The sequence below is a fragment of the Nocardioides sp. BP30 genome, from assembly GCF_029873215.1.
GTDB lineage: Bacteria > Actinomycetota > Actinomycetes > Propionibacteriales > Nocardioidaceae > Nocardioides.
This window is the reverse complement of record NZ_CP123620.1, coordinates 4033453-4146934: the sequence shown is the minus strand read 5'-3', so window position 1 is coordinate 4146934 and position 113482 is coordinate 4033453. Positions and strand designations below refer to the sequence as shown.

Genomic DNA, 113482 nt, shown 5'->3' with positions numbered 1-113482 from the left:
GCCTGCGAGGAGGGGGTCGTCGCCGACGGCAGACTCTCGACTGGTGCGGCACCCACGGTCGGCAATGGTACGGGGATGAACCCGTCAGCCCGAGTCGACGGCGAGTTTGACCAAACCCCCGCGGCCTCCGTTGCGTGCGCCCTAGAGTGCGACCGCGGAGGTGCCATGTTCATCAGTGAGGTCGACCAGGGTCTCGAGCGACTCCTGCGGGAGGGGCTGCCCTTCCCGGAGCACGTGGGCGACATCAGCTTCGAGACGCCCAACGACTCGTGGGCCGCGACCCTCTCGCGCTTGACCGTCAACCTCTTCCTGTACCAGGTCGAGCGCAGCAGCCAGCCCGGCCGTGCTCCGGTGGTCCGCAGCAGCGAGGGCGGCCCCGCCTACCAGCGACGCCCGCAGCCGATGATCGACCTCGGATACCTGGTCAGCGCCTGGGCCGGCAGCCCTCGCGACGAGCACCAGCTGCTGAGCAGCGTGGTCAGCCTCCTGGCGGGTACGCCGACGCTGCCCGAGCGCGTGGCACCCGAGGGGCTGAACTCCACCGTGAGTCTCTCCCTCGGAGGGCAGCTCGGCCCGCGCGACATCTGGCAGGGCCTCGGGGGCAAGCTGCGGCCCTGCCTGCTCATCACCGCGACCGTGGCCACCGACACCTGGGACTGGGAGCTGCAGGCGCCCGCGGTCGAGCAGATCTCGGTGCTCAGCAACCCCTCGCCGATCCCGCCGCCGCGCGGCTGATCGGCGGTGTCTCACCGGCGCAGGACGTCTCGGGTTCGGTGATGGAAGCGGTAGCGGCCGTCGGGTAGTCGGGTGGTTTGGTAGGTGGGGTCGTGGGCGCGTCTGTGGTGGTGGCCGCAGAGGAGGGAGCCGTGATTCAGGTCGGTGTGGCCGCCGGTTGACCAGGGTTGGTCGTGGTGGGCGTCGCACCAGGCGGTGGGGACGGTGCAGCCTTCGGTGCGGCAGTGCTTGTCCCGTAGCGCAAGTGCCTTGCGCTGGGATGGGGTGAAGAGTCGTCGGGTGCGGCCCAGATCGAGGGGTTCGGAGTTGCCGCCGAGGACGGCGGGGATGATCCCCGCGGTGCACGCGAGGCGTCGGGTTTCCCCGGTGCTGATGGGGGTGCCGTCGTCGAGCCATGCGACACCGAGACCGGCCCGCAGCTGGTCCAGCGTCATGGTGACGATGACGGTGGTGGCATCACCCCCGTGGGCGGGGAGGCGGGTGGGGTCGGTGTTCTCCAGGAGTTGGGCGAAGGCGTGGGCGAGGAGCCGGCTGCGGGGCTGGACCCTGCCGTCGGATTCCAGGGCGGCGATGCGGGGTTGGGTGTAGGCCTGCAGGTAGGTCCGCAACCGGTGACCGACCGTTTCGGGGACGATGCCGTGGATGCGGGTCGTCCCGTCGCCTTGGTCGGTGATCGAGAGGCACGCTTTCGCGTTCGCGGTCTCCTCGAGCCGACGGATGGCTGCGGCCTCGGCGGCTTCGGCGACCTCGGGTGCGACGACCTCCAACAGGTGGCTGGCGAGGCGGCGCAGGTCCTTGGGCCGGTGCTCACTCGCGAGGTCGCACAGCGTGACCTCCGCCCGCGCCAACACCTCGGCGGGTAGGTCGTCGGGCAGGTCGTCGAGCCCACGGAGGATCACGCGGGCGTGCTCGAGACTGAACGCACCGCGCGCGAGCCCGGCCCGGACCACCGGCCGACCCTCCAACTCCCGGGCCAACCGAAGGGTGGCGTACGCGGCGGGACTCTCGACCCGGTGCTGGGCAACCAGCCAGGCTGCGACATCGCGGGCACTGACCTCCTCGGCCACGTCCTGTGCGGAGGCGATCACGCGGAGTCGTAGCTCGGCCACACGTGCGGTGATCTGCTCCAGTCGTGCGAGCACGTCTGCCTTGTCCGCCGTCGCGAGGAAGACCGGGTCCGCGTCCGTGGCGTCATCGAGGGCAGCAGCGATCGTGGCGAGTGCCGCCTGGATCTGATGCATGGAGACCACCACCGAGAGAGATCAGTTCGAACGCATGTTCGAAGCCTAGGTGGTCGGATGTGTGTGGTCAACCTTCTTTCAACAACCAGACCAGGGCGGAGATCTCGTCGTACTGGATCACAGCCATGGTGGCCCGACGCAACCGTAGGGAAGGCTCCCGACCCGGCCAAGACACCGGGCCACGCTGGTACTGGCCCACGCTTCTCGTTTTTCTTTGCGCCGACCCCGAACACCAAGTCACGCCGGAGGCCCGACTCAACCCGGACGCAGGCCCGACTCAACCCGGACGCAGGCCCGACTCAACCCGGACGCAGGCCCGACTCAACCCGGACGCAGGCCCGACTGAACGCGTCAGGGGGTGGTGGTGTCGCTCGGGTCAGAGGCGTTCGAGGTTCCTGCGGACGGGTCGGTGGAGGGGGCGGAGGAGGGATCCGCGGAGGCGCTGGGCGAGGTCGAGGGCGGGGGAGCGGTCTTGGTCAGCGTCAGGTCGACCGAGGCGGTGGTCGACGGGTCGCTGTCGTCGTCGAAGGTGACGGTCGTGCTGTCGTCGTCGTAGCCGCTGCGCGATGCCGCGATCGTCCAGGTGCCCGGCGGCAGGCTGAAGGAGGCCGTGCCGTCGCTGTCGAGCGAGACATCGGTGTCCAGCGTCAGGCCGGCGCCGTCGGTGATCGTGATGGTGGTGTGCGTCGTGCCATTGGTGACCGAGAGGTCGACCGGCTTGCGCGCCTGGGTCAGCGTGAGGCTGAGGCTGCTGCCGGTGACGGCCTTCGAGACCGCGGGCCACCAGCCGCTGTCGACGTCGTCGCCCGCGGCGCTGACCGACCAGGACCCGCTCGGCACCCACACCGTGGTGGAGCCGCTGCCGAGGGTGAGGTCGAAGGTCGTCTTCGACGTACCGCTCTGGGTCAGGGTGACCAGGGCCGTCGACGGGTGCGAGGTGCCGGTCCAGTAGCTGCCCAGCCTCGCACTCACGGCCGTGCCGGTCTCGGTCAGGTTGTAGGTCGCGGAGGCGGGCGTGTTCGTCGCCGCCCCCGAGACCGAGACGGTGCCGGTCGTGCACCCCAGCGTGCTGTCGCCGCCGGTGGTGGTCGGGGTGGCGATCGTGCCGAAGTGGTACGACGGCAACGTCCAGCTCGCCGTCCAGCAGCCGAACGGCACCTGGTCGAACGAGGCGGTCCCTCCGGTCGCGGAGGTGGGTGTGAGGGTCTGGCCGGCGTTGCGGCCCGCGCCGGTGAGGGTGACGCTGGTCCCGGTGAGGCTGTCGCTCGCGCCGGCGCTCGGCTTCAGGGTCAGCGAGACCGCCTGGGTGATCACGGGCAGGGTGATCGGGATCGTGTAGGCGACGTTGCGGTAGTCCACCGAGTAGGTCGAGGACGCGCTGGCGGTGGTGAAGCCGTACGCCGACGCCCAGACGGTGTAGGTCCCGTTGGGGACGTTCCGGAGGGCGTAGGCGCCGTTGCCGTCCGCGGTCGCGCTCAGCGGCTTCTTGTCGGTCCCGTTGCCGGGCGTGCAGACAGCGGTGGCATCGCTCGGGCAGAGCACGACGGCGGCGTTGGCGATCTTGGCGCCGTTGCGGTCCACCACGGTGCCGCCCAGCGAGCTCGCGCCGAGGGTGACGGGGATCTTGAAGGCCTGGCTGGCGGACGCCGCGTTGGTGTTGAGCACCACCGACGGCAGCGTGCCGAACCCGTGCAGGATGGACTCGCCGGTCACGTCGTAGGTGTAGGTCCCCGGCAGCACGTTCGTGAAGGTGTAGGTGCCGCCCGCCGAGACCGTCGGGGTCGGCAGCGCGTCGCCTGCGCTGTTGGTCAGCACCAGCGTCGCGTCGGCGATGTTGTCGCCCACCTGGTCGGGCAGGGTGACGGTGACGGTGACGGGGATCTGGGTGAGCGTGAGATCGGCGTCGGTCTCGGTGTCGCCGCTGACGGTGACGTAGGCGACGCCGCCGTTGCCGGTCCAGCCGGGCACCGCGACGCTGACCTTGTACAGGCCGGTGGCCAGCTCGGCGGTGGCCGAGCCCGTGATCGTGTACGCCCCGGCGGAGCTCACGGTGCCGGTCAGGTCCGCGTCGGTGCTCTGGCAGGCGACCTTCTGGTCGCTGCCGGTGCCGGTGCAGTGCACGGCATGCACCGTCGCACCGGTCAGCGAGATCTTGTCACCTGTCGGGGTGGTGTCGGCGGTGGTGAAGCCCATGGCGGTGCCGGCGATGGTCGGCGCCGCGGTGAGCGTCGCCTTGCAGGACGACGCCGCCCCGGCGGGCAGGAGCAGCGTGGCGGGCACTGCCGCGTCGCTCGAGCACGTCAGGGGCAGGCCGGAGGCCGTGCCGGCGGTGCCGAAGTGGTACCCGGCGGCCTTGATGGTCACCGTGTAGCGGCCTCCGTCGGGGTCGGGGGAGAGCCCGGAGAAGCTCGCGGTGGTGCTGGCGGGAGTCACCGTGCTGGAGGTCCCGGCGACGCTGTCCCTGAGCGTGTACGTCGCCCCCGCGATCGCTGTGCCGTCGGCCTGCACCGCGCCGATGGTCAGGGCGGCGTTCTGCTTGAGCTGCAGCGGGGTGGCCCAGCTGCAGTTCGTCGCGGAGTCGGTGCCGTCGTCGACGACGCACTTCAGCGTGCCGGTGGCTGTCTGGTACCCGGGAGCCGTCGCGGTGATCGTGTAGGTGCCGGGCCGGATGAGGCCGGGGGTCGAGACGCCGCCGGAGTTCAGCGTGGTGTCGGTCCAGGCCAGCACGCCGGTGCCCGCGGTGCCGCCGGCGCTGGCCGAGACGCTGATGCCGCTCGTGCTGGCACCGGTGGCACTGACCTGGAAGGACACCGAGTTCCACGGGTTGGCCGAGGTCGGCAGCACCGTCATGGTGGCGGCGAACCGGACCGGGTTCGGTACCAGCGTGAAGGTGTTGCTGGAGCCTCCGGTGAGCAGGGCCTGGTTGGACAGCGTCTGGCTCTGGTAGCCGGGCGCGGTGATGGTGATGTTGGCCGAGGTGGAGACGAACGACTTGTCGACGAGCGCTCCCGAGGCCCAGGTCGTCCCCCCGCACGGCGAGGTCGGCACTGTCGCCCCGGACTGGATGCCGAAGCAGCCGTCGCCGCCCGTCACCGGCTCGGCTACACCGCGCACCGCCGTGGTGCCGTTGTAGCTGACCGGTGCGCTGATCGAGACCTTCGCGTTCTTGACCGGCTGCGAGGAGCCGTCGTACGCCGCGCTCACCTTCCCGACCACCGAGCCGACCGGGTTGGTCAGCGGCAGGGTCAGCGAGGTGTCGTGGTTGAGCGAGACGGAGGTCGGCAGCGAGTTCGTGTACTGATGATCGACCGCGTCGGTCGCCTCGACCTCGTAGGAGCCGGCGGCGAGCTTGGTCCGGTGGGCCTGACCGGTGTCGTCGACGATCGCCGTCACCGCGTCGGCGCTGTCGGGGCTGCCGTCGGCGTTGAGCGGGGTGATGGTGATCTGGGTACCGCTGCTGGCCGCGACCAGGTCGCCGTTCGTGCCCGGCTTGAGCACCGTCACGTCGAGGTGGCCGAGCCGGTCGAGGTGCGGGTCGTAGACCTGCGTCGTCCCGGCGTCCATCGAGAAGGTCGCCGAGGTGGTCAGGAACTCCGGGTCCTTCGGGACGACGTACACGGTGTAGACGCCGTGCTTGGGCAGCTGCAGGCTGTAGGAGCCGGTGCCGTCGACGTACGCGCAGACGGTGCCGAGCGCCGCCGAGCCGCTGTAGCCCACGGGCGTGGCCTTGCAGGTGTTGCCGATCGCTGCCGCACACGTCTGGGTGAGGGAGGACCCGTCGGGTACGGCGAAGACGCACGTCTCGCCCTTCGGGTTCGTCGTCGCGCTGGTGCCGACGGTGCCCTGCACGGTCGGGGCGCGCAGCAGCTGGGCGACCGGCGCGGTCACCGTCGTGCCCATCGGCACCTGGACGGTGACGGAGGTGAACTCATAGCCCGGCGCACTGATCCGGACGGTGTAGAGGCCCGGCCGCAGGCCCAGCGTGGTGCCGTCGGCGGCCTTGCCGGGCAGCCGGTACTGCTCGTCGGCGCCGAACGGCACGGTGTAGGTGGAGGTGCCGCTGCCCTGGTCGGCCGCCGCATCCTCGGTGACGGTGGCCGTCAGGCACAGGGCCGGGTCGGTCGAGGTGGTGACGGTGCTGGTGTCGCCGCTGCTCGAGGTCGTCGTCGAGGTGCTCGTGGTCGCGGTGCCGGGCGCTGCCGCCGCGGGGCACGTGCCGATCGACTTGCCGGTCGCGGCGTCGACGGCCGAGCCGAGGATGACACCGGTCGTCGGCAGGACGCCGCCGGCCTGCTTGGTCAGCGACGGCGAGACCGAGGTGACGCCGCCGGCGGTGACGCCCACCGTCAGCGTGCTGCCCTGGTAGGCGAACAGCTGGGTGGTCAGGGTGTAGGTGCCCGGCGTGACGCCGGTGATCTGGAACGACCCGGCCTGGTCGGTCGTCGTGCCGCTGGTGCTGGTCGTCTTGTAGGTGTGGTCGGCGTTGGAGAGGACCAGGCCGGCGCTGGTCAGCGCGCCGCCGGCGCTGTCGGTGACGATGCCCTGCACGATGCCGCTCGCCGAGGGCAGCGTGGCGTCGAGCGTGGCCGAGCCCTGACCGCCCTTCAGATGCAGCCGGCTGGTCTGGGTCTGCAGGTCCGGACCGGTCAGGGTGACGGTGTAGTCGCCCGGTGCCGGGAGCGCCGGCACGTGGTAGGTCCCGGCGAGCTGGTCCTGGGTCACGGTGGTGGCCGTGCGCACGGTGCCGGCGCCGTCCGTCACGGTGACGGTGGCGCCGCCCACGCCCTTGATCACACCGTCGGAGCCGGTCGCGGAGACCTTGCCACTCAGGGTGGCGACGCCGTTGCGCAGGCGCAGGTTCGCGGTGGCGGTGCCGCCGGCCGCCAGGGTGACGTCGCGGGCCTCGGTGCTGTCGCCGTCGGCCGAGGCCGAGACGATGTAGCTACCGGGGGTGGAGAGACCGTTGACCGACCAGGCGCCGACGTGGCCCTTGGTGTTGCTGCTCGCGGTGATCGTGCTGGTGCCGTCGCTGATGCTGATCGCAGCGCCGCCGACCGCCTTGCCGTCCGGGCCCGTGACGACCCCCGACAGCTTGCCCTCCCCGGGCTCGAGCTCGACGTCGAGGGGCTTCTGGGCGGTGGCCGAGGACGCGTCCACGACGTAGCTGCGGCTCTGGTAGCCCGGCTTGCTGAAGACGAGCAGGTAGTAGCCCGGCGAGCTGACCTTGGGGAAGGACCAGACGCCGTCGGTGCCGGTCACCGTCCCACGCTGCTGCGGGATCTTGGTGGCCTTGCTGAGCGTGATCGTCTCGGAGGAGACCTTGCCGACCGACGCCGTCAGGGACACCGGTACGCCGACGGACTTGGTGCCGCCGAGCTCGGCGTCCTCGTCGACGAGCGAGGTCGGGCGCAGCGAGACGTGCACGCCGGAGGGGTTCTCGGCCTTGATGGTGCCGTTGAGCTGGACGCCGGAGCCGGCGGAGGCAGTCGTGCCGCCGGTGGCCTGGGTGGCGGATCCGCCCGAGCCCGAGCCGCCCGAGCCCGAGCCGCCCGAGCCGCCCGAGCCGCCGGAACCCGAGCCGCCGGAGCCGCCCGAGCCGGAGCCACCCGAGCCCGAGCCGCCCGAGCCCGAGCCACCGGAGGCGGGGTCGGCCTGGGTGCTCACCACGTCGGACTTCGAGCCGAAGTGGTCGGTGAGCTTGGGCAGGAAGGTGATGCCGGCGGCGATCCAGATCGCCAGGATGCCGACCACGGCGATGAACTTCAGCCAGAACGGCGGCACCAGCGGACGCTGGGTCAGCTCGCCCTCGGCGTACCGGGCCGCCTCCGTGCCGGTGGCGCCGATCCGCAGGACGTGGCGCATCCGCATGCCCATCAGCTGCGGGTGCCGTGCCGTCGCCCGCCCGCGGACGCGGACCACCGCGCCGGGTGCGACCTCGACGTCCTCCTGCTGCAGGCTCAGCCGGACCGAGCCCGTCGTCTGCGGTGTCAGCCGCACCCGTGCGAGGGCGCCGCCGCTGTTGCGCAGCACCACCGCGAACCGCCGCGAGCGCCACGCGGTCAGCGCCGGCGGGTCCATCTCCAAGGTGAGCTGGGCACGCGGGTTGACCACCAGGACGGTGTCGGCGATCCCGAGCGGAGCGGAGCTCGCCGCCCCGCCGGGGCCGAGTGCCTGCACGCTGATCGCGAGGGGGTACTGCGCCGGCAGGGTCCCGGCCGCGGGGATCAGGGTCAGCTGGACGACGTACGTCGCTCCCGGTGCGAGCAGCGGCGTCGTCACCGGAGCGGGCAGCCAGGCGGAGTCGACGCCGAGCGCCATCACCGTCAGCTGGCGTGCGGAGGCGGCGGTGTTGGCGACCGTCACCTCGACCGCCAGCGGCACCCCGGCACCGGTGCGCACCACAGGTGCGACGGCGACGCCGGGGGCCGACTCGGTGGGACGCTGCGACTCAGCCAACGGTCTTGACCTTCACATTGAGCGCTTGGCTGGCGGCCAGCTGAAGCGTGGTGGTTCCGGTGGGCGCGCTGCCCGACGTGGGACGGACCTGGATCACGTAGGTCTGCGGCGCGTCCACGTTGGTGAAGCTGAACGTGCCGTCGCTGCGCGTCGTGGTGCTGCGGTAGACAGTGTTCGGGTAGGCGTCGGCCTGGTAGAGCTCGACGACGTACCCGGGGCCGAGGGTGGCGCCGGAGGCGTTGACCACGGTGCCGGTGATGGAGGCGGCGGGCTCGAGCTTGGGGTTGTACGCCGTCACGTCGCCCGCGGCGAGCTTGACGATCGAGGAGGTCGGCGTGACGCCGCCGAGGCTGACGCTGACGGTGTAGGTGCCCGGTGGGATGTCCTCGATGCGGTAGGCGCCGGCCGAGCTCGCCGGCACCGAGGCCGTGGTCACCGTGTAGCTCGAGGTGCCGGAGGAGAGCTGGACAGTGGCCTCGCCGATCGCGGAGGCTCCGGTGCTGCCCTTCTGCTTGACCACGCCGTAGAGCACTGCCGTCGAGGGGTGCAGCGCGACGCTGATACCGCTGGTGGTGATGCCTGGCCCGATCGACGCCGGGGTGATGTTGCCGTCGGCGTCCAGCGAGACCGACAGCGTGTGGCTGGCCAGGTCACTGCGCGCGAAGGTGAGCGTGTAGGTGCCGGGCAGCGCCAGGCCGTCGACGCGCCAGGTGCCGACCGCCTTGCCCGAGGACTGGGTGGCGGTCTGGATGGTCTGGCTGCCGTCGGTGACCAGCACACCGACGCCGGCCGCCGGGTCACCGCTCGGGCTGAGGGTGACGGTCCCCGACAGCGAACCCGAGGATCTGCCCAGCGTCAGCGAGACGCCGGTCAGGGACTGGCCCGCCGCCAGGCTGACGCTCATGGTCTGCGAGGCGTAGCCGTCGGCGGTCGCGACGATCGTGAACTGTGCCGGCGTGGGCAGGCTGCGCAGCACGAAGCTGCCCTTGGCGTTGGTGCCGTCGGCCTTGTCCAGCGAGATGGTGGTGACGGTGGTCTGCCCGGAGGTGGCGGTCAGGGTGACGTCGCCCAGCGGGCCGGCGGTCGAGTTGACGGTCCCCGAGATGAGCCCGTCGCCCTTGCGCAGGGTGATGTCGAGGTCGGTGCGGGTCTCGCCCGCCGACACGTCGATGAGCTGGGTGGAGGTGGCGTAGCCGGGCTTGCTGACCTCGACCTCGTAGACGCTCGGCGAGGGCACGTTCGCCAGCGTGAAGGTGCCGTCGGCGCCGATCGGCACGGTGGTCACGATCGCGCCGGCATAGGGATCCGTGCTGCCGCCGGTGCTGGCCGTATTGCTACCCGTGCCGGTACCCGTGCCGGGCGGCGGGGCGAGGGTGGCGTCGGCGGCGGTCACGCCGGTGCGTGCGGCGGCGTACGTCGGGTGCGTGGCACGCCTGGCCGCGCTGGTCCCGGTCGTCCCCGTGGAGCCGGCCGCGCTGGTCCCGGTCGTCCCCGTGGAGCCGGTGCCGGTCGCCGCTGTGCCGGTGCTTCCGCCCGGGGTCCGCAGGGTGAGCGTGGCGTTGGAGACGTCGTCGCCCTTGACAGTCCCGGAGACGGTCGCCGGCACACCGCCCAGCGAGACATCGAGGCCGCCGTGCTGTTGGTTGGCGGTGAGCGTGACGGTGGTGGCGTTGGAGGCCTCGAGCGCCTGCGGGTACCACAGTTGCACGAAGCCGGCGCCGCGGAAGGTCAGCTTGTAGTCGCCCGCCGGAAGGTCGCCCACGGTGTAGGTGCCGTTGTCACCGGTCGCCGTCGTGGCCAGCGGGGTGTTGGTATCGGCCGCGCCGTACACCGTGACGGCCACCCCGGGGACAGGCGTCCCCGAGGTGAGCAGCCGCACCGTTCCGGCCATGCTGGAGGTTCCGCTGGTGCTGGAGCCGTCGCCCGCGGAGGCGATCTGCAGCGCGAGGTCGCGGTCGGCGGCCGACTGCCCGACGATCTTCGACAGCGCGAGCGTGATCACGACGGCGAAGACGGTCACGGCCACCAGGAGGCCGAGGAGCGACAGCGAGCCGCGACCGACCAGCGGCCGCTGGATCAGGGTGGCGTTCGCCAGCGCCGGGGTGTCGCGCTCGGGGGTGAGCGAGAGCTGCTTGGCGCGTCCGCGGCGTCGCTTGCGCCTGCCGGGATCCGGCTCACCGCCGGCCGGGGTCCCCGCTGTACCCGGCTTCGCCACCGGCGCCGGCACCACTACCACCCGGCTGCCCTCGGGCGGGTCGAGGAAGAACGAGAGCGAGCGCACCGCCGGCTGGCCGAAGAACGGCTGGCGGGCCCTGGCCTTCAGGTCGACCACCGCGTGCTCGCCGGGCGCGAGGGTGAGGTCGGCGGGGGAGAAGGCGAACCTCACCTTGCCCTCCGCATCGGTGCCGGCGAGCCGGCCGCGCACCAGGGTGTTGCCGGTGTTGTCGACCAGCAGGCTGAACCGGGCCGAGCGGCCGGTCTGCTGCGCCATCGGGTCGGCCCGGACCTGCAGCGCCGGTGCATCGGGTACGACGAGGACGACCTCGTCGATGCTGCTGTGCTCCGGCGGTGTCAGCTCGCGCAGCTGCACCGCGATCCGACGCTCGCCGGCCGGGATGCCCTGCGGGACCGTCACCGCGACGCTCAGCGTGCGGGACTCCTCGGGGAAGAGCGAGAACGTCTGGTCGGTCGTCTCCACCCAGCCGGGGTCGGCGCCCAGGATGCGCAGGGCATAGCCACCGATCACGTCACCGGTGTTGGTGACGGTGACCTGGATCTGCTGGGGCACGCCGGGCATGACGGTGAACCGGCGCGGCGAGACGTCGACGATCACGCTCACTCACCCGCCTGGAGGACGAGGTCGCGCCGTACGGTGCCGCTGGTGAGGGTGACCAGCGCTGTCTGCTGGCCGTAGCCGGCCGCGCGGACGGTGACGCTGTAGGTGCCGGGCTCGAGCGAGGGGAACAGATAGCCGCCCTGGGACAGGGTGGTGTCGGGGTCGCTGGAGGCGGTCTGGAAGGTGTGGGTGCCGTCGGTGACGGTCACCGTGGCGCCCGCGTACGTCTTGCCGTTGGGAGCGGTGACGGTGCCCCACAGCTTCACCAGCTGGGTCTTGAGCTGGGCGGTCACGGCGGCCGGCGCCTTGTCCGCCGACAACGTGATCGGGACGGTCTCGGGACGGTAGCCGTCGATGGTGAAGGTCAGGGTGTAGGAGCCCGGCGCGACCAGGCCGCTGAGCGTGAAGGCGCCGACCGATCCGCTGGTCAGGGTCGTCGTCGAGGGCGTCGCCGTGGCCCCGTCGTTCGTGCTGGTGCCGCCGACGGTGACCGTCGCACCGCCGATGCCCTTGCCGTTCGGGCCCAGCAGCGTGCCGCTCACCGAGCCGGTGCCGGCGGTCAGCGCCACGTTGGCGACGCCGTTCTCGCCGGCGCCCAGGTCGACGATCCGGGTGGCGGTGCCGTGGCCGGGAGCGGTGAAGGTGAGCACGTAGGTCCCGGGGGTGGGCAGGTCGTCGAACGTGTAGGTGCCCACCGAGCCGACGGTCGGGGTGATGACCGAGACGTCCTGCCCGTCGACGGTCGTGCTGACGGTGACACCGCCGAGGCCGGTCTTCGACGTACCGGTGGTGACGGTGCCGCTCAGATGGCCGGTGTGCGCGCTCAGCAGCACTGTCGGCTCGAGCCGCTGCTCGCCACCGGTGACGGTCTCGGTCTGGGTGGTGACCTGGTAGCCCGGCGTGGTGAAGCTGAGCTCGTAGGTCCCCGGTGCCTTGAGGCCGGAGAGCGTGTAGCCGCCGGCGGCGTCGGTGGTGTCGGTGATCGGCTTGCCGGTCGCCTTGCCACCGTCGAGCATCCGGGCGGTCACGGTCGTGGTGACGGCGTCGAGCGCGTCGCCGCGGTCGACGTCTCCGGAGATCTGCGCCTGGGCTCCGCGGACCACCGCGTTCGTGCCGTCGACCTTGCCCTGGGCGACCACCTGGATGCCGGCCGAACCGGCCGTGAGGGTGACCTTGGTGCCGGCCGTGCCGGTGCTGGTCGTGCCGGTGCCGCTCGCGACGGCATTGCTGGTGCCGGACCCGCCGGGGTCCGACGGCACCCAGGTCGTGGTGAAGCCGTCGGCGCTGAACTTCAGCCAGTACGTCGTCGGGAACAGCCCTGCCAGCGTGTAGGAGCCGTCGCTCTGGGTCGCCGCGGAGCTGACCAGCACCGGACCCTTGCGGCCCATCCGGTAGGCCTGCACCAGGATCCGGCCGACCGCGGCGCTGTTGCTCTTCGCCGTCACCGTGCCCGAGATGGTGCCGCCGACGCTCGGCGAGACCAGGCCGGTCTTCGGTGTGGCACCGGCCGGGGCGGCGCCGGCACCCCCGCCCTTCGCGGCACTCGCGCCGCCGCCGTTGCCGGTGGCCGCCGAGACCGGGAAGTACGACGCGGGCGCGGTCTTGGTGACCGGGTCACCGGAGAAGACCTGGGTGAGGCCGAGGAGGAAGACCCCTGCCCACAGCGCGATGATCGCCAGCAGGATCAGCGCCGTCAGGAGGCCGCGGCTGATCAGCGGCCGCTGCTTGAGCACGACCGTCGTCTGGTCGGTCAGCTCCGGCTCTGTCTCCGTCTCCTCCATCGCCGGGATGGTGTCGGCGCGGCGGCCGACCAGATCGACCGTGACGACCCGATCGACCTCGGTCCCGGTGATCATCCGCGGTCCCTTGACGGCGAGCATCACCGGCGTGACGGTCCCCGGGGCGGTGCGCAGGTTGGTCGGGTTGAAGCGGGTGGCGCAGCGGTCGGGCGAGTTGGCGGCGAGCAGCACGTCGAGCGCCACGTTGCCGGTGTTCTCCACGGCCAGGACGTAGCGGGCGCCGCGTCGCGCGCGCACGAGCGTGGGCTGGCGGGACAGTCGCAGACCGGGTTGGGCGGCCACGGAGAGCTCGAGGTCGAGGTGGCGGCGCGTCGTACCGGAGACGTGCGAGACGACCTCGACCGTGACCGGGTGCAGGCCGGCCGGCTGGCTCGCAGGCAGCTGGATGGTCAGGGTGATCTGGCCGCTCGCGCCCGGGAACAGCGGAAGCACCTCGGGCTCGGCGCGCACCACGGCGGCCTCGAGCCCGACCAGCCGCGCGGTGACCCCGTCGATGAGGTCGCCGGTGTTCACCACGTCGACGACGACGTCGACGCTGGCGCCGGGGTCGGCGATGAGGGTGCGGTGCTCGGTGGCTACGCGCATGCAAGCGCTCGGAACACGACAGACCTCCCGCGACCCGTCTCTCGTGGGCCGCAACGCGAAAGAGCGTACGGAGCCCGGTCGGTAGGCGCAGGGAAACAGTGATTTTCGATCGCTGAGAATCAGATGAATATCGCGAATCGGCTGCGCCGCGCCGCAGGGGCGGGTGATGATCCACGTCGTGTTGTTGAGGGAGGCCGGCCGGCGCCGGGCCGCACGTGGTGCGGCCCTGGTCGCGCTGTCCCCGCTCGTGGCCGCCTGCGGCTTCGGTCACGACGGCGGCGGGACCTCGGTCTTCAAGGTCAAGGTCGGCGAGTGCTTCACGGCGCCGACCTCGGTCAAGGCCCAGATCAGCGACGTCGACCAGGTGCCCTGCACCAAGCCGCACGGCAAGGAGGCGTACGCCGCGGCCGTCTACACCCCGGCCGCCGGTGCCGACGGCAAGGCCAGCAGCGACTTCCCGGGCAACGACGCGCTCGCCTCCTTCGCCCAGGGGGCCTGCGCCCAGCGGTTCACCGCCTACGTCGGGGTGAGCTACCTCGACTCCTCGCTGTTCTTCACCTATCTGGCGCCCTCGGCGCGCAGCTGGCAGGACGACGACCGCACCGTGCTGTGCTTCATCACCACCGACGGCAGGCCGCTGACCACCTCGGTGAAGGGCAGCAAGCTGTGAGCCGCGCACGCACCGGAGGAGGACGCTGATGGGCGGTCCGAACGTGGTCGGCACAGCGACGCTGACCTGTATCTGGGGGGCGGCCCCGTCGACCATGACGGTGCTGCCGACCGCGCGGGTGATGATCGAGGGCCAGCCGGCCGCGACGATCATGGACAACCTGCCGCTGGTCAACATCCCGCCCTTCGGGATGTGCTCGAGCATGTCCAACCCCACCGTCGCCGCGGCCACCGCAGCCGCGCTCGGCGTGCTCACCCCGATGCCCTGTGTGCCGATGCTGCCGGCCCCGTGGGCCCCGGGCTCGTCGACCACGATGATCGGCGGCAAGCCCGCACTGACCAACCCGGCCACCTGCAACTGCGCCTGGGGTGGAGTCATCACCGTCACGATGCCGGGGGCGGTGAAGACCATCACGAACTGAGTCACGACCCGATCCACAACCTGAGTAACAAGCGATACCGGCCGCTCCGGCCTGGACGACTGCGGGCTCGGCGCCGTCGTACGACCTGAATGCATCACCCCACCCTGATCAGTCACGTCTTACCTCTGGGAGCAACTGCATGCCTACCTACACCGCCCCGGGCGTCTACGTCGAAGAGGTCACCTCCTCGCAGAAGGTGCTGACCGCCGCGCCCACGGCGATCGCCGCCTTCGTCGGCTTCACCGCCACCGCCCCGACCGACGACCCCAACGACCCGCAGGGTCTGGCCCCGCGCCTGGTCACCAGCTGGACCCAGTTCGAGAGCCTCTACGGCGGCTTCGCACCGGGTTGCATGCTGCCGCTGTCCGTCTACGGCTACTTCGCCAACGGCGGCTCCATCGCCTACATCTGCCGCGTGCCCAACACCGAGCCCGCCGGTGAGCCGGCCCGCCTGGCGCTGCCGGCAGCGGACCGCGCCCTCGGCCTGCCGGTGGCTGTCGAGAGCCTCGAGCCCGACGCCGACATCGCCGTGGCCGTCAGCACCGACGACCCGGGCGAGGCCGACGACGACGGCCCCGCCACCTTCACGCTCACGGTCCTGGAGGGCGGCGAGCCGGTCGAGTCCTTCTCCGGCCTCAGCTTCGCCAAGGGTGACGCCAACGTCGCCACCAAGGTGAACGCCACCTCCACCAAGATCAAGATCGACTTCGACCTGGCCGAGGACGCGGACGTCGCCAGCCAGCTCGAGCTGCTCAAGCCGGGCGTGTACGACCTGGAGAAGGCCGCGCCGGTCCCGGTCGCTGTCAACGGTCGCAAGTTCGCCGGCTCGGAGTCGGCCCGTGCGGGCATCGGCGGTCTCGCCGTGGCCGAGGACGTCACCATGGTGGTCGTTCCCGACCTGGTCACCGCCGCCACGAAGGAGGACGGCACCGTCGACCTCGGGCTGTGGAAGGCGGTCCAGACCGCGCTGATCAGCCACTGCGAGCAGAACGGCAACCGGATGGCCGTCCTCGACGCTCCTCCGGGCATGAACCCCCAGCAGATCAAGGAGTGGCGCTCCGAGGTCGCGATGTACGACTCGGCGTACGCCGCCCTCTACTACCCCTGGATCAAGGTCGAGAACCCGATCGGCGTCAACGGCGACAGCGAGATCCTGATCCCGCCGTCGGGTCACATCGCCGGCGTCTGGGCCCGCACCGACGACACCCGCGGCGTGTGGAAGGCCCCGGCCAACGACACCATCCGCGGCGTGCTCGACCTGGAGCGCACCGTGTCCCAGAACGAGCAGTCCCTGCTCAACCCGATCGGGATCAACTGCATCCGCCCGTTCGGCACCCGCGGCATCCGGATCTGGGGTGCCCGCACCCTCTCCTCGGACACCGACTGGACCTACATCAACGTCCGTCGTCTGTTCAACATGATCGAGACAGCGATCCTCACCGGCACGCAGTACGCCGTCTTCGAGCCCAACGACGTCACCCTGTGGGAGGGCGTCAAGCGGACCGTGAGCGGCTTCCTGCGAGGCCTGTGGAGCGCCGGCGCCCTGTTCGGCGCCAGCGCTGACGAGGCGTTCTACGTCAAGTGCGACGCCGAGACGAACCCGCCGGAGTCGATCGACGCTGGCATGCTGGTGGTCGAGGTCGGCATCGCGCCGGTCAAGCCTGCCGAGTTCGTGGTCTTCCGGATCAGCCAGAAGAAGCAGAGCGCTGCCTGACCGGCGCGCCGTCACCCCCACCTCAGACGTAGACAGACAGGGAGCGCACCATGCCCAATGACCTCATCTCCACCGACCCGATCGTCGCGCAGAACTTCTACCTGGAGCTCGACGGCGTCTCGATCGTCCTCTCCAGCGTCGGCGGACTCGACCTCGAGTTCGACGTCGTCACCATGTCCCAGGCCGGCCCCGGCGGGATCAAGCAGCAGGTCAAGACCCGCGGCTCGGTCCTCAAGGTCTCCGACCTCACCATCACCCGGATGGCGCCCAAGGACGCGATGAACGACCCGATCTGGAAGTGGTTCTACACGATCCACGACAAGGGCTTCGTGATCGGCGACCGGACCAACAACCGCAAGAACGGCTCGGTCGTCCTCTACGACTCCTCGCAGGCGGAGATCGGCCGGTACAACTTCTTCAACGGCTGGCCGAGCAAGATCTCCACCGACCAGATGAGCTCGGACTCCAACGAGCCGGTCAAGGAGAACATCACCTTGGTGATCGAGCGCCTCCAGCGAGTCAAGTGAGTCGTTCGTGACGCTGCGTACTTCTTACGAGTTCACGCTTCCGCGGGGGTACGTCGACGGGAGTGGCCAGCTGCATCGCACCGGGACGATGCGGCTGGCCACCGCCCGCGACGAGCTCGAGCCGCTGCGCGACCCCATGGTCAGCGGCCCGGACGACCCGCGGCTGACGATCCTCGTGCTGACGCGGGTCATCGAGAAGCTGGGCACCCTGGAGATGGTCACCCCCTACGAGATCGAGGGGCTCTTCGCTGTCGACCTGGCATTCCTCCAGGACTTCTACGGAGTGATCAACTTCGGCAACCAGGCCGAGTACGACGCCCTGATGCGGGCCCAGGAGGAGTCCGACCTGCTCGGGTCCCCCGCGCCCGCATCCGCCTCCGGCCCGGTGGCACCCGCCGCCGCGCCGGAGACGCCCGGGGACGGGTCCGCGGGACCGCCGGCGGAGACGCCGGTGCCTCGCACCGGGATGCGCAGCGCCATCGAGGAACTGCCGCGGCGGTCGCTCTAGGTCATGCTGCGCTACCCCACCGACGCGCTGTGGCAGGAGATCGCCTTCCTCGCCTACCACCTGCACTGGTCCATGGACGACCTGCTCGACCTCGAGCACATGGACCGGGTGCGGATGGTGCGCGCCGTGGTGAACCTCAACGAGCGGGCCTGGCAGTCGGTCCGTGAGTTCGGTGCCTGAGAGGAGATCCGATGAGCATCACCCCCTCGTCGGCCGCGTCGCCGGCCGCACAGAACCTGCTGGGCTCGGACCTGGCCACGGCCAGCCGCTTCCTGTTCGAGCTCGACGGCGCCGAGATCGGCGTCTTCTCCTCCGTCTCCGGCCTGGAGATGACGGTGGAGACCTATCAGATCCTCGAGGGCGGCCAGAACGGCTTCAGCCACAAGCTGCCCGGCCGGGTGACGTGGCCGAACCTGATCTTCCGGCGCGGCGTCACCGACAGTGACGCCCTGTTCGCCTGGCTGCAGAAGAGCTCCGGCGAGGGGTTCGCCGCGTCGGGCAACAAGCTGACGAAGTCGACCGGGGCCGTGACGGTGATAGGTCTGGACGGCAGCCGGCTGCGCTCGTGGAACTTCAACGACGTGTGGCCGGTGCGCTGGAAGGGCCCGGACTTCGATGTCAGCCGGGACGACCCGCTCCAGGAGGAGCTCGAGATCGCCCACCACGGCTTCGTCTCCGCCAAGCCCGCCACCGCCTAGTCACCGCCCCCGAGCCACCGCCTCTTCCGTCCGATCCCCGATGAGTGAGATGACCAGCGAGCAGGTCCCGTACCAGGACAGCACCCGACTCGGCCGCGAGGTCGTCGGGCGCATGCGCCTGCCCGGCCCGCCGGCCGGGCGGCCACTGCCGACCCGGATCGGCTCGCTGGCCTCCTCGGTGGAGCGGTTCTCCTCCTCGCTGTCGCGTCCGGTGGAGGTACGCCGGGCGCTTCGCGGCCCCGGCTCGCAGGACGACTCCGTCCGGCCGCCGCGCTGGTGGACCGGCGGCACCGATGCCGATGCGACCTCGGCTTCCTCCGCCGGTGCCGCGCCGGTGGCGCCGCGGCGTCCGGGAGGTGCCCCGCCGTGGCTGACCGGGGCTCGGTCCCAGCTGTCCGAGCAGGAGCTGCCGACGCGTGGTCTGCCGCGTGCCGCCCGCGCGGTGCAGAACGAGGAGTCCTACACGCCCGGGGGGATCCTGGACGGCCTTCAGGGCCAGGTCGTGCGGGTGCGCCGCCACGACGAGGTGAGCGCCGCCGGTCCGATGCTGACGTCAGGCGACACCGCGCGGCTCGGCGCTGCGACGGTGCGCCGGCGGATGGAGTCCGCCCGGTCGGCGGCCGCCTCCGCGCCGGCGCCCGCCCGGAGGGTGCCCGCTGCTGCTGCTCCTGCTCCTGGTCCTGGTCAGGCTGCGCCCGCGACGGCGCCGCCGGCGCAGGGGTTGGCCGGGCATGCGGCGGCCCCCGCCTCCGGTTCCGTCGCCGGCTCGGCTCCGGCTCCGAGCGGCGGGCCCACGAGCGCGGGGTCCACGAGCGGCGCCTCCACGCGCGGCGCGGCGCCCGCCGCGTCCATCCCTGCTGCGCCCGACTCGCCGGCTGTACCGGGCTCGAGCTCCGCGTCGGTCGGGTCCACGCCGCCGCCTTCCGGCGGGACGGTGCCCGCCACCTCAGAGGCATCCGGCTCGGCGTCGACGACGGCGCCGGTGACCCCGACGGCCGCCGTGACAGCCCTCGGGGCGGCTCCGGGGGGCGCCCCCGCGGGGAGCGACCCGGCCGGTGCACCGTCGCCCGCCGCCGCACCGACGCTGCGCCGGGCCCCCTTCCAGCTCCGCCCGCTCGCGTCGAGGCTCGCCGCGGCCAGGGCGCGCCGCGACAGCGCCGAGCTCACCGCCGCCGGAGAGCCCGGAGAGCCCGGACAGCCCGGGGACGCTGCCGTGCGGCGTTCGCTGGTCGCGGGTGCTGCCGGCGGGACGGCGCTCGCCGTCCGGTCGGACGACGCCGCACGCCCCGGAGCGCAGCTCTGGAGCCGTGCCCGGCACCACCAGGCGGCCGGTCTGCGCGGCGAGGACCGGGTGTTGCGCCGGAGCGTCGGCACGGTCGAGCACGTCAGGACGGCGACGGCCGCCCTGCTGGCGGACCAGCCTTCGGCGGCCCCGGCCGCACGGCCGAGCCGGCGCGAGTCCTGGGCCGGCACGTCGGCTGTCGTGCGCCGCCGGACGCTCGAGCGGAACCAGGCCGCTGCCTCGGCCGGCGCCGGACCGGCTGCACCCACCGCTTCCAGGGCCGGCGGCGGCACGTCGGCCGGTTTGTCGGCCGGTTCGTCGGCCGGTTCGTCGGCCACGTCGTCGGCCACGTCGGCCACGTCGGCCACGTCGTCGGCCGGAGCGCCCGGCACTGCCGGACGCTCCGCGGCCTCGGCCACCACCGCACAGGCGGCGGCTCCGGAGCCCACCGCGCCCACCGCGCCGGCGAACGTCGGACGACCGGCGGCAACACCGGCGACAACACCGGCGACGACACCGGCGACGACACCGGCGACGGCCCCGGTCCGCCGTCAGGTCGAGACCCGTGACGCCCACCCCGGCGCCCTCGCCCACGACAGCGGCGACTGGTCGCGCGCCTCGCTGAGTGCACTGCGCTCGGTGACGCCCGGCCTCGGCCTGGCGATGCCCGACCTGCTGACCCTCGGGCCGCGCGCCGGCCGCGCGGCGGAGAGCTCCGGCGGCCTGCCGAGCGGGTTCGGCGGCTCCGCCCAGATCCGGCCCGCGACGGCCGGCCTCGGCACGGGCGCCCTGCCCACCGCGCCTGCCCTGCGGCCCACCGCTGCGCGCGAGGCTCGCTCCGGCGACGACCCGGCCGCGCCGGTACGGCGACAGTCCACCAGCCGACGCACGCACGCCGGCGGTGGTCTCGGACTGCTGACGCCCCGGCTGACCCGGCCGCAGCCCGCCGCCTCGGGCGACGCCGGCCCCACGCCATCCGGCGATCGACTCCCGCGCATGCATGAGGCCGGCACACGGGATGGCACCACGCCTGGAACCGGCGCGCCGGCCGGCCGCGCCGGCCTGTCGGACCCCGCTGCGCCGCCGCTGCGCCGGGCACCCGCCACGCGGTCGCTCGCCCGGCCGGCCGCGTCCGGCCGCGTCGCTGAGCCCGGCCGGCGGAGCGGGATCGACCACACCGGAGCCGAGCCGTCCTCGGCCCCGCCGTCGGCCCCGTCTTCAGCCCCGACCTCGGCGTCGCCCGCCGCCCCGGCCGCCCAGCCGAGCCCCCACGCGACCCAGGCCCCGCCGGTACCGGCCATGCCCGCCGGCGGAGACGCCGCCGCCCTTCGGGCGTTCCTGCATGCGAGCACGCACCCCGGCGCGCACCTCGACAGCGCCGCGGCGGCGAACGGAGCCGCCAGCGCCGCGCCGTCGAGCGCGTCCTCCGCCGCCCCCGTCCGCCGCAGGACCGGCACCCCGCGCGGCGCCGCCGCCGACACCTCGTCGAGCAGCCGCCGCGGCGCCGCCCGCAGCGGCGGGCAGAACCAGCCAGGCCGTGTTGCGTCATGGCTGGAGCCGTGGATCGAACCGGACCAGAGATCGGACCAGAGCAGGAGGGAGGGCGCCATGTCGAGTCACGTTCCGGAGGGTCGGCCCCGGCCACCGGTGATGCCGCTGCCGCCTGCCTCGGCCTCGCAGGACGGCAACCTCCCCGAGCCGGTACGGCGTTTCCCGTTCCGCGGCGGGAAGGGCCAGCGCCAGGAGCCGAACGCGACGCAGTCCGGGACGGCGCAGAAGCCGACCGGGGGTTCGTTCCTCGAGCGGACAGCGCACCTGTTCAGCTCGCCCGCCGCCACCCGACCCGCCGGTGGCGCCGCCGGCGCGGCAGGCGGCTTCTCCGCTGCTGGCGGCGCGGTGGACGCCGCGGCGCTGGCGTCGGTCATCTACCCGGCGCAGGCGGCGGCCGGGCAGGCCGGACCCGCCGTACCCGCCTCCGGCTCGCTGGATCCCCAGCAGCTCGACGAGGTGATCGCCGCCGTGGTCGACCGGATCGAGCAGCGTGTCGTCGACGAACTCGAGCGGCGCGGTCGCCGCTCCGGAAGGGGCGGTTTCTAGTGAGCGAGCGAACCAGTCGACACAGCCTCGGTGACCCCTCATCGGTGCGCGGAGCGAAGCGAGTACGCCGATGAGTCTCGCCAAGGCCTACCTGCAGATCGAGGGCGGCACCCAGATCCCGTGCCTCTACAACCCCGAGCAGCTCTCGCTGAGCCGCCGCAACAGCTGGAGCGCGCCCTCGATGCCGGGCAAGGGCGTCTCGACGGCGCAGTTCAACGGCACCGAGTCCGCGTCGATGTCGCTGGAGCTGAAGTTCGACACCACGCTGGAGGGCGTGCCGGTCACCAACTACACCGGCAAGATCCTGGCGCTGATGGAGCCGGACCCGAGCCTGGCCGGGTCGGACGAGACCAGCAACAACGCCCGCCCGCGGACCGTCACCTTCGGCTGGGGCAACCTGCAGAGCTTCGAGTCGGTCATCACCTCGCTCAGCCTCACGTTCACCTACTTCTCCGAGAGCGGTACGCCGCTGCGTGCCGACATGAGCCTGACCCTCATGCAGTACCAGCAGTCGGACGCCTTCGGGCCGCAGAACCCCACCTCCGGCACGCCTCGGCCGCACCGGGTGCACCGCGTCCAGCCGGGGGAGACCCTCGACCGGATCAGCGCGCGCTACTACGGCGACGCCACCAAGTGGCGGGCGCTGGCCTCGGCCAACGGCCTCGAGGACCCCCTCGCCGTACGGCCGGGCACCGTCCTCTCCATCCCGCGGCTGGGCTCGGCATGACCATCACCCTCGCCCCCGAGATCAAGGTCGGTGGACAGGACCTCGCAGCCGTCTGGCTGGACCGGCTGGTCGGCGTCCGCATCGACCTGCAGGTAGGCCTGGTCGGCCGGGCCACGCTGCGCTTCCGCGACTTCGGAGCGGCCCTGGCGCAGGCGTCGCTGTTCACGCTCGAGAAGTCGGTCACGGTGGGCAGGGCCGGGGCCGCGAGCCCTGTCTTCACCGGCACCGTGGTGGGCATCTCGCTCGACCAGGGGGAGAGCCGCCAGCCCGAGCTCGTGGTGACCGTCGACGACGCCGCACACAAGCTGGCCCACGGCACCACCACCAAGACCTACCTCAACAGCAGCGTGAGCACCGTCGTCGGCGACGTCCTGCGCGCGCACGGCCTCTCGGCCAGCAGCGCCCAGCCGGAGAGCGCCACCCATCCCTACCTGCTGCAGTCGGGCACCGACCTGGACTTCCTCAACGAGATCTGCGCGCGCACCGGCCGGGTCTGGTGGGTCGAGGGCGCGAGCACGCTCCGCTTCGAGAAGGCCGGTACGTCGGACACCACCGTCGCGCTCGTCTTCGGCAAGGACCTGGACGGGTTCTCGGTCAAGGCCACCAGCCTGCGGCCGGACAAGGTCCAGGTCGTGGGCTGGGACCCGGCGCAACAGCAGATGATCACCGGTGACTCCGCCACCCCGTCGACGAAGTCGAAGGGCGACCTGGTGGACCCCTTCCTCAGTGACCTCAACGGCGGAGCGAAGACGTTGGTGGTCCGCGACGCGGCGCCGATGGACGCCGACGAGGCGACCGCGATGGCCTCCTCGATCTTCGCGGCCGCCGCCTCCGACGGTGTCGTGGCACGGGGCACGGGCGACTTCAACCCGGCCATCGCCCTGGCGACGACCGTCAACGTCAGCGACGCCGGTCCGGCTTCGGGCAAGTACCTGGTCACGGCGATCGAGCACGTCTACGACATCAGCGGCTTCACCACCCGCTTCACCGCGGGCCCGCACCGGCCGCGGCACCTGGTCGACGTCCTCGGCGTCCCCGTCGACGGGAGTGGCTTCACCCTTCCGGGCGTGATCACCGGTGTCGTCACCAACGTCGCCGACCCGGACAACGCGGGCAAGGTCAAGGTCACCTACGCGACCCAGGGCAGCACCGTGGAGTCGCCGTGGGCGAGGGTCGTCACGATCGGCGCCGGCAAGGGCCGTGGGCTGGAGTTCCAGCCCGAGGTCAACGACGAGGTGCTGGTCGCCTTCGAGCAGGGCGACACCCGGCGGCCGCTGGTGCTCGGGGGACTCTTCAGCGCGAAGAACACCCTGCCGACCTCGCCCAAGGCGGGCAACGTGGACGGCTCCAGCATCGCCTACCGCCGGATCACCTCGCGGCTGGGCCACGTGATCGAGCTGGCCGACGGCACCTCCGAGGACAGCAAGTACGTGCTGGTCAAGCTGGCCGGCGGCCAGCACCAGCTGCGGATCGGAGCGGACAAGACCGATCTGACGATCGCCAACAAGGAGCTCACGATCACCAACGGCGCTGCCAAGATCGTCTTCTCCGAGCAGGGCGACATCACGATCCAGGGCAAGAGCATCACGCTCAAGGCGGACACCACGCTCGACGCGCAGGCGGGTACCAAGGCCTCGGTGGCCGGCAAGACCGGGGTGGACGTGCAGGGCGCGGAGGTCAAGATCGACGGGCAGGCGAACACGACGGTCCAGGCCGGCGCCCAGCTCGCCCTCAAGGGTGCGGTGGTGATGATCAATTGACCAGTGGACCGCACGAGGGCCGGCTGCCGGCCCGTGTCACCGGCCAGCGCGACCCGAGGGTGCCGGCCGGTACCGACCCCTCCTTCCTGGGTAGCGGCTTCGCCTGGCCGCTCGGCGTGGACCACACCGGCTCGATCCGGCTCTCGGATCCGGTCGCGGACCTGGACCGGTCGATCGAGCTGGTGCTGATGACGGCACCGGGGGAGCGGCTGATGCGCCCGCAGTTCGGCTGCCGGATCTGGGACCTGCTCTTCGAGCCGGTGACGCCGAACCTGCTGGGTCAGATCGCCGTGTCGGTGCGCCAGGCGATCGCCCAGTGGGAGCCCCGGGTCGAGGTGGACGAGGTAGTGCCCGTGCCCGACCAGGACGAACCGGCCCTGGTGCGGATCGGCATCGCCTACCGGATCCGAGCCACCAATGACCGGCGCAACCTGGTCTACCCGTTCTACCTGATCCCCCACGACAGCGAAGAGTGAGCCGATGCCTCTCCCCACTCCCGGCCTCGACGACCGGACCTTCCAGAGCATCGTCGACGAGGCGAAGCGGCTGATCCCGCGCTACGCCCCGGAATGGACCAACCACAACGTCTCCGACCCCGGCGTGGCGCTGATCGAGCTGTTCGCCTGGATGAGCGAGATGGTGCTCTATCGGGTCAACCAGGTCCCCGAGCGGCTCTACACCCACTTCCTCAACATGGTCGGGATCGAGCCGTTCCCGCCGTCGGTCGCACGTGCGGACCTGACGTTCTGGCTCTCCGCCGTGCTCGAGGCTCCCGTGGTCGTGCCGGCCAACACCCAGGTGATGACGGCGGCGAGCGCCGCCGACGGCGCCGACGCGGTGGTCTTCAGCACCACCGAGGAGCTGGTGATCGCCCCGCCGGTGCTCGAGGCCGCGCAGACCGTCCAGGTCGCCGGCACCGTCGACAACGTGTGGGAGGACCTGCGCTTCGGCACCGAGGGCGTGCGTGCGTTCGCCTCGCCGCAGCTGAGTCCCGGCGACGCGCTCTGCCTCGGCTTCCACGACAGCCTGGCCGGGATGGTGATCCGGCTGGTGGTCGAGGCCCAGGCCGAGGGCATCGGCGTCGACCCCAACCGGCCGCCGCTGGCCTGGGAGGTCTGGAACGGCGGGGGCTGGATCGGCTGCACCGTCCACCAGGACTCCACCGGCGGCCTCAACCGGGCCGGCGAGATCGTGCTGCTCGTCCCGGTGGAGCACGCGCCGTCCACTGTCGGCAACCAGGCCGCGTACTGGCTGCGTGCCCGGCTGCTCGCGCCGCTGCCGGGCCAGCCGACGTACCAGGCCTCGCCGCGGGTCCGCGGCCTCAGCGTCGAGGCGCTGGGTGGCACCGTGCTGGCCGAGCATGCCGAGCAGCTGCCCGGCGAGGTCATCGGCCGCAGCGACGGTACGCCGGGCCAGAGCTTCGTGGTCTCGCGCACGCCCGTGCTGCCGCGTCGTACCGGTGAGCACGTGCTCGTCCGCGACGGCGACCAGGAGACGATCTGGCGCGAGGTGGAGGACTTCTCGCTGGCCGGTCCCGACGACCGGGTCTATGTCTGGGACGGCGGGTCGGGCATCGTCCGCTTCGGGCCGCGGGTGCGCTACGCCGACGGCACCGTGCGCCAGCACGGCGCCATCCCGCGCGACAGCGCTCGGATCGAGGTCAGCGGCTACCGGCACGGTGGCGGCGTGCGTGGCAACGTCGGGGCCCGGACCCTGACCCTGATGCGCACGACCGTGCCGTTCGTGAACGCCGTCTCCAACCTCGGCCGGGCGAGTGGCGGCGTGGACGCCGAGACCGTCGCCGAGGCCAAGGAGCGCGGTCCGCTGACCCTGCGCACCGGGCAGCGCGCGGTGACGGTGGGCGACTTCGAGCGGCTGACGCTCGAGGCATCGCCCGAGGTCGCCCGAGCGCGGTGCCAGGCGGCCGGTCCCGGCAACGCGCACGTCCAGCTCCTCGTCGTCCCGCAGGTCCGGCGCGAGGTCGGCGAGCATCACCTCGACGACTACGCGATCTCGCCGTCGCTGATGGAGACCATCACCGCGCATCTGGACCAGCACCGGATCGTGGGCACGGCGATCGAGGTGAGCACGCCGTACTACCAGGGCGTCTCGGTCGTGGCGCTGGTGCACGGCGACCCCGGCCGCCCACCGGCGTTGGTGCAGCAGCGCGCCGTGGACGCGCTGGACCGCTACCTGAACCCGCTCATCGGCGGTGCCGACGGCACCGGCTGGCCCTTCGACGCCGACGTGAACGCCGCGACGGTCACCCAGCTGCTGGAGTCGGTCGAGGGGGTCGAGCGCGTCGAGGAGGTGCTGCTCTACGAGTTCGACCTGCGCACCGGTCGCCGGCTCGGGGCGGCCCGGGACGTCATCCGGCTCGACCGGCAGTCGCTGTTCCTCTCCGCGGCGCACCGGGTGGTCGTGCGATGACGCTCGCCCCCTACATCCCACAGCAGCCGAGCGGGCAGCTGCGGCCGCGCCGGGACCCGGACTGGATGGTGCACCAGCTGCCGGTCCAGATGGTCGCGCACGACTTCTTCCGCAGGTTCGTCTCGATCTTCCAGGAGCTCGGTACGACGCTGCTGGAGGATGCCGACAACATCGACCACATCCTCGACGTCACCGTCGCTCCGCCGGAGCTGGTGCGGTGGTTGGGATCGTGGATCTCGGCCGCGCCGATCGACGAGGCGCTGCCCGAGGAACTGCAGCGCCGGATGGTGCGCAGTGCCGCTCGCACGCTGACCTGGCGCGGCACAGCGCACGGCCTGCGCGAGTTCCTCGAGCTGCTCAGCGACGGTCCGGCCGAGGTCGAGGACGGCGGCGGCATCTGGCGCAGCGGTGAGGCACCGGCCGACACCGCCTGGGTCCGGCTGCGGGTGGCCTCCACCGGCCAGCTCGCGGTGGCCGAGTTCGTCGAGCGGATCCGTGACGAGGTGCCGGCGCACGCGCGCGCCGAGCTCTATGTGGGCGACGAGCTGGTCTGGCGATCAGGGGAGGATGCCGGCTCGCACGGGTCGGCGTACGGGAGGAAGGCATGACCAGCGAGCAGCAGGCGGACCAGCGGGCGGCGGTGGCCTGCCCCGAGTGCGGTACGCCGGCGCAGGTCGCGCTGAACCGGCGCGAGTCCCACGACTTCTGCGAGAAGTGCGACTTCCCGCTGTTCTGGACGCCGTCGGAGGTCATCCGCGACGGTGGCCAGGGCAGCGGCGAGAACCTGAGGCGCCTGCCCGGGACCGCCGGCCGGGTGACCGTCGCCTCGATCCCGTGCCCGACCTGCGCCGAGGCCAACCCGGTCGGTGCCGAGACCTGCCTGCGCTGTGGAGGTCCGATGGTGTTGGTGACGGCACCCGAGCCGATCACCGTCGTCGCCGCGCCACCGCCACCCGCCCCCGAGCCGGTGCCCGAGCCGGCCGGGATCGACTGGTACTGGTGGCTGGTCGGTGGGGCGACGCTGGTAGCGCTGATCGCCCTGATCGTGGTAGTGCTCGCGCGCTGATCCGGCGTCCGGGGGGTTTGCTGCGGGGTGCTGCGGGCACCTGATTCCTGAACCCGGATCGAAGACGTTGAGAATTCCTGTCTTCGAGGGTTTCCTTCCGCCCTGGTGTTGGTACTGTGCTGCTTGCAACAGGTGCAAGTTCCAAGTGGTCTGACGCCCGCGGAGTTTGTGATCCAACGGCGTTTCTGCTCTGTGCCCGCTCATCCGGGGGACTCCACAGGTCGGAGCGACGGTGTCACCGCATGTGTTGTGGAGCCGTCGATCCTGGCGGCTTCTCGCCCCGACGAAGGAGAAACAGAGCAAATGGCTCAGGGCACCGTGAAGTGGTTCAACGCTGAGAAGGGCTTCGGCTTCATCGCGCAGGAGGACGGCGGCGACGACGTCTTCGTGCACTACTCGGCGATTCAGACCAACGGCTACAAGTCGCTCGACGAGAACCAGAAGGTCGAGTTCGACGTCACCCAGGGTCCGAAGGGCCCGCAGGCGGAGAACGTCCGCCCTCTCTGATCCGATCAGAACGAGGCCCCGACCGCGAGGTCGGGGCCTCGTGCCATTTCCGGGACTCGCGATCAGGCGTCATCCAGGTTGGGTAAAGCCTGGCTCCGCGCCGGTCATGTCGGGGCGGCCATGTTGGTGTTTGGACGTAATCTTGACAGGGAAGGAAACATCGGGGTTTCGCCCGGGGTCGTGAGGACCTCGGTGGCCCGGTGATGAGGAGGACCAGGTGCACGACCAGTTCGACGTCTCGCTCGAAGACGCGGACCTGCTCGGGGAGGTCGAGCTGACCACCAACCTGATCATCGCCGCGAGCGAGTCCGAGGAGCACCTCAGCACCGAGGAGATCGACGAGATCCTTGGGGTGGTTCCGCACGCCCGCCGAGGGTCCTGAGTTCCGGAGTCGGAGGCGATTCCGCCTGCAGCCTTGATACCCCTAGGGGGTAGGGGTAAGTTCGACTCCATGAGCGAGCACGGCTACATCCACCGCAAGGACGACTACCTCAAACGACTGCGACGCATCGAGGGCCAGGCGCGCGGCGTCGCGCGGATGGTCGAGGAGGAGCAGTACTGCATCGACATCCTCACGCAGATCTCGGCGATGACGAAGGCGCTGCACGCCGTCTCGCTGGGCCTGCTGGAGGAGCACATGAGCCACTGCGTGGTCGACGCCGCCCGCAGCAGCGACGCGGAGGCGCAGGAGAAGGTCACCGAGGCCGTCGAGGCGATCACCCGGCTGGTGCGCTCATGAGCACCTTCGAAGGCACCGTCGAGGGCATGACCTGCCAGCACTGCGTCGCCTCGGTGAGCGAGGAGGTCTCGGCTCTGCCGGGTGTCAGCGCCGTCGAGGTCGACCTGGCGTCGGGCGGGTTGCGCGTGACCTCCGACGTACCGCTGGAGCGGGAGGACGTCGCCCGGGCCGTGGTGGAAGCGGGGTACGCGCTGCGATGACCGCCTCGCCCAGCCGCCAGCTCGAACTCGCCATCACGGGGATGACGTGCGCCTCCTGCGCCAACCGGATCGAGCGCAAGCTCAACAGGCTCGACGGGGTCAGCGCGAGCGTGAACTACGCCACCGAGAAGGCCCGGGTCGAGTACGCCGAGGGCATCGGGGCCGACGACCTGGTCGCGGCAGTGGTGGCCGCCGGCTACGACGCCGCGCCCGTCCCGGACGTCGACCCGGGCTCCGATGCGGAGCCGAGCGGGGCGCCCGATCCGCTGATCCGACGGCTCGTGGTCGCCGCGGTGCTCAGCGTGCCGATCGTGGCGATCGCGATGCTCGCGCCCCTCGCCGACGGGCATGGCACCGGATGGGCCTGGGTGACGTTCGCCCTGGCCACACCGGTGGTGACGTGGGCGGCCTGGCCGTTCCACCGCGCTGCCCTGGCGAACCTGCGGCACGGCGCCACCACGATGGACACGCTGGTCTCGCTGGGCGTCGTCGTCTCCTATCTCTGGTCGCTGGGTGCGTTGCTGGGCTCGGGCGAGGTCTACCTCGAGGTCGCCGCGACGGTGACGACCTTCCTGCTGGCCGGGCGCGTGCTCGAGCACCGGGCGAAGCGGAGCGCGGGGGAGGCGCTGCGCGCGCTGATGACCCTGGGCGCCAAGCAGGTGCACGTCCTGCGCGACGGCGTCGAGGTCACGGTGCCGATCGGGCGGCTGGCCGTGGGCGAGCTGTTCGTGGTGCGGCCGGGGGAGCGGATCGCCACGGACGGCGTCGTGGAGTCCGGAGCGTCCGCCGTCGATGCCTCGCTGCTCACCGGCGAGCCGGTGCCGGTGGAGGTGGGCGCCGGGGTTCCGGTCACCGGCGGCACGCTCAACACCCACGGGCGCCTCGTCGTCCGCGCGTCGGGCGTCGGCGCCGACACCCAGCTGGCGCGGATCGCCCGGCTGGTCGAGGAGGCGCAGAGCGGCAAGGCGGCGGCTCAGCGGCTCGCGGACCGGGTCTCGGCGTACTTCGTGCCGACGGTCCTGGTCATCGCCCTGCTGACCTTCGTCGGCTGGCTGGTCGCCGGCCAGCCGGCCTCCGGGGCGATGAGCGCCGCCGTCGCCGTCCTCATCGTCGCGTGTCCCTGCGCGCTGGGTCTGGCCACCCCCACCGCGCTGCTCGTGGGCACCGGTCGCGGCGCCCAGCTCGGCGTGCTGCTGCGCGGGCCCGAGGTCCTGGAGTCCACCCGCCGCGTCGACACCGTCGTGCTGGACAAGACCGGCACCGTGACCCGCGGCGAGCTGCGGCTGATCGAGGTGGTCGCGGGCGCGTCGGCCTCCGAACCGGACGTACGGCGCCGCGCCGCCGCTGTGGAGTCAGCCTCCGAGCATCCGATCGCGCGGGCGATCGCGGGCGCCGACTCGACGAACCCGCCCTCGGTCGATGACTTTGCCGCCCTCCCCGGTCTGGGTGCGGAGGGAACGGTCGAGGGCCGGCGGGTGGTCGTCGGGCGGCCGGATCTGCTGCGCTCGCGCGGGTTGCCGCTCGACGAGGCCCTCCAGGACGCCGTGGAGCGGGCCGAGGCCGCCGGAGCCACCGCTGTGGCGGTCGGCTGGGACGGCTCGGCGCGAGGTGTCCTCGTCGTCGCCGACACCCTCAAGGAGGGCGCGGCCGACGCCGTCGCCGGGCTGCGTCGGCTCGGCCTCGAGCCGGTCCTGCTGACCGGGGACCACGAGCGCGCCGCCCGCACGGTCGCGGGCGAGGTGGGGATCACCGCGGTGATCAGCGGCGTACTGCCTGAGGAGAAGGCCGCGCACGTCCGTGCCCTCCAGGGGGAGGGGCGGGTCGTGGCGATGGTCGGTGACGGGGTCAACGACGCGGCGGCGCTCGCCACCGCCGATCTGGGCATCGCCATGGGCACCGGCGCCGATGCGGCCATCGCGGCCGGTGACCTGACGCTGGTCCGCGGTGATCTGGGGCTGGTCCCCACGGCGGTCCGGCTCGCGCGTGCCACCCTCGGCACCATCCGTGCCAACCTGGCCTGGGCCTTCGGCTACAACGTGGTGCTCATCCCGCTGGCGGTCTCCGGTCGCCTCGAGCCGATGCTGGCCGGTGCCGCGATGGCGCTCTCCTCGTTGTGTGTGGTGGGGAACAGCCTGCGGTTGCGGCGATTCTCGGGGTAGTCCGGGGCGGAAATCAGGGGTTGCGGGCGGCTAGGCCTGCGTTGCGCCCCGGACTACCCCGCCAAAGCCTCAACACGTAGCGAACAACAACGGACCCGTCGACAGGTCCGAGAGCACCGGGGAATCGTTCTTCGGCCGCAGCGCCATCGTCACCACCGCGCCGCTGGCGGCCACCTTGCCGAGCGTGAACCGGTCGGGGAACGTGCCGCCCTGGCCGGGTGCCTGGCCGCTGGCCAGCTTCGCCCGGGTGGTGGCGTTGGTGACGGCCTGGTCGTGGTTGGCGAAGGCGAGGGCCACGCGGACGTCGCCGGCCTTGCCCCCGGGCCCCGGCTCGCGCGCCATGGCGAACCCGAGCACGGGGTTGACCTTGCCCGCCTCGCTGATCAGCTGGACGCCCTGCGCCTCGTCGGTCGGGTCGGCGTTGCCCATGGCGAGCTTGCCGCAGGTGTAGTCGCCGTCGTAGATCTCGGCCGCCAGCGGCTCGTCGACGGCATCGACCACCCGCGCGATCGGCTGCGGCACCGACCCTGCGCCGAGCTTGTCGACCGCCTGGGCGAGGAAGCTGTCGGTGTCGCTGGTGACCACCAGGTGGCGATGCTCGTCGAGGGAGACGTAGGACAGGATCGGTACGCCGCCCGTGCCGTCCACGGCACTGCCGTCCCACACCCCGTCGGCGCCCTGGGGCGCGGTGAAGCCGGCGGCTTTCAGGTGCGTGCGGATGCTGGCGAAGGACACCGAGTCCGCGACGCGCAGCAGCAGCGTCGCGCCGCTGGTCGACTGGGTGAGGAGCTCCCAGGACAGGGTCGCCGGGGTGAAGCCGAACGCCGAGTGCATCAGGTCCACCGACGTGGTCAGGGAGGAGGCCGGCGTGAGGTCTGCGTCGTACCCGGCGTCGAGGAGCTTGCTGTCCGAGGAGGTCCCGAGCGCGGCACGCACGGCCGCCCAGTCCGTCCAGGAGTAGCGCTGCGCATCCTTCGGCGCCAGCGCCATCGCCCGCTGGAGGTCGCTGCGGCGTGCGGCGTCCCAGGCCTTCACCCCGACCACCACGGCGACACCGAGGAGGACCACCACCGCCGTCGCCAGCGCGATCGTCCGGGTCCGCATCCGTCGCAACGCCACGGTGGACAACCTAGGCCACCGGCCCATGCGTGCGCCTGCTGCCCGACGCTGCGAGGAGCCGCATAACCTACCCCCATGCGTGCACCCACCCGGGACATCGAGGCCGCGGGGGCCGTCGTCTTCCGTCGGCGCAAGGGCGAGTGCCGCGAGGTCCTGCTGGTGCACCGGCCCAAGTACGACGACTGGTCCTTCCCCAAGGGCAAGCTCGACCGCGGCGAGCACGTCACCGCTGCCGCCGTCCGCGAGGTCGAGGAGGAGACAGGGCTCCCGATCCGGCTCGCCCGGCCGCTGCGGCCGCAGCGCTACCGCGTCGGCCGCGGTTGGAAGCGGGTGAGCTACTGGACGGGACGGGTGCGCGAGGGTGGGGACGACGACGTCAGCGGCTACCAGCGCCCCGGCGAGATCGACCGGGCCGCCTGGGTGCCGATCGCCGACGCGAGCCGGATGCTGACCTACCCGCATGACCGGGCCACGCTGCGCGAGGCGATCGCCGCCCGCAAGACGACGTACCCCCTGATCGTGCTGCGGCACGGCGAGGCCCGTGCTCGCGACACCTGGCGCGGTGCGGACCCGGAGCGGCCGCTGCTGGCGGCCGGCAAGCGCCAGGCGGCGCGGCTTCCCGGCGTGCTCGCCGCCTACGGGGTCACCCGGATCGTCACCTCCACCAGCGAGCGCTGCCGGCAGACGGTCGAGCCGTACGCCGCCGTCGCCGACGTACGGCTGGAGTCCACCACGCTGCTCAGCGAGGAGGGCGCGGCCGAGGTGCCGACGGGTGCGCTGATCCTCGGGCTCGCGCGTGACCTGGCCGCGCGTGGGCCGCTGGTGGTGTGCAGCCACCGCCCGGTCCTGCCCATGATCTTCGCGGCCCTGGGCATGAGGAAGCTCGCCTTGGAGAAAGGGGAGATGGCGGTGCTCCACCTGCGCAAGGGAAAGGTCGTCGCTATAGAGCGGCACCTACCGCTCTGACAAGTCCCAGGACGGCGAGTTCACCCACTATCCGCCTCCTCCACGCGATTTCGTCTCCGAGACGGCAGGTTGCGTTCACGCCCCGTTCACCGACGGCCCCGGATCCGGTCACTTCGGCTGCCTACCTTCGCTGACGTCAACCTGCGTATGACCACAGGAGAAACTGAAGTGAAGACCTCCCTCCGCCGGGCCGTCGTCCCGGGTGTTGCTGCTCTCGCGCTGGCGGCGTCCCTCGCCGCCTGCGGCGACGACAACAACAACGCCAGCGACAACTCGTCCGACTCGGCCGCCGCTGGCGGCTCCGTCAGCGGCAAGCTCGCCGCTGGTGGTTCGAGCGCTCAGGGCTCCGCCCAGCAGGCCTGGATGGCTGCCTACCAGCAGAAGAACTCCGGCGTGACCATCACCTACGACCCCGTCGGTTCCGGCGCCGGGCGCACGAGCTTCGAGTCGGGCGCCTACCCGTTCGCCGGCTCGGACGCGTTCATCGCCAACCCGTCCGACGAGTACACCAAGGCCAAGAGCCAGTGCGGCGCGGACCCAATCGAGGTCCCGGACTACATCAGCCCGATCGCCGTCGTGTTCAACCTCAAGGGCGTCGACTCGCTCAAGCTCGACGCGAAGACGATCGCCGGGATCTTCGCCGGCAAGATCACCAAGTGGAACGACCCGGCGATCGCGCAGCAGAACAGCGGCGTGAACCTGCCCAGCACGGCGATCCACACCGTGCACCGCTCGGACGACTCCGGCACCACGCAGAACTTCACCGAGTACCTGAACAAGGCCGGCGAGGGCGCCTGGTCCTCGGCGCCCTCGCAGACCTGGCCCTCGACCGACGGCCTGTCGGGCAACGGCACCTCGGGCGTCATCACCGCGATCAAGGGCGGTGACGGCACGATCGGCTACGCCGACGCCTCCCAGGCCGGTGGCCTCGGTGTCGTGTCGATCAAGGTCGGCTCGTCCTACAACGCGCCGTCGGCCGAGGGTGCCGCCGCCGTCGTGGCCAAGTCGGACCTGGACCCCTCGGCCACCGACAGCCAGCTGATCTACGACGTCAACCGCACCGACGGCGCCGACGGCGCCTACCCGCTGCTGCTGGTGTCCTACCTGATCGCGTGCCCGACCTACAGCGACGCGAACACCGCGAACCTGGTCAAGGGCTACTTGTCCTACATCGTCTCCCAGGACGGCCAGCAGGCCGGCGCCTCGGCTGCGGGCTCGGCCCCGCTGAGCAGCGACGTGTCGGACAAGGCCACCGCGATCATCGCCAAGATCGCTGCCAAGTGATCCCGAGCCCGGGTGAGGCCGTCGGCCGAGCCCGGGCTGGCAAGACCTGATGCGGCGGCCCGCCAGATGCGGGCCGCCGCTCACCCACTTCGACCTCAGGAACTGCGTGTCACTCACCGCCTCCCCCGAGCAGACGCCTTCAGGGCCGTCCGGATCAGACTCCGGAACCCGACGGCGTCCCCAGGCGCTCGGCGACCGGATCTTCGCGGGTGCGGCGCTCGGCGCCGGCCTGCTGATACTCGTCGTCCTCGCCGGCGTCTTCGTCTTCCTGCTGATCCAGGGCGTTCCCGGGCTGAGCGTGGATCCGAGCACCTACGGCCAGGGGTTCACCAACTTCTGGTCGTACGTCGGTCCGCTGCTGTTCGGCACGGTCTTCATCTCGATCCTCGCCCTGATCGTGGCGGTGCCGTTCGCTCTCGGGGTGGCGCTGTTCATCAGCCACTACGCCCCGCGCCGACTGGCCACGCCGGTGGCCTACGTCATCGACCTGCTGGCCGCCGTACCCTCGGTCGTCTACGGCCTGTGGGGCGGGCGGGCGCTCTCGCAGGCGCTCAAGCCGGTGATCAACTGGCTGGGGGACTACCTGAACTGGATCCCGCTCTTCAAGGGACCGGCGTCGCCGAACGGGCAGACCGCGCTCACCGCGGCGCTCGTGCTGGGCGTGATGATCCTGCCGATCATCACCGCCATCAGCCGCGAGGTCTTCGCGCAGACGCCGCGGCTCAACGAGGAGGCGGCGATCGGCCTGGGCGCGACCCGCTGGGAGGTCATCCGGCTCGCGGTGTTCCCCTACGCCAAGTCCGGCGTGATCGCGGGCGTCATGCTCGGCCTGGGTCGCGCGCTCGGCGAGACCATGGCGGTGACGATGGTCTACTCGTCCTCGCCGAAGTACATGCTCGACATCATCGGCGACACCAGCCCGCAGACGATCGCGGCCAACATCGCCAACAACTACGCCGAAGCCACGGCCGACAAGCAGCACGTGCTGATCGCTGCCGGCCTGGTGCTGTTCGCGTTCACCTTCGCGGTCAACTTCGTCGCCCGATGGGCCATCAGCCGCGGTGAGAGGAAGCTCGCCCGATGACCGCCCTCCTCGCTCCCTCCACGCTCGCTCGGCCGCGGCTCCCGCGCTGGGCGCCGGCCGTCGTGGCGATCGCCGCGCTGGCCGTCGCCGGGCTGGTCTCGCTGCTGCTCGGCTGGGGCTGGATCGCGCTGCTGATCGTGGCCGGCCTGCTCTACGTCTTCGCGCTGCCGCTGTGGTCGCGCTTCCTCGAGGGCCCGCGCGCCGCGACCGACCGGTTGATGACCAACCTGGTCTGGGCCGCCTTCGTGGTGGTCTGCGTGCCGCTGCTGTGGCTGCTGATCATGGTGGTCCAGAAGGGCGCGCCGCAGATCAACGGCCACTTCCTGACCACCTCGATGCGCGGCGTGTTCGGCTCGATGCCGGGCGGCATCCTGCACGCGCTGCAGGGCACCATCGTGGTGACCATCGCCGCCACCATCATCTCGGTGCCGATCGGCCTGATGACAGCGATCTACCTCATCGAGTACGGCCGTGGCGGCCGCCTGGCCCGGCTGATCACCTTCCTGGTGGACGTGATGACCGGGATCCCCTCGATCGTCGCGGGTCTGTTCGCGCTGGCACTGCTGGTGATGTTCTTCGGTCCGGCGTTCCGCGCCGGCATCGGCGGTGCGATAGCGCTGGCGCTGCTGATGATCCCGACGGTCGTGCGTTCGGCCGAGGAGATGCTGCGGCTGGTTCCGAGCGACCTGCGGGAGGCGTCGTACGCGCTCGGCGTGCCGAAGTGGCGCACGATCGTGCGGGTCGTGCTGCCGACCGCCATCGGCGGCATCGTGACCGGCGTCGTGCTCGCGATCTCGCGCGTGATCGGGGAGACAGCTCCGCTGCTGGTCACCGCCGGTTACAACGACTCGATGAACGGCAACCTGTTCTCGGGCCGGATGACGACGCTGCCGGTCTTCATCTTCAACCAGTACAAGACACCCGGTGCGACGGCCCTCGGCACGCATGCCACCGATCCGCCGGGCTACGCCCGCGCCTGGGGCGCCGCGCTGGTCCTCATCGTGATCGTCATGATCCTCAACCTCATCGCCCGCATCATCGGCAAGATCTTCGCCCCCAAGACCGGGCGATAAGAAGGAACTCCCATGGCCAAGAGCATCGACGTCACCGACCTCGACATCTACTACGGCGACTTCAAGGCCGTCGAGGGCGTCAACATGACCATCAAGGCGAAGGCGGTCACCGCCTTCATCGGCCCCTCGGGGTGCGGCAAGTCCACCTTCCTGCGCTCGCTCAACCGGATGCACGAGGTCATCCCCGGTGCCCGCGTCGAGGGCAAGGTGACGGTGGACGGGCAGTCGCTCTACGACTCCGCCATCGACCCGGTCGAGGTGCGCCGCCGCATCGGCATGGTCTTCCAGCGGCCGAACCCGTTCCCGACCATGTCGATCTATGAGAACGTGCTGGCCGGCAACCGGCTCAACGCCAAGCGGATGCCGAAGTCCGAGGCCGACTCCATCGTGGAGAAGTCGCTGCGCGGCGCGAACCTGTGGAACGAGGTCAAGGACCGCCTCGGCAAGCCGGGCATGGGCCTCTCCGGCGGCCAGCAGCAGCGGCTGTGCATCGCGCGCGCGATCGCCGTCGAGCCCGAGGTCCTGCTGATGGACGAGCCCTGCTCCGCGCTCGACCCCATCTCGACCGCCGCGATCGAGGACCTGATCCACGACCTCAAGTCCGACTACACGATCGTGATCGTCACCCACAACATGCAGCAGGCCGCCCGTGTCTCCGACGACACCGGCTTCTTCAACCTCAAGGCGGCCGGACAGCCGGGTCACCTGGTGGAGTTCAACCCGACCAAGACGATGTTCACCACCCCGGACAACCCGGACACGGAGGCGTACATCTCCGGTCGCTTCGGCTGAGCCGACTGCCCCAGGCACCTGACCTGCCCCTGGCACCTGACCTTTCTCACCGGGACACGCCGGTGGTTGGTGAGAAAGGTCAGGTACGCCGAGGGATCACGGGCTGGGCTGGGCTGCACTGCACTGCACTGGGCCGGTGGTCGCAGTCGATCATGCGGATGGCTTGGCTCGAGACCCGCCGCGGGCGACCGCTTGTGAACGCTCCGCTCTTCGGCGGCCACGGCAGGCACCTGGTCACGCCCGACCTGATCGATCCTGTCGCCGGCGTGGTGGGCGAGTACAACGGCGCACCGCACGACGGCCTCGAGCCGCGCGAGCGCGAGCTTGATCGTGAGGAACTCTATCGACGTCTCGATCTCGAGCTGGTCGTCATGATGAGCGGTGACGTGAGCGCTTCGTGGGTCGGCTGGTCGCGGCCTACCAGCGCGCGGCCGCGCGCCGGCGTACGGGGCTGTGGACCTTGGCCCAACCGCACTGGTGGGTCGACACGTCCACCGTCGCCCAGCGGCGGGCGCTGACCGATCGTGAGCGCCGGGTCTGGCTCAAACGACAGCTGCCCGCCGCGTGACACCTGACGTTCATCACCATCTGTCGGCGTGTCTCGGTGAAGAAGGTCAGGTGCGCGGCCCTCAGACGCCGAACAGCACCCGCAGCACCTCGTACATCCCGGCGGCCACGAGCCCGGCGGCGGGGAAGGTGAGCACCCAGCCGATCACGATGTTGCCCGCCACGCCCCACCGCACCGCGTTGAACCGCTCGGTGGCGCCGGCCCCCATGATCGCCGAGGTGATGGTGTGGGTCGTCGAGATCGGGGCCTGGAAGAAGTAGGCGGTCCCGTAGAGGACCGAGGCGCCGACCACCTCGGCGGAGAAGCCGCGGGCGGGGTCGAGGTGGATGATGCGGCGACCCAGGGTGCGCATGACCCGCCAGCCTCCGGAGTAGGTGCCGAGCGAGATCGCGGAGGCGGCGCAGAGCACCACCCACACCGGCAGGTTCTCGCCGCTGTAGGTGGCGGGGTAGGCGACGGTGAGCGCCAGGAAGATGACGCCCATCGTCTTCTGCGCGTCCTGCAGGCCGTGGCCCAGGGCTAGGGCGGCCGCGGAGACGGTCTGCAGCAGCCGGAAGCCGCGGTAGACCTTGTGCGGGTTGCGCCGCCGGAAGATCCACATGATCGCCAGCATCACCGCGAAGGCGAGCACGAAGCCGACGACCGGGGAGATCACCATCGGCAGCAGCACCTTGTCGATGATCGTGTCCCAGTGCACCGACGCGTACGACGACCCGGCGGCCAGTGCGGCCCCGACGAGTGCACCGATGAGGGCGTGCGAGGAGGACGAGGGCAGCCCGAAGTACCAGGTGAGGAGGTTCCACGCGATCGCGCCCAGCAGGGACGCCAGCACGATCACGAGCGCGTGGTGGGCGTCGGCGGCGTTGAGCCGGAGCACGTCGGAGACGGTGTGCGCCACCTCCTGGCCGAGCAGCGCGCCGACGAAGTTCATCACCGCGGCCAGGATCAGCGCGACCCGCGGTGTCAGGGCGCGGGTGGAGACCGAGGTGGCGATGGCGTTCGCGGCGTCGTGGAAGCCGTTCGTGTAGTCGAAGGCGAGCGCGATCAGGACGACCGCGATCAGGATCCCGAGCGTCACTCAGGATTCCTTGACGGCGATCTGCTCGACGATGTTCGCGACCTTCTCGAACGCGTCGATCGACTCCTCGAGCGACTCCACGATGTCCTTGAGCTTGAGCACCTCCATCGCCTTGAACTCCCCGGAGAAGAGCTTGGCGAGGATGCGGCGGTGGTTCTTGTCGCCCTGGTTCTCCAGGCGGTTGATCTCGATCCAGTACTCATCGAGGTCGCGCAGCGACTGCAGCTTCGGCATCGCCGCCGCCGTCAGCTCGGCGCAGCGCTGCAGGACCGCGACCTGGTCGGACAGCTCGGGTGGAAGCACCTTGACCTCGTAGACCAGGATCTGGTCGACGACCTCGTCCATCGCGTCCATCACGTCGTCAAGGCCCGAGCCGAGGGAGTAGATGTCCTCGCGGTCGAACGGTGTCACGAAGGTGGAGTTGACCCGCCGTACGATCGCATGGGTCGTCTCGTCGGCGGCGTGCTCGGCGCTGCGCATCCGCTTCGCGACGCTCGCGTGGTCGGCCGTCTCGCTCAGCATCTCCGCTAGGAGTGCCGCCCCGGTGACCAAGTGCTGGGCCGATTCCGTGAAGAGGTCGTAGAACGATGTCTCGACCGGACGGATACGCAAACGCACGGGGAACTCCTGGCGTGGGGTGGACGAACGCTCACATGCTAGACGAGCGCGTGGGTGAGGGTGTGAGCGGCGAGTGGTCTCGCGCAGGCGCAAGTCCGCCGCGGCCGTGACGGAAGGGGAGAGGGTTCGGTCTCCAGTGGCCGGTTTCACGCCTTCTGGCGGCGCCGGCGCCGCTGCCGCTCGATCAGCGCCGCCTGCAGGTCCACCGAGCCGTCGTTGAGGGTCCACTCGCCGTCGGGGCCGAGGATCCATGCCCGGGTGTCCGGGTCGAAGGCCAGGTCGAGCAGGTCGCCGATCTCGGTGACGAGCTCGGCGGTAGGCATCTCGACCAGCACCTCGACGCGGCGGTCGAGGTTGCGGTGCATCATGTCGGCCGAGCCGATCCAAGCCCGCGGCTCGCCGCCGTTGTCGAACCAGAAGACCCGGGAGTGCTCCAGGAACCGGCCCAGCACCGACCGCGCCTCGATCGTCTCCGACAGGCCCGGTACGCCGGGGCGCAGCGCGCAGATGCCCCGCACGAGCAGCTCCACCGGCACGCCCGCCTGGGAGGCGAGGTAGAGCGCGTCGATGACCGCCTCGTCGACCAGGGAGTTGGCCTTGAGCCGGATCCGCGCCGGGCGGCCGTTGTGGTGGTGGTCGACCTCGCGGTGGATCTGCTCCACGAGCCCGCTGCGCACGGTCTGGGGAGCGACGAGCAGCTGCTCGTACTCCGGCGCCGAGGACCAGCCCGAGAGGTTGTTGAACAGGTGGGCGACGTCCTCGCCGATCGCCTCGTTGACGGTGATCAGGCCCAGGTCCTCGTAGATCCGCGAGGTCTTGGGGTTGTAGTTGCCGGTGCCGATGTGGGTGTAGCGACGGATCCCGTACTGACCCTCGTCGCGCACCACCATCGCCAGCTTGCAGTGGGTCTTGAGCCCGATCAGGCCGTAGACGACGTGGCAGCCGGCCTGCTCCAGCTTGCGCGCCCAGCGGATGTTGGCCTGCTCGTCGAAGCGGGCCTTGATTTCGACCAGCACCAGCACCTGCTTGCCCGCCTCGGCGGCGTCGATCAGGGCGTCGATGATCGGGGAGTCGCCGGAGGTGCGGTACAGCGTCTGCTTGATCGCCAGCACGTGCGGGTCGGCGGCGGCCTGCTCGATGAAGCGCTGCACCGACGTCGAGAAGGCGTCGTACGGGTGGTGCAGGAGGATGTCGCCGCGCCGCGCCGCCTTGAACACATCGACCGGCGCCGCCGACTCCACCGGCGCGAGCTGGCGGTGCGTCGCGGGCACGAACGCCTCGAACTTGAGGTCCTCGCGGTTGATATCGGCGATCCCGTGCAGGCCGCGCAGGTCCAGCGGCCCGGGGAGGCGGAAGACCTCCTCCTCGGAGATGCCGAGCTCGGAGACGAGCAGGTCCAGCACCGAGTCGCTGATCGACTCCTCGACCTCCAGGCGGACCGGGGGCCCGAACCGGCGGCGCAGCAGCTCCTTCTCCAGGGCGGCGAGGAGGTTCTCGGCGTCGTCCTCCTCGACCTCCAGGTCCTCGTTCCGGGTCACCCGGAAGGCGTGCACCTCCAGGATCTGCATCCCCGGGAAGAGCTTGGAGAGCCGCTCGCGCATGATGTCCTCGAGCGGCACGAACCGGTTCTCGCCCAGCGGCACGAACCGGGTGAAGATCTGCGGGACCTTGACCCGGGCGAAGTGCTCCTTGCCGGAGTGCGGGTCACGGATGAGTACGGCGAGGTTGAGCGAGAGCCCGCTGATGTAGGGGAACGGGTGTGCCGGGTCGACCGCGAGAGGCGTGAGCACCGGGAAGACCCGCTCCTTGAACAGCTTCTTGCAGTGCTTGACCTCGCTGTCGGACAGGTCGCTCCAGCGGACCAGCTGGATGCCCTCGGCCTCCAGCTCGGGCATCAGCTTCTCGCCGAAGACGCGGGCGTGCCGCTCGGAGAGCTCGCGGGTGTTGCGCCAGATCAGCTCCAGCACCTCGCGCGGCATCAGGCCGCTGGCCGCCTTGACGGCGAGGCCGGCCGCGATGCGACGCTTGAGTCCGGCGACCCGGACCATGAAGAACTCGTCCAGGTTGCTGGTGAAGATCGCCAGGAAGCGGACCCGCTCCAGCAGCGGCAGGGACTCGTCCTCGGCGAGCTCCAGGACGCGCTGGTTGAACCGGAGCCAGGACAGCTCGCGGTCGAGGAAGCGGTCCTCGTACTTCTCCACCTCGGCCAGGGCGTCATGATCGGGGACGTAGACCGGATCGAGGTCGTACTCCCGGTCGGGAGCCTCGGCGAGCGTGGGTGACTCCGGGCTCCGGTCGGTGCTCTCGATGGTCATGCGGTCAGTCTGGCACCCCCAGGTGAACGGCGGCTCCCTCGCGAGGGTGTGCTACCAGGCGGTAGGTTCGGGGCGTGAGTGTTGAGTCGCTGCGCCACCCGGTGGAGAAGTTCGCCTTCGTGACCGCCATGAACCTGCCTGCCGCGCTCCAGCGCCGGCTGGCGGGCCGTCCCGTCGTGGTCGACGGCCAGACGCTCGCGGTGGACACCCAGCTGATGCTGCGCCTCACAGCGCTCGCCGGGGAGCCGGACCCCTCGACAAGGCCGATGGCCGAGGGTCGCGCGGCGCTGCTGCGTCAGGCGGTCATCGGTGGCGGCACCCAGAAGATCGGGTCGGTCCGCACCCTCAGCGTCGGCAGCCTTCCTGCCCGCCTCTACATCCCGACGGGCGCCCCGGCCGTGGGCCCGCTGCTCGTCTTCTTCCACGGCGGCGGGTTCGTCTTCGGTGACCTCACCTCGCACGACTCGTCGTGCCGTTACCTCGCCGAGCAGGCAGGTGTCCGGCTGCTGGCGATCGACTACCGACTGGCCCCCGAGCACCCGTTCCCGGCGGCGTACGACGACGCTCTCGCCGCGTTCGACTGGGCGCTCGAGCACGCGGCCGAGATCGGTGCCGACCCCGCCCGGATCGGTGTCGGCGGCGACTCGGCGGGCGGCAACCTGGCCGCCGGCGTCGCGCTGGCCGCCACCGAGCGGTGCGCCTTCCAGCTGCTGGTCTACCCGGTGGTCGACATGGAGGGCGAGACCGAGTCGCGCCGGCTCTTCGGCGAGGGCTTCTACCTGACCACGAGCTTCATCTCGCTGGCCGGCAGTTCCTACATCCCCGACGGCGCGGACCCTCGCGATCCCCGGCTGTCGCCGCTGTTCGCCGAGGTGCCCGAGGGAGTCGCTCCGGCGTACGTCGCCACCGCCGGCTTCGACCCGCTGCGCGACGAGGGCGAGGCGTACGGGCGCAAGCTGGAGGAGGCAGGGGTCAAGGTGGAGATGCGGCGCTTCCCCGACCAGATCCACGGCTTCTTGAACGTGATCGGCGCAGGGCGCAGCGCCAAGGCTGCGGTCACCGAGATCGCGGCTGCGTTGAGGGCGGGGCTGTAGCGGCGGCGGTTTTGACCCTCAGGGGTCAGAACCGCAGGTTGTTGGGCGATGTTTCGGCCTCCAACGTTGGGTTTTGACCCTCAGGGGTCAGAACCGCAGGTTATCGGGCAATGCTTCGCCCCCCAGCGTTCGGTTTTGACCCTCAGGGGTCACAACCACCCGCTCAGCCACCCAGCTCCGGGCGCCACCGCGCCAGCTCCCGGGTGAACGCCTCGGCGTCGACCATCTTGCCGTCGACGGCCACGGCCTGATCGCCGGCGCGGAACTCCACCCGCCAGCGGCGGCTGCTCGGGCGGGCGTTCATCCGGACCTCGGTGGCGGTGTCGTAGAGGTCGAAGCGGTAGGTGCGGCTGCCCTTGCGGACCTCCAGCACGCCCTGGTCGCTGACGGTCACCTCGCCGGCCGTGAGCAGGCCGAGCTTGCTCTCCGGCGTGAAGCTGCGGATGTCCTCCTCGGCAGCGGGGGCCGGGGCCGGCGCGCCCGCTGCGACGGGGGGCGCCTCGGCCGGGTCCGGCAGGGTGCCGCCGGCGGCGTCCATGGCGCGCAGCACGTCCGGCGTCAGCTTCGGGATCTGACCGGTCTGCGCCAACTCGGCGGCCAGCGCCCAGGCGCTCTTGGTCTGCGCCCGCGACTCGGGCTCGGCGGGGGCCGCGGGGGCGGGTCCGGCGGGCTCGACCGGTGCCGGCGCGGCGGCGACCGCCAGCTCCAGCGCCTGCAGGCTGCGCTTGGAGCCCTTGTCCTTGATGGTCGCGACGACCTTCGCCCGCAGGTCGGCCAGCTCACGGGCGAGCTCGCCCGCGCGCTGCTCGGCCGCGAGGCGCTCCTGCAGCGCCGTCTCCACCAGCTCGGTGTGGTGCCGGATCGACGACTCGATCGCCTGGCGGTCGATGACCAGCTGGTCGACCCGGGCCTCGGCGTCGGCCCGCAACCGGGCGGCCTCGGCGGCCGCCTCCTCCGCGGCCACGCGGGCGGCGTACGCCTCCTCGACCTGTCGCTGTGCCAGCTCCGAGGCGGCGGCGGCGGCGGCGAGCACCTCCGCCGTACGCGCTTCAGCGGCTGCGCGCTCGGCAGCGGAGCCCTCCGCGTGCCGGTGTGCCCCGGCGGCGGCCTCCTCGGCCTCGGCGCGCGAGCGGGCGGCTGCCTCGGCGGCCTGCTCGGCGGCGCTCCGGGCCTCGTGCGCGGCAACCGCCTGCGCGGCATGGTCGTTCGCGCGGGCGTGGGCGGCCTCCGCGTCGCGGGCGCGCTCCTCGGCGGCCCGGTGGGCCGCCTGCTCCGCCTCGGCTGCGGCGGCGGCGCGGGCGAGGGCGGCCTGCTCGGCGGCGGCGGCCTGGCCGGCGGCGAGGGCCTGCTGGTGCCCGACGTTCTCGGCCTCCGTACGCCGGGCGTGGGCCTCCTGCGCCTGTGCGTGTGCCGCGTCGGTCGCGTCCTGCGCGGTCTGTTCGGCCGCGCGCCGGGCTGCGTGGGCCTCCTCGGCGGCGCGCGCCTGCTCGGCCGCCGCCGTCTCGGCCTCGGTGCGGCCGATGTGGGCCTGCTCGGCACGCTCGGCGTGCTCGTGCGCGGCCAGGTCGGCGGCCCGACGGGAGGTGTGTGCCTTCTCCGCCTCGTGCTCGGCGTCGGTGCGCAGGTCGTGCGCCTCGCCGGCCAGGCGGGCCTGCTCGGCGGCGGCGCCCTCGGCGGCCTCGCGAGCGGCGTGGGCCGCGGCGGCGTTCTCCTCGGCGGCCTGTCGGGCGGTGTGGGCACCTTGCGCGGACTCGTGCGCGGACTCGACCGCGGCCCGGCCGTCTTCCTCCGACGCGAGCCGTGCGGCGTGAGCGGCCTCGGTCTCCCGGGCCCGCTCGGCGGCGGCGCGCTCGGCGTCGGCGCGCGCCTGGTGGGCCTCGCTCGCGAGCCGCGCGTGCTCGGCGGCGGCCTGGTCGGCGGCCTCGCGGGCCTGGTGCGCGCGCTCGGCCAGCGCCTCGGCGGCCTCGCGCGCCTCCTGCGCGGCGCTCGCGGCGGCCTCGGCGGCGGCGTGCCGGTCGTGCGCCTCGGCGGCCTGTCGTGCCTGCTCGGCGGCGGCACTCTCGGCCGCCTCGCGGGCGGCGTGGGCGTGGGCGGCGTCCTCCTCGGCGGCGATCCGGTCGGCGTGCGCCTGCTCGGTCTCGCGTGCTCGCTCGGTCGCCGCCTCCTCGGCGCGTCGGCGGCCCTCGTGCGCCTCGGTGGCGCGCAGTGCCTGCAGGGACGCGTTGCGCTCGGCCTCGCCGCGGTCGGCGGCGTGGGCGGCGGCTGCCTGCTCGGCGGCCTCGCGAGCGGCCGCTGCCGCGGCGACGGCGTACTCGGCCGCCGCCCGCGCCTCCTCGGCGCTCTTGACCTTCTCGGCCATGCTCGTAGCGACGCGCTCGGCGAACTGCCGGGCGCCGTGCGCGGCGGCCGCCTCGTCCGCCTTGCCGGCCGCCGCTGTCTCGGCGGCTGTCCTGGCCTCGTGGGCCTGGGCCGCCTCCTGGGCGCGGGCCGCGGCGGCTTGCTCGGCGGCGGTACGGGCCTGGTGCGCCGCAGCCGCCTCGTCGGAGCGGACCTTCGCGGTGTCCTCGGCGCGTGCCCGTGCCGCGGCGATGTCAGCGGCCTGCTGCGCGGCGTCGCGGTGGCGGCGTACCGCTTCCTCGGCCAGCTTGGCCTGCTCGGCCGCTGCCTGCTCGGCGAGGACCCGCTCCTTGGCGCGCGCCTCGGCCGCCTCCTCGGCGGCACGGCGGGCGGTCTCGGCCGTGACAGCCGCCTCCTCGGCCGCGACGCGGGCCTGGTGGGCGGCGGCCGCCATGTCGGCGTGGTCGGCGGCCTTGCGGTCGGCCTCGGCCCGCGCCCGGGCGTGCTCGGCCGCCTGCTCCTCGGCGACGATGCGCTCGGCGGCCTGCTCGGCAGCGGCCTGCTCGGCGGCGCGGCGCAGGCCGGCGTGCCGCTCGGCGGCGGCGGCCTGTTCGGCGGCACGGGCGGCCACCTGCTCGACGGTCTCAGCAGGTACGGCGCCGGCGGTCTCGCCACCCGATCGACGGAACCACTTGCGGTCGGGTGAGTTGGGGGTGTCCATTTGCCTCCGATGCTATCGGGGTCCGGGCCGCTCGAGGGGCCGAAGCAGCGCTCAGTAGACCAGCGCCTGCACCCCGTCGGCCAGGATCTCCTCGGCGAAGACGGCGGCGCCCTTGATCTGCACCCCCGGGATCACGTCCGCGTCGGTGATGCCGCGCCGTGCGGCGCACTGCGTACAGGCGGTGACGCTGCCCTCGGCGAGGACGATCCCCAGCAGGTCGACCAGCGGGGTGGCCATCGGCAGGCTGAACTGCTGCGCGCGACCGGGGACGGCGTACCAGGCCGCCTCACCCGTCAGCCAGAGGCTGACCTCGGCGCCGGCGGCGGTGGCGGCGGCCGCCACCGTGAACGCCTGGTTGCAGCGCTCCGCGTCCTCGGCGCCGGCGGTGACCTTCACGACGAGCTTCCTGACCATGGCGTCACGATAGCCAGAGCGGGTGGCGCCCCTAGACTGGCGACGTGCCTTTCCACCTCCCGGAGAACCTCCACCCCGACTGTGCGCCCATCGCCTGGCTGCTGGGCACCTGGCACGGCAACGGGCACGGCGACTACCCGAGCATCGAGAAGTTCGAGTTCGAGCAGGAGCTGGTCTTCCAGCAGGACGGGCGTCCGTTCCTGGCCTACTCGGCGATCTCGTGGGTGGTCGACCCGGAGACCAAGGAGCGGCTGCGGCCCGGTGCGATGGAGACCGGATTCCTGCGCTCCCAGCTGCTCGAGCCGGGGAAGGCGCGCCTGGAGATGGTGCTGGCGCACAACACCGGGCTGGCGTCGGTGTGGTTCGGTGAGGCGGCCGACGGCAAGATCGAGCTCGCCACGCGCGGCATCGGTCAGACCGAGACCGCCAAGGACGTGACCGCCGGCCACCGGTTGTACGGCAACGTGCAGGGCCAGCTGATGTACGCCTACGACATGAAGGCGATGGGGCACGAGCTGCAGCCGCACCTGTGGGCGCAGCTCAACCGTGTCGACCAGTGAGGCCGAGGGTGCGATGAGCGAGGAGGACTGGCGTCAGCGGCTGCGGGGGAGCGGTTACCGGCTGACCCCGCAGCGCGAGCTCGTCCTCGCCGCGGTGGAGAGGCTGCAGCACGCGACGCCGGAGGAGGTGCTCGCCTGCGTGCGGGAGTCGTCCTCGGCGATCAACCTCTCGACCGTCTACCGCAACCTGGAGGTCCTGGAGGAGCTGGGCCTGGTGCGGCACGCCCACCTCTCCGAGCGCGTCGCGACCTACCACTCCACCACCGAGCACGAGCACTTCCACCTGGTCTGCCGGAAGTGTCAGCGGGTGATCTCTGTTGACCCTGAGGTGGCCGGCGACTTCGCCGCGCGGTTGGAGCGGGAGCAGGGGTTCGTCCCCGACCTCGGTCACCTGGTCATGTTCGGTGAGTGTGTGGAGTGTGGGAGTGTTGATGAGTGACGTGTCGCCGCTGATGTCCTTGCCCGGAGCGGTCGCGGGATCGGGCGCGGACGCGCCGGTCGCCGCCCACTACGGGTCCTTCAACGTGGAGCAGCGCACGCTGGCCTCGGGGGAGGGGTTCGTCGACCTGTCCCACCGCGACGTGCTGCGCATCGCCGGGCCGGACCGGCTGACCTGGCTGCACTCGCTGACCTCGCAGGCCTTCGAGGGCCTCGGGGCGGGCGTGTGGACCTCGGCGCTGATCCTCTCGCCGCAGGGACACCTCGAGCACTTCTTCGCCGGTGTCGACGACGGTACGGCGTTCACCGCGTGGACCGAGCCGGGCCATGGCGAGGCGCTGGTGGCCTACCTGGAGCGGATGAAGTTCTGGTCCGAGGTGGAGGTGAGCGCCGACCCGTCGCTGGCGGTGGTGTGGCGACCGGCGGCCGGGGAGGCGTCCGGTCGGACCTCGTTCATCCCGCGCGAGGCGCTGCCGGCCTACGTCGACGCGGCCGGGCCGGCGTGCGGGCTGTGGGCCTACGAGGCGCTGCGGATCGAGCGGGGCGAGCCGCGGATCTTCGTCGACACCGACCACCGCACGATCCCGAACGAGATCGGTCTGGTCGGCACGCACCTGGACAAGGGCTGCTACCGCGGCCAGGAGACGGTCGCCCGGGTGCATACCCTCGGCCGGCCTCCGCGTCGGCTGGTGCTGCTGCACCTCGACGGCTCGGAGAACAGGCTGCCGGCCGCCGGCACGGCGCTGACGGGGCCCGACGGCCGCGAGGTCGGCTTCGTCGGCTCGTCGGCCCGGCACTTCGAGCTCGGCCCGATCGCGCTGGGCCTGGTCAAGCGCTCGGTCGCGGTCGATGCGCCGCTGAGCGTCGACGGCATGCCGGTGGCGCAGGAGACGGTGGTCGACCCGGAGGTCGGGCTGCACGTGCGGCCGCTGCGCTGACGTGTGGGCCTCGTGCCGCCGGGGCGGTGCGGACCGTCGCGGCGATGCCTCGCTGCGGTCAGGCCCGCCGGTACTGCACGTGCGTGTCCGAGGCCGCGTGCGAGAACCCGAGGCCTGAGTAGAGCCCGAGAGCGGGGGTGTTGTCGCCCTCGACGTACAGGTGGATCTCGTCGACCCCGAGGTCGCGCAGGTGCGCCAGGCCGGCGAGGGTGACGACCTTGCCGAGGCCGCGTCCCTGGGCGGCGGGGTCCACGCCGACGACGTAGACCTCGCCGAGCGAGGGACTGTGCTGCTTGGTCCAGTGGAAGGCGAGCAGGCGTCGGGTCGATGCGTCCCACGCGGTGATCAGCCCGTCGGCGGAGAACCAGGGCTCGGCCATCCGCTCGCGCAGGCCGGCCAGGTCGAGCGCGCCCTGTTCGGGATGGGAGGCGAAGGCAGCCGCGTTGACCCGCAGCACCTCCTCCTCGTCGCCCGGCTCGAAGCCGCGGACGGTGACGTTGGCCGGCGCCTCCCAGGACGGCAGCGGCAGGGTGGTCGGCCGGCGCATCACCCACAGCTCGCGCACCCTGTCCCAGCCGTACGCCGCCGCGAGCGCCCGGGCGGCCGGGTGGTCGCCGTGGGACCAGGCCAGCCGGGCGCCGTCGGGCGCCTGCAGCAGCAGCCGCCTGCCCAGACCGGTGCCGCGCTCGTGCGGGAGCACCACCAGCGACAGCTCGTCGCCGTGCAGCAGCCCGAACCCCCGGTTGTCCCCCCAGACCCGCACCGAGTCCGGGCGGTGGCGCACGGCGAGCAGCGTGGACTCGTCCAGCGGCGCGACGCCGTCGGCGGCCTCGGTCAGGCGGGCGAGCGCGGGGATGTCGAGCATGCGACTCACCCTAGGGTGTTCGCAGGGCTACGCGGTCACCAGGTGACCGCGGGCCCTGTCGATGCGGCGTGCCCCATCGACAGCCTCAGGCCTTGGCGAGCTGGGCGACGTCGCCCGCCTGCTCCTTCTCCTTGGTCGGCACCACGAAGCGGTAGCCGACGTTGCGCACGGTGCCGATCAGCGTCTCGTTCTCCGGGCCGAGCTTCGCGCGCAGGCGGCGGATGTGGACGTCGACGGTCCGGGTGCCGCCGAAGTAGTCGTAGCCCCACACCTCCTGCAGCAGCTGCTGGCGCGAGAAGACCCGCCCCGGGTGCTGTGCCAGGAACTTCAGCAGCTCGAACTCCTTGAACGTCAGGTCCAGCGGTCGTCCGCTCACCTTCGCCGTGTACGTCGCGTCGTCCACGACCACCTCGCCCGAGCGGATCACGTGGGCGTCGGGGTCCGCCGCGACGCGGGCCGCGGTGAGCCGGCCGATGGCCAGCCGGATGCGCGCCTCGAGCTCGGCGGGGCCGCAGGTGTGCAGCAGGACGTCGTCCATGCCCCAGTCGTGCGCGACCACTGCCAGACCGCCCTCGGTGACAATGAGCAGCACCGGCATCTCGGCGCCGGTGGCACGGATGAGGCGGCACAGGTCGCGGGCCTGGGCGAGGTCCTGGCGGCCGTCGACCAGCAGCAGGTCGGCGCCGGGCGCATCGAGTAGAGCGCTACCCTCGGCCGGCAGCACCTTCACCTGGTGACCCAGGAGGGCGAGGCCGGGCAGGACCTCGGCCGAGGGCTGGAGCGAGCCGGTGAGAAGCAGAAGGGTGCTCATGATTTCCTCCACGTCGGAGTAAGGAGCACCGAGCCGCAACATTGAGCCTCGGTGACGTAACCGTTGGGACATCGTAGCGAAAGGTGAGCGGCCAGTGGTTGAAACGTCCATCTCGGTCCACTACTGGGCGGGCGCACGTGCCGCGGCCGGTACGGCGCAGGACATCCTCGAGGTCTCCGGGCCCACCACCCTCGCCGAGGTCACGGCGCGGGTGCTGGCACTGCACCCCGGGACCAGGCTGGGCGACGTACTCGCCGTCTGCGCCACGCTGGTCGACGACCGGCCGACCGCCTCGGAGGAGGCGGCGGAGGTGACGGTGCGGCCGGGTCAGTCGGTGCAGTTCCTGCCGCCGTTCGCCGGGGGCTGAAAGCGCATCTGGTCTAGACCTGAGGATTTCTCAGGATTACTCCGTGTCGTCTTGGTCACAAGGTCGTTACGACTCACAGAACCCGCCGACCCCCGTCGGCCTTCCACCGTCGAAAGGTCCCCGCCATGACCACGAACCCCGCCACCAAGCGGATGCGCCTGGCCGCTCTCGGTCTCAGCTCGGTGCTCACCATCGGTGTGCTCACCCCGTTCATCGGGATCGAGGGCGCGTCTGCCGCCACCTCCTGCAGCACGGCGTCATCGCACTACGCCACGGCCAACGCCAAGCTGGGCAGCGACCAGGCCAAGCTGCACAAGGCCAAGAAGAAGCTCAAGAAGCTCAAGAGGCACCACCGGTCCCACCGGGTCATCAAGCACCAGCAGAAGAAGGTCAAGAAGCTGCGTGCCATGGTCCGCGCGGACCGCGCCGCTCGGAACAACTACTACTCCCAGCAGACCAACTGCACGACGGCGTCCAACCAGGCAGCGACCGGCACCGCCGGCGCGCTGACCTCGCTGCTCGGTCAGCTGCAGGGTGTGCTCGACCCGGCTCAGCTCACCGATGCTCTCGACGCGCTGGCCACGCAGCTCGCGGCCTCCGGTGCTCCGGGCGCCGCCCAGCTCGCCGACGTCATCAAGCAGCTCTCCGCTGCCATCTCCAGCGGCGCCGACTCGATCGACCCGAGTCAGCTGACCTCGCTGTTCAGCCAGCTCAGCGCGCTCGGCCTCGACCCGACGGCCATCGAGAAGGCCTTCGAGAACGCGGTGGCGACCTTCCAGAACTTCGACTTCAGCTCGCTGACCACCAACCCGGCCGGTCTGGTCGACCTGATCCTCGGCTCCCTGGCGAACGGTCTCACCACGGCCGGTGTGCCCACGCTGCCCGGCGTGATCAGCCAGCTCAACGACGTCATCGACGGGGTCGTCGCCGCGCTGACGGGCGGCGGCAGCTCCTCGGAGATCACCTCGGCGCTGACGCAGCTGCTCGGTAGCCTCGGTGGCGGTCTGGGCGGCGGCCTGGGCGGCCTCGGCTGATCCTGCTCAATCGCGAGCCCCGACGCGGGGCCGTTCCTCCCCCGAGGAACGGCCCCGTGCCGCATTTCCGGGGCTTATAGCACGCGCCTCCGTGGCGCTCGACGACACCCCGACATCAGCTGGTCCAGACCACCGTTTCCGCTGTCTTACATCGTCGTTGGTGATGGCATGAAGCGTCCCGTAGCTATCACCGCGTGTGCCTCCCTCATGGTGGGCGCCCTCATGCCGTTCATGTTCTCCAACGACGCGCAGGCTGCGGCCAAGTGCACGACGGAGTCCTCCGCTTACAGCGCCGCCAACAGCCACCTCGCCGTGGCCGAGTACAAGCTCAAGCACGCCAAGAAGCGACTGAAGAAGGCCCGTCACCACCACGCGTCGAAGAGGACGATCTCCCACCGCAAGCGGGCCGTCCGGTTCGCGCGGCTGGACCTGCGCTACGCGCGCCTCGCCCACGCCCAGTACTACTCGCAGCTGGTCAACTGCCAGAGCACCTCCCAGCCGCAGGGGGTCAGCACGCCGCAGGTCAGCACCAGCCCGACGGGCGGCTCCGACCCGACGGGGAGCTCCAGCCCGACGGGGAGCTCCGACCCGACGGGGAGCTCCAGCCCGACGGGGAGCTCCAGCCCGACGGGGAGCTCCAGCCCGACCGGGAGCTCCAGCCCGACCGGGAGCTCGAGCCCGACCGGCAGCTCCTCGGCCAACCCCACCGACGCGCTGACGGCGCTGCTCGAGCAGCTGACCAGCCTGCTGGACCCGGCACAGCTCGTCGCGGTGCTCGATGATCTGCGCGACCAGCTGATCGCGGCAGGAGCGCCCTCGCAGCTGACCGACGCCATCGCGCAGCTCGAGGACGCGCTCAACGGCGCGGGCGACCCGACCGCGGCGTTCCAGCAGCTGGTCGATGCGCTCACCGGTGGGGCCTCCAGCCTCGACCCGGCCGCGTTCCAGCAGGCACTGGAGAATGCGCTCGCCGCCTTCCAGGCCGCGCTGACCAACCCGCCGACCACGCCGCAGGGCATCCTCGACCTGCTGCTGAACACCCTCTCCGACGGTCTCGACGAGGCCGGCGTGCCCGTCGTGCCCAGCGTGCTGACCCAGCTCGACACCGCGCTGGACGGCCTGCTCGGCTCGCTGCTCGGCGGCGTCCCCGGCCTGTGAGCCCCCTCGCGGCACCCTGAGACCCACCGTTGCGGGGTCGCCCCTCTCAGCAGGGGCGACCCCGCCCGTCCTGTTCCGGCGCGGTCGCGGGAATCTGGTCGGCGACGTACGGCGTTGCACCCGGTGTGGTCGGACTCTGGATCGTGCTCGCCGCCGTCGTACTCGCCCTCGGGTTCGGCGGCTACCGGCTGCTGACCGACGGCCGCTTTCGTGGGACGCGCGCGCTGCCAGGCGCGGGAGGGGAGCAGGAAGTGACCACTCGACCCGCCGAACGTGACGGTTCGGCGTGGGGGAGCCTGGGCGAGGCGGTGGCGAGCCTCGCGCCGGGTGAGCGGGCCACGCTGGTGCAGTTCTCCAGTGCGTTCTGCGCGCCGTGCCGGGCGACCCGTCGCGTGCTGAGCGAGGTGGCCGACCTCGTGCCGGGCGTGGTGCACGTGGAGATCGACGCCGAGCACCACCTCGACGTCGTGCGCCGGCTCGGCATCGCCCGCACGCCCACCACACTGGTTCTGGACGCGACCGGCAACGAGGTCGCGCGGGCGGCCGGAGCACCCCGCAAGGAGCAGGTGCTCAGCGCCATCCCCTAGCGCCTCGTGCTGCTGAGAGTGACCTCCTGGCCACGGTGGGCATCACACGGCGAGATAGGTGACGTCGTCCTCCAGCCCTGAGGCGAGCCGACGCCGCTCGACGGCGACCAGCTCGGCCATCAACGCGGCGATCGAGGTCCGCGCGCGCCAACCGGTCGCGGCCGTGATCGCCTCCGGCGAGCCGCCCACCGTGACGGGGTCAGCGGGGCGCGCGACTGCGCCGGTCTCGACGATGTGGGTCGCCGGGTCCAGTCCCGCAGCGCTGTAGGCCGCCTCCGCGAGCGCGCGCAACGGGTGCCGCACACCGGTGCAGATGTCGGCGTCGAGCGGCTCGGGCAGCCGCAGCAGCAACGGCATCGCGGCGACGTGGTCGCGGGCGTGGCCCCAGTCCCGCTCGGAGGAGAGGTCCCCGAGGTCCAGGACGTCGCCGGCGGCCGCGGCGCGGGCGATCCGTCGTGACACGAAGTGCACGGGGCGCAGTGGCGACTCGTGGTTGGCCAGCCGGCCGGCCACGGCGAACACGCCGCGGGCACGGGCGTCGGCCACCGACCCCTCGGCGGCGAGCTTGGAGGCGGCGTAGGGACTGGTGGGGCCGGCCTGCACCGAGGATGCCTGGAAGAACCGCGTGCTCGGCCGGATGTGGCGCACCGCCGCGAGCATGCCCTCGACCGCCTCCGCGTTGACAGCGACGGTGGCGCGCGGGTCGTCCCAGGACAGGGCGACCGAGGAGATCGCCGCGAGCTGGTAGACCTCGTCGATCTGCCGGGCGCGCAGGAGGGCGGCGAAGGCAGCGGTGTCGGTGACGTCGAGGTCGACCAGGGTGATCAGCCGATGCGCGAGGTAGCAGTCCCGCGGGCCGGGCGACCGCCGGCCCGCGAGCACCGTCGTACCGGCATCGGCCAGCAGCCGGCTGAGGTAGATGCCGTCCTGACCGGTCGCGCCGGTGACCAGGGCGATCACGCGCGCTCGGCGGCGGCGCTGGACGTGGCGCCGAGCGCGGCGAGGTCGGCGTCCACCATCAGCCGTGCGAGCTCGCCGACCGAGGTGGTCGCCTTCCAGCCCAGCTCGCTGGCCGCGTGCGAGGCGTCCCCGACGAGCTCGGGGACCTCGGCGGGGCGGACGAAGCGGGGGTCGGTGACGACGTGGTCGCGCCAGTCGAGGCCGACGTGGGAGAAGGCCAGCTCGCAGAAGTCGCGGACCGTGCTGCCGACCCCTGTCGCCAGCACGAAGTCGGCCGGCTCGTCCTGCTGGAGCATGCGCCACATGCCCTCGACGTACTCCGCCGCGTAGCCCCAGTCGCGGATCGCGTCGAGGTTGCCGAGCGTGAGCGCACCGGTCGCCCCGCTCGCCGAGCCGGTCGCGGCGATCCGCGCGGCGGCGAGACTGATCTTGCGCGTCACGAACGACTCCCCGCGCCGCGGCGACTCGTGGTTGAACAGGATGCCGGAGACGGCGTAGAGGCCGTAGGCCTCGCGGTAGTTCACGGTGGCCCAGTGGGCGTGCAGCTTGGCGGCGCCGTACGGCGAGCGCGGGTGGAAGTGCGTCCCCTCGTGCTGCGGTGGCGGGGTGAGCCCGAACATCTCCGAGGTCGACGCCTGGTAGAACCGGGCGTCGGGGGCGTGCTGGCGGACCGCCTCGAGCAGCCGGATCGCGCCGATGGCATCGGCGCTGGCGGTGTACTCGGGCATCTCGAAGCTGACTGCGACGTGCGACTGCGCGGCCAGGTTGTAGACCTCGTCGGGCGCGGCGGCGCGCACGATGTTGGTCAGGCTGGTGGAGTCGGTGAGGTCGCCGTAGTGCAGGCTCAGCCGGCCGGCGTTGTCGGGGTGGAGGTAGATCGGGTCGATCCGAGCGCGGTTGAAGCTCGAGCTGCGTCGCACCAAGCCGTGCACCTCGTAGCCCTTCTCGAGCAGCAGCTCGGCGAGGTAGGAACCGTCCTGACCGGTGATCCCGGTGATGAGGGCGCGCTTGGTCATTGCGGCAGCATACGGAGGGTGGCAACGCCCGCCGTGGTGGCGCGGGGGATCGGTGTGGCCGAGCGTCGCCGTCTCAAAAAATGGACACGCATACCATTATTTGAGACGCGAGTTTCGTTGTGCCGGAAATCCCTCCTAGAGTCGCATCGTGCTCTCGACCATGCTGACCAAGCGCCGCGCAGTGGACCACTGCCGCGTGCGCTCGTCGCTGTGTCGAATGTCCTGGTGACGGCCGCCTGACGCCCCGGGAGGGGCTCGCGATGGCCGTCGACGCGTGCTGACCAGCCATCTGCCACCTCGACTCCGGAGCATCCATGTCCGCCACCGCCCCCCGACCGGCCCGGGGACCGTACGCCGAGCCCGTCGCGGCGCCTGCCGCAGGGCCGGGGATCGACCCGCGCGGGCCCCAGTTCACCGCCGGGATCACCGCTGTCGTCCTGATCGTGATCCTGCTGCTCCCGACCCCGGCCGCCGCGGTGCTGACAGCGGTCCAGGCCGTGCTGTTCGGGCTCGGGGCGGCGCGCGGGGTGCAGCGCACGCCGACCGCCGTGCTCTTCAGGCGGCTGGTGCGACCCCGGCTGCGGCCGCCGGTCGAGCTGGAGGATCCCGCCCCGCCGCGGTTCGCCCAGACGGTCGGCCTGGTGTTCACGCTGGTCGCCCTGGTGGGGTACCTGGCGGGGGTGACGCTGCTCGGCCAGATCGCGATCGGCCTCGCCCTCGTGGCGGCCCTGCTCAACGCGCTCTTCCGGTTCTGCCTGGGCTGCGAGATGTACCTGCTCATCCAGCGCCTCGCCCACTGACGCCATCACTTCACACGCTCTGACAAACACGCTTCACAACCGAAGGGAACACACCATGACCCGCGAGAACGCTCTCGTCTCCGCCCAGTGGGTGGAGGAGAACCTGGACAACCCGAAGGTGGTGCTGGTCGAGGTCGACGAGGACACGTCGGCGTACGACAAGGGCCACATCAAGGGCGCGATCAAGCTCGACTGGACCACCGACCTGCAGGACCAGGTCCGCCGCGACTTCGTCAACAAGCAGCAGTTCGAGGCGCTCCTGAGCAGCCGCGGCGTCGCCAACGACGACACCGTCGTCCTGTACGGCGGCAACAACAACTGGTTCGCCGCCTACGCCTACTGGTACTTCAAGCTCTACGGCCACCAGGACGTCAAGCTGCTCGACGGCGGCCGCAAGAAGTGGGAGCTCGACTCCCGCGAGCTCGTCTCGGAGCTGCCCAGCCGCCCCGAGACCAGCTACGTGGCTCAGGAGCAGGACGGCTCGATCCGCGCCTTCCGCGACGAGGTCGTCGCCGCCATCGGCACCCAGAACCTGGTCGACGTCCGCTCGCCCGACGAGTTCGCCGGTCGCCTGCTCGCCCCGGCCCACCTGCCGCAGGAGCAGGCTCAGCGTGCGGGGCACATCCCGACCGCTGCCAACGTGCCGTGGTCGAAGGCCGCGAACGACGACGGCACCTTCAAGTCCGACGACGAGCTCAAGCAGATCTACACCGAGGCCGGCGTCGACTGGAACAAGGACACGATCGCCTACTGCCGCATCGGCGAGCGCTCCAGCCACACCTGGTTCGTGCTCAAGGAGCTGCTCGGTCAGGACAACGTGAAGAACTACGACGGCTCGTGGACCGAGTACGGCAGCCTCGTCGGCGTGCCGGTCGCGCTGGGCGACGAGCCCGGGGAGGCCTGACATGTGCGGCGCTACCGCTGGTGGTCTGAGCCTCGACGGCGTGAACGTCGCCAAGGAGGCGGTGATCCAGGGCCAGGTCGTGCGCGACGGCGAGCCGATCGCCAACGCCTACGTCCGGCTGCTCGACAAGTCCGGTGAGTTCACCGCCGAGGTCCCGACCTCTGCCTCGGGGCACTTCCGCTTCTTCGCCGGCGAGGGGCAGTGGACGCTGCGCACGCTCGCGCCGAAGGCCGAGCCGGTCGACCGCCAGATCCTGGCGCACGTCGGCTCGGTCGCAGAGGTCACCATCAGCCTCTGAGCGAGACGCGTCCCGACACCCGTCACAGCTTCGCTGTGGCGGGTGTCACTTTTTATGGCACTGCCCGAAATCACTCTTCGATCGCCGATATCGGCCGAAAGAAAGAACACGGCAACATCTCGGCTGACGGAAGTTGTCCAGAAATCCCCAGTTTTGTGTATATGGGACCGTCCCATGTGGTCTGATAGGCCTCACCGTGACATCGACCGGTCGCCTCGGGCGCCCGGGCAGGAGGAGACATTCATGAAGAAGTTCATCGCCGGTGTGGCCACCGCCTCGGCCCTCAGCCTCGGCGCCCTGGCCTTCGCGGGCACGGCTCCTGCGCTGGCCGACTACGGCCCGTCGACGCCGACCGCCTCGGTCGTCAAGAGCGACGTCACCAAGGCCATCAGCAAGCCGGGCAAGATCTCGAAGAAGAAGGCGAAGAAGCTCACCGCCGAGGTCAAGGCCGCCAAGAAGGCCGGCGTCATCTCCAGCGCCAAGGCCAAGAAGCTCCTCGCGAAGATCAAGAAGGACACCAAGAAGTGACCCTCTGAGGTCCTTCGCGGTGCGGACCCCCGGTCCTGAGGGCCGGGGGTCCGCGCTGCTTGAAGCACGTGGTTCGACAGCAGGAAGTGGAAGTCATGCGGGTGCAGCACCCCTGGCGCTGGGTCTCGGGGACCCTCGGTGTGGTCGTCGTGCTGGTGATCGCGTACGCCGGTTGGCTCCTGTGGGACGCCGCGCACAACCTCAAGGCGGCGGCCGACGACGCCTCGGCCCTCAAGACGGCGGCGCTCGGCGACGACCCGGCGCAGGTCACCAGCGCCTCGAAGCGGTTCTCCGAGCACGCCGACAGTGCTGCCGACGCGACCGACTCGCCGGTGTGGTCGTTGCTGACCCACCTGCCCGTGGTCGGTGACGATGCCCGCGGCGTACGCACGGTGAGCCGGGTGGGCCATGACCTGGCACACCACGGCCTGAGCGAGCTCACCGACACCGTCGGTGACCTCGACGCCGTGCTGCCGCGCAACGGCGGGATCGACACCGCCAGGCTGCAGTCAATGACCGGCCCGGTGGACGACAGCTACGCGGCCCTCACCCGGGCGCGCACCGCGCTGGCCGGCGAGGACCCGAGCGGCTACATGACCTCGCTGAAGCTGCGCTATCGCGATCTGCAGTCGGAGGTGGACGACGCCACCGACGCGATGGCCGTCGCCCACCGCGCGCTCGGGGTGCTTCCGCAGATGCTCGGCGCCGACGGGCCACGCAACTACCTGCTGATCATGCAGAACAACGCCGAGATCCGCGCGACCGGCGGCCTGCCGGGAGCGGTGTCGCTGCTGCACGTGGACCATGGCCGGATCTCGATGGTGCGCGAGGTGTCCGGCGCCTCCTTCGGCGAGTCGCCCGCCCCGGTGCTGCCGATCCAGCCGGCCGAGCAGAAGATCTTCGGTGGGAACATCGGCCGCTACTTCGTGGACGCCAACCTCACGCCCGACTTCGCCCGCAGCGCTGACCTGTGGAAGGCGCGCTGGGAGCAGACCCAGCCGGAGAAGATCGACGGCGTCGTCTCGCTCGACACCGTGACGCTCTCCTACCTCCTGCGCGCCCTCGGCCCGGTCGATGTCGACGGCGTCCAGCTGACGTCCGACACGGTGGTCGACGAGCTGCTCAGCAAGGTCTACCAGCGGCTGCCCGACCCGGCCGCCGAGGACGCCTTCTTCGCCCAGGTCGCGAGCACGGTGTTCAACCGGGTGACGTCGTTCTCCGGCTCGAAGAAGGACCTGCTCACGGCGCTGCAGCAGGCGGCCGACGAGCACCGGATCCTCGTCCACGACTTCGACGGCTCGGTGCAGAGCCGGCTGGCCTCCACGGTCGTCGCCGGCAGCCTGAGCACCGGGGATGCCCAGCGCGACCCGCAGGTCGGCATCTACTTCGCCGACGCCACCTTGTCGAAGATGAGCTACTACCTGCGCTACGACAGCCACGTCGCGGCGACCTCGTGCGTCCGGGGCGTCCAGACCCTCTCCGGATCGCTCACCCTGACCTCCACCGCGCCGAAGGATGCCAGGACGACCTTGCCGGCGTACGTCACCGGTCAGGGGCTGCCGAAGTCGTCGGCCGGCGACATGCTCGTGGCCGTCTACGTCTTCGCACCCTCCGGCGGAGGCACGAGCAAGTTCGCCGACAACGACCTCGACTTCCCGCAGTTCGACGCCGTGCTGGACGGTCGCAAGGTCATCCAGACCTGGGTGCTGCTCGAGCCCGGGAAGAGCAAGGACCTCAGCTGGACGATGACGTCCGGTGCCGGTCAGATCGGTCCCACCCGCGTCAACGTGACGCCGTCCGTCCAGGCCGGCGCAGCCTCCGCCGCGGTGCGGTCGGCATGTTGAGCCCCTGATCCACCCACGCCTGCGAGGGCATGCACCACCAGTTGAACAAAGGCACCGACGCTCGGGCCGGTCATCCTCGTGCACGATGCGAGGCAAGAAAGGAACAACTCTCGTGGAGATCGCTGACTACCTACGGATCCTGCGGCGACGCTGGATCTCGATCGTGGCGTGCGTCGTCGTGCTCGGCGCGCTGGCGCTGGCGTACACGCTCGCGCAGACCAAGATGTACGCCTCGAACACGACGTTGTTCATCAGCACCGGTGCGACCAACGACTCCAGCGTGCAGTTCCAGAGCGGGCAGTACACCCAGGATCGGGTGCAGTCCTACGTGCAGCTGGTGAGCAGCCGGGATCTGGCGAGCAAGGTCATCCAGGCCAGCGGCCTGGACATGACGCCGACCGAGCTCGCCGGCCAGGTCTCCGCCACCACGGCCGCTAACACGGTCAATCTGACCATCACCGCCACCGACGCGGATCCGCACGTGGCCCAGAAGATCGCCCAGGCGTACGCCGAGCAGATGGTCGACATGGTGCGTCAGCTGGAGACTCCGCCTGGAGCCTCTCAGCCCACCATCAAGGCGACAGTGATCGACAACGCGTCGTACTCCGATGCAGCGGTCTCTCCGAGCCTGCCCCGCAACGTCGGCCTGGGCATCGTGCTCGGGCTGCTGATCGGTGTCGGCCAGGCTGTGCTGCGTGAGACCCTGGACACCCGGATCACCTCGACCGACGACCTGGCGCAGATCATCGACAAGCCCCTGCTGGGCGCGATCGGCTTCGACCCGAGCGCGAAGGACAAGCCGCTCCTCACCGACATCGAGTTGCACTCGCCGCGCGCGGAGGCCTTCCGGGTGCTGCGGACGAATCTCCAGTTCGTCGACGTCGACCGGGAGCAGAAGGTGTACGTCGTCTCCTCCTCGGTGCCGAGCGAGGGGAAGACGACGACGGCCGTCAACCTCGCGATCAGCCTCGCCCAGGCCGGTGTCCGCACCGTCCTGATCGAGGGCGACCTCCGGCGTCCACGAGCGGCCCTCCGGCTCGGGCTGGACGGAGCGGTCGGCGTCACCAACGTCCTGGTGGGCAAGGTGAAGCTCGAGGACGCGATCCAGATCCACGATGACTCGAAGCTCGCCTTCCTCGCTTCCGGCCCCATCCCGCCGAACCCCGCCGAGCTGCTGCAGTCCAAGGCGATGGCCGACCTGCTCGGCACGCTGCGAGATCAGTACGACGTCGTCCTCATCGACGCCCCGCCGCTCCTCCCGGTCACCGACGCGGCTCTCATCGCCAGCCACGCCGACGGCGCTCTCGTCGTCGTCCGGCACGGCAAGGCGACGCGGGACCAGGTCAAGCTCTCGGGCGAGCGACTGGCGCAGGTCGACGCGCGACTGGTCGGCGTCGTCATGAACATGGCACCGACGAAGGGGCGTAGCTACGGCTACGGCTACGGCTATGGGTACGGCTACGCGCCGGACAACTCCGCTAGCCCGTCTGCTTGACGGGAGTTCGACGTGGAGATGTTGATCTCGCACGAGTGGATCGAGTCGACCGGAGGCTCAGAGAACGTCTTTCGGGGGCTTCTCGAGCTCTTCCCTGGGGCTGACGCGGCATGCTTGTGGAACAACATGCCGCATACGTTCGATCGGCCTGTCTCCGAATCGTGGCTGGCGCGGACACCGATGCGGGGCAGGAAGGCTGCTTCTCTGCCCCTCGTGCCGAGCGCCTGGCGCCGCATGGACGTCACGCGCTACGACACGGTCCTCGCCTCGTCGCATGCCTTCGGCCATCAGCTTGCGACGCACGCTGTGAGGCGCGGGAAGAGGGGACTGGCCTATGTGCATACGCCGGCTCGTTACCTCTGGGCTCCCGAGGTGGAGCCACGAGGGGACCGGGCGTCGTTGCGGCTCGCGGCGGCACCGCTGAAAGCTCTCGATCGACGACTCGTGGATCCCCGCGTCCGTTATGCCGCCAACAGCCGCTACGTCCGTGATCGGATCCGACGTTCGTGGGGCGTCGATGCCGAGGTCATCTATCCGCCCGTCGACATCGAGCGAATCGTCTCGGTCGAGAGGTGGGGCGACGTGGTGAGTGCTGAAGAGGCGCAGCACCTGTCCGCGCTGCCGGAGAAGGCGTTCCTCCTCGGTGCGTCGCGACTGGTGTCGTACAAGCGTCTTGACCGCGTCATCGATCTTGGGAATCGGCTTGATATGCCCGTGGCGATCGCCGGCGCCGGCCCGGGCGAAGCTGAGCTTCGTGCGCACGCGGACTCAGCTCGCGTGCCGGTCACGTTCCTCGGCCGCGTTACGGACGAGATGCTGTATGCGTTGTACCAGCGTGCTGCCCTCTTCGTCTTCCTCGCCGTTGAAGACTTCGGCATCATGCCGGTCGAGGCCATGGCGGCCGGCACGCCTGTGCTGGTCAACGCTGACGGAGGAGCATCCGAGAGCATGCGCGCTGTAGGTGGCGGTATCCCTGTTCACGGATCGCTCTCAACGCCAGAACTCGCAGTGGCAGCGGCGAAGGCCATGAGCATTGAGATGGCGGCCGTCCCGAAGGCATGCCGTCAGTTCTCACGGCAAGCCTTCGGCGCCCGCGTCGAGCACTGGGTGACGCGATCATGACGCTCTTCATCGATCAGCGCTATACCGGCAACCACGGCATCGCTCGCTACGCCCGCGAGGTACTCTCCCGCTTCGACATGCCATTCCATCGCCTGCCCGTCGCTGGCAGTCCGACATCTCCGCTCGCGTACGTCGCCCGCGGGTGGCGCGTCCCTCGACGAGACGACGTCATCTACAGCCCAGGCTTCGGGACCGGGCGGTCGCGAGCTCGCCAGTTGCTGACGATCCATGACCTGATCCACTTGACCCACCCGCAACCTGGGTTGGCAGGAAGAGCGCACGAGCGATATTACGAGAGGCTCGTGAAGCCGGCCGTTGCGCGAGCAGGACACGTCCTGACTGTCTCGCAGACGTCAGCGACGGCGATTCGCGAGTGGCTCTCAAACGACCAAGTCGTCGTCCATACGACGGGAAACGCGTGCTCAGAGCACTTCATTCCAGATGGGCCGAGACAAAAGCTAGATCGACCCTACGTACTTTATGTGGGGAACACGAAGCCACACAAGAACTTCGGAGTCGTCGTAAGAGCGCTAACCTTCCTGGCGGGCTATGAACTGGTCGTCGTCACCACAGATGTCGAACCCGCGCGTCGCGCTGCCGCGCAAGCTGGGGTCATTGATCGATGTCACATGATCACAGCGATCGACGACGAGCGCCTCGCCTCCTATTATCGAGGAGCCCGCTCGCTCCTGATGCCATCCATCGTCGAAGGCTTCGGACTGCCAGCTTTGGAGGCGATTCATTGCGGCACACCGGTGGTCTACTACCAGGGATGCCGAGCAGTAGCCGAGATCGTCGCTGAATGCGGAATCGCTGTATCTGACCAAGATGACGCCGAGGCATTCGCACACGCCGCGACAACCTTATCGGGTCTCGCTGCCCCGGTCCGCGAGAACGATGTTTCGAGACCGTCCTGGGACTCGGTAGCAGAGCGTGTTTCTACGGCGGTGCGCGCTATGGAGTCGGGACGATGAGGTCTTCGCGCTGGCGCAAGGCGTCGTTACGCGGGTTTCGGATCCGCGCCAAGGGAGCATCCGGTGAACATAGCCCCCTGTGACGCAATCGTGTTGAATTGGCGCGACGCCGAGTCGACCCTTGCTTGCGCAGAAGCGTTGGCCGCAGAGGCAGAATGCCGCTTCATCTGGTTGGTGGACAATGAGACGGACGGCTCGCTCAAGCGCCGCGTCGAGGCGAGCGAAGCTCTTCGCGGCGGTCGAGTTCGTGTCATCGCTGAACCGCGAAACTTGGGTTTCAGCTCGGGTATAAACATCGGGATGAAGACATCGATCGAAAGTGGCGCGAAGAGATTATTGATCATCAACAATGACGCCTTGATCCGCCGGGGGGCCTTGCGCCGTTTGCTTCACGTGATGGGTTCGGATCCAAGGGCCGGTCTCGTTGGTCCACGGATCGTAAACTCTGCTAATGAAGTCACCTCGAACGGGGGACGCTTCGTTCCGTGGCGCTTGGCCGTCGAGGAGTCGAATCCGACCCGCCCTGACTTCCTCACCTGGGCAGCTGTACTGCTACGAGCAGAAACGATCTTGGACATCGGATTGCTGGATGAGCGATTCTTCATGTACTGGGAGGACGTGGACTACGGCCTTCGAGCAAATGCCGCGGGATGGCGTCTCATTGTTGCTGACGAGGCGGTGGTTGAGCACAAAGGGGGCGCCTCCCACCGCCAGGCCGGGAGCCGAGTGGTGGAATATTCGGCTTACGGCGCCGTCATCCTCGCCAAGATACACAGGGGAGCGCTGATAAAACTCGGCGCCATGATCCGGATCTCAAAACGACTGCTTGGATACGCCGTCACCGCAGATTGGGAGCGCCTGCGCGCCGTCTATCGCGGTGCTCGTACGGCATTGACATCCGATGTTAGGGGCGCCGCGATCTATCCCAGGGACTCTGGATGAGCCCGAAGGTCAACACATTGAGCACCAACGCGGCTAAAGTGGCGGCGGGCGGCGTTGTGCTCGTTGCCCGGCAGATACTGGTGGCATTCTCGTCCGCTGGCGTCGGGATCGTCCTTGCGCGAAAGCTGTCGACAGCCGAATTCGGAATGTATGCGGTCGTCACCCTCATCATGACGTCGTCGTACCTTCTCGTGGAAGCGGGGTTCTCGGCGGCGGCAGTCCAACACAGGGAAGTGCCGACCAGGCGCCGTCTAGCGGTCGTATACGGAGCACAACTGTCGGTCGCCGTTGTCCTGGCTGGGCTCCTTGTCGGCCTCAACCCCAGTATCTGCGCGCCGTTTCATGACGTGCGCGATGCGCGTGCTTGTATCTATCTCTGCGCTATCGGTGTCGTCTTCGTTCCGTTTTCGACGATCGGCGTCATCCAACTCGAGCGCGCGCTGCGCCTCGCAGAGTCCGGTGCACTATTGGCGGTCCGCCCTATCGTCTTCAATGTGGTTGCAGCGATCGCTGCCCTTTCCGGACTCCGTGTGGTCGGTCTGGGCGTCGCCTTTTTGGCATCTTCAGTGAGTGCCGTTCCCTATGTCTTGTGGCGCGTCGGCATGCCTCCTTTGCCAAGCTTCGCCTTCCGAGAGATCCGCGATCTATGGAGATTCGCTTGGTTCAACGCCATGGCGAGTTTAGTCAACGCTCTTAAAGACGCAGCAAACCCTCTGGTCATCGGCCTTGTTGTTGGCGCTACTGCCGTCGGCCGTGTGAATTGGGCCCAACAGGTTGCCGTCTTGGGGACCTACCTTGTGATGGTGTTCTCGCGACTCCTTCTTCCGGCTTTCGCGCGGATGCAAAGTGATCGGGTACGAATGGGGCAGGCGGCTGAGCAAGTTTTGTTCTGGCTCAACGCCGTTACGGCTTTGGTCGTCTGCGGGACCCTCGCTTCGATCTCATCAATTACTACGCTGATCTACGGCGATAGGTGGACAGCGGCGATTCCGCTTGTTTGTCTGTTGTCAGTCGCGAACGTCCTGACGCCGGCTTCGATCGTTTGCTCGGGTCTTCTCAATGCAACCGGAAGCGCCGCCGTTGTCTTCAAGGCGGCCTTAGGATGGCTCGCGGCCACGTGGGTGGGAGTTCTTGTCCTGGTTCCGATGCTGGGCGAAAACTCGTACGGGTATGCGAATATCGCGGCCCAAGGAGTCACGGTCTGGTTAATTGTCAAGACACGTTCTGAGGTGGCCTTCAGGCCCGTTAGATCTATTGCGGAGCCTTGGATCGCATCGGGAATTTGCTTCTGTCTTGCTTCGGTGCTGGTCGGTCGTTTTTTTGACAACGCGTCATGGGCACGCCTAGTGGCAGTGAGCGTTTCGGGCGCCGCGGGGTTCGCAGTTCTGATTGTGGTGCTGTCTCGAAAGCGTATAAATTGGTTCCTCCTTCAATTGCGGGGTGGCTGACTTGATAACGGCGATCATTCATACGAGAAACGAAGAGAAGAACATCCGCCGGGCGATAGAGTCCATCGGCGACCTGTGCGAAGACATTTTGGTCGCGGATATGAATAGCTCAGATCAGACGGTGGAGATTGCGAGGTCGCTGGGCGCGCGTGTCATCGACGTCCCGGACGTTGGCTACGTCGAGCCGGTACGGAGCCTGGCGGAGCAGGCTGCGCTCGGCGAATGGATCCTTCGGATAGATGCAGACGAGATCGTGCCGAAGGAATTATGCGACAAGATACGTGAGGTAGTGGCCGAGGGCCGCGTAGACGTGGTTCGCATGTGTCGCCTGAACTTCATGTTCGGCAAGAGAGTGCGAGGAACGGGCTGGCAAGCGAGCAGAGACCGTCATTATTTCCTGTTCCGGCGAGGAGCGCTGCAAGAGTGGCGAATCGAGAACGGTATCCACGGCGCTCCGCAGCCAGTAGCCGATGCGCGCGTTGCCGACATCCAGGGCGGCGAGAACCTATGTGTATGGCACTTCAACTATACTGACTGGAATCACTTCATAGAGAAGCTAAACAGATACAGTTCGGTTGAGGCGCGAGAGAACCTCGAAAAGGGTCTCAAGCCGACACTCAGGTTTCTGGCCAGAAATTTGATGAAGGAAGTTGTCAGGCGAGGGGTCGAAGGCCGGCCATGGCGGGACGGATCGACCGGCTTCGGGCTATTGTGGATGCAATTGACTTATAGGATCCTAGTATTCTTGAAGATGCGCCAAAATATGGGGGTGGGCGACCGGGATTCGATTGAAGCGATATATGGCGACTTGGCGTCGGAGGCGCACAGGTAGGCCTGTCATCTGAGGCGAGTGTGTTAACGGGGGGCTTTGCATGAGCCGGTTGTTAGTCTCGGGTAGCCGGTTCGCGCGCGCTGCCCTGAGGGATATTTTCAAGAACGGTCTGTTGACGAGTAGCGTTATTCCGCCTCGACTTCGACCGTACCTGCTGTGGCCGTGGAATGTTCGTGGTATAGGCTCGAGAATCGCCCCGCGCGTGTTCATAGGGTCGGGCCGACTGATCATAGGCAGCGGGTCGTTCCTCAATTACGAATGCTTCATCGATCCGTCAGCAGGAATCACCTTGGGCCGCAACGTTGCGTGTGGGCCGCGGGTGATGATGATTACCGCCACCCACCTGATAGGCGCCACTGAAGAGACGCGCACTCGTCGTCTCCCGGAAGATAACCTTTCGCTTCCGATCGTCGTCAATGACAACGTGTGGATCGGTGCTGGGGTTACTGTGTTGCCCGGAGTGGTGATTGATTCCGGTGTGGTCGTTGCCGCGGGTGCGGTAGTGACGCAAGATTGCGAGAGGAACTTCCTCTACGGAGGCGTTCCTGCCACGAAGATCCGTTCGCTCCCACGGTGAGGTTCGCGTTCGCGAGCCTTGCCGCAGGCGGTCGCTCAGTAGGCGCCCCGAGCGCCCAGCACGGCCCCGGCGGTCCGGGCAAGGATCGCCAGGTCTTGGGCGACCGACCAGTTGTCGACGTAGTAGAGGTCGAGGCGCATTGCCTCCTCGACGGACAGGTCGTTGCGGCCGGAGACCTGCCACAGTCCGGTCATGCCGGGACGGACGTGGAGGCGGCGCCTCATCGCATCGTTGTACATAGCGACCTCGGCGGCAACCTGTGGGCGCGGTCCCACGAGAGACATGTCCCCGCGGAGAACGTTGAAGAGCTGCGGCAACTCGTCGATCGAGAATCGACGCAACCAGCGGCCCGGCCCGGTGATGCGGGGGTCGTCCTTCACCTTGAACAGCAACGCCTCTACGCCGAGGTCTGCTTGCAGCTGAACGACGCGGGCCTCCGCGTCAGTCACCATAGTTCGGAACTTGAGGCAGTCGAACGTCTCACCGTCGCGTCCGATCCGCGCTTGCCGGAAGAGGACGGGCCCGCCGTCGTAACGGCGAATGCGCATGGCCGCTAGGAGAAGGAGGGGGGACAGTGCAGCAATCAGCACGGTCGACCCGATAACGTCGAAGCTTCGCTTCGCCCAGCCGCGGGCGTGTGCCCAGCGAGGTGCCTCAAGGTGGACAAGCGGCAGCCCTGCCATGGGCCGGACCCTGACGCGGTCGCCTGCGAGGTCTGTGACAGAAGGAGCGACGACCAGTTTCACCCGGTGTTGCTCGAGATCCCAGACGATCTGCCGCAATTCTTCGGCAGAGTGCGGGGCACCCCCGGTGATGAAGAGGATGTCCGCGTCGCCGATGGCGGACGCTGGATCTTCGGAGTTCCCGAGAACCGGGATCCCCGATGCGGTCGTGCGACCGTGATGCGTCGCTGGGGTGAGCGCGCCGACGACCTGGTAGCCCAGCCATCTCTCGCGGGAGAGAACGGCAGCGATCTCGTCGACGTGCGCGGGACCGCCCGCGATGATCACTCGCTGACCGAGCATGCCCTTGATCCGCATCGAGCGGACGCCTTTGCGCAGCGCCAGGCGGCCGATGAGTATGGCAGGGACTCCGAGGGCGAAGACGGTGACGAAGAAGCCGCGAGAGAGTTGATGATGGCTCAGGTAGCAACCCACACCGGTGAGGCCGGCGGCGTACATCGAAGCGTGCAACAGGCGCTTGAACTCCGCGGTGCCTTCGCCGAAGTCTTCGCGACTATAGGCTCCGAAGAGCAAATTGAGGAGCAGCCATCCCACGATGATGAGCGGACCGACCGTCGAGACGCTCGATTCCCGATCAGGCTGCGGAAACAGGTCCCACGCGCGGCGTAGTAACGCTGCCGTCGCCACTACGACGCACAAGATCCCTAGGTCGAGCGCCCAGGCGACCATGGGGAGTGATCTGCGTGTATCGACTCGTGCAACGCTCGGTTGCGATGCTGTGAGCGCCGCCGCTCGGTCTTCTGCGATGCTCACGCGTCCCTCCTCCGAGCGGCGGGTGTCGAATCCTGCCGCCAATCAGCGGCATCCATACCCTAAGTTGGGTATACGGGGTAGCGCAGGAGATCTGGGCAATTGGTCCCGAGTGTTGATACAGATCTGGGTTGCTGCTGTCTCGACGTGGCGGTCTTACTACCCGGTTGGACTAGCGCCGTCTGGGCCGATCGGACTCTGATGCAAATGGTCGTGACGACGTAGGCTGGCCTCAGGTGGTGGTCGAGGACCCGAGACCTCGCCACCGCCGCTCACGTCTCGCCCGTTGGGGGACAGGCACTCGGACGTGTTGAGGCGCCCCGTTCCACGGCTTGTGGACGGGGCGCCTTGCCGTGGCCGATCCCCTCAGCCGTAGTGACAGACGTAGTCGAGGAGTTCGGTCACCTCGATGTCGAAGCTGCTCTCGCCGGGGACGGAGAACGAGTCGCCCGCTGTGTACTCCCGCCACTCCTCGGTACCAGCAAGACGGATCCGACAGCGGCCCGCCTGGATGTCCATCGTCTCGGGGTTGCCGGTGCCGAAGGTGAGCCTAGCCGGGAAGATCACTCCGGCCGACTTCCGCGTGCCGTCGGAGAGTGTGAAGGAGTGGCTCACACAGCGACCGTCAAAATAGACGTTTGCGGCCGTGTTGATAGATACGTTGGTATAGGAGGTCACGCGCGCATTGTACTGATCAGGTCTTTATGTGGCAGCCTGGGACCAAAGAACGGCGCTATTTTGCGGGCTCGCATACTGGCGCTTCCGCCTCGATCTGGTGGCGCTTCCAGGGGAGTGTCTGAGACGAACCACAATAATGCAATCTGGACCCAGAAGAGCGGGTCGGCGATGTCTTGGTAGAAGAGATTGAACGCGATGACGCCGAGTGCCAGCCAACGTCTCCGCGAGCGCAACGGGCCGACGGTGAGGGCTACGACTGCGATGAGTCCGACCACGCCTGTCTCGAAAAGCATGGTGATGAAGAGTGAATGGTAGTTTGCGTATATGTCCTGCGGAAAAATGTCCTGCAGGTAGAGATATGACTGACCGTAGCCGTGGCCTGTCAGGAAGTGCCAGTCGATAGTGCTGCCGTCCCAGCCGCGGTGTAGAAGTTCGAGATGCGATCGAGCGGATCCGTCTTGGCGGCTCAATCGCGTGTCGATGATGGAACGAGCTCCCAACTCATCGATCCAGGTACCTCGAGCGAACCAAACCAAGGTGAAGCCGCCAAGCACGAACCAAAGCACCCGCTCGGCCTGCGGCATCTGGCGCACCATCGTGCCGATCGCGGCAGCAAGGATGATGAAGAAGACGATCAAGCCGCTGCGCGACAACGTAAGTGCTGACATGACCAGGCCGACGCTCAAGATGCCGTACTGCGTCCAGCGGCGGTAGGGCCGCGACGTGACCGGGTCTGCCAGCAGCAGATAGGTGAAGAAGGCGATCGCTGGGACGGCTCGATTGGGATCTGTACAGGCCCCTGTGAAACGGAAAGCATCGGCACCAAGGGGTGAGAGTGTCCCGTTTACGACGCCGCTCCAGTGCTCGCCGAGCCCAATCCGGGCTCGCACTAGGACCCACTGGTAAAGATCGAAAATGGCGTAGATCGCGAGTCCGATGTATGCGCCTCGGCGCACCGCACGCCAGTTCTCACTCCAACGAATTAATGCAACGAGTGAGACGCCGGCGCTCATTTGGACGACCAGAAGTGCTGACCGTGCAAGCCCGTGTCCTGGGGGTCCGAAGAAGAGTGAGGTGAGCACCGCCAAAACCACAACGCTCAGCCACATCGCGCCGCGCTTACCCCGGAGTGAGACCGCCCCGCGGTCTTCGCTACGAGTTGTCAGCACGTGAAGCATCGTCGCGGTAAGGACAAAGGGTGCGAGCGCGAGGAACGGAGTCAGAGCGAACGGACCGGCGCCCGCCAGGAAATCGACCCGGTCAACGAGTACCAGACTGATGCCGAGGGTGATGAGGATGTCGAAGCGTGGCTTCTTGTGGAGCGTCCCGAGCACCGCCTCAGCCTAGACCAGGCGGAGGGGTCCGGTGAGCGCTTCAGTGGTCTTGGCGACCAGCCTGAAAGGCTGAGCCGGTCCAGATCACTAGCCCCGGCGCCAGAGCCGGACGCAGACACCGATGACGATCAACCAGCACGCCAGCACGAACAGGTCGTCGAGGTGGACGCCGTGGGTGGTGTTGCCGAAGCGCAGGATCACCGGGCCGGAGATGCGCGAGTGCCCAGCGACCCCGAACAGCAGCATCACCGTGACCGCCGCGGCGGTGACCAGGCTCAAGACGCGGTGATGCATCCGGCAAGGATGCCCGAGGCCCGCGCTCTTTACCCATTCGCCTGCGCGGATGTGACGACCGCCATAACCTCGCGGGCATGGTGAATTTCGCATTTCGGCCGTTCCGGGTGCTGCTCGCCGTCGTGGCGACGGGCGTGCTCGTGGGCGCGTTCGCCCTCCTGTCCATGCCCGCACAGGCGGGTCAGGGTCCGCACCTCACGCTCAAGGCCTCGTCGCACCGGATCACCACCTCGGGGCGGGTCGCGCTGACGGCGCACGCCACGCACCGGGGGAGTGCGACCGGCGTTGTGCTGGAGCAGAAGAAGAGCTCGGGGTGGAAGGAGGTCGACGCGTTCCCGCGGGCCGCCGGCGGCCGGGTCACCGAGTCCCACCTGCCCCAGGGCACGATCCGCTACCGCGCGGTCCTGGAGGATGCGGCCGACAGCGTCCTCGCCGTCAGCCCGGTCGTGACGATCCACGTCACAGCGCCGGCCAAGGCGTCGGGGTCGTCCCAGCCGGCCTCGCACTCCTGCACCCGCACGAGCAGCGGCAGCTGCATCCAGGGCGGCGAGTTCTGCAAGCAGTCGATGTACGGACAGGTCGGCTACGACGCGTCGGGCCGCTCGTGGGAGTGCACCGGCGACCACACCCACCCGCACTGGGAGTGAGAGCAGCGATGCCTCCCCGGCCCGGCCGGGGAGGCATCGCTGCTATCGGTGTTCTCGGCGCGCCGAGCCGACGGGGCGTCAGCCGTTGATCATGCCCGCGCCGACGGTGACGCCGGTCGCCTCGTCGATCAGGATGAACGAGCCGGTGGTGCGGTTCTTCGAGTAGGGGTCGGCCAGCAGCGGCAGGGTGGTGCGCAGCTGGACGCGGCCGATCTCGTTGAGGCCGAGCTCGCCGGAGGACTGGTCGCGGTGCAGGGTGTTGACGTCCAGGCGGTACTGGATGTCCTTGACCAAGGCGCGGCCGGTCCGGGTGGTGTGCTTGATGGCCAGCTTCTGCCGGGGCTGCAGCGGCGTGTTCGTCATCCAGCAGACCATCGCGTCGATGTCCTGCGTCGGGGTCGGGGCGTTCTTGACCCGGGCGATCATGTCGCCGCGGGAGACGTCGACGTCGTCCTCGAGCCGGATCGTCACCGACATCGGCGGGAAGGCCTCGGGGACCTCCTGGTCGAACAGGTCGATGCCGGCGATCTTCGAGGTCATGCCGCTGGGCAGCACGATGACCTCGTCGCCCTTCTTGAACACGCCGCCCGCGAGCTGTCCGGCGTACCCCCGGTAGTCGTGGTGCTCGTCCGACTTCGGCCGGATGACGTACTGGACCGGGAAGCGGGCGTCGACCAGGTCGCGGTCGGAGGCGACGTGGACATGCTCGAGGTGGTGCATGAGGGTCGGCCCGGAGTACCACGGCATGTTCTGCGAGCGGTCCACCACGTTGTCCCCGGCGAGCGCCGAGATCGGGATGACCTCGAGGTCGGGCACGTTCAGTTTCGTGGCGAACTGGGTGAACTCGGCGTGGATCTCGTCGTAGATCTCCTGCGACCAATCGACCAGGTCCATCTTGTTGATGCACAGCACCAGGTGCGGGACCCGCAGCAGCGAGAGCAGTACGGCGTGACGCCGCGACTGCTCGGTGAGTCCGTGACGGGCATCGACCAGCACCAGACCCAGGTCGGCCGTGGAGGCGCCCGTGACCATGTTGCGGGTGTACTGCACGTGGCCCGGGGTGTCGGCGATGATGAACTTGCGGTTCGGCGTCGCGAAGTAGCGGTAGGCGACGTCGATGGTGATGCCCTGCTCGCGCTCGGAGCGCAGGCCGTCGGTGAGCAGGGAGAGGTCGACGTAGGCGTGACCCTTCTGCTCCGAGGTGCGCTCGACCGCTTCGAGCTGGTCGGCGAAGATCGACTTGGAGTCGAAGAGCAGTCGCCCGATCAGGGTCGACTTGCCGTCGTCGACGGAGCCGGCGGTGGCGAAGCGGAGCAGGTCCATCGGCTTCTTCTTGGTCTGCACAGTCTCGGTGGCCATCAGAAGTAGCCCTCCTTCTTCCGGTCCTCCATGGCCGCTTCGGAGAAGCGGTCGTCGCCTCGGGTCGCGCCCCGCTCGGTGACCCGGGCGGCAGCGACCTCCTCGATGATCTCGTCCAGCGTCGACGCGGTCGACTCCACGCAACCGGTCAGGGTGAGGTCGCCGACCGTGCGGAACCGGACGGTGCGCTCCTCGACCGTCTCGCCGGGCCGGCAGGGGTTGAACTCCGACTCGGTCAGCAGCATCCCGTCGCGCTCGAAGACGCGCCGCTGGTGGCTGAAGTAGATGCTCGGGATCTCGATCTGCTCACGGCGGATGTAGTCCCAGATGTCGAGCTCGGTCCAGTTCGAGATCGGGAAGATCCGCATGTGCTCGCCCTCGTGCAGCCGCCCGTTGTAGAGGCTCCACAGCTCGGGTCGCTGCATCTTCGGGTCCCACTGGCCGAACTCGTCGCGGTGGGAGTACACGCGCTCCTTCGCCCGGGCCTTCTCCTCGTCGCGTCGGCCGCCGCCGAAGGCGGCGGTGAAGCCGTTCTCCTCGATGGCGTTGAGCAGGGTGCCGATCTGCAGCCGGTTGCGGCTCGTCTTGCCATCGTCCACGACGACGCCGTTCTTGATGGCGTCCTCGACGCTGGCCACGATCAGGCGTACGCCGAGCCGGCTCACCCAGTTGTCGCGCGTCTCCAGGACCTCGGGGAAGTCGTAGCCGGTGTCGACCTGCAGCACCGGGAAGGGGATCTTGGCCGGGTAGAAGGCCTTCTCCGCCAGCCGCATCATCACGATGCTGTCCTTACCGCCCGAGAACATCAGCACTGGCTTCTCGAACTCGGCGGCGACCTCACGGAAGATGTGGATCGACTCCGCCTCCAACTGGTCGAGCTGACTCAGCCGGTAGTCGGTATGGGTGGACGTCATGGCGGGCACTCTAGCCGGGGGCTCCCCGGTCGAGAGACTTCGGCCGTCCGAATTTCACACTTTCTCAGTGTTCGTCAGGCGTGAACGTCTTGCTATCGTGAACGATCGTGGCGGTGGAGACGACAGCGGAGACGACGGTGGAGTCGCTGGTCGAGGCGGCCCGCTCCCGGCTGGCGTCGTGGGGCGTGGACTGCTCGGTGCGCTTCGAGCGCGCGCCGGCGGTGCGCGCCGACGCCACCCTCGCGCTGCGGTGGGGCGGCTCCCGGCAGCGCTTCGCCGTACATGCCGTGCCGGCGGTCCGGCTCGCGGCGGTGCTGGCCGCGGCGGCGGAGGCGACCGCGCCCGTCCTGGTCGTCGCGCCGTGGATCTCACCGAGGCTCGGCGAGCAGCTGCGCGCGATCGGGGTCGGGTACGTCGACGCCGCCGGCAACGCATCCATACGGTTCGCGACGGTGCTCATCGAGGTGTCGGGGCGCAAGCGCATCCGCCTCGACGAGCTCGGGGAGCACGCGGACCCCGAGCCCGCCGAGGTCCGCAGCGGGCGCCTGCTGACCCCCGCCAACAGGCGCGTGATCGCGGCGCTACTGGCCGACCCGGAGCTGGAGAGCGCGCCGCTGCGCGAGCTCGCCGCGGCGGCGGGCGTCTCGGTCGGGCAGGCGCACAAGAGCGTGACGCTGCTCGCCGGAGCCGGCTACCACCGCGGCCGGATGGACGCGGGACAGCGGGCAGCGCTCGCCGGCGTACTGGATGCCGTCGCTGCCCTCGGCGAGTGAGCCGATGCGTATGCTCCCTGCCATGAGGATCGCGGTGGTCGGGACGGGTTACGTCGGTCTGTCGATGGCGGTGCTCCTGGCCCGGCACAACACGGTCGTGTGCTTCGACATCGACCCCCAGCGGGTGGCGATGCTGCAGCAGGGCCGCAGCCCGATCGAGGACGCGGACATCTCCACCCGCCTGGCCGCGCACAACCCGACCGAGCGCGAGCTGGACCTGACCTTCACCCTGGTCAAGGAGCAGGCGTACGCCGAGGCCGACTACGTGGTGATCGCCACCCCGACCAACTACGACGAGACCACCAACTACTTCGACACCTCCTCGGTCGAGGGCGTGATCGCCGACGTGACGGCGATCAACCCGACCGCCACGATGGTGATCAAGTCGACCGTCCCGGTCGGGTTCACCGCGGATGCGGCCAAGCGGCTCGGCACCGACAACCTGATCTTCAGCCCCGAGTTCCTGCGCGAGGGCCGGGCGCTGCACGACAACCTGCACCCGTCACGGATCGTGGTGGGGGAGCGCAGCCCCCGGGCGCAGCGCTTCGCCGACCTGCTCGCCGAGGCGGCCGAGGACTCCGACGTACCGGTGCTCCTGACCGAGTCCACCGAGGCGGAGGCGATCAAGCTCTTCGCCAACACCTACCTGGCGATGCGGGTGGCGTACTTCAACGAGCTGGACACCTTCGCCGCCCTGCACGGCCTCGACACCCGCCAGATCATCGACGGCGTCGGGCTCGACCCGCGGATCGGCACGCACTACAACAACCCGTCCTTCGGGTACGGCGGCTACTGCCTGCCCAAGGACACCCTCCAGCTGCAGGCGAACTACCGCGACGTGCCGCAGAACCTCATCTCGGCCATCGTCGCCTCCAACACCACCCGCAAGGACTTCGTGGCCAGCGACATCCTCGCCCGCGGCCCGAAGGTGGTCGGGATCCACCGGCTCATCATGAAGGCCGGCTCCGACAACTTCCGGGAGTCGTCGGTGCAGGGCGTGATGAAGCGGCTCAAGGCCAAGGGGGTCGAGGTGCTCGTCTACGAGCCCGAGCTGCACGAGCCGACGTTCTTCGGGTCCGAGGTGCTGCACGACCTCGCCGAGCTCAAGCGGCGCTCGGACCTCATCGTGGCCAACCGGCGCACGCCTGAGCTAGCCGACGTCGAGGAGCTCGTCTACACCCGCGACCTGTTCGGCAACAGCTAGCGCCGGTCGAGCAGGTCGAGCAGGTAGGCGCCGTAGCCGGACTTCACCAGCGGCTGTGCCAGCTCGGCCAGCTCGTCGTCGGAGAGCCAGCCCATCCGCCAGGCGACCTCCTCGGGCGCGCCGACCTTGGTGCCCTGGCGGTGCTCGATCGCTCGGATGTAGTTGGCCGCCTCGTTGAGGTCCTCGACGGTCCCGGTGTCGAGCCAGGCCGAGCCGCGGGGCAGCACCTCGACATGCAGCGTGCCGGCCTCGAGGTAGATCCGGTTGAGGTCGGTGATCTCCAGCTCGCCGCGTGCCGACGGCTTCAGCGAGCGCGCCAGCTCGACCACGGAGCTGTCATAGAAGTAGAGACCCGGGACGGCGTAGGGGCTGCGCGGCTTCGCCGGCTTCTCCTCCAGCGAGATCGCCTTGGAGTCCTCGTCGAACTCGACCACGCCGTACGCCGTCGGGTCGGCGACCCGGTAGCCGAACACGGCCGCGCCCTGCAGGTCCTCGAAGCGGCGCAGCCGCGTGCCCATCCCGTCGCCGTAGAAGATGTTGTCGCCCAGCACGAGCGCGACCCGGTCACCCTCGGCCAGGAAGCCGCAGTCGGCCCCGATGGTGAACGCCTGCGCGAGCCCGTCGGGGGAGGGCTGCTGCTGGTAGGTGATGCGGACGCCGAACTGCGAGCCGTCGCCGAGCAGCCGCTCGAAGGCCACGGCGTCGTGCGGGGTGGTGATCACCAGGATGTCGCGGATGCCCGCCAGCATCAGCGTGGAGAGCGGGTAGTAGACCATCGGCTTGTCGTAGACGGGCATCAGCTGCTTGCTGACCGCGAGGGTGATCGGGTGCAGGCGCGAGCCGGTGCCGCCGGCCAGGATGATGCCCTTCATGGGCCCTACCATAGGGGCCGTGAATCGCATCCTGGTCACCGGCGGCGCCGGCTTCATCGGCTCGAACTTCGTGCACTACCTGGTCGAGAACACCGACCTGGGGGTGACAGTGCTCGACAAGATGACCTACGCCGCGAGCAAGGAGGCGATCGCCGGACTGCCCTCGGACCGGGTCTCCCTGGTGGTCGGCGACATCGCCGACGCCGAGCTCGTCGACGGTCTGGTCTCCTCGCACGACGCGGTCGTGCACTACGCCGCGGAGTCGCACAACGACAACTCGCTGAACGACCCGAGCCCGTTCGTCCAGACCAACATCGTCGGCACGTTCCAGCTGCTGGAGGCGGTGCGCAAGCACGGGGTCCGCTACCATCACATCTCCACCGACGAGGTCTACGGCGACCTGGAGCTGGACGACCCGCAGCGGTTCACCGAGGCGACGCCGTACAACCCCTCCTCGCCGTACTCCTCGACCAAGGCGGGCTCCGACCTGCTGGTCCGCGCCTGGGTGCGCTCCTTCGGCGTGCAGGCCACGATCTCGAACTGCTCGAACAACTACGGACCCTGGCAGCACATCGAGAAGTTCATCCCGCGCCAGATCACCAACGTCATCGACGGCGTGCGGCCCAAGCTGTACGGCGCCGGCCTCAACGTCCGTGACTGGATCCACGCCAACGACCACTCCTCGGCCGTGCTGAGGATCCTGGAGAAGGGCGTCATCGGCGAGACCTATCTCATCGGCGCCGACGGGGAGATGAACAACCTCGAGACCGTCAAGCTGATCCTGCGGCTGATGGGTCGCGACGAGTCTGACTTCGACCACGTCACCGACCGCGCCGGTCACGACCTGCGCTACGCGATCGACTCGACCAAGCTGCGCACCGAGCTCGGCTGGAAGCCGACGTTCCAGGACTTCGAGTCCGGGATCGCCGACACGATCCGGTGGTACCGGGAGAACGAGGACTGGTGGCGACCCAAGAAGGCGGCGATCGAGGCGGCGTACGCCGCGAAGGGGCAGTGATCGTGGCGCAGACCGGCCCGACCGAGCTGAGCGTGACCGAGACGCCGATCCCCGGCCTGCTCGTCGTCCGGCTGCCACTGCACGGCGACAGTCGCGGCTGGTTCAAGGAGAACTGGCAGCGCGCCAAGATGACGGCGTTGGGCCTGCCCGACTTCGGTCCGGTGCAGAACAACATGTCGTTCAATGCGGCGCGCGGTGCCACCCGCGGCATCCACACCGAGCCCTGGGACAAGTTCGTCTCGGTGGCCACGGGGCGGGTCTTCGCGGCCTGGGTGGACATGCGTGCGGGTGACTCGTTCGGGGCGACGTACTCGGTGGAGATCGGGCCGGACGTGGCGGTCTTCGTCCCGCGCGGTGTCGGCAACTCCTACCAGGCGCTCGAGGACGGCACCGTCTACTCCTACCTGGTCAACGACCACTGGCGCCCCGGCTTCGCCTACCCCGCCCTCCACCTCGCCGATCCGACCGCCGCGATCGCGTGGCCGATCCCGCTCGACTCCGAGGAGGTGGAGATCTCGGCCAAGGACCTGGCCAACCCGACCCTCGCCGAGGTCACGCCGATGCAGCCCAAGAGGACGCTCATCCTCGGCGCCGGCGGGCAGCTGGGCCGCGCGCTGGCGGCGGTCTTCCCGGACGCCGAGCAGGTGGATCGCAGCCGGCTCGACATCACGTCGGCGGCGGCTGTGGAGGCATGGCCGTGGCACGAGTACGACGTGGTCCTCAACGCGGCCGCCTACACGGCCGTCGACCAGGCCGAGACCGACGCCGGACGGGTCGCGGCCTGGACCGTGAACGCCGTCGCTCCGGCACTGCTGGCGCGGGTGGCGACCGAGCACCGGCTCACGCTGGTGCACGTCTCCTCGGACTACGTCTTCGACGGGGTGATCCCGACAGGCTCGACCGACGAGGGGCACACCGAGGACGAGCCGTTCTCGCCGCTCGGCGTGTACGGCCAGTCGAAGGCCGCCGGTGACATCGCTGCCGCGACCACGCCGCGGCACTACGTCGTGCGGACCTCGTGGGTGATCGGCGAGGGCAACAACTTCGTCCGCACGATGGCCGGGCTGGCGGGTGACGGGGTGTCACCGAAGGTGGTCTCCGACCAGATCGGCCGGCTCACCTTCACCAGCACGCTGGCCGACGCGATCGCACACCTGGTGCGCTCGCGCGCGCCGTACGGGACCTATCACGTCTCGAACGCGGGCGAGCCGCTGTCGTGGCAGCAGATCGCCGCCGAGGTCTTCGAGCTCTCCGGTCGCGCACGCGAGGACGTGAGTGCGACGACCACGCAGGAGTACTTCGCAGGAGCGGCCGCGGCCGGCAGGCCGATCAGCCCGCGCCCGCTCAACTCGGTGCTGTCGCTGGCGAAGATCCGCTCGGTCGGGTTCGAACCGGAGGACCAGCTGGAGATGTTGAAGGGCTACCTGGCCTGACTGCGGCGCCTGCGTGGTGCGCCTTCCATGCAGGGGAAGGCGGTCCGGTGGCGCTTTCAACGTCCTGTCCGCCCGGGAAGGTGTCCAGCACCGCTGAACAGGTGCGCAATCCGCCACGACACCGTCCGTGACGGCGAAAGTCGTTCAGCGGGAGAGCAGCATCAGCACCTCGTGATGACCGGTGTGCGGGAACATGTCGAGCAGCTGCGCCGACACCGGCCGCAGGGAGGGCATCGCCGCCAGGTCGCGGGCGAGCGAGTCGACGTTGCAGGAGGAGTAGACGACGTGCGGCACGCCCGACTCCTCCAGCCAGCCCGCGAGCGTCGGGCCGATGCCGCGACGGGGTGGGTTCACCACGACCAGATCGGAACGCGACGCGAGCGGCTGCTCGGTGATCCAGCGGGTCACGTCGGCGGCGATCCATGCCGTCCTCCCGGCTGCCAGGGCCGAGCCCGTGTGGCCGGTGGGGCCCGTCGAGGCCAGCTCCGTTGCGGAGATCCGAGCGGACTCGATCGCCTGCTCGCTGATCTCGACGCCGACCACCGACCGTCCCGGCCCGGCCAGGTGCAGGCCGAACCCGCCGACGCCGCAGTACAGGTCCCAGACGGTCGACGGTGCCACCGTGTCGACCAGCGCCGCCGCCGAGCGGTAGAGCGTGGCGGCGACCTCGGTGTTGGTCTGGAAGAAGGACTGCGGCCGCAGGTGCAGGTCGATGTCGTTGACCCGCATCCGCAGCGTCTCGCCGTACAGGGCGATCTCGTCGGAGCCCTCCAGGATCGCCTTGTGCTCGGGCTGGAGGTTCACCGATGCGACGGCGATGCCGGGGCCGGTCAGCCGCGCCTCCTCGAGCAACGCCGGCAGCCGGGAGCGCAGCCGGGCCAGCGCCTCGGTGGAGCGCAGCACGAACCGCACCATGAGCTCGCCGTCGGGCGACTCGGTCACGATCAGGTGCTTGAGCTCGCCGGTGCGCCGGGGGACGGCGTACGGCGTGAGTCGCGCCGCGGTGATGAAGCGCGCGAGCATCGGCAGCGCCCGCTCCAGGCCGGGCTGGTGCAGCCCGCAGCCCTGCAGGTCGACGCCCAGACCGTCCGCGTCGAGGATCCCGAGCGTCGGCTCCTCGACCGTGCCGGCGACGACCATCTTCGCCTTGTTGCGGAACCGCGCCTCGGCCGAGGCGACGGCGGGCGCCCAGGCCAGCCCCGGGGCCACCTCGGCGAGCGCCGTGACGACCCGGTCCTGCTTGCGGGCCAGCTGGACGGAGTAGGGCGTCTCGAGGAACGTGCACGAACGGCACACGCCGGCCTCGAAGTAGCCGCACCTCATCGCGCAGGCACCGGCTCCCGCAGCCAGGCGTCGATGTCGGTGAGGATCTCGGCCTGCACCGAGGGCGGCGCGCTCGAGGCGCGGACCGACATCCGGGCGAGCTCGGCGAGGGTCTCATCACCCAGGTCGTGCGCGGCGCGCACCGCTGCGTACTGGCCCAGCAGGCGGGAGCCGAACAGCAGCGGGTCGTCGGCGCCGAGCGCGATCGTCGCTCCGCCCTCGAGCAGGGTCGGCACGGGCACCTCGGCCAGCGAGGAGTAGACGCCGAGGGCGACGTTCGAGGTCGGGCAGACCTCCAGCGCGATGCCGGCCTCGGCGACGCGCTCGAGCACCGCCGGGTCCTCGGCCGACCGCACGCCGTGACCCAGCCGATCGGCGTGCAGCGCGTCCAGGCACACCGCTACGTGCTCGGGACCGCGCAGCTCACCGCCGTGCGGCACCAGCCGCAGGCCGGCCCGCTCCGCGATCGCGAACGCCGGGGCGAACTCACGCGTCGATCCGCGCCGCTCGTCGTTGGAGAGCCCGAACCCGACCACGCCACGGCCGGCGTACTGCGCGGCCAGCCGGGCGAGCGTGCGCGCGTCCAGCGGGTGCCGGGTCCGGTTGGCGGCGATCACCACCGCGATCCCGAGGCCGGTCTCCCGCGATGCCACCGCAACCGCGTCCAGGACCAGATCGGTGAAGGCGGTGATCCCGCCGAAGCGGGCGGCGTACCCGGAGGGATCCACCTGGATCTCCAGCCACCGCCCGCCCTCGGCCACGTCGTCCTCGGCCGCCTCGCGGACCAGCCGGTAGACGTCGTCCGGGGTGCGCAGGACGGACCGTGCCACGTCGTAGAGCCGCTGGAAGCGGAACCAGCCCTTCTCGTCGGCCGCCGACAGCGGCGGCGGCCACTGCGAGACCAGCTGCTCGGGCAGCCGGATCCCGTCGCGCTCCGCGAGCTCCAGCAGCGTGGCGTGCCGCATCGACCCGGTGAAGTGCAGGTGGAGGTGCGCCTTCGGGAGCGCGGCGAGGTCGCGGTTCCCGAGGCGCTCGCCGGCACCCGCTCCTCGACCAGCGGTCACGAAAACAGCTTCTGCAGCCGCGTGATGCCTTCCGCGAGGTCGTCGTCGCCCAGCGCGTAGGAGAGCCGCAGGTAGCCGGGAGCGCCGAACGCCTCGCCCGGCACGACAGCCACCTCCGCCTTCTCCAGGATGTGCTCGGCGAGCTCTGCCGAGGTGGCGATCCCGGTGCGCTCGAGCAGGCCCTTGACCGAGGGGAACACGTAGAACGCGCCCTGGGGCGTCGGGCAGACCACGCCGTCGATCTCGCTGAGCATGCTGACGATGGTCCTGCGGCGACGGTCGAAGGCGACCTTCATCTCGTCCACGGCCGTCAGGTCCCCCTCGAGGGCGGCGATGGCGGCGCGCTGCGAGACGTTGGCGACGTTCGAGGTGGCGTGCGACTGCAGGTTGGTGGCGGCCTTGACCAGGTCGGCCGGACCGACCATCCAGCCCACCCGCCAGCCGGTCATCGCATAGGTCTTGGCGACGCCGTTGAGGATGATCGTGTACGGCGCCAGCTCGGGGCACAGCGTCGCGATCGAGCCGGTGTCGACGCCGTCGTAGAGCAGGTGCTCGTAGATCTCGTCGGTGACGACCCACAGGCCCTTCTCCACCGCCCACGCGCCGATGGCCCGGATCTCGTCGGCCGTGTAGACCGAGCCGGTCGGGTTGGACGGGCTGACGAAGAGCAGCACCTTGGTGCGCTCGGTGAGCGCCTCCTCGAGCTGCTCGGGAGTGACCTTGTACTCCTGGGTCTCGTCGGCGAACACCTCGACGGCCACCCCGCCGGCGAGCTGGATGCACTCGGGGTAGGTGGTCCAGTACGGCGCCGGCAGCAGCACCTCGTCGCCCGGGTCGAGCAGGGTCGCGAACGACTCGTAGACCGCCTGCTTGCCGCCGTTGGTCACCAGCACCTGCGACGGGGTGATCTCGTAGCCCGAGTCCCGCAGCGTCTTGGCGACGATGGCGCTCTTCAGCTCCGGCAGGCCGCCCGCGGGCGTGTAGCGGTGGTTCTTCGGGTCCCGGGCCGCGGCGACGGCCGCATCGACGATGTAGGAGGGCGTCGGGAAGTCCGGCTCGCCGGCGCCGAAGCCGATCACCGGGCGGCCCTCGGCCTTCAGCGCCTTGGCCCGGGCATCGACCTTCAGGGTCGCCGACTCGGCGATGGCACCGATGCGCTGGGAGACACGACGTTCGCGGGGGAGGCTCATGGCGTCATCGTATCGAGCGGGGTCGGCGCAGTGGCACCGAGATTCCCGCTCGCGCGGCTCACGCCGCCGGCGGTGACGGCCTCGCCGCAGAACGTGCAGACGACCTCCGCATGCAGGATCGCACCGCAGCTGTGCTGCAACACCAGCGGCGGTCCGGCCGGGCCCGCCAGGTGCTCGTCCCCCCACTGGCGCAGCATCGCCACGATCGGAGCGAGCGTCCGGCCCAGGTCGGTGAGGTGGTACGACGAACGCGGGGGGTGCTCGGAGTAGCGGCGGCGCTCGACGAGCCCGTGGTGCTCCAGGGTGCGCAGTCGCCGGGTGAGGATGTCGCGCGGCGCTCCGGTGAAACGCGCGATCTCCTCGAAGCGCTCGGTGCCGAGCAGCAGCTCGCGGATCACCAGCAGCGACCACTTCTCCCCGATCACGTCGAGCGTCTTGGCGATGGAGCAGTCGCGGACCTCTGCGGAGATGGCCATGACACCAGTCTACGTCGGTTGGAATATCCAACTGACTTCGTTCGGTTGTCCAACCGACTCACTCTCCTCCTGAAGGGACCACCTCATGACCTCCATCGAGAACGCGATCGTGCTCGTCACCGGTGCGAACGGAGGCCTGGGCCGCGAGTTCGTGCGCCAGGCGCTCGAGCGCGGCGCGGCCAAGGTCTACGCAACAGCGCGCACGCCGCAGAGCTGGGACGACGACCGCGTCGTACCGCTCGCACTCGACATCACCGACCCCGCCTCGGTCAGCGCCGCCGCTGCCGACGCCGACGACGTCACCGTGCTGATCAACAACGCCGGCGCGGCCAGCGGCGCCTCGCTCCTCGGCGACGAACTGGAGGCCGCCAGGGAGCTCTTCGAGACCAACTTCTGGGGACAGCTGCGCGTCACCAACGCGTTCGCTCCGGTGCTGGCGAACAACGGCGGCGGCGCGCAGGTCAACGTCCTCTCGGTGCTGTCCTGGCTCGGCATCGCCGACGCCTACAGCGCCACCAAGGCGGCGCTCTGGTCGGCGACCAACTCCCAGCGGCTCGCGTTCTCCGGCCAGGGCACCCAGGTCCTCGGCCTCCACCTGGGCTACACCGACACCCCGATGACCAAGGACGTCACAGCGGAGAAGAACGATCCCGCCGACGTGGTGCGAGCGGCCTACGACGGGCTGGAGGCGGGGGCGCACGAGGTCCTCGCCGACGACGTCAGCCGGCAGGTCAAGGCCGGTCTCGCCGCGCCCGTCGAGGCGCTCTACCCCCAGCTGGCCCACTAGGACGACCAGGCTGGGCCGCCGCCGGACTCAGGCGGCGACCCAGCCCAGGGCCGGTGCGACCGTCTCGGCCAGGTCACGCACCAGCCGGACGTTGTCGGACAGGGTGAAGGCAGGCGGCAGGAACAGCACCAGCTCGTCGGCCTGGGCCAGGCCCGGGTCGGCGAGCACAGCCTCGGTCACCTGCTCGGGCGTGCCGTGGAAGACAGGGCTGATCTGCATGCCCTGCGGGAGGTCGGCGGAGACGACCGGCTGCAGGGCACCCTTCGGCCGGGAGGCGGCCATCCCCTCGGTACGGCGCTGCAGGTCGTAGCCGGCGTACCTCTCCCGGAGCTCGGGGGTGGTGCCGGGCAGCACCGAGGCCGCGACGGCGACCGAGGGCGGCTCGCCGCCCTGCTGCTCGCGCCACGCGGTGCGGTAGGTCTCGATGACGCGGCCCTGGTACTGCGAGTAGGTCTCCCCGGGCGGGATGTCGTGCAGGACGGTGCCGACGATCAGACCGATCCCGAGCTCGGCGGCCTGGAGGGCCGAGCCGATGCTGGAGGACCCCTGCCGCAGCCGCGAGCGCAGGGTCGGGCTGTGCGGCGTCACCCGCAGCTCGGTGCCCACCGGAGCGCCCTGCCCAGGACCGTCGACGGTGTGCAGGGTCGTGCCAGCGACCGCGTCGAGGAACTGCACCAGGCGACGGCGGGCCTCGGTGCGGGCATCGGTCGCGACAGCGCCGAAGACCGCATCCCAGGCCGCGTTGGCGCCGGTGGCGAGGGCCAGCTCGAGCCGCTCGTCGACCAGCAGGTCGGCCACCCCGGCGGACTCGGCCAGCAGGATCGGGTCCTGGTAGCGCATGGGCAGCACCGCACTGCCCAGCGAGATCCGCTCGGTGTGCTGGCCGACGGCGGTGAGGAACGGCACCGGTGAGGACAGGTAGTGGTCGAAGTGGCGCTGGTAGACCCACCCCGACTGGTAGCCGGCCGCTTCGGCGGCCTTGAACAGCTCGATGCCGTCGCGCAGACCCTGTGCCGGACCACTGTCGTCGCTGAAGGAGACCCGGGTGTTGAACCCGAGCCGCCGCTTGGGCCGGAAGCCGGGCGGCAGCGAGGTCTCGGTGCCGGTCGGACTGGTGAACGCGGTCATGGATGTACTCCTGTCGGTGGTGGGCAGCTACGCAGCGCCGGCCCGGCGTGGTGCCAGGCGGCGACCAAGGCGGCGTAGGGGCCGTCCTGGCGGACGAGCTCGTCGTGGTGGCCCTGCTGGACCAGGCGGCCGTCGTCGAAGAGCAGGACCCGGTCGGCGGCGGCAGCGGTGTTCATCCGGTGGGCGATGGAGATGCTGGTGCGGTCGCGGGTCAGGGCCCGCAGCGCCGCCTGGACGGCCACGTCGGTCGCCGGATCGATGCCGCTGGTCGCCTCGTCGAGGACGACCAGGTCCGGATCGACCAGGGCTGTCCGGGCCAGCGCCACCAGCTGCCGCTCGCCGACGGACAGGCGCTCGCCCCGCAGGCCGACCCGCGTCAGCAGCCCGTCCGGCAGTCCGGCGAACCACTCGCCGAGCCCGAGCGCTTCGACCACCCGCACCACGTCGCTGTCCTGCGCCTGCGGCGAGCCGAGCCGGACGTTCTCGGCCAGCGTCGCGTCGAAGAGGAACGGGTCCTGCGGCACGATCACCACCCGCCGCGTGACCGAGGCGTCGGCGAGCTCCGCGCGCGGCACGCCGCCGAGCAGCAGGACGCCGGCTGCCGGCTCCAGCCGGCCGGTGACGAGCTTGGCGAAGGTCGACTTGCCCGATCCCGTCCGCCCGACGACGGCCACGTGCTCGCCGGGCCGGATCAGCACCGAGACCTCGTGCAGCACCGGCGGACCCTCGCCGTACCGTGCCGAGACCGAGCGCAGCTCGACCTCCACCGGCCCGGGCGCCAGCGGCCGCCCGAGCCGTACGGCGCTGGGCGTCACGGCGATCTCCAGCGCGCGCCGCCAGCCGGTCAGGGCGTTCTGCGCCTCGCCGAGGCTCTGCACGAGGAACTGCAGCGGTCGGACGAAGAACGTCACCAAGAAGACCATCGCCACCACCTCCCCGACGCTGAGGCGCGGATGGGCGGGGTGGCCGAGCAGGGCCCACCAGACCCCGCCGAGCACCACCGTCACGGTCATCGTGGAGATGGCCACCTCGCCGAGCGAGGTGTTGGCATGCAGCGGTGCCAGGGTGCGCAGCTGGCTGTCGCGGGCGCTGTCGACGGCGGCGTCCAGGCGCCGCCGGGTGCGCTCGTCGGTGCCCGTGGAGCGGATCACGGCCGCCCCGATGATCGACTCGGCCACCACCGTCTGCAGGTGGCCGACCTCGCGCCGGGCGACGTCGAAGCGGCGGGCGATGACGCGCTGCAGGCCGAGCATCACCCCGAGGAGCAACCCGGAGAGCACGAAGACCGGGAGGGCGAGCTGCCAGCTGTAGCCGAGCATCACCGCGCCGGCGATGACGAGCTGGGCGCCGTTGGTGACGAACTGGATGCCGCCGCCCTGCAGGAACGTGGTGACCTGGTCGACGTCGCTGGTCAGCCGCGCCACGAGGTCGGCGCTCGGGGCGCGGTCCGCGGTCACCGGCGACATGTCGTGGATGCGGGACAGCGCCGTGCGGCGCAGGACGGCCAGCGCGCTCTCGACCCGCACCTGGAGCCGCCGGTTGAGCAGCATCGAGGACGCGCCGGCGACCAGCAACGCACTCCCGCCGAGCAGGACCGCGCGGGTCACCGAGGCCGAGGTGACGCCGTCGTCGATGGCCTGCTGGACGCTCAGCGGAGCGACGATGCGGCCCGCGCCCGCGAGCAGGGCGAGCAGCAGCGTCGCGAGCGCTCCCTCCCGCAGCACCGGGGAGACCGAGACGGCGATCCGCGCCAGCCGCAGCGGCCCGACGGGCGAGCTGGCCGTCCCGCTGAGGTCGGCCAGACCGGAGGCGCCGAGAGGGACGTCGCGCTCAGGAGGCGTCCGCGGCAGCTTCGAGGGCATCGGCTCCGTCACCCCCCGCCGGCTGGTAGGCCGTCACGATCCGGACGTAGTCCGGCCGGGTGGCGAGCAGGTCGTGGTGGCGTCCCGAGGCGGCCACCCGGCCGTTGCTCAGCAGCACCACCTGGTCGGCCAGCGCGAGCGCGCCCGGGCGGTTGGCGACCAGCAGCACCGTCGGGCCGCCGTCGGCCACCAGCCGCGCCAACGCGTCGAGGACCTGACGCTCCACCCGGGGGTCGAGCGCCGAGGTGGCGTCGTCGAGCACCAGCAGCCCGGGTGCGCGGAGCAGTGCCCGGGCCAGGCACAGGCGCTGGCGCTGGCCGCCCGAGAGCGTCGCGCCGCGCTCGCCGACAACGGTGTCGAGACCGTCGGGGAGCCGGCGCACGAGGTCGTCCGCTGCCGCGACCTCGAGGGCCGCCCACAGTTCGTCGTCGCGATAGGGACGGTGCTCGCGCGGATGGCCGGACAGGGTCAGGTTGTCGCGGATGCTCTCGGCGAAGAGGAACGGGGACTGCGTGACGACGGCGACGCTCTCGGGCACGGTGCCCCGGGCGAGACGCCGTACGTCGATGCCGTCGAAGCGCACGACTCCCGCATCGGGCGGGACCTGCCCGCCCGCCACCTGGAGCAGCGTCGACTTGCCGGCGCCGACCGCGCCGACGACAGCCGTCACCGAGCCCGGCGGCAGCGTCAACGAGACGCCCTCCAGGATGCTGCGGCCGGCGGGCGAGACGCCGACGCCGGTGAGCGTCACCGCGAGCGCCTCCCGCCGAGGCAGCCCGTCCGCGCCGAAGCGGTCGGTGCCCGGGTCGTCCAGCACCGAGCCGACCCGCTCGGCCCCGGCCGAGGAGAGCGGCAGCATGGACAGGAAGCGACTGATCACGTTCAGCGGGATCGAGATCGTCAGCAGGAGGTAGACGGTGCCGACGAGATCGCCGACCGTCAGCGCGCCGTTCTCGACCTGGGGTGCTCCGGCTGCGAGCACCGCCAGCACGGCTACCGTCGGCAGCAGCTCCAGGACGGGATCGAAGACCGAGCTGACCCGTGCGATCCGGAGGTTGGCCTCGCGCAGCCGGTCCACCGCCGTGCCGAAGCGCTCCTCCTCGGTCGCGGTCAGCCCGAGGCTGCGCACCACCGGGTCGCCCTCGACCGACTCGTGGGCCAGCGCTCCGACGGCCGCCCGTGCGGCCTGCCCGGCGCGGGTACGCGGTGCCAGCAGGCGCTGGTAGACCAGGTTCGCGCCGAGCACCAGCACGACCAGACCCGCACCGACGGCGCCGAGCACCGGGGAGCGCTGGAACATCTGGGCCAGCGCGAGCAGCAGCATCACCACCATGCCGAGGGCGAAGTAGGCCCACTGCATCGGCGCCCAGGTCGCGTCCACGTCGGAGACGGCGTGCGCGAGCAGCTGACCGGGGGAGCGCTGCCGGTGCCAGCGCAGCTCGAGGTCGAGGTAGCGGCGTACGACCGCCCGGCGGGTCTCGGCCTGCGCGCGATACTGCACCCGGCCGGTGGCGAGCCCGCGCACGAAGATGGTGCTCCAGCGCACCGCCGAGATGCCGAGGATCGCACCGGCCCCGGCCCACCAGGTGCTCGCCGCCACCGGATGGCCGGTCAGCGCGGGCGTGACCAGATGGTCGGTGGTCCAACCGATCGCCCCGGCCCCGAACACCATCGTGGCGCCGTTGACGACGCCTGCCAGGGCGGCGACCGCAGCCGCGCGGGGGTGGGCGCGCGCCCCGTCGAACTGCGTCGCCAGGGCCGAGCGCCGCGGCGCGGCGCTCATCGAGAGCTCATCGCAGGCGGTCTCATCGCGAGTCGGCTGCCGCCAGCAGGGCTGCGACCGTCCGGCGGTCGGCCAGCTCCGCCGAGCCCAGCAGCTCCTGCAGCCGCTCGCTGAGCGGCGCCGGCACCCCGGCCCGCCGCGCCAACAGCACCACCTCGCCGTTGAGGTAGTCGATCTCGCTGGAGGTCCCGCGGGCGAAGCTCTGCCAGGTGGAGCCGAGCGAGCGGTAGCCGGGCACGTCGCCGACCTGCAGCGTGACGCCGTGCCGGTCGAGCGCTCCGCCCGGCGGCAGCGCGACGCCGGCAGCGGCGAACACCGCGACCGCCTCCTCGCGCAGCGCCTGCTCGGCCCGTCCGCGCTCCTCGGCACTGCCCTCGAGCAGGGCCAGCCCGTTCTGCGAGAGGTTGCCGAGCAGCTTGGCGGCCTTCTGGGCGCCGATGTCGGTGACCGAGAAGGCGGCGAAGCCGGCACCGCGGAGGTCGGCGACGATGCTCTCCTGGAGCTCGTCCGAGCCGCCCGGGTGCCGCCCGATCCAGAACAGGCCGGCGGGGTCGACCGACGGCGAGACGATCTCGCCGGGCGTCACGTAGCCCGCCGCGATCGCCGCGACCGCGCCGTAGACGCGGCGGAACCGGCGCAGCGCGAGGTCCTCGGTGGCCAGGCCGTTCTGGAAGGTGAGGATCGGCAGTGCCGTCGCGGCCGTCGCGGCCGTCGAACCGTCCTCGCCACCGGTCGCGCCCGTCACCGGCTGCCACGCCCACTGCGCCAACGCCGTCTCGGCGTCCTGGGTCTTGACGGTCAGCAGCAGGACGTCACCGGCGCGCAGCTCGAGGTCGTCGGGGCCGGCAGCCACCGGTACGTCGACGGTCTCGGTGCCGGCCGGCCGCCTGACACGCAACCCGTCGGCGGCGATCCGCTTGCCGTGCTCGCCGCGGGCGACCAGCACCACCTCGTGACCCGCCGGGACCAGGTGGGCGGCGAGCGCCCCACCGACGGCACCGCCCCCGATGACGACGTAGCGTCGCTCAACCATGGCTGACCTCCGCGCCCGAGGGGATCGACTGCAGCAGCGTCCGGGTGTAGTCGGTCGCCGGTCGCTCGAAGATCCGGCTCACCGTCCCGTGGTCGACGATCCGGCCGCGATGCATGACCGAGACGGTGTGCGCGAACTGACGCACCAGCGCCAGGTCGTGGGAGACGAAGACGTAGGTCAGGCCCAGCTCGGCCTGGAGCTGGAGCAGCACGCCGACGATGTCGGCCTGGACGCTGACGTCGAGCGCCGAGGTCGGCTCGTCGAGCACGATCACGTCGGGCCGCAGCACCAGGGAGCGGGCGATCGCCACCCGCTGGCGCTGGCCGCCGGAGAGCGCGGAGGGCCGGCGGCCGAGCACGCGCTCGTCCAGACCGACGTACGCGAGCGCCTCGCGGACCCGTTCGCTGCGCTCGGCACGCTCGCCCACTCCGTAGCGGTCCAGCGGCTCGCGCACGATCCGCTCGATCCTCCAGGTGGGATCCAGCGAGGTGAACGGGTTCTGGTAGACCAGCTGCAGGTGCCGTCGTACGTCGCGCAGGTCCGCGTGCGACTGCCCGCTCACGGGCGCACCGTCGACGGTGATCCGACCGCCGTCGGGCTGGTCGAGCCCGAGCAGCAGGCGAACAGTGGTGGTCTTGCCGGAGCCGGACTCGCCGACCAGCGCGTGCGTCGTACCGGCGGCGACGGTGAAGGAGACGTCGTCGACGGCGACGAGGCGCTGTCCCTCGACGTCGAAGCCCTTCGTCACGCCCTCGAACCGGATCCGCGGAGGAACCTCGTCGGCCAGCGGCCGCGGGGCATCGCGCAGGGCGCTGTAGCGGTGCGGGTTGAGCGCCGGGACGTCGCCGTGCAGCCGGCGCGCGTACTCCGAGGCCGGCGAGGAGAAGACCTGCCGGGTGCGGCCGGCCTCCTGCACGGTGCCGTCCTTGAGCACGACCAGCGACTCGGCGCGCTCCGCGGCCACCGCCAGATCGTGGGTGATCAGCAGCAGGCTGATGCCCCGCTCCTCCTGCAGCCTGCTGAGCAGGTCGAGGATCCGCTTCTGGATGGTGACGTCGAGCGCCGAGGTCGGCTCGTCGGCCACGATCAGCGCCGGCTCGGGCAGCACCGTCAGGCCGATCAGGACGCGCTGGAGCATGCCGCCGGAGAGCTGGTGCGGGTAGGACTCGTAGACCCGGCGCGGGTTGTCCAGCCCCACCTGGGCGAGGGTGTCGAGGATCAGCTCGGTGCGCTCGGCCCGGCTGCGGCGACCCAGCAGGGCGGCCGCCTCGTGCGCCTGGGCGCCGATGGTGCGCACCGGGTTGAGCGAGTTGCCGGGGTCCTGCGGGACGAACCCCAGGCTGCGGCCGCGCAGCCGGCGGAACCGGCGCTCGCTGAGGCCGAGCACCTCCTGGCCGTCGAAGGAGACCTGGCCGCGGGCCCGGCCGAGATCACGCGGCAGCAGCCGCAGGATCGCCCGGGCGATGGTGGACTTGCCCGAGCCGGACTCGCCGATGAGGGCCAGGCTGGAACCGCGGTCGAGCGAGAAGTCGACGTTCGAGACGACCTGGGTGCCGCCGTAGGAGACGTCGAGGCCGCGCACGCTGAGCAGCGGCCCGTCCGCGGGCCGGTCGGGGTGGCCGTCCGGGGCATGCGCCGGGGCCGGGAGGAGATGGGTCATGACAGGTGCTCCTGCTCTCGTCGATCCGGGCTCACGTCGTCTTCCGCAGCCAGCGGCTGATCCGATTGAGCGAGAGCACCGTCGCGACGATCACGGCGGCCGGTGCGTAGATCAGCCAGGGTGCGAACGGGAACTTCTCGCCGTCGGCCACCAGCCGGCCCCAGTCCGAGGCGGGCGGCGGATCGCCGTAGCCGAGGAAGGCGAGTCCCGCGATGACCAGGATCGCCAGCCCGAACTGCAGCACCGCGAGCGGCACGATCGAGCGCGAGGCGTTCGGCAGGATGTGGGTGAGCAGGATCTGCCAGCGCGACCCGCCCTGCAGGTAGGACGCCTCGATGAAGGTGGTGCGGCGCACCTTGATCACCTCCGAGCGCATCACCCGGGCGAAGACGGCGATGGCGGTGACGCCGGTCGCGATGGCCGCGTTGACCGTCTTGAAGCCGAGCGCCTCGACGATGACCACGGCGAACAGGAAGCCCGGGATCGCGAGCAGGACGTCGACCACGCGGCCGAGCACGACGTCGGTCCAGCCCTCGAAGAAGCCGGCGAGCAGCCCGATCAGGCTGCCGACCACCACGCCGATCGCCACGGCGATCAGCGCGCTGGTCACCGACGAGGCGGTGCCGTGCACGACCCGGGAGAACAGGTCGCGGCCGAGGTCGTCCGTCCCGAGCAGGTGGTGGGCGCTGGGGCCCTGGAGCTTCTGCCCGGCCACGCCGTTCGCCGGGTCCTGGTGGGCGAAGAGGCCGGGTGCCAGCGACCAGGCGAGCACCACGGCCAGCACGACGAAGGACAGGGCGACGGTCGGGGGGACGGTGCGCAGCGCCCGTGCGCTACGCCGTACGCCGCCGTTCGGGGCGATCACGGAGACCGTCATGTCAGGCCGCCTCCTCGGAGCCGAGGGCCGAAGGGGTGAACGGACCCGGCGTGCGGCCGGGGGCCGGCAGGCTGGGTCCGGTGCTGGTCCGGGTGCCGCGGACCCGGGGGTCGAGCAGCGGGTAGACCAGGTCGGCGGCCAGGTTGACCACCACGAAGATCGCCGCCGAGAGCGAGACCACCGCCTGCAGCACCGGCGTGTCCTGCGTGGTCACCGACTGCTGGACGAGGCTGCCCAGGCCGTTGCGGCCGAAGATCTGCTCGGTGAGCACCGCGCCACCCAGGAGCTCGCCCACGATGAGGGCGATCACGGTGACCACCGGCAGCGACGACGGCTTGAGCAGGTGCCGGACGAACAGGGAGAGCTGCGTCAGACCCCGCGACCGCGCCACCGAGGCGTACTCCAGGCTCGCCTCGTGGTCGAGGTTCGCGATCACCACCTCGGCGAGCTGCGCCGAGACCGGGATGCCGAGGGTGAGGGCGGCGAAGAAGGTCGCGGTCGGCCCCTCGGCGTCGATCACCGAGAACAGGCCGAGGTGGAAGGAGAAGACCACCAGGAAGATCAGCCCGATCACGTAGTTGGGCACGGAGAGGAACAGCGAGGGGAAGGCCCGCAGCACATCGCGGCCCGCCCAGCGCGGCAGCGCGTAGGTGCCGTAGCCGATCGCGAACGCCAGCACGATCGCCACCCCCAGCGCCTCGCCCGCCAGCGCGAACGTCGATCCGGCGACCCCGGTGATCATGTGGGACACCGGCAGGTTGGTGCGCAGGGAGAGCCCGAGGTCACCGGTGACGAAGCGGCTGAGCGCGTGCCACAGCTGCACTGGGATCGGCTGGTCGAGCCGGTAGTAGGCGACGATCTGGTGGACCTGGTCGGGCGAGAAGCCGTTCTCCGGGTTGTTCAGCATGGAGGTGACCGGGTCGCCGGGCAGGACGCTGATCACCAGGAACGTGGCGACGTACGCCAGCAGGATCACCAGGATCGCCTGCGCGATGCGCCGCAGCGCGAACGTGAGGTAGGAGCTCTTCATGGGTTCGCCTTCACGGGTTCGTCCTCTCCGGCGCCGGGTCAGCCGATGGTGGCGGCCGCGAACTTCGGGAAGGCCGTGCTGTCCTCCACGACGTCCTTGAGCTTCGGCGAGGTGAGCAGCGGGCGCTGCACGATCTGGGTGATCGGGATGTAGTAGGCCTGCTGCAGCACGTGCTGCTGCAGCGCCGCGAGGTCCTTGTCGCGCTGGGCCGGGTCCGTCGCGCTGGCGATGCTGTCGCGCAGCCGGTCGATGGTCTTGTCGCTCTCGCCGAGGTTGAACCAGTTCTCGCCCTGGTTGGCGTCGGTGAAGACGTTCGCGGCGGTCGAGGCGTCACCGATGGAGCGGGTCGTCTCGTACGCCGCGACGTTGGCGGCGTTCTGCTTGACCTTGTCGCCGTAGGTGATCACGTCGTACGCCTGCACGTTCACCTTGAAGCCGAGCTTGCCGAGCTGGGTGGCGATCAGCTGGTCGACCTGCTTCGAGGTCGGCAGGTAGGGGTTGGCGTAGAGGGTGAGCTCGAGCTTCTGGCCGCCCTTCGTCAGCACGCCGTCCGAGCCCTTGGTCCAGCCGTCCTGCTGGAGGAGCTGTCCGGCCTGGGTCGGGTCGTAGGCGAACTCGGCACTCTCGTCGGCCACGCCGGGCACGGTGTCGTTGAAGAACGACCGCGCCGCCTTCCAGTCCGGCGTGTAGACGGTCTTGATGATCTCCTCGCGGTCGATGCCGTGCTGCACGGCCTGGCGCACCTTCTCGTCGCTGAACAGCGGCGTCTTGGTGTTGAGTGCCCAGCCGTAGGAGAAGCCGAGGTAGACAGGGGTGTAGACGGTGAAGCCCTGTGCCTTCAGGTCGCTGATCTGCTGCGGCGTCGGGTTGTAGGCGACCTGCGCCTGGCCCGACTGGACGGCAGCGGTGCGCACCGCCGGGTCGGCGTTGACCTTGTAGGTGATCTGGGCGATGTGGGCGGCGCCGGTGTTGCCGATCGCCGCCGGACCCCAGCTGTAGTCCTTGCGCTTCTCCAGCACCACGTCGTCGTCGGCCTTCCACGACTTCACCGTGTAGGGCCCCGAGCCGATGTCCTTGGCCAGGTCGGCCTGGTCCTGGGCGCTGCCCTGGATCGCCTTCGGAGCGTAGAGCGCGCTGCCGGCGTACCCGAGCACGGGGATGAACCCGAGTGTCGGGGTCTTGAAGGTGACCTTGACGGTGCTGTCGTCGACGGCGGTGGCACCGCTGTAGCTCTTCGGGAACAGGCCGATCGGAGCGATGCCCTTGTCGGGCTGGCCCTTGGCCCAGTAGTCGAGGTTGGCCACCACCGCCGCGGCGTCGAGCTTCTCGCCGTCGGAGAAGGTGACGCCCGGCTTCAGGTGGAGGGTGAACTCGGTGTAGTCCTTGTTGTTCTCCCAGCTCTGCGCGATCCAGGGGGAGACCTTGCCGGTGTCGTCGACGTAGACCAGCTTGTCGTAGATCTGGCTGAAGACGTTGCCCTGGAAGCTGGAGAACGAGGCGCTGTTCGGCACCCAGGTGCTGCCCAGCGAGTCGAGCAGGAACGTCACGCTGCCGCCCGACCCACCCGAGGCGCCGGCGGCCGAGGAGCCGGAGCCGCAGCCGGCGAGAGCGGCGGCCGTGATGAGCCCGACGGCGGCCACCAGGGTGCCTCGGAACGGTCGGACGCGGCGCGCCGCGCGGATGATGGTCATGGGGGTGTCTCCTCGTGACGAGCTCTTCATGCTCAAGTGCTGTTTATCAACCTATTTACTGCTATTTCCAGCGATGACGGCACCCGGAGCGCGTCATGGATCGGCCACGACGATAGGTGCGGGCCGGCGCCCCGGTCCAAGACAGGACGAGGATGGGATCCCATTCGAGACTCTGATCGACCGGCCACCCGCGCCGGGCCCGTCCCGCGCCTAGCATCGGCGGCCATGGGACACCTCAGCGAGACCAGCGCGCACTGGGGGAGCTACCTGGTCGAGGTCTCGGAGGACGGGAGCGAGGTGCTGGGGGCGCGGCCGCACGCGGACGACCCGGACGCCGCGCCGGCGATCGCGAACGTCGACGGGCAGCGCTCCTCGGCCCGGGTGCTGCGCCCCAGCCTCCGGCGCGGGTGGCTCGAGCGCGGCCCCGGCCCGGACGACCGGCGAGGAGCACCGGACGAGGAGTACGTCGAGGTCGACTGGGAGGTGGCGCTCGACCTGCTCGCCGCCGAGCTGGGCCGGGTGCGCGGCGAGCACGGCAACCACGCGATCTTCGGGGGCTCCTACGGCTGGGCCAGCGCCGGCCGGCTGCACCACGCCCAGAGCCAGCTGCACCGGTTCCTGAACCGGATCGGCGGCTACACCCGGTCGGTCAACGACTACAGCCGGGGAGCCAGCATGGTGTTGCTGCCCCACCTGATCGGTGCCGAGGCGACGATGCAGCTGCGGATGCGCCCGGTCTCCTGGCACCACGTCGCCGAGCACACCGACCTGCTCGTCACCTTCGGCGGCGTACGGCGCTCGAACACCTGGGTCGTGCCTGGCGGGCATGCCCGCCATGTCGGCTCGGGCCTGGCGCGCCGGGCCGGAGCGAGCACCCGGGTGGTGTCGCTCTCGGCGCAGCGTGACGATGCGTTCGACGGCCTGGGCGCCGAGTGGGTGGGCGTCATGCCCGGCACCGACACCGCCGTGATGCTCGCGCTGATCCACGTGCTGGTGGTCGAGGGGCTCGCCGACGACGCGTTCCTCGAGCGCTGCACCGTCGGGGCCGAGGCCGTCCGCCGCTACGTCCTCGGGGAGAGCGACGGGGTGGCCAAGACGCCGGAGTGGGCCGAGTCGCTGTCGCGCACGCCGGCCTCCCGGATCCGCTCGCTGGCCCGGGAGATGGCGGCAGGCCGCACGCTGGTCAACGTCGTCTACTCGCTGCAGCGCGGCGAGCGCGGCGAGCAGGCGGTCTTCGCCGGGCTCACGCTGGCCGCCTTCCTGGGGCAGATCGGGCTTCCCGGCGGTGGCTTCGTGCACGGCTTCGGCTCGATGGGGGACTACGGCGTGGGGGTGGCCGGTGCCCGGCTGCCCACCTTCCCGCAGGGGACGAACCCGGTCGCGGATCACATCCCCTGCGCCCGGATCAGCGACCTGCTGCTGCACCCGGACCGGCCGATCCCGTACGACGGAGGCCTGCTGGAGCTGCCCGAGATCCGGCTCGCCTACTGGGCCGGCGGCAACCCGTTCCACCACCACCAGGACCTGCGTCGGCTCAGCCGTGCCTTCGCCCGGCTCGAGACCCTGGTGGTGCACGAGACGCACTGGACGGCCACCGCCAAGCACGCCGACATCGTGCTGCCGGTGGCGAGCTCGCTCGAGCGCGACGACCTGGCGGCCGGTGCCGGCGACACCCGGCTGCGAGCCTCGCCGCGGGCGGTGCCCCCGCCGGGGGAGGCGCGCGAGGAGCTGTGGATCTACAGCAGGCTGGGTGAGCGGCTGGGGGTCGACGTCGCCGAAGGACTGGACACCCGCGGCTGGTTGGAGCGGATCTACGAGGAGTGGCGCGCGGCTCCGGCATCGCCGCCGGCCCCGCCGTTCGAGGAGTTCTGGCGCGACGGCGGGGTGGCGCTGCCTGCGGCGCCGTACGACGACCCGGTCTTCACCGCCTTCCGCGCCGACCCCGAGGCCCATCCGCTGGCCACGCCGAGCGGCCTGATCGAGCTGTTCTCTGCGACCATCGACGGCTTCGGCCTCGCCGACGTGGCGGGCCATGCCGAGTGGCGGGCGCCGGCGATGTGGTGGGGTGCGGCGGCCGGCGACGAGCTGCACCTGCTGTGCAACCAGCCCTCGCACCGCCTGCACAGCCAGCTCGACATGGGCTCGGCCAGCCGCTCGACCAAGGTGGCCGGTCGCGAGCCGATCCGGCTGCACCCCGACGACGCGCGGTCCCGCGGCCTCGCCGAGGGCGACCTGGCGCTGGTCTGGACCCCGCAGGGGAGTCTGCTGGCCGGCGTCGTCGTCACCGATGCGCTGCTGCCGGGCGTCGCGCAGATGCACACCGGCGCCTGGTACGACCCCTCCGCACCGGAGATCGCCGACTGCGTCAACGGCAACGTCAACGTCCTGACCCGCGATGTCGGCACCACGACCCTCACCCAGGGCTGCAGCGGAGCCCACGTGCTCGTCCGGGTGCGCCGCTACGACGGTCCGGTGCCGGTCGTCCGGGCCTACGATCCGCCGCCGCTCACGCGCCGCGGAGCATCCTGATCTCCCGCAGCCCGTCCTCGACCTTGACGGTCCCGTCGGCCACGAAGCCGTGCTTGCGGTAGAAGGCCTGCCGCACGAGGGTTCGGGTCGGCCACCCACAACGCCGCCGTGTCGTCGGGATCGAGGACGGCCCCCAGGAGGGCGGCGCCGGCGCCCGACCCGTGCTCGGCCGCGCGGAGGTAGAGCACGTACAAATCCCGCGTCCAGGCCGCCTCCGCGTCCAGCGGCGGACCCGACATGGCGATCCCGACGACGCGGCTCTCGCGTTCGGCCACGGCCACCGTGTTGGCGCGGTAGCGCTCGTCGGTGAGTGCGGCCGTCCACAGCCGACGGCGCCGGGCCGGCAGCGCCGGGTCGTCGAGCACGGAGTCGGGGACCAGGCCGCGGTAGGCCTCCTGCCAGCAGCGGACGTGGACCTCGGCCAGTTGGTCGATGTCCTCGATGCGCGCCGGGCGCACGGTGGGTGGAGTGCTCATCCAGGCAGTCTCCGGTGCTCGGGCCTCGGTCCGGGGTGCCGTGCTCGGCGTACCTGACCTTCCTCACGCCGCCACGCCGGTGGCCGGTGACGAAGGTCAGGTACGTCGGTCAGACGCCGAGCACCCGACGCCCGGCGGCCAGCAGGGCGGTGTCCTCCTGCGGCGGGTGCACCCGGATGCACAGCACGTCGCGCAGGTGCCGCTCGAGCGCGTTGTGGCGCGACAGGCCGGGGTTGCCGAGGGCGGCGACGGCGGTCTGCACGGCGCTGATCACCGACCGGGCGATGGCCGACTTGATCAGGGAGAGCTGCGCGCCGATCTCGGCGTCGCCCGCCTCCAGCCGCAGTACGGCGCCGTGCAGCAGCGTCTCGGCCTGGGCGATCTGCAGGTCGATCTCACCGGCGACCGACTGGATCCGCTCGGTCTCGGCGATCGGCCGGCCGAGAGCGGCGGGCACCCGGTTGCGGGCGTAGTCGGCGAACGCGCTCCGCGCCGCCCGGGCGACGCCGATGTAGAACGCGGCGTGGCCGAAGCTGCCCGGCCCGGACGCCATCGCGGCCGGATCGCGGTAGATCCCGTCGGCCCCGCGCGGGATCTCCACGAAGGCATCGGCGGGCAGGGTGACGCCGTCGTAGATGACGTCGTGGGTGTTCGAGGCGCGCAGGCCGAGGTGGTCCCAGGTCTCCACCCAGGTGATGCCGGGCAGGTCCGCGGGGACGATCACGTGACCGATCCGCGGCCGGTCCGGATCACCGCCCGGCTCCACGGCCGTCGCCCAGACGACGTGGTAGGCGAGCGCCGTGCCGCCGGTCGCGTAGGCCTTGTGCCCGGTCAGCGTCCAGCCGTCGGCGGTGCGGGTCAGGGTGGTCTTCGGGATCCCGCCGCGGGCCGGAGCGCCCAACTCGGGCTCGGCCCTGATGGCGTTCACGTTCGCCGGGCCGTCGAGCGAGCGACGCAGCAGGTCGTCGTAGTACGCCACCGGCCAGTGCGGGTGCAACGCCTGGCCGGCGTGCGCCATCAGCGTGTTGGAGGCGATCAGTGCGACCGACGGATCGCCCTCGCCCAACGCGGTCAGGATCCGGGCGACCTCGCGCGGCCCGAGACCGGGGCCGCCGTACTGCTCGGCGACGGTGGCGGTCAGCAGGCCCGCGCGGTGGGCGGCTGCCAGCCCGGCTGTCGGCACGGCGCCGGTGCGGTCGTTCTCGGCCGCGCCCGCGGCGATCTCGGCGGTGACGGCTGCCAGCGCCTCGGTCGACAGGTCCGGCTGCGGCAAGGCGTACGTCGCGACCTCGACGACCTGCGTCATGCCTGACCCGCCGTCGCGAACCCGGCGTACTCCGGTGCGTAGTTGCCGGGGTGCTCGGCCTGCAGAGTGCCGCGCTGGCCGGTGGCCTCCCGGTGGGCCAGCTCCTGGCGGACCAGCGGGAGCACGGTGTTGCCGTAGTCGACAGCGTCGGCGTAGGTGTCGTAGCCACGGATGCTGACCAGGTCGGCGCCGCGGTCGACGTAGTCGAGGATCGCCGCCGCGACCGTCTCCGGGGAGCCGACCAGCGCGGTGGAGGCGCCGCCGGCGTTGGTGGCGGCAGCGGTCTTGGTCCACAGTGCCCGGTCGTAGAGCTCGGACTTCGCGGCGAACGCCAGCGCGCGCTGCGAGCCGACGTTCTGCGGGGAGCCCTGCTGGAAGCGCTGCTTGCCGTAGGCGGCCTTCTCGTAGGTGGCGGCGATCTTGGCGACGTACTCGTGCGCCTTCTGCCAGGCCAGTTCGTCGGTCTTGGCGATGATCGGGCGGAAGGTCACCCAGATCCGCGGCAGCGTCGTGCGGCCGGCGGCACGGGCGATCGCGTGGACCCGGTCGATCTCGCTGCGCAGGTCGTCGAGCGGCTCGCCCCAGAAGCTGAACACGTCGGCCTTCGCCCCGCCGACGGCGAACGCCTCGTCGGACTGGCCGCCGATCGAGATCGGAATGGGGGCGTCGTACGGCGCGAAGCCCGGGCCGAAGTCGTCGAACCGGTAGAACTCGCCCTCGTGGCTGAACGGGGCCGGCTCGGTCCAGGCCCGGCGCAGCAGGTCGATGTACTCCGAGGTGCGCGCGTAGCGGCGATCCTTCGGCAGGTAGTCGCCCTGCCGGGCCTGCTCGGCGTCGCTGCCGCCGGAGATGAGGTGGACGACCGCGCGGCCCTCGGTGAGCTGGTCGAGGGTGGCGAGCTTCTGGGCGGCGACCAGCGGGAAGGTGGTGTTGGGTCGCAGCGCCACGATCGGCTTGATCCGCTCGGTGAGCTGGCCGACGGCGGAGGCGACCACGAAGGAGTCGGCGGTGTTCGCGCCGTAGGGCAGGAGCGTGTAGTCGTAGCCGCCGTCCTCGAGCGCCTTCACGTACTTGCGGAAGTAGGCGAGGTCGATCCCGCGGGTGGGGATCGGCTCGAGCTCGGTGCTCGGGTTGAGGTGCGAGAGGCTGATGAACTCGACCCGCGGCGAGGCGGACTCCGGAATGGTGGCGTCGAAGGTGGGCGCGGCGGTCATAGGGGCTCCTGACGGCGTCGGGCTGTCGGAGCGGAGGCTCTTGCTGCCCGGCACGACTCTTGTTTGAAGACTGACTTACTCATATTCGAGGCAACGGCCGTCCGCCGGGTGCTCGTCGGACGGCCGCGCCTCGCGCCCACGCTAGGCGCGGCCACCGCTCGCGGTCCAAGAGCAAACCGGGAACGGATCCGATAGGCCGGTGTTATGTGTCGGCGTGGCGCTCGGGACCGGTCGCCACGGGCAGGTCGAGGTTGCTCCACTGGGACCACGACCCGGGATAGAGGGTGGCGTCGATGCCGGCCAGGGCCAGGGCGGCGATCTGGTGCGAGGCGGTCACGCCCGATCCGCAGTAGACGGCCACCGGCCGATCTCCGTCGGCGCCGGCCGCGGCGAACCGCTCGCGCAGCTGCGCCGCGGGCAGGAAGCGGCCGTCGGGCGCCAGGTTGCCACCGGTCGGGACGTTGCGCGCGCCCGGGATGTGACCGGCCTTGGGGTCGACCGGCTCGGTCTCGCCGCGGAACCGCTCGGGTGCGCGGGCGTCGAGCAGGACGCCCTCGAACGAATCGACCTCGTCGACGGACAGGGTGGGCAGCGCCCCCGGGTGCAGCTCGATCGAGCCGGGCTCGGGTGCGACGTCGTCGGTGGCCAGCGGCAGCCCGGCCTCGCGCCAGGCGGGGAGGGCTCCGTCGAGGATCCGTACGTCGGGCACGCCGGCCCAGCGCAGCAGCCACCAGGCGCGCGCGGCCGCGAGGTTGCCGTCCCCGTCGTAGACGACCACCGGCGTGCCGTCGTTCAGGCCCCATCGGCGCGCCGACGCCTGGAGTGCTGCGGGATCGGGCAGCGGGTGGCGCCCGTCGGTGGGCTCGCCGTGCGAGGCGAGCTCGTCGTCGAGGTCGACGTACACCGCTCCGGGGACGTGCCCGGTCAGGTACTCGCCGTGTCCGGGCGGGCCGCCGAGCTTCCAGCGCACGTCCAGGACGACGGGCGGGGTGGCCGAGTCGAGCGCCGCGCTCAGCTCGGCGGCGGTGACGAGGACGGTGTCGGTGGTGTCGGGCACGTCAGGCTCCCTGCACGATCGAGGTGGCCACCAGCTGGAGGTGGGGACGCTGGGAGTAGAAGGTAACGCCGGCGTCGAGCGCCGCGCGCTCGACCTCGTCGTCCAGGCCGCGGCGCGCCACCATCCGCAGGTGGGTGGTGCCGGCGTCCGGCAGGTCACCGCGCACGGTGAGCCCCGACTGGCGCCCGCCGGCGCTCGGGATCAGCGCGACGCCGAGGCCGGCCCGCACGCCCGCGAGCACCCCCTCCAGCGTGGTCGACTGGGCGCGGACCTCGACGACGTGGCCCTCCGCGGCCAGGGTCGACAGGGCGCGCTCGCGGATGCCGCACGGCTCCTCGAAGGCGACCAGGGGCCAGGTCTCGCCGGGCGCCGGTGGGGTCCAGCCCGGCGCCGCGTACCAGACCAGCGGCAGCGTGCCGACCAGATGGCCGGCGCCCTGACCGCTCGGGTCCAACACGAACGCGAAGTCCACCGCGCCGCGGTGGACCGCGTCGGCCAGGCGGGTGGAGCGGCCGATCTCGAAGCGGGTGGTCGCGCCCGGGAAGGCCGCCTCGAGCGCGCGGATCATCTCCGGCAGCAGCTGCTCGGCGCTGTGCTCGGTGGAACCGACCACGATGGTGCGGTCCTCGGTCGCCTCCAGGCGGTGCAGCGCCGCGTCGTGGGCGGCGATGATCCGCCGGGCCTCGGCGAGCACGCGCTCCCCCTCGGGGGTGAAGCGCATGTTGCGTCCGTCGCGCTCGAAGAGCTTGCGCTTCAGGGCGCGCTCGAGCAGGCGGACGTGCTGACTCAGTGCCGGCTGGCTGATGTGACGCACTGTCGCGGCCTTGCCGAACCCGCCGCACTCGGAGATCGCGATCAGCGTCCGCAAGTGTTCCAGGTCGAGCGAATTAGTCATATTTACATTGAAGCACGCTCCGCGCCGCCGGGGCAGGGGCGTGCCGGGAGCTGAGACGACCGATCAGGAGCCGGGATCAGTAGTGATCCAGAAACGTGCTTGGACACCGGGTGGCAGCGTCGCTCAGGCTGCCAGGGTGACGACCTCCGTGATTGCCATCAGCCCGGCGGCCTGGGACGAGCCCGAGGGCATCGCCGCCCGCGGCACCCTCGTGGTCCTGACGGGACGGGGTGAGACGCCGGGCTCCTACCAGCGCCTCGGCCGCCGGATCTCCGCCGACGCCTACCGGGTCCGGGTGCTCGAGACCGACCTGGACGACCTGGACCGGACGCGCGACGCCGTACGGTCCGTGCTGGCCGACGAGACGCTGCCCGCTCCGCGGGTCCTGGTCGGCTCGGACACCGGCGCGACGTTCGCCGCGATCCTCGCTGCCGAGCTCGACAGCGTCGACGGCCTGGTGCTGGCGGGTCTGGCGCTGCCGGGCTCGTCCACCTTCGAGGGTGGCTGGGAGGAGGAGCTCGGTGCCCGCACCGCCTGCCCGACCCACCGTCGGGTCATCGGCGAGGACGACGCCTTCGAGCGCGGCGCCCTCGCCCGGCCGCTGCCGGAGGAGTGGGACGGGCGCTACCTCCCCGCTCCGGAGCAGCCGACGCTCGTCCTGCACGGATCGGCCGACCCGATCACGGACCCGGGGGAGGCGTTCGAGGCCTTCGCCGATGCGCCGCTCGCGCAGCTGCGTCGCGTCGTCGGTGCGCACCACGACGTCCTCAACGACGTCTCGCACCGTTCGGTGGCCGCCACCGTCGTCCTGTTCCTGGAGAGCCTCAAGCTGGGCAGCGACCTGCCCGTCATCGTGGAGCGCATCGAGGCATGACGTTCCTCGGGGAGCTGCGCGACGAGGTCTCCCGGCTCGAGACGGGCCAGGCGGCGCGGGAACGCGCGGCGGTCGACCGCTCGGGCGCGGTGCCGGCGGGCCTGCCGCTGGCGGTGGTGCGGGCGCGCGACGTCGACGACGTCCGGGCCACCCTCCGGCTCGCCTCCCGACACCGGGTGCCGGTGGTGCCCCGCGGCGCCGGCACCGGCCTCGCCGGTGGAGCGCTGGCGGACGAGGGTGCCGTCGTCCTCGACGTCTCGGGGATGGACCGCATCGTCGAGATCGACCCGGTCGACGAGCTCGCGGTGGTCGAACCCGGCGTGATCACCGCCGTCCTGGACGCCGAGGCGGCGAGGCACGGCCTGCGCTACGCCCCCGACCCGGCCTCGGCGGCGCTGTCGACGATCGGGGGCAACATCGCCACCAACGCGGGCGGGATGCGCTGCGTGAAGTACGGCGTGACCCGCGAGGCGGTGCTCGGCCTCGACGTCGTGCTGGCCGACGGGCGGCTGATCAGCACCGGCCGCCGTACGGTCAAGGGCGTCTCCGGCCTCGACCTCACCAGCCTCTTCGTCGGCTCCGAGGGCACCCTGGGGGTCGTGGTCGGTGCGAGCCTGCGGTTGCGAGCGCTGCCCGAGCAGACCCTCACCGCCGCAGCCGCCTTCGGCGACGTCGCGGCCGCCGCCCAGGCCTGCGTGGCGCTCGCCGCGGCCCGCCGCCGACCCAGCGTCCTGGAGCTGCTGGACGGAGCCACGCTGGCGGTCGTCGACCGGGCGGAGGGCACCGACCACGCCACCCGCGGCAACGCCCTGGTCATCGCCCAGGCCGAGGGACCGGACGCCGCCGAGGAGATCGCGGCGATCGCCGACATCCTCGGCAAGGAGGCCACCTGGTCCGAGCGCGCCGTCGACCCCGCCTCCTCCCAGCGCCTGCTCCATGCCCGTCGGAGCGCGCTGCCCTCGATCGAGCGGTTCGGCCGAGCGCTGATCGAGGACATCTGCGTGCCGCGATCGCGGCTGGCCGACGCCTTCGCCGGCGTACGCCGGATCGCGGCGGCCCACGATGTCGCCATCTACTCCTTCGCGCACGCGGGGGACGGCAACCTGCACCCGATCATCGGCTACGACGCACCCTCGGCCCAGCCGCCCGCGGCGGTCGGCCGCGCCGCTGACGACATCTTCGCGCTCGCCCTGGAGCTTGGCGGTACCGTGACCGGTGAGCACGGCATCGGCCTGCTCAAGCGGGACTGGCTGGCGCGGGAGGTGGGCCCGGACGTGCTCGACGTGCACGCCTCGCTGAAGCAGGCCCTGGACCCGCTGGCGATCCTCAACCCGGGTAAGGGCTTCTGATGAGCCTGGAGGTGGTCGACGTCGACCTGCAAGACGCGTTCCGGCTGGCCATGGGGCACGTGGCCAGCCCGGTGGCGGTGGTCACGACGTACGCATCCGGCCGGCCGGTCGGGACGACGGTGAGCGCATTCATGTCGCTGTCGATGGCGCCGCCGATGGTGCTCGTGTCGCTCGACCACCGCTCGTCGCTGCTGGCCGCACTGGCCGTCGGCGCACCGCTCGGCCTCAACATCCTCGCCGGCGACCAGCGCGACGTCGCGCGGATCTTCGCCACGCCCGGGATCGACCGGTTCGCCGCCGTCGACTGGGCGCCGCGGGACGCGGCTCCCGCACTGTCGGGCGTGCACGCATGGGTCGGTGCCCGGGTCAGCTCGCTCGTCGGCGCCGGCGACCACGTCCTGGTCCTCGCCGACGTCGAGACCGCCGCGCACGACACCCGCGAACCGCTGGTCTACCACCAGCGCGCCTACGGCACGCACCGCGTCTTCGAGGAGGACCGCTAGGCCAGTGCCGGTCGGCGCCGGCCCGTGGCCACCAGCGAGGCGGCCAGCGTCAGGAGGGCGAGCATCAGCACGCCGAAGGCGATGATCGAGGGGTGGATGGCGACGTACTGCAGCAGCACGCCGAGCAGGATCACCGGCACCGACATCCCCAGGTAGCCGACCAGGAAGAGCCCGGCGAGGGTCTCCCCGCGCGCGGCCGGCGGCGCCAGCTCGATGACGGCGGCGACGGCGGCCTTGAAGGCGGTGCCGGCGCCCACACCCACGACGACGCCGGCCACGACCAGCAGGGCCAGGGAGGAGGCCAGGATGGCGGCGACGACCAGGACGAGCCCGATCGCGAGCACGGCCAGTCCGACGGGGTAGAGCCGGGTGGACGGCCAGCGCCCGGTCAGCGTCTGCGCCACCGCCGCCGAGCCGAACACCGAGAAGCTGATGGTGCCGGCGAGGGCGTGCGAGGTGTGGTGCAGCGTGCCGGAGAGGAACGAGGGCGCCAGCGAGGTGAAGAAGCCGAACATCGCGAAGCTGACGAACGCGAGCATCGCCGCGGCGACGAAGCCGGCGCGGGCCTCGGCCGGGACCGAGATGCGCTGCGGGCGGTAGCGCCACGCGTCCACGCCCGGCGTGACCGTCTCGGGGACCAGCATCACCGCGAGCAGGCCGGCGAGCATGAGGAAGACGAAGACCGCGTACGGCGTGTACAGCGGCCGGCCGGCGTACTGCGCCAGGAACCCGGCCACGATCGGCCCGAGTCCGATGCCGCCGATGTTGGCGGCGGTGCCGACGACGGCCGCCCGCTGCGGGGACGCGTCCGGGCGGGCGATGCGGTGCAGCTCGGTCAGGTGGGCCGTGGCGGTCGCCGTCAGCATGCCGATGCCCAGGCCGCTGATGAACCGGGCGGCGAGCAGCCAGCCGAGCTGGTGCCAGGTCAGGAACATGACACCGGCGACCACGTTGAGCAGCACCGCCGGCACCAGGAGCTGGCGCCGGCCGAACCGGTCGGAGAGGTGGCCGGCCAGGTAGAGGCTCACCGCCACCCCGATCGCATACGCGGCGAAGATGACGGTGACGGTGAAGGAGCTGAAGCCGTCCTCCCGCGCGTACAGGACGTAGAGCGGGGCAGGGGCGCCCGCGAACGCCATGGTGGCCGCGAAGACGAAGGCGATCAGCCAGAAGCCGCGGGCGTGGTGGCGGCTGGCGGGAGTGCTCATGACAGCCATGCTGGCGCGCCGGCCGCATCGCGTCCAACGAATCCTTTCGCTCGATACGATCGCCATCGGCGATAGGGTGGGGAGGTGCAGCCGCATCAGCTGGAGTACTTCCTGGCCGTGGCCGAGACCGGCAGCTTCACCCGGGGCGCCGAGCGGGCAGGGGTGGTGCAGTCGGCGGTCTCGGCGGCGGTCTCCCAGCTCGAGCGCCAGCTCGGCGCGACCCTCTTCGAGCGGGCCTACCACCGGGTCGTCCTGACCGCCGAGGGCGAGGCGCTGCTTCCGCGGGCCCACGACGTCCTCGCCGCGATCGCCGCCGCGCGCGACGACGTCGCCGCTGCCCGTGGGGAGGTCGCCGGCACCGTGGTGCTCGGCACCCTCGCCTTCACCGGCCCGTGGAACATCGCCGACCTGCTGCGCGACTTCCAGGGAGCCCATCGGCTGGTGGCGGTCCATCTGCGGCAGACGATCGCCGGTTCGGCGACCTCCCTGGCGGAGGTGCGCTCCGGCACCCTGGACCTGGCGCTGGTCTCCACCCACGCCGAGACGCTGCCGGGGCTGCGGCTCGACGAGATCCACCGCGAGCCGATGGTCTTCGCCTGCGATCGCGACCACCCGCTCGCGCGCCGTACCGAGGTCTCGATCGCCGAGCTCGGCGAGCTGCCGTTCATCGACTACCCGACCGGCTGGGGCAACCGCACGGTCGTCGACCTCGCGTTCGCCGGGGCGGGGGTCGCCCGCACCATCCGGACCGAGGTCACCGACTTCCGGCTCGCCCGGTCGCTGGTCTGCCGCGACCTGGGCGTCACGATCGTGCCCGCCTCCGCCGCCGACGACTCCATGGCCGCCGTCCGGCTGCGCGAGCCGCTGGAATGGACCGTCAAGCTGGCCCGCCCGTCGGCCAGGCGGCCGTCCGACGCCTCGGCACGCCTGGCCGAGGCCATCCTCGCGCTCCCGCGCCACCGGTTGGCCAAGACAACCGGCCACCCCCTATAGTTGACCTCACCGCGTGATGATCAGTCTGCTTTGGCATGCCCTCAGGGAGGTCGAAGCGGTGGGCAACACGCGCGGAGGGCACTAGCTCAACTGGCAGAGCATCGGTCTCCAAAACCGAAGGTTGGGGGTTCAAGTCCCTCGTGCCCTGCAAGACGGTCGGCTGAGATGAGAGGTGGCACGGACGTGTCGGAGCCCAAGGCGGTCCCCACTCCGCGCGAGCGCAAGCACGAGCGCACGTCACCCGCGCTCTTCTACCGGCAGGTCGTGGCCGAGCTCCGCAAGGTGGTCTGGCCGACGCAGCAGCAGCTGTCGACGTACTTCGTCGTGGTGCTGGTCTTCGTCCTCGTGATGATGGCGATCACCTCGCTCCTCGACCTGGGGTTCGGGCGGCTGTTCTTCGCGATCTTCGGCGGACGCGACTAGTCCCGCCGGCCGCAGGTCGTGGCCACACTGGAAGCAGAACCCCCGAACTTTGGAGCAGCGCGTGTCTGAGCAGGACCACACCGACGAGACGGCGATCGACGAGGTCGAGCCGTCCCTCGACGCGACCGCTGACGAGGCCGACGACAGCTTTCCGGGCTACCCCGCCTCGGCTCCGGCGTACGACGACGTCCGCGAGGCGGCGCTCGACACCGAGGTGACCGACGAGGACACCGACGAGGCCATGGGCGTCGACGACGACGACCTGGACAGCGTGGGTTCCTCGATCGAGGCCGAGGACGCCGAGCAGCCGCTCGGCGAGGAGTCCGGCGAGCCGGAGTCCGGTGACGAGAACGACCCGCTCGAGGCATTCCGTCGCGAGCTGTGGAGCAAGCCCGGCGACTGGTTCGTCGTGCACACCTACTCCGGCATGGAGAACCGGGTGAAGTCCAACCTGGAGCAGCGCAAGGTAGCGCTCAACATGGAGGACTACATCCACGAGATCGTCGTGCCGACCGAGGAGGTCGCCGAGATCAAGAACGGCCAGCGCAAGATGGTCAAGCGCACCGTCCTGCCGGGCTACGTGCTGGTCCGGATGGACCTCACCGACGAGTCCTGGGCGGCCGTCCGCCACACCCCCTCGGTGACCGGCTTCGTCGGTCACAGCCACCAGCCGGTCCCGCTGTCGATGACCGAGGTCGAGAACATGCTCGCCCCCGCGGTGGTCGCAGCCGCCGAGGCCGAGGCGGCAGCGGCCGGTCAGCAGACCGCGTCGACCGGCACGTCCGGCGGTGCCGTCAAGAAGCCGGTCGAGGTGGCCGACTTCTCCGAGGGCGACTCGGTCATGGTGGTCGACGGACCGTTCGCCACGCTGCACGCCACGATCACCGAGATCAACGCCGAGTCGCAGCGCGTCAAGGCCCTCGTCGAGATCTTCGGCCGCGAGACCCCGGTCGAGCTGAGCTTCAACCAGATCCAGAAGGTCTGAGTTGATTTGGACCAGTCTCGCCGCACCGGCGACACTGGTCCTCTGCTGTCCGCGCCCCGGCCCGGACGGTGCAGTGGCAGAGGCCGCGAGGCCCTCGTCATGACCACGGATGAGAAAGAGATAGAGCATGCCTCCGAAGAAGAAGATCGCCGCGCTGGTCAAGGTGCAGCTCCAGGCCGGCCAGGCCACCCCGGCCCCGCCGGTGGGTACCGCCCTCGGTCCGCACGGCGTCAACATCATGGACTTCTGCAAGGCGTACAACGCCCAGACCGAGTCCATGCGCGGCAACGTGATCCCGGTCGAGATCACGATCTACGAGGACCGCAGCTTCACGTTCATCACCAAGACCCCGCCGGCGGCTGAGCTGATCAAGAAGGCCGCGGGCCTGGCCAAGGGCTCGAGCGTTCCGCACAAGGACAAGGTCGGCAAGCTGACCAAGGACCAGGTGCGCGAGATCGCCAGCACCAAGCTGCCCGACCTCAACGCCAACGACATCGACGCCGCCATGAAGATCGTGGAGGGCACCGCCCGCTCCATGGGCGTCACCGTCGAGGCCTGACCAACGTGGGAGAGCCGCGCTGGCTCGCTAACCACATCTCCTCTTAAGAACCGAAGGAAGAATCATGCAGCGCAGCAAGACCTACCGCGCGGCCGCGGACACGTTCGACAAGAACGAGCTGTTCGCCCCGCTCGCGGCGATCAAGATCGCCAAGACCTCCTCGAAGAAGAAGTTCGACGAGACGGTCGACGTCGTCATGCGACTCGGCGTCGACCCGCGCAAGGCCGACCAGATGGTGCGCGGCACCGTCAACCTCCCGCACGGCACCGGCAAGACCGCCCGCGTCCTCGTGTTCGCGAACGCGGACAAGGCCGAGGCCGCCCGTGAGGCCGGCGCCGACTTCGTCGGTGGCGACGAGCTCATCGAGAAGGTCGCCGGCGGCTGGCTCGACTTCGACGCCGTCGTCGCGACCCCGGACATGATGGGCAAGGTCGGTCGCCTCGGCCGCGTGCTCGGTCCGCGCTCGCTGATGCCGAACCCGAAGACCGGCACCGTGACCCCCGATGTCGCGAAGGCCGTCTCGGACATCAAGGGCGGCAAGATCGAGTTCCGCGTGGACCGTCACGCCAACCTCCACTTCATCATCGGCAAGGCCTCCTTCGACGAGGTCCAGCTCGCTGAGAACTACGCCGCCGCCCTCGACGAGGTGCTGCGTCTGAAGCCGGCCAGCTCCAAGGGCCGCTACATCAAGAAGGTCACCGTCTCCACGACCATGGGCCCCGGTGTCCAGGTCGACCCCAACCGCACCCGGAACGTCGCGGCTGAGGACGAGGCCTGAGCCTCACGCTGACCAGCTGATCGACGCCGAAGGGCGGTCACCCTGCCGGGTGGCCGCCCTTCGGCGTCCCGGCGGCCCCGATTTGGCGTACGACGTCGGGGTCGCCCATACTTGACCACGAACCAGAGACCGCCGGTTGTCAGCGAGCAACAGCTCAACGACCGAAGGTGCCGCGACAGTGTTGATCACTGAGGCGGACGGCCAGCGTAGGTGACCAGAGCATGACAGATCCTGTCCGCCCTGAGCGCCTGCGCTCGGGGCGTTCGTCATTTCACGGGACCAGGCGCCGTCGGACTCGATCCACGGAAGAAGGAGACCCATGGCGCGGGCAGACAAGCAGGCCGCCGTTGCCGAGATCGCTGAGGAGTTCAGCGCCTCGAACGGTGCCGTGCTGACCGAGTACCGCGGTCTCACCGTGAAGGAGCTGAAGGACCTCCGTCGCTCCCTCGGTGCGAACGCCAACTACGCCGTGGTCAAGAACACGCTGACCAAGATCGCCGCCAAGCAGAGCGGCATCGAGGGTTTCGACGACCTCCTGAACGGCCCCACCGCCGTCGCCTTCATCAAGGGCGACGTCGTCGAGGCTGCGAAGGGTCTGCGTGACTTTGCCAAGGCGAACCCCGCTCTTGTGATCAAGGGCGGGATCTACGAGGGCAAGCTGCTCGACGCGAAGGAGGTCGCCAAGCTGGCCGACCTCGAGTCGCGCGAGGTCCTGCTTGCCAAGCTTGCGGGCGCCATGCAGGCGTCGCTGGCGCAGGCGCTCTACGTCTTCAACGCCCTCCCCTCGAAGGCCGCGCAGCTGGCTGCCGCCCTTCAGGAGAAGGCAGCGAACGACCCCTCGATCCTCGCAGGTGGTGCGGCCCCGGCCGACGCCGCCGAGGAGACCACCGAGGCCTGAGGCCCCGGTACACACCACCTGTAACCCGGTGACCGGCACACGCCGGCCGCCACATTGAAAGGAATGCCAATCATGGCGAAGCTTTCCACCGCCGAGCTGCTCGACGCGTTCAAGGAGCTCACCCTCATCGAGCTGTCCGAGTTCGTCAAGGAGTTCGAGGAGACCTTCGGCGTCACCGCCGCCGCTCCCGTCGCCGTTGCTGCCGCTCCGGCCGCCGGTGGCGCCGCTGGCGGTGCCGACGAGGCCGCCGCCCAGGACGAGTTCGACGTCATCCTCGAGGCCGCTGGTGACAAGAAGATCAACGTCATCAAGGAGGTGCGCGCTCTGACGAACCTCGGTCTGAAGGAGGCCAAGGACCTCGTCGAGGGCGCCCCGAAGCCGGTCCTGGAGAAGGTCAACAAGGAGACGGCTGACAAGGCCAAGGAGTCCCTCGAGGGCGCCGGCGCCACCGTCACCCTCAAGTGATCGCCGCGGCCTGAGCCGCACCGCGTCACCCGCGAAGGGCGGCCATCCTCACCGGATGGCCGCCCTTCGTTCCATTTCTGCGTCCCAACATGCGTGCAAAGACGTGACGTCCGTCCCATCCAAGCCGTAACTTCACTCACAGCCATGCGTTGTTACTCGCGAGTCTGGGTAATCACGTGCCGGGAGAGGGAGGCGCACGTACATGGGTGTCGACATCAAGATCGACGGTCTGACCAAGAGCTTCGGCAAGCAGTTGATCTGGGGAGACGTCACGCTCACCGTGCCGGCCGGCGAAATCTGCGTCATGCTGGGACCGTCCGGGACCGGGAAGTCGGTCCTCCTCAAGACGCTCATCGGCCTGCTCAAGCCCGACCGTGGGTCCGTCGTGATCGAGGGCGTCGACATCTGCTCGTGCTCGGAGAAGGACCTCTACGAGATCCGCAAGCTGTTCGGGGTGCTCTTCCAGGACGGCGCGATGTTCGGCTCGATGAACCTCTACGACAACGTCGCCTTCCCGCTGCGTGAGCACACCAAGAAGTCCGAGGCCGACATCCGCAGGATCGTCATGGAGAAGATGGACCTGGTCGGTCTCATCGGCGCCGAGACGAAGCTCCCCGGGGAGATCTCCGGCGGCATGCGCAAGCGGGCCGGCCTCGCCCGGGCCCTGGTCCTCGACCCGGAGATCGTGCTCTTCGACGAGCCCGACTCCGGTCTGGACCCGGTCCGCACCGCGTTCCTCAACCAGCTCATCGTCGACCTCAACGCCCAGATCGACGCGACCTTCCTCATCGTCACCCACGACATCAACACCGCGCGGACGGTGCCGGACAACATCGGGCTGCTCTACCACAAGCACCTGGCGATGTTCGGGCCGCGCGAGATGCTGCTGTCCTCCGAGGAGCCGGTGGTGCGCCAGTTCCTCAACGCTCAACGGGTCGGCCCCATCGGCATGTCCGAGGAGAAGGACGCCGACCAGCTCGCCGCGGAGAAGGACATGGACCTGCCTCCGCTGCCGCCGATCGCGCTCCAGCTGGAGCCCTCCAACGGCATCCCGCGACGCAGCCAGCGCCCGCCGGGGGAGTGGTGCCGCGCCAACGGCGTGACGCCGCCTCCGGGCTCGTTCCTGGCTGACTCGGTCCTGGCCGGGGGTGCCAGCGCCTGATGTCGTCGGTAACCGCCGCCAAGGTGTTGGCGCCGGTCGGTACCGCGGGAAAGCTGTTCGCCTTCGGGCTGGACGTCTCCCGAGGTCTGTTCCGGCGGCCCTTCCAACTGCGCGAGTTCATCCAGCAGGCCTGGTTCATCGCGTCGGTGACGATCGTCCCGACCGCGCTCGTCGCCATCCCCTTCGGCGCCGTGATCGCCCTCCAGGTCGGGGGTCTGATCACCCAGTTCGGTGCGCAGTCGTTCACCGGCTCCGCATCGGTGCTGGCCGTCGTCCGCGAGGCAGGTCCGATCGCCACCGCGCTGCTCGTCGCCGGAGCCGGTGGCTCCGCGATCGCAGCCGACCTCGGCGCGCGCAAGATCCGCGAGGAGCTCGACGCCATGATGGTGCTGGGCATCGACCCGATCCAGCGCCTCGTCGTACCGCGCGTGCTCGCCTGCATGCTCGTCTCGGTCTTCCTCAACGGCCTGGTCAGCGTCGTGGGCGTCATCGGCGGCTACGTGTTCAACGTGATCCTGCAGCACGGCACGCCCGGTGCCTACCTGGCCAGCTTCACCGCCCTCGCGCAGATGTCGGACGTGTGGCAGGGCCTGCTGAAGGCGCTGATCTTCGGCCTCATCGCCGCCATCGTCGCCTCCTACAAGGGCATGAACGCCGGCGGCGGTCCCAAGGGCGTCGGCGACGCGGTCAACGAGTCGGTGGTCATCACCTTCCTGCTGCTGTTCATCGTCAACTTCGTGATGACGGCGATCTACTTCCAGCTCATC

The 113482-nt window shown here is 70.6% G+C and carries 105 protein-coding genes and 1 tRNA gene (2 of these 106 running past the window's edge); 66 read left to right on the top strand and 40 right to left on the bottom strand.

Going from position 1 to position 113482, the window contains the following annotated elements:
* Window positions 1-56, bottom strand: partial view of a phosphatase PAP2 family protein gene (locus P5P86_RS19430; RefSeq protein WP_280609096.1) — the 5' end (the start) only. 994 nt of this gene lie to the left of the window's left edge; only the first 56 of its 1050 coding nucleotides appear in the window; the start codon lies at window positions 54-56; its stop codon lies off the left edge, out of view.
* A gap of 109 nt (window positions 57-165) precedes the next feature.
* Between P5P86_RS19430 and P5P86_RS19425 the strand changes: the two genes are divergently transcribed.
* Entirely contained in the window at window positions 166-735 is a 570-nt protein-coding gene (locus P5P86_RS19425) for a Pvc16 family protein (RefSeq protein ID WP_280609095.1), read from the top strand.
* Window positions 736-746: 11 nt separating this feature from the next.
* On the opposite strand, the gene P5P86_RS19420 is transcribed toward P5P86_RS19425, so the two are convergent.
* The 4 genes from P5P86_RS19420 to P5P86_RS19405 form a co-directional block, all read right to left on the bottom strand.
* Window positions 747-1976: an HNH endonuclease signature motif containing protein gene (locus tag P5P86_RS19420; protein ID WP_280609094.1), complete on the bottom strand. Its 1230-nt coding sequence runs from the start codon at window positions 1974-1976 to the stop codon at window positions 747-749.
* A 351-nt stretch (window positions 1977-2327) separates the two neighbouring features.
* The gene (locus P5P86_RS19415) at window positions 2328-8432 is read right to left on the bottom strand and encodes a beta strand repeat-containing protein (RefSeq protein WP_280609093.1); all 6105 of its coding nucleotides are present in this window, start codon (window positions 8430-8432) and stop codon (window positions 2328-2330) included.
* The gene (locus tag P5P86_RS19410; RefSeq protein ID WP_280609092.1) at window positions 8425-11271 is read right to left on the bottom strand and encodes a carboxypeptidase regulatory-like domain-containing protein; all 2847 of its coding nucleotides are present in this window, start codon (window positions 11269-11271) and stop codon (window positions 8425-8427) included. The genes P5P86_RS19415 and P5P86_RS19410 overlap by 8 nt, the downstream gene beginning before the upstream one ends.
* The gene (locus P5P86_RS19405; RefSeq protein ID WP_280609091.1) at window positions 11268-13652 is read right to left on the bottom strand and encodes a carboxypeptidase regulatory-like domain-containing protein; all 2385 of its coding nucleotides are present in this window, start codon (window positions 13650-13652) and stop codon (window positions 11268-11270) included. Before P5P86_RS19405 ends, P5P86_RS19410 begins: the two co-directional genes overlap by 4 nt.
* A 166-nt stretch (window positions 13653-13818) precedes the next feature.
* On the opposite strand from P5P86_RS19405, the gene P5P86_RS19400 reads away from it, so the two are divergent.
* From P5P86_RS19400 to P5P86_RS19310, 19 genes are all read left to right on the top strand, one after another.
* Entirely contained in the window at window positions 13819-14322 is a 504-nt protein-coding gene (locus P5P86_RS19400; protein WP_280609090.1) for a septum formation family protein, read from the top strand.
* 28 nt (window positions 14323-14350) lie between these two features.
* A complete protein-coding gene (locus P5P86_RS19395; RefSeq protein WP_280609089.1) occupies window positions 14351-14743 on the top strand; it encodes a DUF4280 domain-containing protein in 393 nt (130 codons plus the stop codon).
* Between the two features lie 139 nt (window positions 14744-14882).
* The gene (locus tag P5P86_RS19390) at window positions 14883-16457 is read left to right on the top strand and encodes a phage tail sheath family protein (protein ID WP_280609088.1); all 1575 of its coding nucleotides are present in this window, start codon (window positions 14883-14885) and stop codon (window positions 16455-16457) included.
* 50 nt (window positions 16458-16507) lie between these two features.
* Window positions 16508-16984: a phage tail protein gene (locus P5P86_RS19385; RefSeq protein ID WP_280609087.1), complete on the top strand. Its 477-nt coding sequence runs from the start codon at window positions 16508-16510 to the stop codon at window positions 16982-16984.
* A 7-nt stretch (window positions 16985-16991) separates the two neighbouring features.
* Window positions 16992-17492: a hypothetical protein gene (locus P5P86_RS19380; protein ID WP_280609086.1), complete on the top strand. Its 501-nt coding sequence runs from the start codon at window positions 16992-16994 to the stop codon at window positions 17490-17492.
* A 3-nt stretch (window positions 17493-17495) separates the two neighbouring features.
* Window positions 17496-17672 carry a DUF6760 family protein gene (locus P5P86_RS19375; RefSeq protein WP_017935846.1) on the top strand — a complete coding sequence of 59 codons (177 nt, stop codon included), beginning with the start codon at window positions 17496-17498 and terminating at the stop codon, window positions 17670-17672.
* Window positions 17673-17683: 11 nt separating this feature from the next.
* Window positions 17684-18190 carry a phage tail protein gene (locus P5P86_RS19370; RefSeq protein WP_280609085.1) on the top strand — a complete coding sequence of 169 codons (507 nt, stop codon included), beginning with the start codon at window positions 17684-17686 and terminating at the stop codon, window positions 18188-18190.
* Window positions 18191-18230: 40 nt separating this feature from the next.
* On the top strand, window positions 18231-21569 hold the full coding sequence (locus P5P86_RS19365) for a hypothetical protein (RefSeq protein ID WP_280609084.1): 3339 nt from the start codon (window positions 18231-18233) through the stop codon (window positions 21567-21569).
* Window positions 21570-21639: 70 nt separating this feature from the next.
* Complete coding sequence (locus tag P5P86_RS19360; protein WP_280609083.1) at window positions 21640-22296, top strand: CIS tube protein; 657 nt, start codon at window positions 21640-21642, stop codon at window positions 22294-22296.
* Window positions 22293-24056, top strand: a complete 1764-nt coding sequence (locus P5P86_RS19355; RefSeq protein WP_280609082.1) for a phage baseplate assembly protein V — start codon at window positions 22293-22295, stop codon at window positions 24054-24056. Before P5P86_RS19360 ends, P5P86_RS19355 begins: the two co-directional genes overlap by 4 nt.
* A complete protein-coding gene (locus tag P5P86_RS19350) occupies window positions 24053-24532 on the top strand; it encodes a gp25 family contractile injection system sheath assembly initiator (protein ID WP_280609081.1) in 480 nt (159 codons plus the stop codon). Before P5P86_RS19355 ends, P5P86_RS19350 begins: the two co-directional genes overlap by 4 nt.
* A gap of 4 nt (window positions 24533-24536) precedes the next feature.
* Complete coding sequence (locus tag P5P86_RS19345; protein ID WP_280609080.1) at window positions 24537-26486, top strand: putative baseplate assembly protein; 1950 nt, start codon at window positions 24537-24539, stop codon at window positions 26484-26486.
* On the top strand, window positions 26483-27094 hold the full coding sequence (locus P5P86_RS19340) for a phage tail protein (protein ID WP_280609079.1): 612 nt from the start codon (window positions 26483-26485) through the stop codon (window positions 27092-27094). Before P5P86_RS19345 ends, P5P86_RS19340 begins: the two co-directional genes overlap by 4 nt.
* Window positions 27091-27552, top strand: a complete 462-nt coding sequence (locus P5P86_RS19335; RefSeq protein ID WP_280609078.1) for a hypothetical protein — start codon at window positions 27091-27093, stop codon at window positions 27550-27552. The genes P5P86_RS19340 and P5P86_RS19335 overlap by 4 nt, the downstream gene beginning before the upstream one ends.
* 303 nt (window positions 27553-27855) lie before the next feature.
* Window positions 27856-28059, top strand: coding sequence for a cold-shock protein (locus tag P5P86_RS19330; RefSeq protein ID WP_045548871.1), 204 nt, complete (start codon window positions 27856-27858; stop codon window positions 28057-28059).
* Window positions 28060-28276: 217 nt separating this feature from the next.
* Window positions 28277-28441: a hypothetical protein gene (locus tag P5P86_RS19325; RefSeq protein ID WP_280609077.1), complete on the top strand. Its 165-nt coding sequence runs from the start codon at window positions 28277-28279 to the stop codon at window positions 28439-28441.
* Between the two features lie 69 nt (window positions 28442-28510).
* Window positions 28511-28798: a metal-sensitive transcriptional regulator gene (locus P5P86_RS19320; protein WP_280609076.1), complete on the top strand. Its 288-nt coding sequence runs from the start codon at window positions 28511-28513 to the stop codon at window positions 28796-28798.
* Window positions 28795-28998, top strand: a complete 204-nt coding sequence (locus tag P5P86_RS19315; RefSeq protein ID WP_280609075.1) for a heavy-metal-associated domain-containing protein — start codon at window positions 28795-28797, stop codon at window positions 28996-28998. The genes P5P86_RS19320 and P5P86_RS19315 overlap by 4 nt, the downstream gene beginning before the upstream one ends.
* Window positions 28995-31157, top strand: coding sequence for a heavy metal translocating P-type ATPase (locus tag P5P86_RS19310; RefSeq protein WP_280609074.1), 2163 nt, complete (start codon window positions 28995-28997; stop codon window positions 31155-31157). Before P5P86_RS19315 ends, P5P86_RS19310 begins: the two co-directional genes overlap by 4 nt.
* A 69-nt stretch (window positions 31158-31226) precedes the next feature.
* Here P5P86_RS19310 and P5P86_RS19305 read toward each other — a convergent pair whose 3' ends face one another.
* Entirely contained in the window at window positions 31227-32276 is a 1050-nt protein-coding gene (locus P5P86_RS19305; RefSeq protein WP_280609073.1) for a hypothetical protein, read from the bottom strand.
* Between the two features lie 75 nt (window positions 32277-32351).
* On the opposite strand from P5P86_RS19305, the gene P5P86_RS19300 reads away from it, so the two are divergent.
* The 6 genes from P5P86_RS19300 (at window position 32352) to P5P86_RS19275 (ending at window position 38043) form a co-directional block, all read left to right on the top strand.
* The gene (locus tag P5P86_RS19300) at window positions 32352-33242 is read left to right on the top strand and encodes an NUDIX hydrolase (RefSeq protein WP_280609072.1); all 891 of its coding nucleotides are present in this window, start codon (window positions 32352-32354) and stop codon (window positions 33240-33242) included.
* 168 nt (window positions 33243-33410) lie between these two features.
* Entirely contained in the window at window positions 33411-34526 is a 1116-nt protein-coding gene (locus tag P5P86_RS19295) for a phosphate ABC transporter substrate-binding protein PstS (RefSeq protein ID WP_280609071.1), read from the top strand.
* Between the two features lie 106 nt (window positions 34527-34632).
* A complete protein-coding gene (gene pstC, locus P5P86_RS19290; protein WP_280609070.1) occupies window positions 34633-35610 on the top strand; it encodes a phosphate ABC transporter permease subunit PstC in 978 nt (325 codons plus the stop codon).
* A complete protein-coding gene (pstA, locus tag P5P86_RS19285; protein WP_280609069.1) occupies window positions 35607-36683 on the top strand; it encodes a phosphate ABC transporter permease PstA in 1077 nt (358 codons plus the stop codon). Before pstC ends, pstA begins: the two co-directional genes overlap by 4 nt.
* 12 nt (window positions 36684-36695) lie before the next feature.
* Window positions 36696-37475, top strand: coding sequence for a phosphate ABC transporter ATP-binding protein PstB (gene pstB / locus P5P86_RS19280; RefSeq protein WP_280609068.1), 780 nt, complete (start codon window positions 36696-36698; stop codon window positions 37473-37475).
* A gap of 397 nt (window positions 37476-37872) precedes the next feature.
* Window positions 37873-38043, top strand: a complete 171-nt coding sequence (locus P5P86_RS19275) for a hypothetical protein (protein WP_280609067.1) — start codon at window positions 37873-37875, stop codon at window positions 38041-38043.
* Window positions 38044-38104: 61 nt separating this feature from the next.
* On the opposite strand, the gene P5P86_RS19270 is transcribed toward P5P86_RS19275, so the two are convergent.
* From P5P86_RS19270 to P5P86_RS19260, 3 genes are all read right to left on the bottom strand, one after another.
* On the bottom strand, window positions 38105-39121 hold the full coding sequence (locus P5P86_RS19270; protein ID WP_280609066.1) for an inorganic phosphate transporter: 1017 nt from the start codon (window positions 39119-39121) through the stop codon (window positions 38105-38107).
* Complete coding sequence (locus P5P86_RS19265; RefSeq protein WP_280609065.1) at window positions 39122-39739, bottom strand: DUF47 domain-containing protein; 618 nt, start codon at window positions 39737-39739, stop codon at window positions 39122-39124.
* A 146-nt stretch (window positions 39740-39885) separates the two neighbouring features.
* Window positions 39886-42054, bottom strand: coding sequence for an RNA degradosome polyphosphate kinase (locus P5P86_RS19260; protein ID WP_280609064.1), 2169 nt, complete (start codon window positions 42052-42054; stop codon window positions 39886-39888).
* A 74-nt stretch (window positions 42055-42128) separates the two neighbouring features.
* On the opposite strand from P5P86_RS19260, the gene P5P86_RS19255 reads away from it, so the two are divergent.
* Window positions 42129-43148 (top strand): alpha/beta hydrolase, encoded by a 1020-nt coding sequence (locus tag P5P86_RS19255; RefSeq protein ID WP_280609063.1) that lies wholly within the window; start codon window positions 42129-42131, stop codon window positions 43146-43148.
* Window positions 43149-43311: 163 nt separating this feature from the next.
* On the opposite strand, the gene P5P86_RS19250 is transcribed toward P5P86_RS19255, so the two are convergent.
* The gene (locus P5P86_RS19250; RefSeq protein WP_280609062.1) at window positions 43312-46206 is read right to left on the bottom strand and encodes a hypothetical protein; all 2895 of its coding nucleotides are present in this window, start codon (window positions 46204-46206) and stop codon (window positions 43312-43314) included.
* A gap of 51 nt (window positions 46207-46257) precedes the next feature.
* Window positions 46258-46620, bottom strand: coding sequence for a DsrE family protein (locus tag P5P86_RS19245; RefSeq protein ID WP_280609061.1), 363 nt, complete (start codon window positions 46618-46620; stop codon window positions 46258-46260).
* A 44-nt stretch (window positions 46621-46664) separates the two neighbouring features.
* On the opposite strand from P5P86_RS19245, the gene P5P86_RS19240 reads away from it, so the two are divergent.
* From P5P86_RS19240 to ygfZ, 3 genes are read left to right on the top strand one after another with little or no spacing between them, the layout of a single operon-like run.
* On the top strand, window positions 46665-47180 hold the full coding sequence (locus P5P86_RS19240; protein WP_280609060.1) for a heme-binding beta-barrel domain-containing protein: 516 nt from the start codon (window positions 46665-46667) through the stop codon (window positions 47178-47180).
* Window positions 47167-47619: a Fur family transcriptional regulator gene (locus P5P86_RS19235; RefSeq protein WP_280609059.1), complete on the top strand. Its 453-nt coding sequence runs from the start codon at window positions 47167-47169 to the stop codon at window positions 47617-47619. The genes P5P86_RS19240 and P5P86_RS19235 overlap by 14 nt, the downstream gene beginning before the upstream one ends.
* Entirely contained in the window at window positions 47612-48556 is a 945-nt protein-coding gene (ygfZ, locus tag P5P86_RS19230) for a CAF17-like 4Fe-4S cluster assembly/insertion protein YgfZ (protein WP_280609058.1), read from the top strand. Before P5P86_RS19235 ends, ygfZ begins: the two co-directional genes overlap by 8 nt.
* Before the next feature lie 58 nt (window positions 48557-48614).
* Here ygfZ and mshD read toward each other — a convergent pair whose 3' ends face one another.
* Together mshD and P5P86_RS19220 are read right to left on the bottom strand one after the other, a co-directional pair.
* Window positions 48615-49421 carry a mycothiol synthase gene (gene mshD / locus P5P86_RS19225; RefSeq protein WP_280609057.1) on the bottom strand — a complete coding sequence of 269 codons (807 nt, stop codon included), beginning with the start codon at window positions 49419-49421 and terminating at the stop codon, window positions 48615-48617.
* A gap of 85 nt (window positions 49422-49506) precedes the next feature.
* Window positions 49507-50232 (bottom strand): response regulator transcription factor, encoded by a 726-nt coding sequence (locus tag P5P86_RS19220; RefSeq protein ID WP_280609056.1) that lies wholly within the window; start codon window positions 50230-50232, stop codon window positions 49507-49509.
* Between the two features lie 94 nt (window positions 50233-50326).
* Between P5P86_RS19220 and P5P86_RS19215 the strand changes: the two genes are divergently transcribed.
* From P5P86_RS19215 to P5P86_RS19200, 4 genes are all read left to right on the top strand, one after another.
* The gene (locus P5P86_RS19215) at window positions 50327-50599 is read left to right on the top strand and encodes a MoaD/ThiS family protein (RefSeq protein WP_280609055.1); all 273 of its coding nucleotides are present in this window, start codon (window positions 50327-50329) and stop codon (window positions 50597-50599) included.
* 125 nt (window positions 50600-50724) lie between these two features.
* Window positions 50725-51633, top strand: a complete 909-nt coding sequence (locus P5P86_RS19210; protein ID WP_280609054.1) for a hypothetical protein — start codon at window positions 50725-50727, stop codon at window positions 51631-51633.
* 168 nt (window positions 51634-51801) lie between these two features.
* The gene (locus tag P5P86_RS19205; protein ID WP_280609053.1) at window positions 51802-52791 is read left to right on the top strand and encodes a hypothetical protein; all 990 of its coding nucleotides are present in this window, start codon (window positions 51802-51804) and stop codon (window positions 52789-52791) included.
* A 251-nt stretch (window positions 52792-53042) separates the two neighbouring features.
* Window positions 53043-53378: a thioredoxin family protein gene (locus P5P86_RS19200; protein ID WP_280609052.1), complete on the top strand. Its 336-nt coding sequence runs from the start codon at window positions 53043-53045 to the stop codon at window positions 53376-53378.
* A gap of 42 nt (window positions 53379-53420) precedes the next feature.
* Here the strand turns inward: P5P86_RS19200 and P5P86_RS19195 are convergent, their stop codons facing one another.
* A complete protein-coding gene (locus P5P86_RS19195) occupies window positions 53421-54338 on the bottom strand; it encodes a GDP-mannose 4,6-dehydratase (RefSeq protein ID WP_280609051.1) in 918 nt (305 codons plus the stop codon).
* Window positions 54335-55354, bottom strand: a complete 1020-nt coding sequence (gene gmd / locus P5P86_RS19190) for a GDP-mannose 4,6-dehydratase (RefSeq protein WP_280609050.1) — start codon at window positions 55352-55354, stop codon at window positions 54335-54337. Before gmd ends, P5P86_RS19195 begins: the two co-directional genes overlap by 4 nt.
* A gap of 314 nt (window positions 55355-55668) precedes the next feature.
* On the opposite strand from gmd, the gene P5P86_RS19185 reads away from it, so the two are divergent.
* The 12 genes from P5P86_RS19185 to P5P86_RS20135 all read left to right on the top strand — a co-directional run bounded on the left by P5P86_RS19185 (window position 55669) and on the right by P5P86_RS20135 (window position 67118).
* Entirely contained in the window at window positions 55669-56154 is a 486-nt protein-coding gene (locus tag P5P86_RS19185) for a DUF4395 domain-containing protein (RefSeq protein ID WP_280609049.1), read from the top strand.
* 55 nt (window positions 56155-56209) lie between these two features.
* Window positions 56210-57058 carry a sulfurtransferase gene (locus P5P86_RS19180; protein WP_280609048.1) on the top strand — a complete coding sequence of 283 codons (849 nt, stop codon included), beginning with the start codon at window positions 56210-56212 and terminating at the stop codon, window positions 57056-57058.
* Window position 57059: 1 nt separating this feature from the next.
* The gene (locus tag P5P86_RS19175; protein ID WP_280609047.1) at window positions 57060-57356 is read left to right on the top strand and encodes a DUF1416 domain-containing protein; all 297 of its coding nucleotides are present in this window, start codon (window positions 57060-57062) and stop codon (window positions 57354-57356) included.
* Between the two features lie 243 nt (window positions 57357-57599).
* Window positions 57600-57884, top strand: a complete 285-nt coding sequence (locus P5P86_RS19170; RefSeq protein WP_280609046.1) for a hypothetical protein — start codon at window positions 57600-57602, stop codon at window positions 57882-57884.
* Between the two features lie 95 nt (window positions 57885-57979).
* The gene (locus tag P5P86_RS19165; protein WP_280609045.1) at window positions 57980-59728 is read left to right on the top strand and encodes a DUF4012 domain-containing protein; all 1749 of its coding nucleotides are present in this window, start codon (window positions 57980-57982) and stop codon (window positions 59726-59728) included.
* A 112-nt stretch (window positions 59729-59840) separates the two neighbouring features.
* Entirely contained in the window at window positions 59841-61223 is a 1383-nt protein-coding gene (locus P5P86_RS19160; RefSeq protein ID WP_280609044.1) for a tyrosine-protein kinase domain-containing protein, read from the top strand.
* A gap of 18 nt (window positions 61224-61241) precedes the next feature.
* On the top strand, window positions 61242-62345 hold the full coding sequence (locus P5P86_RS19155) for a glycosyltransferase (protein ID WP_280611292.1): 1104 nt from the start codon (window positions 61242-61244) through the stop codon (window positions 62343-62345).
* Window positions 62342-63319, top strand: a complete 978-nt coding sequence (locus tag P5P86_RS19150) for a glycosyltransferase family 4 protein (RefSeq protein ID WP_280609043.1) — start codon at window positions 62342-62344, stop codon at window positions 63317-63319. The genes P5P86_RS19155 and P5P86_RS19150 overlap by 4 nt, the downstream gene beginning before the upstream one ends.
* A gap of 63 nt (window positions 63320-63382) precedes the next feature.
* On the top strand, window positions 63383-64261 hold the full coding sequence (locus P5P86_RS19145; protein WP_280609042.1) for a glycosyltransferase: 879 nt from the start codon (window positions 63383-63385) through the stop codon (window positions 64259-64261).
* Complete coding sequence (locus P5P86_RS19140) at window positions 64258-65709, top strand: oligosaccharide flippase family protein (RefSeq protein ID WP_280609041.1); 1452 nt, start codon at window positions 64258-64260, stop codon at window positions 65707-65709. The genes P5P86_RS19145 and P5P86_RS19140 overlap by 4 nt, the downstream gene beginning before the upstream one ends.
* Window positions 65702-66541: a glycosyltransferase family 2 protein gene (locus P5P86_RS19135; protein ID WP_280609040.1), complete on the top strand. Its 840-nt coding sequence runs from the start codon at window positions 65702-65704 to the stop codon at window positions 66539-66541. The genes P5P86_RS19140 and P5P86_RS19135 overlap by 8 nt, the downstream gene beginning before the upstream one ends.
* A 40-nt stretch (window positions 66542-66581) precedes the next feature.
* Entirely contained in the window at window positions 66582-67118 is a 537-nt protein-coding gene (locus P5P86_RS20135; RefSeq protein WP_446724911.1) for an acyltransferase, read from the top strand.
* A 35-nt stretch (window positions 67119-67153) separates the two neighbouring features.
* Here the strand turns inward: P5P86_RS20135 and P5P86_RS19130 are convergent, their stop codons facing one another.
* The 4 genes from P5P86_RS19130 to P5P86_RS19115 form a co-directional block, all read right to left on the bottom strand.
* Window positions 67154-68614, bottom strand: coding sequence for a sugar transferase (locus P5P86_RS19130; protein WP_280609039.1), 1461 nt, complete (start codon window positions 68612-68614; stop codon window positions 67154-67156).
* A 363-nt stretch (window positions 68615-68977) separates the two neighbouring features.
* On the bottom strand, window positions 68978-69289 hold the full coding sequence (ppnP, locus tag P5P86_RS19125) for a pyrimidine/purine nucleoside phosphorylase (RefSeq protein WP_280609038.1): 312 nt from the start codon (window positions 69287-69289) through the stop codon (window positions 68978-68980).
* Window positions 69286-70623 carry an O-antigen ligase family protein gene (locus P5P86_RS19120; RefSeq protein ID WP_280609037.1) on the bottom strand — a complete coding sequence of 446 codons (1338 nt, stop codon included), beginning with the start codon at window positions 70621-70623 and terminating at the stop codon, window positions 69286-69288. Before P5P86_RS19120 ends, ppnP begins: the two co-directional genes overlap by 4 nt.
* Window positions 70624-70710: 87 nt before the next feature.
* Window positions 70711-70917, bottom strand: coding sequence for a hypothetical protein (locus P5P86_RS19115; protein ID WP_280609036.1), 207 nt, complete (start codon window positions 70915-70917; stop codon window positions 70711-70713).
* A 77-nt stretch (window positions 70918-70994) separates the two neighbouring features.
* Here P5P86_RS19115 and P5P86_RS19110 point away from each other — a divergent pair, with 77 nt between their 5' ends.
* Entirely contained in the window at window positions 70995-71564 is a 570-nt protein-coding gene (locus tag P5P86_RS19110) for a hypothetical protein (protein WP_280609035.1), read from the top strand.
* Between the two features lie 78 nt (window positions 71565-71642).
* On the opposite strand, the gene P5P86_RS19105 is transcribed toward P5P86_RS19110, so the two are convergent.
* Together P5P86_RS19105 and cysD are read right to left on the bottom strand one after the other, a co-directional pair.
* Window positions 71643-72923, bottom strand: a complete 1281-nt coding sequence (locus P5P86_RS19105) for a sulfate adenylyltransferase subunit 1 (protein ID WP_280609034.1) — start codon at window positions 72921-72923, stop codon at window positions 71643-71645.
* The gene (gene cysD, locus P5P86_RS19100; RefSeq protein ID WP_280609033.1) at window positions 72923-73837 is read right to left on the bottom strand and encodes a sulfate adenylyltransferase subunit CysD; all 915 of its coding nucleotides are present in this window, start codon (window positions 73835-73837) and stop codon (window positions 72923-72925) included. The genes P5P86_RS19105 and cysD overlap by 1 nt, the downstream gene beginning before the upstream one ends.
* A 113-nt stretch (window positions 73838-73950) precedes the next feature.
* Here cysD and P5P86_RS19095 point away from each other — a divergent pair, with 113 nt between their 5' ends.
* Together P5P86_RS19095 and P5P86_RS19090 are read left to right on the top strand one after the other, a co-directional pair.
* Window positions 73951-74610, top strand: coding sequence for a hypothetical protein (locus P5P86_RS19095; protein WP_280609032.1), 660 nt, complete (start codon window positions 73951-73953; stop codon window positions 74608-74610).
* 22 nt (window positions 74611-74632) lie between these two features.
* Complete coding sequence (locus P5P86_RS19090) at window positions 74633-75814, top strand: nucleotide sugar dehydrogenase (RefSeq protein WP_280609031.1); 1182 nt, start codon at window positions 74633-74635, stop codon at window positions 75812-75814.
* Here the strand turns inward: P5P86_RS19090 and rfbA are convergent.
* Window positions 75811-76686 (bottom strand): glucose-1-phosphate thymidylyltransferase RfbA, encoded by an 876-nt coding sequence (gene rfbA / locus P5P86_RS19085; RefSeq protein ID WP_280609030.1) that lies wholly within the window; start codon window positions 76684-76686, stop codon window positions 75811-75813. The two genes, P5P86_RS19090 and rfbA, sit on opposite strands and share 4 nt — an antisense overlap.
* A gap of 19 nt (window positions 76687-76705) precedes the next feature.
* Here rfbA and rfbB point away from each other — a divergent pair, with 19 nt between their 5' ends.
* Both rfbB and P5P86_RS19075 read left to right on the top strand, forming a co-directional pair.
* Window positions 76706-77704: a dTDP-glucose 4,6-dehydratase gene (gene rfbB, locus P5P86_RS19080; protein WP_280609029.1), complete on the top strand. Its 999-nt coding sequence runs from the start codon at window positions 76706-76708 to the stop codon at window positions 77702-77704.
* A 2-nt stretch (window positions 77705-77706) separates the two neighbouring features.
* On the top strand, window positions 77707-79137 hold the full coding sequence (locus P5P86_RS19075; RefSeq protein ID WP_280611291.1) for a sugar nucleotide-binding protein: 1431 nt from the start codon (window positions 77707-77709) through the stop codon (window positions 79135-79137).
* 144 nt (window positions 79138-79281) lie between these two features.
* Here P5P86_RS19075 and rlmC read toward each other — a convergent pair whose 3' ends face one another.
* The 4 genes from rlmC to P5P86_RS19055 form a co-directional block, all read right to left on the bottom strand.
* Window positions 79282-80460: a 23S rRNA (uracil(747)-C(5))-methyltransferase RlmC gene (rlmC, locus tag P5P86_RS19070; RefSeq protein ID WP_280609028.1), complete on the bottom strand. Its 1179-nt coding sequence runs from the start codon at window positions 80458-80460 to the stop codon at window positions 79282-79284.
* A complete protein-coding gene (locus P5P86_RS19065) occupies window positions 80457-81425 on the bottom strand; it encodes an adenosine deaminase (protein ID WP_280611290.1) in 969 nt (322 codons plus the stop codon). Before P5P86_RS19065 ends, rlmC begins: the two co-directional genes overlap by 4 nt.
* Window positions 81426-81520: 95 nt before the next feature.
* On the bottom strand, window positions 81521-82714 hold the full coding sequence (locus tag P5P86_RS19060) for a pyridoxal phosphate-dependent aminotransferase (RefSeq protein ID WP_280609027.1): 1194 nt from the start codon (window positions 82712-82714) through the stop codon (window positions 81521-81523).
* Complete coding sequence (locus P5P86_RS19055) at window positions 82711-83190, bottom strand: winged helix-turn-helix transcriptional regulator (RefSeq protein ID WP_280609026.1); 480 nt, start codon at window positions 83188-83190, stop codon at window positions 82711-82713. Before P5P86_RS19055 ends, P5P86_RS19060 begins: the two co-directional genes overlap by 4 nt.
* Before the next feature lie 85 nt (window positions 83191-83275).
* Here P5P86_RS19055 and P5P86_RS19050 point away from each other — a divergent pair, with 85 nt between their 5' ends.
* A complete protein-coding gene (locus tag P5P86_RS19050; RefSeq protein WP_280609025.1) occupies window positions 83276-83977 on the top strand; it encodes an SDR family oxidoreductase in 702 nt (233 codons plus the stop codon).
* Between the two features lie 27 nt (window positions 83978-84004).
* On the opposite strand, the gene P5P86_RS19045 is transcribed toward P5P86_RS19050, so the two are convergent.
* The 8 genes from P5P86_RS19045 to P5P86_RS19010 are packed head-to-tail and all read right to left on the bottom strand — an operon-like array spanning window position 84005 to window position 95041.
* Entirely contained in the window at window positions 84005-85105 is a 1101-nt protein-coding gene (locus P5P86_RS19045) for an LLM class flavin-dependent oxidoreductase (RefSeq protein WP_280609024.1), read from the bottom strand.
* Window positions 85102-86979, bottom strand: a complete 1878-nt coding sequence (locus P5P86_RS19040) for an ABC transporter ATP-binding protein (protein ID WP_280609023.1) — start codon at window positions 86977-86979, stop codon at window positions 85102-85104. Before P5P86_RS19040 ends, P5P86_RS19045 begins: the two co-directional genes overlap by 4 nt.
* On the bottom strand, window positions 86936-88750 hold the full coding sequence (locus P5P86_RS19035) for an ABC transporter ATP-binding protein (protein WP_280609022.1): 1815 nt from the start codon (window positions 88748-88750) through the stop codon (window positions 86936-86938). The genes P5P86_RS19040 and P5P86_RS19035 overlap by 44 nt, the downstream gene beginning before the upstream one ends.
* Before the next feature lie 22 nt (window positions 88751-88772).
* The gene (locus P5P86_RS19030) at window positions 88773-89783 is read right to left on the bottom strand and encodes a ketopantoate reductase family protein (protein ID WP_280609021.1); all 1011 of its coding nucleotides are present in this window, start codon (window positions 89781-89783) and stop codon (window positions 88773-88775) included.
* On the bottom strand, window positions 89776-91443 hold the full coding sequence (locus P5P86_RS19025) for a dipeptide ABC transporter ATP-binding protein (RefSeq protein ID WP_280609020.1): 1668 nt from the start codon (window positions 91441-91443) through the stop codon (window positions 89776-89778). Before P5P86_RS19025 ends, P5P86_RS19030 begins: the two co-directional genes overlap by 8 nt.
* A 31-nt stretch (window positions 91444-91474) precedes the next feature.
* A complete protein-coding gene (locus P5P86_RS19020) occupies window positions 91475-92320 on the bottom strand; it encodes an ABC transporter permease (protein WP_280609019.1) in 846 nt (281 codons plus the stop codon).
* Between the two features lies 1 nt (window position 92321).
* Window positions 92322-93350, bottom strand: coding sequence for an ABC transporter permease (locus P5P86_RS19015; RefSeq protein ID WP_280609018.1), 1029 nt, complete (start codon window positions 93348-93350; stop codon window positions 92322-92324).
* Between the two features lie 38 nt (window positions 93351-93388).
* Window positions 93389-95041, bottom strand: coding sequence for an ABC transporter substrate-binding protein (locus P5P86_RS19010; protein ID WP_280609017.1), 1653 nt, complete (start codon window positions 95039-95041; stop codon window positions 93389-93391).
* A gap of 225 nt (window positions 95042-95266) precedes the next feature.
* Between P5P86_RS19010 and P5P86_RS19005 the strand changes: the two genes are divergently transcribed.
* Window positions 95267-97570: a molybdopterin-dependent oxidoreductase gene (locus P5P86_RS19005; protein WP_280609016.1), complete on the top strand. Its 2304-nt coding sequence runs from the start codon at window positions 95267-95269 to the stop codon at window positions 97568-97570.
* Here the strand turns inward: P5P86_RS19005 and P5P86_RS19000 are convergent.
* From P5P86_RS19000 to P5P86_RS18980, 5 genes are all read right to left on the bottom strand, one after another.
* Window positions 97531-98046, bottom strand: a complete 516-nt coding sequence (locus P5P86_RS19000; RefSeq protein ID WP_280609015.1) for a GNAT family N-acetyltransferase — start codon at window positions 98044-98046, stop codon at window positions 97531-97533. The genes P5P86_RS19005 and P5P86_RS19000 overlap by 40 nt on opposite strands.
* A 109-nt stretch (window positions 98047-98155) precedes the next feature.
* On the bottom strand, window positions 98156-99352 hold the full coding sequence (locus tag P5P86_RS18995) for an acyl-CoA dehydrogenase family protein (protein ID WP_280609014.1): 1197 nt from the start codon (window positions 99350-99352) through the stop codon (window positions 98156-98158).
* Window positions 99349-100566: an LLM class flavin-dependent oxidoreductase gene (locus P5P86_RS18990; RefSeq protein ID WP_280609013.1), complete on the bottom strand. Its 1218-nt coding sequence runs from the start codon at window positions 100564-100566 to the stop codon at window positions 99349-99351. The genes P5P86_RS18995 and P5P86_RS18990 overlap by 4 nt, the downstream gene beginning before the upstream one ends.
* Before the next feature lie 202 nt (window positions 100567-100768).
* Entirely contained in the window at window positions 100769-101623 is an 855-nt protein-coding gene (locus P5P86_RS18985; protein WP_280609012.1) for a sulfurtransferase, read from the bottom strand.
* 1 nt (window position 101624) lies between these two features.
* A complete protein-coding gene (locus P5P86_RS18980) occupies window positions 101625-102518 on the bottom strand; it encodes a LysR family transcriptional regulator (protein WP_280609011.1) in 894 nt (297 codons plus the stop codon).
* 136 nt (window positions 102519-102654) lie between these two features.
* On the opposite strand from P5P86_RS18980, the gene P5P86_RS18975 reads away from it, so the two are divergent.
* Genes P5P86_RS18975 through P5P86_RS18965 form a run of 3 tightly spaced genes read left to right on the top strand, consistent with a single transcriptional unit; the run spans window position 102655 to window position 105244 of the window.
* The gene (locus P5P86_RS18975; RefSeq protein WP_280609010.1) at window positions 102655-103392 is read left to right on the top strand and encodes an alpha/beta hydrolase; all 738 of its coding nucleotides are present in this window, start codon (window positions 102655-102657) and stop codon (window positions 103390-103392) included.
* Entirely contained in the window at window positions 103389-104741 is a 1353-nt protein-coding gene (locus tag P5P86_RS18970) for an FAD-binding oxidoreductase (RefSeq protein ID WP_280609009.1), read from the top strand. Before P5P86_RS18975 ends, P5P86_RS18970 begins: the two co-directional genes overlap by 4 nt.
* Window positions 104741-105244: a flavin reductase family protein gene (locus tag P5P86_RS18965; protein WP_280609008.1), complete on the top strand. Its 504-nt coding sequence runs from the start codon at window positions 104741-104743 to the stop codon at window positions 105242-105244. The genes P5P86_RS18970 and P5P86_RS18965 overlap by 1 nt, the downstream gene beginning before the upstream one ends.
* Here the strand turns inward: P5P86_RS18965 and P5P86_RS18960 are convergent.
* Window positions 105241-106452, bottom strand: coding sequence for an MFS transporter (locus P5P86_RS18960; protein WP_280609007.1), 1212 nt, complete (start codon window positions 106450-106452; stop codon window positions 105241-105243). The genes P5P86_RS18965 and P5P86_RS18960 overlap by 4 nt on opposite strands.
* Window positions 106453-106536: 84 nt before the next feature.
* Between P5P86_RS18960 and P5P86_RS18955 the strand changes: the two genes are divergently transcribed.
* From P5P86_RS18955 to P5P86_RS18910, 10 genes are all read left to right on the top strand, one after another.
* The gene (locus tag P5P86_RS18955; RefSeq protein ID WP_280609006.1) at window positions 106537-107445 is read left to right on the top strand and encodes a LysR family transcriptional regulator; all 909 of its coding nucleotides are present in this window, start codon (window positions 106537-106539) and stop codon (window positions 107443-107445) included.
* Between the two features lie 75 nt (window positions 107446-107520).
* A tRNA-Trp gene (locus tag P5P86_RS18950) sits at window positions 107521-107593 on the top strand.
* A 35-nt stretch (window positions 107594-107628) separates the two neighbouring features.
* Entirely contained in the window at window positions 107629-107868 is a 240-nt protein-coding gene (secE, locus tag P5P86_RS18945) for a preprotein translocase subunit SecE (RefSeq protein ID WP_280609005.1), read from the top strand.
* Between the two features lie 61 nt (window positions 107869-107929).
* A complete protein-coding gene (nusG, locus tag P5P86_RS18940) occupies window positions 107930-108853 on the top strand; it encodes a transcription termination/antitermination protein NusG (protein ID WP_280609004.1) in 924 nt (307 codons plus the stop codon).
* Between the two features lie 127 nt (window positions 108854-108980).
* Window positions 108981-109412: a 50S ribosomal protein L11 gene (gene rplK / locus P5P86_RS18935; RefSeq protein WP_280609003.1), complete on the top strand. Its 432-nt coding sequence runs from the start codon at window positions 108981-108983 to the stop codon at window positions 109410-109412.
* A gap of 64 nt (window positions 109413-109476) precedes the next feature.
* A complete protein-coding gene (gene rplA / locus P5P86_RS18930; protein ID WP_280609002.1) occupies window positions 109477-110190 on the top strand; it encodes a 50S ribosomal protein L1 in 714 nt (237 codons plus the stop codon).
* A 319-nt stretch (window positions 110191-110509) separates the two neighbouring features.
* The gene (rplJ, locus tag P5P86_RS18925; RefSeq protein WP_280609001.1) at window positions 110510-111088 is read left to right on the top strand and encodes a 50S ribosomal protein L10; all 579 of its coding nucleotides are present in this window, start codon (window positions 110510-110512) and stop codon (window positions 111086-111088) included.
* Window positions 111089-111160: 72 nt separating this feature from the next.
* Window positions 111161-111553 (top strand): 50S ribosomal protein L7/L12, encoded by a 393-nt coding sequence (rplL, locus tag P5P86_RS18920; RefSeq protein ID WP_280609000.1) that lies wholly within the window; start codon window positions 111161-111163, stop codon window positions 111551-111553.
* A gap of 202 nt (window positions 111554-111755) precedes the next feature.
* On the top strand, window positions 111756-112715 hold the full coding sequence (locus P5P86_RS18915) for an ABC transporter ATP-binding protein (protein WP_280608999.1): 960 nt from the start codon (window positions 111756-111758) through the stop codon (window positions 112713-112715).
* Window positions 112715-113482: the 5' portion of an MlaE family ABC transporter permease gene (locus tag P5P86_RS18910; RefSeq protein ID WP_280608998.1), read on the top strand. It continues 18 nt past the right edge of the window; 768 of the gene's 786 nt are visible here — the first part of the coding sequence; its start codon is at window positions 112715-112717; its stop codon lies beyond the right edge, outside the window. The genes P5P86_RS18915 and P5P86_RS18910 overlap by 1 nt, the downstream gene beginning before the upstream one ends.

Excerpts from the sequence above, each read along its gene's own strand:
- P5P86_RS19315 (WP_280609075.1), top strand. The coding sequence starts at position 28,795 with ATGAGCACCTTCGAAGGCACCGTCGAGGGCATGACCTGCCAGCACTGC.
- pstA (WP_280609069.1), top strand. The coding sequence starts at position 35,607 with ATGACCGCCCTCCTCGCTCCCTCCACGCTCGCTCGGCCGCGGCTCCCG.
- P5P86_RS19175 (WP_280609047.1), top strand. The coding sequence starts at position 57,060 with ATGTGCGGCGCTACCGCTGGTGGTCTGAGCCTCGACGGCGTGAACGTC.
- P5P86_RS19140 (WP_280609041.1), top strand. The coding sequence starts at position 64,258 with ATGAGCCCGAAGGTCAACACATTGAGCACCAACGCGGCTAAAGTGGCG.
- P5P86_RS19205 (WP_280609053.1), top strand. The coding sequence starts at position 51,802 with ATGAAGCGTCCCGTAGCTATCACCGCGTGTGCCTCCCTCATGGTGGGC.
- P5P86_RS19000 (WP_280609015.1), bottom strand. The coding sequence starts at position 98,046 with ATGAGCACTCCACCCACCGTGCGCCCGGCGCGCATCGAGGACATCGAC.
- ygfZ (WP_280609058.1), top strand. The coding sequence starts at position 47,612 with ATGAGTGACGTGTCGCCGCTGATGTCCTTGCCCGGAGCGGTCGCGGGA.
- P5P86_RS18980 (WP_280609011.1), bottom strand. The coding sequence starts at position 102,518 with ATGACTAATTCGCTCGACCTGGAACACTTGCGGACGCTGATCGCGATC.
- P5P86_RS19375 (WP_017935846.1), top strand. The coding sequence starts at position 17,496 with ATGCTGCGCTACCCCACCGACGCGCTGTGGCAGGAGATCGCCTTCCTC.
- P5P86_RS20135 (WP_446724911.1), top strand. The coding sequence starts at position 66,582 with ATGAGCCGGTTGTTAGTCTCGGGTAGCCGGTTCGCGCGCGCTGCCCTG.
- P5P86_RS18990 (WP_280609013.1), bottom strand. The coding sequence starts at position 100,566 with ATGACCGCCGCGCCCACCTTCGACGCCACCATTCCGGAGTCCGCCTCG.
- P5P86_RS19110 (WP_280609035.1), top strand. The coding sequence starts at position 70,995 with ATGGTGAATTTCGCATTTCGGCCGTTCCGGGTGCTGCTCGCCGTCGTG.
- P5P86_RS19330 (WP_045548871.1), top strand. The coding sequence starts at position 27,856 with ATGGCTCAGGGCACCGTGAAGTGGTTCAACGCTGAGAAGGGCTTCGGC.
- P5P86_RS19090 (WP_280609031.1), top strand. The coding sequence starts at position 74,633 with ATGAGGATCGCGGTGGTCGGGACGGGTTACGTCGGTCTGTCGATGGCG.
- P5P86_RS19045 (WP_280609024.1), bottom strand. The coding sequence starts at position 85,105 with ATGACCGCGTTCACCAGTCCGACCGGCACCGAGACCTCGCTGCCGCCC.
- P5P86_RS19115 (WP_280609036.1), bottom strand. The coding sequence starts at position 70,917 with ATGCATCACCGCGTCTTGAGCCTGGTCACCGCCGCGGCGGTCACGGTG.
- P5P86_RS19155 (WP_280611292.1), top strand. The coding sequence starts at position 61,242 with ATGTTGATCTCGCACGAGTGGATCGAGTCGACCGGAGGCTCAGAGAAC.
- gmd (WP_280609050.1), bottom strand. The coding sequence starts at position 55,354 with ATGACCAAGCGCGCCCTCATCACCGGGATCACCGGTCAGGACGGTTCC.
- P5P86_RS19250 (WP_280609062.1), bottom strand. The coding sequence starts at position 46,206 with ATGGACACCCCCAACTCACCCGACCGCAAGTGGTTCCGTCGATCGGGT.
- rplK (WP_280609003.1), top strand. The coding sequence starts at position 108,981 with ATGCCTCCGAAGAAGAAGATCGCCGCGCTGGTCAAGGTGCAGCTCCAG.
- P5P86_RS19210 (WP_280609054.1), top strand. The coding sequence starts at position 50,725 with ATGACCACGAACCCCGCCACCAAGCGGATGCGCCTGGCCGCTCTCGGT.
- P5P86_RS19335 (WP_280609078.1), top strand. The coding sequence starts at position 27,091 with ATGACCAGCGAGCAGCAGGCGGACCAGCGGGCGGCGGTGGCCTGCCCC.
- P5P86_RS19015 (WP_280609018.1), bottom strand. The coding sequence starts at position 93,350 with ATGAAGAGCTCCTACCTCACGTTCGCGCTGCGGCGCATCGCGCAGGCG.
- P5P86_RS19185 (WP_280609049.1), top strand. The coding sequence starts at position 55,669 with ATGTCCGCCACCGCCCCCCGACCGGCCCGGGGACCGTACGCCGAGCCC.
- P5P86_RS19105 (WP_280609034.1), bottom strand. The coding sequence starts at position 72,923 with ATGGCCACCGAGACTGTGCAGACCAAGAAGAAGCCGATGGACCTGCTC.
- P5P86_RS18960 (WP_280609007.1), bottom strand. The coding sequence starts at position 106,452 with ATGAGCACTCCCGCCAGCCGCCACCACGCCCGCGGCTTCTGGCTGATC.
- P5P86_RS19150 (WP_280609043.1), top strand. The coding sequence starts at position 62,342 with ATGACGCTCTTCATCGATCAGCGCTATACCGGCAACCACGGCATCGCT.
- P5P86_RS18965 (WP_280609008.1), top strand. The coding sequence starts at position 104,741 with ATGAGCCTGGAGGTGGTCGACGTCGACCTGCAAGACGCGTTCCGGCTG.
- P5P86_RS19425 (WP_280609095.1), top strand. The coding sequence starts at position 166 with ATGTTCATCAGTGAGGTCGACCAGGGTCTCGAGCGACTCCTGCGGGAG.
- P5P86_RS19395 (WP_280609089.1), top strand. The coding sequence starts at position 14,351 with ATGGGCGGTCCGAACGTGGTCGGCACAGCGACGCTGACCTGTATCTGG.
- rfbA (WP_280609030.1), bottom strand. The coding sequence starts at position 76,686 with ATGAAGGGCATCATCCTGGCCGGCGGCACCGGCTCGCGCCTGCACCCG.
- P5P86_RS19300 (WP_280609072.1), top strand. The coding sequence starts at position 32,352 with ATGCGTGCACCCACCCGGGACATCGAGGCCGCGGGGGCCGTCGTCTTC.
- P5P86_RS19180 (WP_280609048.1), top strand. The coding sequence starts at position 56,210 with ATGACCCGCGAGAACGCTCTCGTCTCCGCCCAGTGGGTGGAGGAGAAC.
- P5P86_RS19385 (WP_280609087.1), top strand. The coding sequence starts at position 16,508 with ATGCCCAATGACCTCATCTCCACCGACCCGATCGTCGCGCAGAACTTC.
- P5P86_RS19020 (WP_280609019.1), bottom strand. The coding sequence starts at position 92,320 with ATGACGGTCTCCGTGATCGCCCCGAACGGCGGCGTACGGCGTAGCGCA.
- P5P86_RS19260 (WP_280609064.1), bottom strand. The coding sequence starts at position 42,054 with ATGACCATCGAGAGCACCGACCGGAGCCCGGAGTCACCCACGCTCGCC.
- P5P86_RS19065 (WP_280611290.1), bottom strand. The coding sequence starts at position 81,425 with ATGCGGCACGCCACGCTGCTGGAGCTCGCGGAGCGCGACGGGATCCGG.
- P5P86_RS19345 (WP_280609080.1), top strand. The coding sequence starts at position 24,537 with ATGCCTCTCCCCACTCCCGGCCTCGACGACCGGACCTTCCAGAGCATC.
- P5P86_RS19365 (WP_280609084.1), top strand. The coding sequence starts at position 18,231 with ATGAGTGAGATGACCAGCGAGCAGGTCCCGTACCAGGACAGCACCCGA.
- pstB (WP_280609068.1), top strand. The coding sequence starts at position 36,696 with ATGGCCAAGAGCATCGACGTCACCGACCTCGACATCTACTACGGCGAC.
- P5P86_RS19420 (WP_280609094.1), bottom strand. The coding sequence starts at position 1,976 with ATGCATCAGATCCAGGCGGCACTCGCCACGATCGCTGCTGCCCTCGAT.
- P5P86_RS19220 (WP_280609056.1), bottom strand. The coding sequence starts at position 50,232 with ATGAGCACCCTTCTGCTTCTCACCGGCTCGCTCCAGCCCTCGGCCGAG.
- P5P86_RS18970 (WP_280609009.1), top strand. The coding sequence starts at position 103,389 with ATGACGTTCCTCGGGGAGCTGCGCGACGAGGTCTCCCGGCTCGAGACG.
- P5P86_RS19170 (WP_280609046.1), top strand. The coding sequence starts at position 57,600 with ATGAAGAAGTTCATCGCCGGTGTGGCCACCGCCTCGGCCCTCAGCCTC.
- P5P86_RS19320 (WP_280609076.1), top strand. The coding sequence starts at position 28,511 with ATGAGCGAGCACGGCTACATCCACCGCAAGGACGACTACCTCAAACGA.
- P5P86_RS19340 (WP_280609079.1), top strand. The coding sequence starts at position 26,483 with ATGACGCTCGCCCCCTACATCCCACAGCAGCCGAGCGGGCAGCTGCGG.
- P5P86_RS19400 (WP_280609090.1), top strand. The coding sequence starts at position 13,819 with ATGATCCACGTCGTGTTGTTGAGGGAGGCCGGCCGGCGCCGGGCCGCA.
- P5P86_RS19060 (WP_280609027.1), bottom strand. The coding sequence starts at position 82,714 with ATGAGCCTCCCCCGCGAACGTCGTGTCTCCCAGCGCATCGGTGCCATC.
- P5P86_RS19370 (WP_280609085.1), top strand. The coding sequence starts at position 17,684 with ATGAGCATCACCCCCTCGTCGGCCGCGTCGCCGGCCGCACAGAACCTG.
- rlmC (WP_280609028.1), bottom strand. The coding sequence starts at position 80,460 with ATGAGGTGCGGCTACTTCGAGGCCGGCGTGTGCCGTTCGTGCACGTTC.
- cysD (WP_280609033.1), bottom strand. The coding sequence starts at position 73,837 with ATGACGTCCACCCATACCGACTACCGGCTGAGTCAGCTCGACCAGTTG.
- P5P86_RS19005 (WP_280609016.1), top strand. The coding sequence starts at position 95,267 with ATGGGACACCTCAGCGAGACCAGCGCGCACTGGGGGAGCTACCTGGTC.
- mshD (WP_280609057.1), bottom strand. The coding sequence starts at position 49,421 with ATGCTCGACATCCCCGCGCTCGCCCGCCTGACCGAGGCCGCCGACGGC.
- P5P86_RS19310 (WP_280609074.1), top strand. The coding sequence starts at position 28,995 with ATGACCGCCTCGCCCAGCCGCCAGCTCGAACTCGCCATCACGGGGATG.
- P5P86_RS19165 (WP_280609045.1), top strand. The coding sequence starts at position 57,980 with ATGCGGGTGCAGCACCCCTGGCGCTGGGTCTCGGGGACCCTCGGTGTG.
- P5P86_RS19010 (WP_280609017.1), bottom strand. The coding sequence starts at position 95,041 with ATGACCATCATCCGCGCGGCGCGCCGCGTCCGACCGTTCCGAGGCACC.
- P5P86_RS19355 (WP_280609082.1), top strand. The coding sequence starts at position 22,293 with ATGACCATCACCCTCGCCCCCGAGATCAAGGTCGGTGGACAGGACCTC.
- P5P86_RS18995 (WP_280609014.1), bottom strand. The coding sequence starts at position 99,352 with ATGACGCAGGTCGTCGAGGTCGCGACGTACGCCTTGCCGCAGCCGGAC.
- P5P86_RS19050 (WP_280609025.1), top strand. The coding sequence starts at position 83,276 with ATGACCTCCATCGAGAACGCGATCGTGCTCGTCACCGGTGCGAACGGA.
- P5P86_RS19035 (WP_280609022.1), bottom strand. The coding sequence starts at position 88,750 with ATGAGCGCCGCGCCGCGGCGCTCGGCCCTGGCGACGCAGTTCGACGGG.
- P5P86_RS19030 (WP_280609021.1), bottom strand. The coding sequence starts at position 89,783 with ATGGTTGAGCGACGCTACGTCGTCATCGGGGGCGGTGCCGTCGGTGGG.
- P5P86_RS19025 (WP_280609020.1), bottom strand. The coding sequence starts at position 91,443 with ATGACCCATCTCCTCCCGGCCCCGGCGCATGCCCCGGACGGCCACCCC.
- P5P86_RS19405 (WP_280609091.1), bottom strand. The coding sequence starts at position 13,652 with ATGCGCGTAGCCACCGAGCACCGCACCCTCATCGCCGACCCCGGCGCC.
- P5P86_RS18915 (WP_280608999.1), top strand. The coding sequence starts at position 111,756 with ATGGGTGTCGACATCAAGATCGACGGTCTGACCAAGAGCTTCGGCAAG.
- P5P86_RS19245 (WP_280609061.1), bottom strand. The coding sequence starts at position 46,620 with ATGGTCAGGAAGCTCGTCGTGAAGGTCACCGCCGGCGCCGAGGACGCG.
- P5P86_RS19360 (WP_280609083.1), top strand. The coding sequence starts at position 21,640 with ATGAGTCTCGCCAAGGCCTACCTGCAGATCGAGGGCGGCACCCAGATC.
- rplA (WP_280609002.1), top strand. The coding sequence starts at position 109,477 with ATGCAGCGCAGCAAGACCTACCGCGCGGCCGCGGACACGTTCGACAAG.
- P5P86_RS19055 (WP_280609026.1), bottom strand. The coding sequence starts at position 83,190 with ATGGCCATCTCCGCAGAGGTCCGCGACTGCTCCATCGCCAAGACGCTC.
- rplL (WP_280609000.1), top strand. The coding sequence starts at position 111,161 with ATGGCGAAGCTTTCCACCGCCGAGCTGCTCGACGCGTTCAAGGAGCTC.
- P5P86_RS19390 (WP_280609088.1), top strand. The coding sequence starts at position 14,883 with ATGCCTACCTACACCGCCCCGGGCGTCTACGTCGAAGAGGTCACCTCC.
- rplJ (WP_280609001.1), top strand. The coding sequence starts at position 110,510 with ATGGCGCGGGCAGACAAGCAGGCCGCCGTTGCCGAGATCGCTGAGGAG.